At 61.7% G+C, this 112,569-nt stretch carries 108 protein-coding genes, 5 tRNA genes and 1 other RNA gene (2 of these 114 only partly in view); 71 read left to right on the top strand and 43 right to left on the bottom strand.

The window, feature by feature from the left end; translation table 11 throughout:
- Positions 1–165, bottom strand: the 5' portion of a protein-coding gene (locus CXQ94_RS04075; protein ID WP_104086942.1) for an aromatic acid exporter family protein. 954 nt of this gene lie to the left of the window's left edge; only the first 165 of its 1,119 coding nucleotides appear in the window; its start codon is at positions 163–165; the stop codon falls past the left edge of the window.
- Between the two features lie 186 nt (positions 166–351).
- Here CXQ94_RS04075 and pstS point away from each other — a divergent pair, with 186 nt between their 5' ends.
- From pstS to CXQ94_RS04100, 5 genes are all read left to right on the top strand, one after another.
- Positions 352–1,470, top strand: coding sequence for a phosphate ABC transporter substrate-binding protein PstS (gene pstS / locus CXQ94_RS04080; protein WP_104086943.1), 1,119 nt, complete (start codon positions 352–354; stop codon positions 1,468–1,470).
- Between the two features lie 22 nt (positions 1,471–1,492).
- Entirely contained in the window at positions 1,493–2,425 is a 933-nt protein-coding gene (pstC, locus tag CXQ94_RS04085) for a phosphate ABC transporter permease subunit PstC (protein ID WP_104086944.1), read from the top strand.
- On the top strand, positions 2,422–3,531 hold the full coding sequence (gene pstA, locus CXQ94_RS04090) for a phosphate ABC transporter permease PstA (protein WP_104086945.1): 1,110 nt from the start codon (positions 2,422–2,424) through the stop codon (positions 3,529–3,531). The genes pstC and pstA overlap by 4 nt, the downstream gene beginning before the upstream one ends.
- A gap of 24 nt (positions 3,532–3,555) precedes the next feature.
- Positions 3,556–4,335 (top strand): phosphate ABC transporter ATP-binding protein PstB, encoded by a 780-nt coding sequence (gene pstB, locus CXQ94_RS04095; RefSeq protein ID WP_104086946.1) that lies wholly within the window; start codon positions 3,556–3,558, stop codon positions 4,333–4,335.
- 297 nt (positions 4,336–4,632) lie between these two features.
- The gene (locus CXQ94_RS04100) at positions 4,633–5,733 is read left to right on the top strand and encodes a hypothetical protein (protein WP_104086947.1); all 1,101 of its coding nucleotides are present in this window, start codon (positions 4,633–4,635) and stop codon (positions 5,731–5,733) included.
- A 106-nt stretch (positions 5,734–5,839) separates the two neighbouring features.
- On the opposite strand, the gene CXQ94_RS04105 is transcribed toward CXQ94_RS04100, so the two are convergent.
- The 3 genes from CXQ94_RS04105 to CXQ94_RS04115 all read right to left on the bottom strand — a co-directional run bounded on the left by CXQ94_RS04105 (position 5,840) and on the right by CXQ94_RS04115 (position 8,340).
- Positions 5,840–6,850, bottom strand: a complete 1,011-nt coding sequence (locus CXQ94_RS04105; protein WP_104086948.1) for an inorganic phosphate transporter — start codon at positions 6,848–6,850, stop codon at positions 5,840–5,842.
- A 2-nt stretch (positions 6,851–6,852) separates the two neighbouring features.
- Positions 6,853–7,470: a DUF47 domain-containing protein gene (locus CXQ94_RS04110; RefSeq protein ID WP_104086949.1), complete on the bottom strand. Its 618-nt coding sequence runs from the start codon at positions 7,468–7,470 to the stop codon at positions 6,853–6,855.
- A 222-nt stretch (positions 7,471–7,692) separates the two neighbouring features.
- Positions 7,693–8,340, bottom strand: a complete 648-nt coding sequence (locus CXQ94_RS04115; protein WP_104086950.1) for a hypothetical protein — start codon at positions 8,338–8,340, stop codon at positions 7,693–7,695.
- Positions 8,341–8,521: 181 nt separating this feature from the next.
- Between CXQ94_RS04115 and CXQ94_RS04120 the strand changes: the two genes are divergently transcribed.
- The 7 genes from CXQ94_RS04120 (at position 8,522) to CXQ94_RS04150 (ending at position 13,699) form a co-directional block, all read left to right on the top strand.
- A tRNA-Lys gene (locus CXQ94_RS04120) sits at positions 8,522–8,594 on the top strand.
- Between the two features lie 111 nt (positions 8,595–8,705).
- Positions 8,706–9,539 (top strand): hydroxymethylpyrimidine/phosphomethylpyrimidine kinase, encoded by an 834-nt coding sequence (locus CXQ94_RS04125; RefSeq protein WP_104086951.1) that lies wholly within the window; start codon positions 8,706–8,708, stop codon positions 9,537–9,539.
- Between the two features lie 54 nt (positions 9,540–9,593).
- Positions 9,594–9,929, top strand: coding sequence for a GNAT family N-acetyltransferase (locus CXQ94_RS04130; RefSeq protein WP_104086952.1), 336 nt, complete (start codon positions 9,594–9,596; stop codon positions 9,927–9,929).
- The gene (locus CXQ94_RS04135; RefSeq protein ID WP_104086953.1) at positions 9,930–10,691 is read left to right on the top strand and encodes an SDR family oxidoreductase; all 762 of its coding nucleotides are present in this window, start codon (positions 9,930–9,932) and stop codon (positions 10,689–10,691) included.
- 296 nt (positions 10,692–10,987) lie between these two features.
- Positions 10,988–11,830 (top strand): CPBP family intramembrane glutamic endopeptidase, encoded by an 843-nt coding sequence (locus CXQ94_RS04140; RefSeq protein WP_104086954.1) that lies wholly within the window; start codon positions 10,988–10,990, stop codon positions 11,828–11,830.
- 67 nt (positions 11,831–11,897) lie between these two features.
- Positions 11,898–12,731 (top strand): CPBP family intramembrane glutamic endopeptidase, encoded by an 834-nt coding sequence (locus CXQ94_RS04145; RefSeq protein ID WP_104086955.1) that lies wholly within the window; start codon positions 11,898–11,900, stop codon positions 12,729–12,731.
- Positions 12,732–13,060: 329 nt separating this feature from the next.
- Entirely contained in the window at positions 13,061–13,699 is a 639-nt protein-coding gene (locus CXQ94_RS04150) for a hypothetical protein (protein ID WP_104086956.1), read from the top strand.
- 15 nt (positions 13,700–13,714) lie between these two features.
- Here CXQ94_RS04150 and CXQ94_RS04155 read toward each other — a convergent pair whose 3' ends face one another.
- Positions 13,715–15,322, bottom strand: coding sequence for an MFS transporter (locus CXQ94_RS04155; RefSeq protein ID WP_104086957.1), 1,608 nt, complete (start codon positions 15,320–15,322; stop codon positions 13,715–13,717).
- 1,198 nt (positions 15,323–16,520) lie between these two features.
- Here CXQ94_RS04155 and CXQ94_RS04160 point away from each other — a divergent pair.
- Positions 16,521–19,880 (top strand): Ig-like domain-containing protein, encoded by a 3,360-nt coding sequence (locus tag CXQ94_RS04160; protein ID WP_104086958.1) that lies wholly within the window; start codon positions 16,521–16,523, stop codon positions 19,878–19,880.
- Between the two features lie 251 nt (positions 19,881–20,131).
- Here CXQ94_RS04160 and CXQ94_RS04165 read toward each other — a convergent pair whose 3' ends face one another.
- The 3 genes from CXQ94_RS04165 to CXQ94_RS04175 are packed head-to-tail and all read right to left on the bottom strand — an operon-like array spanning position 20,132 to position 23,923.
- Positions 20,132–22,174: a fructose-specific PTS transporter subunit EIIC gene (locus CXQ94_RS04165; RefSeq protein WP_104086959.1), complete on the bottom strand. Its 2,043-nt coding sequence runs from the start codon at positions 22,172–22,174 to the stop codon at positions 20,132–20,134.
- A gap of 1 nt (position 22,175) precedes the next feature.
- Complete coding sequence (locus tag CXQ94_RS04170) at positions 22,176–23,138, bottom strand: 1-phosphofructokinase family hexose kinase (RefSeq protein ID WP_104086960.1); 963 nt, start codon at positions 23,136–23,138, stop codon at positions 22,176–22,178.
- Positions 23,135–23,923 carry a DeoR/GlpR family DNA-binding transcription regulator gene (locus CXQ94_RS04175; RefSeq protein ID WP_104086961.1) on the bottom strand — a complete coding sequence of 263 codons (789 nt, stop codon included), beginning with the start codon at positions 23,921–23,923 and terminating at the stop codon, positions 23,135–23,137. The genes CXQ94_RS04170 and CXQ94_RS04175 overlap by 4 nt, the downstream gene beginning before the upstream one ends.
- 312 nt (positions 23,924–24,235) lie before the next feature.
- Here CXQ94_RS04175 and CXQ94_RS04180 point away from each other — a divergent pair, with 312 nt between their 5' ends.
- The 3 genes from CXQ94_RS04180 (at position 24,236) to CXQ94_RS04190 (ending at position 26,399) form a co-directional block, all read left to right on the top strand.
- On the top strand, positions 24,236–24,877 hold the full coding sequence (locus CXQ94_RS04180; protein ID WP_104086962.1) for an alpha/beta hydrolase: 642 nt from the start codon (positions 24,236–24,238) through the stop codon (positions 24,875–24,877).
- 121 nt (positions 24,878–24,998) lie between these two features.
- Positions 24,999–25,448 carry a DUF2871 domain-containing protein gene (locus CXQ94_RS04185; RefSeq protein WP_104086963.1) on the top strand — a complete coding sequence of 150 codons (450 nt, stop codon included), beginning with the start codon at positions 24,999–25,001 and terminating at the stop codon, positions 25,446–25,448.
- Positions 25,449–25,553: 105 nt separating this feature from the next.
- Complete coding sequence (locus tag CXQ94_RS04190; protein ID WP_258066680.1) at positions 25,554–26,399, top strand: hypothetical protein; 846 nt, start codon at positions 25,554–25,556, stop codon at positions 26,397–26,399.
- 10 nt (positions 26,400–26,409) lie between these two features.
- On the opposite strand, the gene CXQ94_RS04195 is transcribed toward CXQ94_RS04190, so the two are convergent.
- Complete coding sequence (locus CXQ94_RS04195; RefSeq protein ID WP_258066681.1) at positions 26,410–27,687, bottom strand: DUF445 domain-containing protein; 1,278 nt, start codon at positions 27,685–27,687, stop codon at positions 26,410–26,412.
- A gap of 22 nt (positions 27,688–27,709) precedes the next feature.
- Here CXQ94_RS04195 and CXQ94_RS04200 point away from each other — a divergent pair, with 22 nt between their 5' ends.
- Genes CXQ94_RS04200 through CXQ94_RS04220 form a run of 5 tightly spaced genes read left to right on the top strand, consistent with a single transcriptional unit; the run spans position 27,710 to position 31,973 of the window.
- Entirely contained in the window at positions 27,710–28,576 is an 867-nt protein-coding gene (locus CXQ94_RS04200; RefSeq protein ID WP_104086965.1) for a glycerophosphodiester phosphodiesterase family protein, read from the top strand.
- Positions 28,560–30,494, top strand: coding sequence for a glycoside hydrolase family 15 protein (locus CXQ94_RS04205; protein WP_258066682.1), 1,935 nt, complete (start codon positions 28,560–28,562; stop codon positions 30,492–30,494). The genes CXQ94_RS04200 and CXQ94_RS04205 overlap by 17 nt, the downstream gene beginning before the upstream one ends.
- Positions 30,491–30,889 (top strand): MauE/DoxX family redox-associated membrane protein, encoded by a 399-nt coding sequence (locus CXQ94_RS04210; RefSeq protein ID WP_104086967.1) that lies wholly within the window; start codon positions 30,491–30,493, stop codon positions 30,887–30,889. Before CXQ94_RS04205 ends, CXQ94_RS04210 begins: the two co-directional genes overlap by 4 nt.
- Positions 30,886–31,665, top strand: a complete 780-nt coding sequence (locus CXQ94_RS04215; protein WP_104086968.1) for an AzlC family ABC transporter permease — start codon at positions 30,886–30,888, stop codon at positions 31,663–31,665. Before CXQ94_RS04210 ends, CXQ94_RS04215 begins: the two co-directional genes overlap by 4 nt.
- Positions 31,662–31,973, top strand: coding sequence for an AzlD domain-containing protein (locus tag CXQ94_RS04220; protein WP_104086969.1), 312 nt, complete (start codon positions 31,662–31,664; stop codon positions 31,971–31,973). The genes CXQ94_RS04215 and CXQ94_RS04220 overlap by 4 nt, the downstream gene beginning before the upstream one ends.
- Here CXQ94_RS04220 and CXQ94_RS04225 read toward each other — a convergent pair.
- Complete coding sequence (locus tag CXQ94_RS04225) at positions 31,956–32,711, bottom strand: DUF5684 domain-containing protein (protein WP_104086970.1); 756 nt, start codon at positions 32,709–32,711, stop codon at positions 31,956–31,958. The two genes, CXQ94_RS04220 and CXQ94_RS04225, sit on opposite strands and share 18 nt — an antisense overlap.
- 118 nt (positions 32,712–32,829) lie before the next feature.
- Here CXQ94_RS04225 and CXQ94_RS04230 point away from each other — a divergent pair, with 118 nt between their 5' ends.
- From CXQ94_RS04230 to CXQ94_RS04245, 4 genes are all read left to right on the top strand, one after another.
- The gene (locus CXQ94_RS04230; protein ID WP_104086971.1) at positions 32,830–33,162 is read left to right on the top strand and encodes a thiamine-binding protein; all 333 of its coding nucleotides are present in this window, start codon (positions 32,830–32,832) and stop codon (positions 33,160–33,162) included.
- Between the two features lie 66 nt (positions 33,163–33,228).
- On the top strand, positions 33,229–33,897 hold the full coding sequence (locus CXQ94_RS04235; protein ID WP_104086972.1) for an O-methyltransferase: 669 nt from the start codon (positions 33,229–33,231) through the stop codon (positions 33,895–33,897).
- Between the two features lie 21 nt (positions 33,898–33,918).
- Complete coding sequence (locus tag CXQ94_RS04240) at positions 33,919–34,419, top strand: GNAT family N-acetyltransferase (RefSeq protein WP_104086973.1); 501 nt, start codon at positions 33,919–33,921, stop codon at positions 34,417–34,419.
- On the top strand, positions 34,419–35,273 hold the full coding sequence (locus CXQ94_RS04245) for a spermidine synthase (RefSeq protein WP_104086974.1): 855 nt from the start codon (positions 34,419–34,421) through the stop codon (positions 35,271–35,273). Before CXQ94_RS04240 ends, CXQ94_RS04245 begins: the two co-directional genes overlap by 1 nt.
- Here CXQ94_RS04245 and CXQ94_RS04250 read toward each other — a convergent pair.
- On the bottom strand, positions 35,257–36,726 hold the full coding sequence (locus CXQ94_RS04250) for an amino acid permease (RefSeq protein ID WP_104087325.1): 1,470 nt from the start codon (positions 36,724–36,726) through the stop codon (positions 35,257–35,259). The two genes, CXQ94_RS04245 and CXQ94_RS04250, sit on opposite strands and share 17 nt — an antisense overlap.
- A 235-nt stretch (positions 36,727–36,961) precedes the next feature.
- Between CXQ94_RS04250 and CXQ94_RS04255 the strand changes: the two genes are divergently transcribed.
- From CXQ94_RS04255 to CXQ94_RS04270, 4 genes are all read left to right on the top strand, one after another.
- A complete protein-coding gene (locus CXQ94_RS04255; RefSeq protein ID WP_104086975.1) occupies positions 36,962–37,756 on the top strand; it encodes an IclR family transcriptional regulator in 795 nt (264 codons plus the stop codon).
- Between the two features lie 211 nt (positions 37,757–37,967).
- Positions 37,968–39,539 (top strand): histidine ammonia-lyase, encoded by a 1,572-nt coding sequence (hutH, locus tag CXQ94_RS04260; RefSeq protein WP_104086976.1) that lies wholly within the window; start codon positions 37,968–37,970, stop codon positions 39,537–39,539.
- A gap of 253 nt (positions 39,540–39,792) precedes the next feature.
- Positions 39,793–41,523, top strand: coding sequence for an ABC transporter ATP-binding protein (locus CXQ94_RS04265; RefSeq protein WP_104087326.1), 1,731 nt, complete (start codon positions 39,793–39,795; stop codon positions 41,521–41,523).
- A complete protein-coding gene (locus CXQ94_RS04270) occupies positions 41,523–43,559 on the top strand; it encodes an ABC transporter ATP-binding protein (RefSeq protein ID WP_104086977.1) in 2,037 nt (678 codons plus the stop codon). The genes CXQ94_RS04265 and CXQ94_RS04270 overlap by 1 nt, the downstream gene beginning before the upstream one ends.
- 105 nt (positions 43,560–43,664) lie before the next feature.
- On the opposite strand, the gene hutG is transcribed toward CXQ94_RS04270, so the two are convergent.
- Both hutG and CXQ94_RS04280 read right to left on the bottom strand, forming a co-directional pair.
- Complete coding sequence (gene hutG / locus CXQ94_RS04275; protein WP_104086978.1) at positions 43,665–44,624, bottom strand: formimidoylglutamase; 960 nt, start codon at positions 44,622–44,624, stop codon at positions 43,665–43,667.
- A gap of 186 nt (positions 44,625–44,810) precedes the next feature.
- Positions 44,811–46,265 (bottom strand): NCS2 family permease, encoded by a 1,455-nt coding sequence (locus tag CXQ94_RS04280; protein ID WP_104086979.1) that lies wholly within the window; start codon positions 46,263–46,265, stop codon positions 44,811–44,813.
- A gap of 273 nt (positions 46,266–46,538) precedes the next feature.
- Between CXQ94_RS04280 and CXQ94_RS04285 the strand changes: the two genes are divergently transcribed.
- The gene (locus CXQ94_RS04285) at positions 46,539–47,117 is read left to right on the top strand and encodes a copper resistance CopC family protein (protein ID WP_258066685.1); all 579 of its coding nucleotides are present in this window, start codon (positions 46,539–46,541) and stop codon (positions 47,115–47,117) included.
- 9 nt (positions 47,118–47,126) lie between these two features.
- Here the strand turns inward: CXQ94_RS04285 and CXQ94_RS04290 are convergent, their stop codons facing one another.
- From CXQ94_RS04290 to CXQ94_RS04300, 3 genes are all read right to left on the bottom strand, one after another.
- The gene (locus tag CXQ94_RS04290; protein WP_258066686.1) at positions 47,127–47,744 is read right to left on the bottom strand and encodes an FAD-dependent monooxygenase; all 618 of its coding nucleotides are present in this window, start codon (positions 47,742–47,744) and stop codon (positions 47,127–47,129) included.
- Positions 47,745–47,821: 77 nt separating this feature from the next.
- Positions 47,822–49,144 (bottom strand): D-arabinono-1,4-lactone oxidase, encoded by a 1,323-nt coding sequence (locus CXQ94_RS04295; protein ID WP_104086980.1) that lies wholly within the window; start codon positions 49,142–49,144, stop codon positions 47,822–47,824.
- Positions 49,141–50,451, bottom strand: coding sequence for an alanine racemase (locus CXQ94_RS04300; RefSeq protein WP_104086981.1), 1,311 nt, complete (start codon positions 50,449–50,451; stop codon positions 49,141–49,143). The genes CXQ94_RS04295 and CXQ94_RS04300 overlap by 4 nt, the downstream gene beginning before the upstream one ends.
- 221 nt (positions 50,452–50,672) lie before the next feature.
- Between CXQ94_RS04300 and CXQ94_RS04305 the strand changes: the two genes are divergently transcribed.
- Positions 50,673–51,677 carry a universal stress protein gene (locus CXQ94_RS04305; RefSeq protein WP_104086982.1) on the top strand — a complete coding sequence of 335 codons (1,005 nt, stop codon included), beginning with the start codon at positions 50,673–50,675 and terminating at the stop codon, positions 51,675–51,677.
- Positions 51,678–51,912: 235 nt separating this feature from the next.
- Here CXQ94_RS04305 and CXQ94_RS04310 read toward each other — a convergent pair whose 3' ends face one another.
- Together CXQ94_RS04310 and CXQ94_RS04315 are read right to left on the bottom strand one after the other, a co-directional pair.
- A complete protein-coding gene (locus CXQ94_RS04310; protein ID WP_146070224.1) occupies positions 51,913–53,337 on the bottom strand; it encodes an NlpC/P60 family protein in 1,425 nt (474 codons plus the stop codon).
- Positions 53,338–53,520: 183 nt separating this feature from the next.
- Positions 53,521–53,928 (bottom strand): metallopeptidase family protein, encoded by a 408-nt coding sequence (locus CXQ94_RS04315; protein ID WP_258066688.1) that lies wholly within the window; start codon positions 53,926–53,928, stop codon positions 53,521–53,523.
- A gap of 189 nt (positions 53,929–54,117) precedes the next feature.
- On the opposite strand from CXQ94_RS04315, the gene CXQ94_RS04325 reads away from it, so the two are divergent.
- The 9 genes from CXQ94_RS04325 to CXQ94_RS04365 all read left to right on the top strand — a co-directional run bounded on the left by CXQ94_RS04325 (position 54,118) and on the right by CXQ94_RS04365 (position 57,367).
- Positions 54,118–54,190 (top strand) — tRNA-Glu (locus tag CXQ94_RS04325).
- Positions 54,191–54,290: 100 nt separating this feature from the next.
- Positions 54,291–54,364, top strand: a tRNA-Asp gene (locus CXQ94_RS04330).
- A 65-nt stretch (positions 54,365–54,429) separates the two neighbouring features.
- A tRNA-Phe gene (locus CXQ94_RS04335) sits at positions 54,430–54,505 on the top strand.
- 202 nt (positions 54,506–54,707) lie between these two features.
- A complete protein-coding gene (locus CXQ94_RS04340; RefSeq protein WP_104086985.1) occupies positions 54,708–55,193 on the top strand; it encodes an Asp23/Gls24 family envelope stress response protein in 486 nt (161 codons plus the stop codon).
- Positions 55,190–55,381: a hypothetical protein gene (locus CXQ94_RS04345; protein WP_104086986.1), complete on the top strand. Its 192-nt coding sequence runs from the start codon at positions 55,190–55,192 to the stop codon at positions 55,379–55,381. The genes CXQ94_RS04340 and CXQ94_RS04345 overlap by 4 nt, the downstream gene beginning before the upstream one ends.
- Entirely contained in the window at positions 55,378–55,770 is a 393-nt protein-coding gene (locus CXQ94_RS04350; protein WP_181034067.1) for a hypothetical protein, read from the top strand. Before CXQ94_RS04345 ends, CXQ94_RS04350 begins: the two co-directional genes overlap by 4 nt.
- Positions 55,767–56,342, top strand: coding sequence for a DUF6286 domain-containing protein (locus CXQ94_RS04355; protein WP_104086987.1), 576 nt, complete (start codon positions 55,767–55,769; stop codon positions 56,340–56,342). Before CXQ94_RS04350 ends, CXQ94_RS04355 begins: the two co-directional genes overlap by 4 nt.
- Entirely contained in the window at positions 56,339–56,959 is a 621-nt protein-coding gene (locus CXQ94_RS04360; RefSeq protein WP_104086988.1) for a hypothetical protein, read from the top strand. The genes CXQ94_RS04355 and CXQ94_RS04360 overlap by 4 nt, the downstream gene beginning before the upstream one ends.
- Before the next feature lie 69 nt (positions 56,960–57,028).
- Positions 57,029–57,367 carry a Synuclein gene (locus CXQ94_RS04365; RefSeq protein ID WP_104086989.1) on the top strand — a complete coding sequence of 113 codons (339 nt, stop codon included), beginning with the start codon at positions 57,029–57,031 and terminating at the stop codon, positions 57,365–57,367.
- 111 nt (positions 57,368–57,478) lie between these two features.
- Here CXQ94_RS04365 and CXQ94_RS04370 read toward each other — a convergent pair whose 3' ends face one another.
- Together CXQ94_RS04370 and CXQ94_RS04375 are read right to left on the bottom strand one after the other, a co-directional pair.
- Positions 57,479–58,294, bottom strand: coding sequence for a hypothetical protein (locus CXQ94_RS04370; protein ID WP_258066691.1), 816 nt, complete (start codon positions 58,292–58,294; stop codon positions 57,479–57,481).
- A gap of 30 nt (positions 58,295–58,324) precedes the next feature.
- Entirely contained in the window at positions 58,325–59,128 is an 804-nt protein-coding gene (locus CXQ94_RS04375) for an exodeoxyribonuclease III (RefSeq protein ID WP_104086991.1), read from the bottom strand.
- A gap of 693 nt (positions 59,129–59,821) precedes the next feature.
- Here CXQ94_RS04375 and CXQ94_RS04380 point away from each other — a divergent pair.
- From CXQ94_RS04380 to CXQ94_RS04390, 3 genes are all read left to right on the top strand, one after another.
- Positions 59,822–61,036, top strand: a complete 1,215-nt coding sequence (locus CXQ94_RS04380) for a glycine betaine/L-proline ABC transporter ATP-binding protein (RefSeq protein WP_104087331.1) — start codon at positions 59,822–59,824, stop codon at positions 61,034–61,036.
- Positions 61,036–61,887: a proline/glycine betaine ABC transporter permease gene (locus CXQ94_RS04385; RefSeq protein ID WP_104087332.1), complete on the top strand. Its 852-nt coding sequence runs from the start codon at positions 61,036–61,038 to the stop codon at positions 61,885–61,887. Before CXQ94_RS04380 ends, CXQ94_RS04385 begins: the two co-directional genes overlap by 1 nt.
- Before the next feature lie 71 nt (positions 61,888–61,958).
- Complete coding sequence (locus CXQ94_RS04390) at positions 61,959–62,849, top strand: glycine betaine ABC transporter substrate-binding protein (RefSeq protein WP_104086992.1); 891 nt, start codon at positions 61,959–61,961, stop codon at positions 62,847–62,849.
- Positions 62,850–62,922: 73 nt separating this feature from the next.
- On the opposite strand, the gene CXQ94_RS04395 is transcribed toward CXQ94_RS04390, so the two are convergent.
- Both CXQ94_RS04395 and nadE read right to left on the bottom strand, forming a co-directional pair.
- Complete coding sequence (locus CXQ94_RS04395; protein WP_104086993.1) at positions 62,923–64,656, bottom strand: AMP-binding protein; 1,734 nt, start codon at positions 64,654–64,656, stop codon at positions 62,923–62,925.
- Between the two features lie 94 nt (positions 64,657–64,750).
- Complete coding sequence (gene nadE / locus CXQ94_RS04400; RefSeq protein WP_104086994.1) at positions 64,751–65,572, bottom strand: ammonia-dependent NAD(+) synthetase; 822 nt, start codon at positions 65,570–65,572, stop codon at positions 64,751–64,753.
- A gap of 219 nt (positions 65,573–65,791) precedes the next feature.
- Here nadE and pyrE point away from each other — a divergent pair, with 219 nt between their 5' ends.
- Positions 65,792–66,358, top strand: coding sequence for an orotate phosphoribosyltransferase (gene pyrE / locus CXQ94_RS04405; protein WP_104086995.1), 567 nt, complete (start codon positions 65,792–65,794; stop codon positions 66,356–66,358).
- Between the two features lie 88 nt (positions 66,359–66,446).
- On the opposite strand, the gene CXQ94_RS04410 is transcribed toward pyrE, so the two are convergent.
- A complete protein-coding gene (locus CXQ94_RS04410) occupies positions 66,447–66,695 on the bottom strand; it encodes an SCO4226 family nickel-binding protein (RefSeq protein WP_104086996.1) in 249 nt (82 codons plus the stop codon).
- A 132-nt stretch (positions 66,696–66,827) separates the two neighbouring features.
- On the opposite strand from CXQ94_RS04410, the gene CXQ94_RS04415 reads away from it, so the two are divergent.
- The gene (locus CXQ94_RS04415; protein ID WP_104086997.1) at positions 66,828–67,454 is read left to right on the top strand and encodes a thymidine kinase; all 627 of its coding nucleotides are present in this window, start codon (positions 66,828–66,830) and stop codon (positions 67,452–67,454) included.
- Positions 67,455–67,527: 73 nt separating this feature from the next.
- On the opposite strand, the gene phoA is transcribed toward CXQ94_RS04415, so the two are convergent.
- The gene (gene phoA / locus CXQ94_RS04420) at positions 67,528–69,207 is read right to left on the bottom strand and encodes an alkaline phosphatase (RefSeq protein WP_258066697.1); all 1,680 of its coding nucleotides are present in this window, start codon (positions 69,205–69,207) and stop codon (positions 67,528–67,530) included.
- 241 nt (positions 69,208–69,448) lie between these two features.
- On the opposite strand from phoA, the gene CXQ94_RS04425 reads away from it, so the two are divergent.
- Positions 69,449–70,273 (top strand): hypothetical protein, encoded by an 825-nt coding sequence (locus CXQ94_RS04425; protein WP_104086999.1) that lies wholly within the window; start codon positions 69,449–69,451, stop codon positions 70,271–70,273.
- A 27-nt stretch (positions 70,274–70,300) separates the two neighbouring features.
- On the opposite strand, the gene CXQ94_RS04430 is transcribed toward CXQ94_RS04425, so the two are convergent.
- On the bottom strand, positions 70,301–71,095 hold the full coding sequence (locus tag CXQ94_RS04430) for an HAD-IIA family hydrolase (RefSeq protein WP_104087000.1): 795 nt from the start codon (positions 71,093–71,095) through the stop codon (positions 70,301–70,303).
- 138 nt (positions 71,096–71,233) lie between these two features.
- Between CXQ94_RS04430 and CXQ94_RS04435 the strand changes: the two genes are divergently transcribed.
- The 4 genes from CXQ94_RS04435 to CXQ94_RS04450 all read left to right on the top strand — a co-directional run bounded on the left by CXQ94_RS04435 (position 71,234) and on the right by CXQ94_RS04450 (position 75,623).
- Entirely contained in the window at positions 71,234–71,869 is a 636-nt protein-coding gene (locus tag CXQ94_RS04435; RefSeq protein ID WP_258066784.1) for an RNA methyltransferase, read from the top strand.
- A gap of 105 nt (positions 71,870–71,974) precedes the next feature.
- Complete coding sequence (locus tag CXQ94_RS04440) at positions 71,975–73,981, top strand: protease pro-enzyme activation domain-containing protein (protein ID WP_258066699.1); 2,007 nt, start codon at positions 71,975–71,977, stop codon at positions 73,979–73,981.
- A 193-nt stretch (positions 73,982–74,174) separates the two neighbouring features.
- Positions 74,175–75,197 carry a class II fructose-bisphosphate aldolase gene (gene fbaA, locus CXQ94_RS04445; RefSeq protein WP_104087001.1) on the top strand — a complete coding sequence of 341 codons (1,023 nt, stop codon included), beginning with the start codon at positions 74,175–74,177 and terminating at the stop codon, positions 75,195–75,197.
- Positions 75,198–75,623 carry a DUF3151 domain-containing protein gene (locus tag CXQ94_RS04450; protein ID WP_104087002.1) on the top strand — a complete coding sequence of 142 codons (426 nt, stop codon included), beginning with the start codon at positions 75,198–75,200 and terminating at the stop codon, positions 75,621–75,623.
- A 144-nt stretch (positions 75,624–75,767) separates the two neighbouring features.
- Here CXQ94_RS04450 and CXQ94_RS04455 read toward each other — a convergent pair whose 3' ends face one another.
- Positions 75,768–77,420, bottom strand: a complete 1,653-nt coding sequence (locus CXQ94_RS04455; RefSeq protein WP_104087003.1) for a DHA2 family efflux MFS transporter permease subunit — start codon at positions 77,418–77,420, stop codon at positions 75,768–75,770.
- A gap of 561 nt (positions 77,421–77,981) precedes the next feature.
- Between CXQ94_RS04455 and CXQ94_RS04460 the strand changes: the two genes are divergently transcribed.
- Positions 77,982–79,271, top strand: coding sequence for an adenylosuccinate synthase (locus CXQ94_RS04460; RefSeq protein ID WP_104087335.1), 1,290 nt, complete (start codon positions 77,982–77,984; stop codon positions 79,269–79,271).
- A gap of 140 nt (positions 79,272–79,411) precedes the next feature.
- On the opposite strand, the gene CXQ94_RS04465 is transcribed toward CXQ94_RS04460, so the two are convergent.
- The gene (locus CXQ94_RS04465) at positions 79,412–80,566 is read right to left on the bottom strand and encodes an RCC1 domain-containing protein (protein WP_104087004.1); all 1,155 of its coding nucleotides are present in this window, start codon (positions 80,564–80,566) and stop codon (positions 79,412–79,414) included.
- Positions 80,567–80,782: 216 nt separating this feature from the next.
- Between CXQ94_RS04465 and CXQ94_RS04470 the strand changes: the two genes are divergently transcribed.
- From CXQ94_RS04470 to CXQ94_RS04500, 7 genes are all read left to right on the top strand, one after another.
- Positions 80,783–81,589, top strand: a complete 807-nt coding sequence (locus tag CXQ94_RS04470; RefSeq protein WP_104087005.1) for a carbon-nitrogen hydrolase family protein — start codon at positions 80,783–80,785, stop codon at positions 81,587–81,589.
- A 62-nt stretch (positions 81,590–81,651) separates the two neighbouring features.
- Positions 81,652–82,143: an SUKH-4 family immunity protein gene (locus CXQ94_RS04475; protein ID WP_104087006.1), complete on the top strand. Its 492-nt coding sequence runs from the start codon at positions 81,652–81,654 to the stop codon at positions 82,141–82,143.
- A 22-nt stretch (positions 82,144–82,165) separates the two neighbouring features.
- Positions 82,166–82,582 (top strand): CoA-binding protein, encoded by a 417-nt coding sequence (locus tag CXQ94_RS04480; RefSeq protein ID WP_104087007.1) that lies wholly within the window; start codon positions 82,166–82,168, stop codon positions 82,580–82,582.
- A 31-nt stretch (positions 82,583–82,613) separates the two neighbouring features.
- Positions 82,614–83,531, top strand: a complete 918-nt coding sequence (locus tag CXQ94_RS04485) for a polysaccharide deacetylase family protein (RefSeq protein ID WP_104087008.1) — start codon at positions 82,614–82,616, stop codon at positions 83,529–83,531.
- A gap of 35 nt (positions 83,532–83,566) precedes the next feature.
- On the top strand, positions 83,567–84,121 hold the full coding sequence (locus tag CXQ94_RS04490; protein WP_104087009.1) for a dihydrofolate reductase family protein: 555 nt from the start codon (positions 83,567–83,569) through the stop codon (positions 84,119–84,121).
- Positions 84,118–84,525 carry an MmcQ/YjbR family DNA-binding protein gene (locus CXQ94_RS04495; RefSeq protein ID WP_104087010.1) on the top strand — a complete coding sequence of 136 codons (408 nt, stop codon included), beginning with the start codon at positions 84,118–84,120 and terminating at the stop codon, positions 84,523–84,525. The genes CXQ94_RS04490 and CXQ94_RS04495 overlap by 4 nt, the downstream gene beginning before the upstream one ends.
- Positions 84,509–85,081, top strand: coding sequence for a DUF1990 family protein (locus CXQ94_RS04500; protein WP_104087011.1), 573 nt, complete (start codon positions 84,509–84,511; stop codon positions 85,079–85,081). Before CXQ94_RS04495 ends, CXQ94_RS04500 begins: the two co-directional genes overlap by 17 nt.
- A gap of 24 nt (positions 85,082–85,105) precedes the next feature.
- Here the strand turns inward: CXQ94_RS04500 and CXQ94_RS04505 are convergent, their stop codons facing one another.
- Positions 85,106–86,899, bottom strand: a complete 1,794-nt coding sequence (locus CXQ94_RS04505) for a sigma-70 family RNA polymerase sigma factor (RefSeq protein WP_181034068.1) — start codon at positions 86,897–86,899, stop codon at positions 85,106–85,108.
- A gap of 395 nt (positions 86,900–87,294) precedes the next feature.
- Between CXQ94_RS04505 and CXQ94_RS04510 the strand changes: the two genes are divergently transcribed.
- Positions 87,295–87,744 carry a hypothetical protein gene (locus CXQ94_RS04510; protein ID WP_146070225.1) on the top strand — a complete coding sequence of 150 codons (450 nt, stop codon included), beginning with the start codon at positions 87,295–87,297 and terminating at the stop codon, positions 87,742–87,744.
- Positions 87,744–87,947 carry a hypothetical protein gene (locus CXQ94_RS04515; protein ID WP_104087014.1) on the top strand — a complete coding sequence of 68 codons (204 nt, stop codon included), beginning with the start codon at positions 87,744–87,746 and terminating at the stop codon, positions 87,945–87,947. Before CXQ94_RS04510 ends, CXQ94_RS04515 begins: the two co-directional genes overlap by 1 nt.
- Before the next feature lie 82 nt (positions 87,948–88,029).
- Here CXQ94_RS04515 and purL read toward each other — a convergent pair whose 3' ends face one another.
- Genes purL through purS form a run of 3 tightly spaced genes read right to left on the bottom strand, consistent with a single transcriptional unit; the run spans position 88,030 to position 91,346 of the window.
- Positions 88,030–90,339, bottom strand: a complete 2,310-nt coding sequence (gene purL / locus CXQ94_RS04520; RefSeq protein WP_104087015.1) for a phosphoribosylformylglycinamidine synthase subunit PurL — start codon at positions 90,337–90,339, stop codon at positions 88,030–88,032.
- Positions 90,340–91,092, bottom strand: a complete 753-nt coding sequence (purQ, locus tag CXQ94_RS04525; protein ID WP_104087016.1) for a phosphoribosylformylglycinamidine synthase subunit PurQ — start codon at positions 91,090–91,092, stop codon at positions 90,340–90,342.
- A gap of 2 nt (positions 91,093–91,094) precedes the next feature.
- On the bottom strand, positions 91,095–91,346 hold the full coding sequence (purS, locus tag CXQ94_RS04530; protein ID WP_038465086.1) for a phosphoribosylformylglycinamidine synthase subunit PurS: 252 nt from the start codon (positions 91,344–91,346) through the stop codon (positions 91,095–91,097).
- Between the two features lie 359 nt (positions 91,347–91,705).
- Here purS and CXQ94_RS04535 point away from each other — a divergent pair, with 359 nt between their 5' ends.
- Positions 91,706–94,396, top strand: a complete 2,691-nt coding sequence (locus tag CXQ94_RS04535; protein WP_104087017.1) for an exo-alpha-sialidase — start codon at positions 91,706–91,708, stop codon at positions 94,394–94,396.
- Positions 94,397–94,528: 132 nt separating this feature from the next.
- Here the strand turns inward: CXQ94_RS04535 and CXQ94_RS04540 are convergent, their stop codons facing one another.
- Both CXQ94_RS04540 and CXQ94_RS04545 read right to left on the bottom strand, forming a co-directional pair.
- Positions 94,529–95,464 (bottom strand): 3-methyladenine DNA glycosylase, encoded by a 936-nt coding sequence (locus tag CXQ94_RS04540; protein WP_104087018.1) that lies wholly within the window; start codon positions 95,462–95,464, stop codon positions 94,529–94,531.
- Between the two features lie 8 nt (positions 95,465–95,472).
- On the bottom strand, positions 95,473–95,952 hold the full coding sequence (locus CXQ94_RS04545; protein WP_258066703.1) for a MarR family winged helix-turn-helix transcriptional regulator: 480 nt from the start codon (positions 95,950–95,952) through the stop codon (positions 95,473–95,475).
- A gap of 106 nt (positions 95,953–96,058) precedes the next feature.
- On the opposite strand from CXQ94_RS04545, the gene CXQ94_RS04550 reads away from it, so the two are divergent.
- Complete coding sequence (locus CXQ94_RS04550) at positions 96,059–96,283, top strand: hypothetical protein (RefSeq protein ID WP_104087020.1); 225 nt, start codon at positions 96,059–96,061, stop codon at positions 96,281–96,283.
- A gap of 93 nt (positions 96,284–96,376) precedes the next feature.
- A complete protein-coding gene (locus tag CXQ94_RS04555; protein WP_104087336.1) occupies positions 96,377–96,598 on the top strand; it encodes a hypothetical protein in 222 nt (73 codons plus the stop codon).
- 84 nt (positions 96,599–96,682) lie between these two features.
- On the opposite strand, the gene CXQ94_RS04560 is transcribed toward CXQ94_RS04555, so the two are convergent.
- Positions 96,683–97,969: an aspartate kinase gene (locus CXQ94_RS04560; protein WP_104087021.1), complete on the bottom strand. Its 1,287-nt coding sequence runs from the start codon at positions 97,967–97,969 to the stop codon at positions 96,683–96,685.
- A gap of 314 nt (positions 97,970–98,283) precedes the next feature.
- On the opposite strand from CXQ94_RS04560, the gene CXQ94_RS04565 reads away from it, so the two are divergent.
- Positions 98,284–99,216: an ABC transporter ATP-binding protein gene (locus CXQ94_RS04565; RefSeq protein ID WP_104087022.1), complete on the top strand. Its 933-nt coding sequence runs from the start codon at positions 98,284–98,286 to the stop codon at positions 99,214–99,216.
- A complete protein-coding gene (locus CXQ94_RS04570; RefSeq protein ID WP_146070226.1) occupies positions 99,213–100,403 on the top strand; it encodes an ABC transporter permease in 1,191 nt (396 codons plus the stop codon). The genes CXQ94_RS04565 and CXQ94_RS04570 overlap by 4 nt, the downstream gene beginning before the upstream one ends.
- Before the next feature lie 114 nt (positions 100,404–100,517).
- Here the strand turns inward: CXQ94_RS04570 and ilvD are convergent, their stop codons facing one another.
- Positions 100,518–102,416, bottom strand: a complete 1,899-nt coding sequence (gene ilvD, locus CXQ94_RS04575) for a dihydroxy-acid dehydratase (RefSeq protein WP_104087023.1) — start codon at positions 102,414–102,416, stop codon at positions 100,518–100,520.
- 78 nt (positions 102,417–102,494) lie between these two features.
- On the opposite strand from ilvD, the gene CXQ94_RS04580 reads away from it, so the two are divergent.
- Positions 102,495–103,331, top strand: coding sequence for a helix-turn-helix transcriptional regulator (locus CXQ94_RS04580; protein ID WP_104087024.1), 837 nt, complete (start codon positions 102,495–102,497; stop codon positions 103,329–103,331).
- A 58-nt stretch (positions 103,332–103,389) separates the two neighbouring features.
- On the opposite strand, the gene recR is transcribed toward CXQ94_RS04580, so the two are convergent.
- The 3 genes from recR to ffs form a co-directional block, all read right to left on the bottom strand.
- Complete coding sequence (recR, locus tag CXQ94_RS04585; RefSeq protein ID WP_104087025.1) at positions 103,390–103,989, bottom strand: recombination mediator RecR; 600 nt, start codon at positions 103,987–103,989, stop codon at positions 103,390–103,392.
- A gap of 54 nt (positions 103,990–104,043) precedes the next feature.
- Positions 104,044–107,217, bottom strand: coding sequence for a DNA polymerase III subunit gamma and tau (locus tag CXQ94_RS04590; protein WP_104087026.1), 3,174 nt, complete (start codon positions 107,215–107,217; stop codon positions 104,044–104,046).
- A gap of 70 nt (positions 107,218–107,287) precedes the next feature.
- An RNA gene (gene ffs / locus CXQ94_RS04595) (signal recognition particle sRNA small type) lies at positions 107,288–107,383 on the bottom strand.
- A gap of 176 nt (positions 107,384–107,559) precedes the next feature.
- Here ffs and CXQ94_RS04600 point away from each other — a divergent pair.
- From CXQ94_RS04600 to CXQ94_RS22450, 5 genes are all read left to right on the top strand, one after another.
- Entirely contained in the window at positions 107,560–107,772 is a 213-nt protein-coding gene (locus CXQ94_RS04600) for a hypothetical protein (protein ID WP_104087027.1), read from the top strand.
- 347 nt (positions 107,773–108,119) lie between these two features.
- A tRNA-Ser gene (locus CXQ94_RS04605) sits at positions 108,120–108,207 on the top strand.
- A 95-nt stretch (positions 108,208–108,302) separates the two neighbouring features.
- Positions 108,303–109,439, top strand: coding sequence for a site-specific integrase (locus CXQ94_RS04610; RefSeq protein ID WP_104087028.1), 1,137 nt, complete (start codon positions 108,303–108,305; stop codon positions 109,437–109,439).
- Positions 109,440–109,521: 82 nt separating this feature from the next.
- Positions 109,522–109,983, top strand: a complete 462-nt coding sequence (locus CXQ94_RS04615; RefSeq protein WP_104087029.1) for an Ltp family lipoprotein — start codon at positions 109,522–109,524, stop codon at positions 109,981–109,983.
- Positions 109,984–110,068: 85 nt separating this feature from the next.
- Positions 110,069–110,233, top strand: a complete 165-nt coding sequence (locus tag CXQ94_RS22450; RefSeq protein ID WP_181034069.1) for a hypothetical protein — start codon at positions 110,069–110,071, stop codon at positions 110,231–110,233.
- A gap of 48 nt (positions 110,234–110,281) precedes the next feature.
- On the opposite strand, the gene CXQ94_RS04620 is transcribed toward CXQ94_RS22450, so the two are convergent.
- The 5 genes in view from CXQ94_RS04620 to CXQ94_RS04640 are tightly spaced (at most 9 nt apart) and all read right to left on the bottom strand, a layout consistent with a single transcriptional unit that may run on beyond the window.
- Complete coding sequence (locus tag CXQ94_RS04620; protein ID WP_104087030.1) at positions 110,282–110,674, bottom strand: hypothetical protein; 393 nt, start codon at positions 110,672–110,674, stop codon at positions 110,282–110,284.
- Positions 110,674–111,471, bottom strand: coding sequence for a hypothetical protein (locus CXQ94_RS04625; RefSeq protein WP_104087031.1), 798 nt, complete (start codon positions 111,469–111,471; stop codon positions 110,674–110,676). The genes CXQ94_RS04620 and CXQ94_RS04625 overlap by 1 nt, the downstream gene beginning before the upstream one ends.
- Before the next feature lie 9 nt (positions 111,472–111,480).
- Positions 111,481–111,951 (bottom strand): hypothetical protein, encoded by a 471-nt coding sequence (locus CXQ94_RS04630; RefSeq protein WP_104087032.1) that lies wholly within the window; start codon positions 111,949–111,951, stop codon positions 111,481–111,483.
- Complete coding sequence (locus CXQ94_RS04635) at positions 111,951–112,454, bottom strand: hypothetical protein (protein WP_104087033.1); 504 nt, start codon at positions 112,452–112,454, stop codon at positions 111,951–111,953. Before CXQ94_RS04635 ends, CXQ94_RS04630 begins: the two co-directional genes overlap by 1 nt.
- Position 112,455: 1 nt before the next feature.
- Positions 112,456–112,569, bottom strand: the 3' portion of a protein-coding gene (locus CXQ94_RS04640; protein ID WP_104087034.1) for a hypothetical protein. The gene runs 855 nt beyond the window's last position; only the last 114 of its 969 coding nucleotides appear in the window; its start codon lies off the right edge, out of view; it ends in the stop codon at positions 112,456–112,458.

Below are 112,569 nucleotides of genomic sequence, written 5' to 3' on the forward strand. Positions count from 1 at the left end.
CGGCCCCTGATGGCCCAGTACCTCCGCGGAAAAGTAGTAGGCGCCCACGGCGCAGACGGTGATCAGCAAGGCAGGAACCAGCGAGTTGTAGCTGCGTCGCAGCCCCAGACGAGCCCGCCGCTTCAAAAACGAAACACTCGCTACATCCCGGGCTGACTCTGGCATGGGCTAAGTCTATGTGCCCCGGCCAGGGCTCCGTTGGATCCGTGGCGTGACCGACGTCGTACCCCATAACGAAGAATCCCCGCAGCGTTAACCTTCCGTTCACTTAGGAGGGGGTGTTGCTTCATCTGATCCTCGTAACTTCAAAGAGTAAGGAATCCAAAGACACCCATCGAAGAGGTAAATCACGTGAAGGCACTTCACATTGGCCGCGTGGCCGCAGTTCTCACCGTCGGCGCACTTGCACTGACCGCCTGCGGAACTGACAACGTTGTGAGCCCCGGCAACGGCGGCACATCGGCAGCAACCACCGGCCCCACGGTCACCGGAACCCTGACCGGTACCGGCGCCAGCTCCATCTCCGCCGCCATGGACGCCTGGAAGGCCGGCTTCGAGTCCGCCAACACCGGCGCCAAGATCCAGTACTCCCCCGAAGGCTCCGGCGCCGGACGCAAGGCCCTGATCGCAGGAGCCGTGCAGTTCGCCGGATCCGACGCCTACCTCAGCGATGACGAGCTCACCGCAGCCAAGGCCAAGTGTGGGCCCGACGGCGCCATCAACGTCCCGTGGTACATCTCCCCGATCGCTGTGGCCTTCAATGTTCCCGGCGTGAAGGACCTCAAGCTCGACGCCGACACCATCGCCAAGATCTTCCGCGGCGACATCAAGAACTGGAACGACGCCGCCATCAAGGCCTCCAACCCGTCGGTCACACTGCCGGATCTGGCCATCACGCCCGTGCACCGCTCGGACAACTCCGGCACCACGCAGAACTTCACCGATTACCTGGGTGCCGCAGCCAAGACTGTCTGGTCTGACAAGGCATCCGGCGACTGGCCCGCAGCACTGGCTGGCGAAAACGCCAAGGGCACCTCCGGTGTAGTCAAGACGGTCACCGAAACCGCTGGCGCCGTCACCTACGCCGATGACTCCGCAGTCACCGACGCCCTGGGCAAGGCTGAGCTGAAGGTTGGCGATTCCTACGTCAAGGTCACCGCCGAAGCCGCAGCCAAGGCCGTTGACGCATCCAAGGTTGTTGAGGGCCGCAACCCGAACGACCTCTCACTGAAGCTGGACCGCACCACCACAGTGGCCGGCGCCTACCCGGCAGTGCTCGTTTCCTACGGTGTGTTCTGCGCCCACTACCCGGACACAGCAACCACCGACCTGGTCAAGTCCTTCGGTACCTTTGTGCTGAGCACTGAAGGCCAGAAGCAGGCAGCAGCCGCCGCCAAGAGCGCTCCGCTCTCCGCTGCGCTCGCCGCCAAGGCTAAGGCAGCAATCGACTCCATCAGCGTCGCCAAGTAGAGCTACAACAAAAGGTATTAGATTGTCCACCACCAAGCTCGCGCGCCGGGCCGGAACAGGTCGCACCGGAGACAAAGTGTTCTCCGGTGCGGCCCTGGGTGCCGGTGCCCTGATTGTGGCCGTACTGTTCGCCGTCGCACTGTTTCTGATAGTGCAGGCCCTGCCCACGTTTAGTGCGCCGGCGGCCGACATCACCGGGGGTAAGGGGTTCTTCTCCTACATTTTCCCGATCGTCATCGGCACGCTCATCGCTGCCACCATCGCCTTGCTCATTGCAACGCCCATTGGTGTTGCCGTGGCCTTGTTCATCTCCCACTATGCCCCGCGCAAACTGGCGCGTGGACTGGGCTATGTGGTGGACCTTCTAGCCGCCATCCCCTCCGTAATTTACGGTGCCTGGGGTGCGAGTTTCCTCGCCTCCGAACTGAAGGTGCCCTACCAGTGGCTGGCGGATAACCTGGGCTGGATCCCGATTTTTGCGGGACCGGCCTCAAGCACGGGCAAGACCATCCTGACAGCCGGCATTGTGCTGGCCGTCATGGTCCTGCCCATCATTGCCTCCTTGACCCGTGAAATTTTCCTGCAGGCGCCCATGCTGCACCAGGAAGCGGCGCTAGCCCTGGGTGCCACCCGCTGGGAAATGATTCGCATGGCAGTACTGCCGTTTGCCCGCGGCGGCATCATCAGTGCCGTCATGTTGGGATTGGGCCGCGCCTTGGGAGAAACCATGGCCGTGGCGCTTGTCCTCTCCTCCGGACCGTTGATCGCGTCCTTGATCCGCTCCGGAAACCAGACAATTGCCGCCGAGATCGCCCTGGACTTCCCGGAAGCGTTTGGCCTTCGCATGCATGAACTCATCGCCGCCGGCTTGGTGCTGTTCCTCATCACCTTGGGCGTAAACATGGTGGCCCGCTGGATCATCAACCGCCACAAAGAATTCTCAGGAGCCAACTGATGGCCACGCTCATGACCGAACGCAAGCGCTCGGCGCTCACCCGCGGGCGCCTCCCCAAGTACACCCCCTACGCAATCGCCGTCAGCGCTGTCATTGTTGCAGCGGCACTGATGGCGCTGGCCGGGTTCAACGTTTTTGGCTGGGCATTCCTCGCCGCCGTCTTGTTTGTGGTTGGAAACGTGAGCAGCTCTGCCATTGTGGAGGGCCGCCGCAAGGCCACCGACAAACTTGCCACCTCCTTGGTGCTGGGTGCCTTCCTGGTTGCCCTGCTGCCACTGATCTCGGTCATCTGGACCGTGTTGGTCAACGGCGTCCCCGGACTCATTACCCCCGGGTTCCTTGGCTCCTCCATGAACGGTGTGACCGGCGCGGTAGACAACGCCTCCGTCGCGAACCACACCCCGGTTATGGGTGGTGTCTACCACGCGCTCATGGGCTCGGTGCTGATCACCTTGTGGGCCACCCTGATCTCCGTACCCGTGGGCCTGCTGACCGCCATCTACCTGGTCGAATACAGTGACGGCAACAAATTCTCCAAGGTCATCACGTTCCTGGTGGACGTCATGACTGGCATCCCCTCCATCGTGGCCGGCCTGTTCGCGGCCGCCTTCTTCGCCATGATCCTGGGGCCAGGGACCAAGACCGGGTTCGTGGCCGCCGTCGCCCTTTCAGTACTGATGATCCCAGTGGTGGTGCGCTCCAGCGAGGAAATGCTCAAGATTGTCCCGAACGAGCTGCGCGAGGCCGCCTACGCCCTGGGTGTGCGTAAATGGCGGACCATCATGAAGGTTGTCATTCCGACGGCGATCTCCGGCATTGCCTCCGGCGTCACCTTGGCAATCGCCCGGGTCATCGGCGAGACGGCACCCCTGCTGGTTACCGCGGGGTTTGCCACCACCATCAACACGAACGTTTTTGCCGGCTGGATGGCATCCTTGCCAACGTTCATCTACACGCAGATCATGACACCCACGTCGCCGTCCAACCCGGACCCGTCCACGCAACGCGCCTGGGCTGCGGCACTGCTGCTCATCATTTTGGTCATGCTCCTAAACCTCGGCGCCCGCCTTGTGGCCCGCATCTTCGCGCCCAAAACCGGCCGCTAACTTTTAGAAACGGAACTTTTCACTATGTCTAAACGCATCGACGTCAGCGACCTGAACGTTTACTACGGCGACTTCCTGGCCGTGGAAGACGTCAACATCACCCTTGACGCCAAGTCCGTCACCGCCTTCATCGGCCCCTCAGGCTGTGGCAAGTCCACGTTCCTGCGCACCCTGAACCGCATGCACGAGGTCATCCCCGGTGCACGCGTGGAGGGCAAGGTGCTCCTTGACGGTGACAACCTCTACGCCGACGGCGTGGACCCGGTCACCGTGCGCAGCCAGATCGGCATGGTGTTCCAGCGGCCCAACCCGTTCCCCACCATGAGCATCCGCGACAACGTCCTGGCCGGGGTCAAGCTGAACAGCCGCCGCATGCCCAAGTCCGACGCCGACGCCCTGGTGGAGAAGTCCCTGCAGGGTGCCAACCTCTGGAACGAGGTCAAGGACCGTCTGGACAAACCCGGTTCCGGCCTCTCCGGCGGCCAGCAGCAGCGCCTGTGCATCGCCCGCGCCATCGCCGTCTCACCAGATGTGATCTTGATGGACGAGCCCTGTTCCGCCCTTGACCCCATCTCCACACTCGCCATTGAGGACCTCATCAACGAGCTCAAGGACGAATACACGGTGGTGATCGTGACGCACAATATGCAGCAGGCGGCGCGCGTCTCGGACAAGACCGCGTTCTTCAACATTGCAGGCACCGGCAAGCCCGGCAAACTCATCGAGTTCGCCGAGACAGCCACCATCTTCAACAACCCGGGTCAGAAGTCCACCGAGGACTACGTCTCCGGCCGCTTCGGATAGTCCCCACGCCCTCCCCATTTGCAGCCGCTGGCGCGACTACAAATGGGGCCCCTCGGGCGCGTGGGCCCAATGACTCGCGCAACTGAGTTCCTCGGTTCGGGAACCTGGCAAGCGTGGGCTCAACGACTCGCGCAACTGAGTTCCTCGGTTCGGGAACCTGGCAAGCGTGGGCTCAACGACTCGCGCAACTGCGTTGCTCGGTTTGGGTCCCTCGGGCCCGTGGGCCCAACGAACTTCACTGTTACAGCGGGCTGAAACAACTGTGCCCGTGGCGCAGAGCACCCCTAGGCTGAGTTTATGACTTCACTTCCCGCTATTCGTGGCGCCCACCTTGTCGGATCCATCAACCAGCCCACCGCCGCAGACACCTTGCAAATTGTGGCGGAAAACCTTGGCGGCCATGTGGCACGCATCCCCGACGGTGAGGTTGGCGAACGCTACCACTGGATCCTGTTCCAGGGCACCAGGTTTGAGGCCGTTGGCGGGCTCAGCCGCGTTCCCGGGGATCCCTTCATGATTGCCGGGTTCGATCTGCGCAAGATCGTCCTTGATGGAACCGTTCCCGCAGCCGATCTGAAGTTCGGCCCGCTGGGCTACGCCGAAGCAGCTCTCGCCAGCTACCAGGACTTCAAGACACTTAGGGAGGCCGGCAAGATCGCCGAGGGCACCCGCTTCCAAGTCGCCATTCCGTCGCCGATGGCCCCGCTGGGTTCGTATATTGCTGTTGCAGACCAGCCCGCCGTCTACCCGGCCTACGCCGCCGCCATGGAACGCGAAATTGCGGAAATCGCGGCGGGGATCCCCGCCGCGGACCTGGCCATTCAGATTGATCTGGCAGTCGAGTTCAGCCATATCGAAAAGGTTGCCGTGGGCGGCAACACACCGGACTGCTGGTATGTGGAGGGCTCTGACCCCACCACGGAGCAGATCATCGACGCCGCGACATCCATGGCAGCTGCCGTTGCCTCGGCCGTTCCGGCGGACGTGCAGTTCGGCATCCACCTTTGCTACGGCGACGTTGCCGAGAAGCACTTCGCCGAGCCTGCCGACGCTGGCAACTTGACGGCCGTCGCCAACGCCCTGTCAGCCAAGATTTCCCGACCCATCGAGTTCTTGCACCTGCCGGTGCCGATTGAGCGCGACGACGCGGCTTACTTTGCGCCGCTCGCCAACCTCGCACTTCACCCGGAAACCGAGCTGTTCCTTGGCCTGGTGCACCACGAGGACGGTACCGAGGGTGCCGGACGACGCATTGCTGCGGCCCGTCCCGCGATGGCTGAGGCAGGTTTCGCGGAGTTCGGCATTGCTACGGAGTGTGGCTTCGGACGCGGCCCGGCCGAGCGAACGGCACCCCTATTGCGCCTGCACGCGGACATCATCGAGGCGGCCAACGCCTAGTCCCCAACCCCTCCCGCCGGCCAAGCACGCGAGGGTGCAGATAATGTGACTTTACGGCTGTGAAGTCACATTATCTGCGCACTGGATCGGGATCGATTGGCTCCGACTACGTCAGTGGTGAGAGTGCCAGGAAGAAGAGGGCGCCCAGGAAGGCGCAGGCGATCGGGGTTGCCACCCAGGCGCCCAGGATGCGGGCCATGAACAGCCTGTTGGTGCCGGAAAAGCGTTGGTTGGCACCTGCCCCGGCAATGGCTGAGGTGACGGTATGCGTGGTGGACAAAGGGAGGGCCAGCCCGATGGCGCCGATGAACAGCAAACCTGCTCCCACCATCTGGGCGACAAAGCCGCGCATGGGATCCACCCTGACCAGCCGGTGGCCCATGGTGTAGGAGATGCGCCACCCGCCAAAGAGGGTTCCCGCTGTCAGGAATACCGCAGTAAAAATTGGCACCCACAGCGGCACCGTCCCGGCCCCGCCCACACCGGCCGCCACCAGCGCAAACAAGAGCACCGCCGTCGTCCGCTGGCCATCCTGGAGTCCATGCCCAAAGGCAACGGCCGCTCCGGCCACCGACTGCATCTGGCGGGTGCGCCGGTTGACTTGGTGGGGGGCAGTGTTGCGGGCAGCCCAAACCGCGGGATAGACGGCCAGGAAGCCGAGCGCGTAGGCGACGATAGGGGACAGGACCAACGGCAGCACCACCAGGGTCAGTAGCGTGGTGTTGATGCCCTCCAGTGGCGGGTGTCCAAGCATCGACGAGCCAAGTGAAGCCCCCACCAGACCGCTAATCAGAGCGTGCGTGGACGACGACGGATACCCCCGCCACCACTGGTAGACACCCCACAAGCACGCGCCGGCGAGTCCCGCCAGCAGCAGGATCAGGCCTGTCTTTCCGGCTGGAACCGTGAAGAGCCTGTCGGCGAATGCCGCCGCCAAGACCACGCTGATCAGCGCCCCAACACAGTTGAAAAGGCCTGCCAGCAGAACGGCGATGGTAGGAGTCAGCGCCCGTGTACGCACCGAAAGTGCGACGGCGGAGGAGACATCGCGGAAACCGTTCAGGAACGCAAAAATCGCGGCTGCGACGATCACGGCCCCCAGCAGGAACGCGAGCAAGCTCAGGATTCCTTGACGATGATGCTGCCCACTTGCGTGGCGACGGAGCGCATCTGTTTGCTGGCGGCCGCAAATTGGTCCGCCAACATACGGTACTTGGCGAAGCTGGTGGGGCTGTGGTTCTCCAGCAGCTCGGCGATCAGGACCCGGTGCGTGTGGTCTGCGCGCTTGGCCAATCGCAGAACTTCCAGCCAGTAGTCCTCCAACGAGTCCAGATCGTTCAGGGCCTTCATGGCTGCGACGGTCAATTCCACTTGCCGTGAGAGGATTTCCAGCTGGTCGCCGGCACGTTGCGAGACGCGGTCCAGCCCGTAGAGCTCAATCAGCTCGGCTGCGCCGGTGAGGATTTCACTTGTCTCGTTGAGTAGCCGGCCCAAGGCGTAAAGGTCTTCACGGGGGAGCGGATTGATGAAGCTGGTGCGCATGGTTGTCAGCAGGGTGGCGAAGTCGGCGGTGGAGGCGCCCTCGTGCTGGCGCATAATCTCGGCCAGTGCCGGGAAGTCAGCGCGGCTGGCGCCCAGTAGCTCGGCCAAGGTGTGGGTGCCCGCCAGCAGCTGATCGGCCATCCGGGCTAAGGTGTCCAGCCCCGCCGTTTCTTGGGGGAAGAATCGCAGCTTCACGTGTGGGCCTTTGTTGTGTGGCAGGCATTCGGGCATAAAAGTGGTGTCGAACCGGGAGCGCCTCACGGCGGTAGGCCGCTCAAGGCGGCTAAAAAATGGAGCCCGGGGGTTCCGCAGTTCGACACCACTTTTAGTGTTCTACGTTGTGTCCCGACTGTCAACCGGGGCCGGTGAGTCGGGCAGGCCGCACGAGTCCCCGACGATGACGAAACTCACCTGTTGTTAGTCCAGCTCGCCGTTGCGCCAGGCCGCTGCGGCGCCCTCAAGATCCTCCGCCGTACGCACCAGCTGGTGGGCTTTTCTGGTCAGTTCGGAGGCGTGTTCCGAGTGTGCTTTCTCCCGGTCGTTGGCAATGAGGGCCTGCCCCAATGCCACAACCCGGCAAAACGCGGCGGACCGTTCAAGCGCAACGTCGAAATCGCCGTCGAACGCCCCGGACAGAATCGCATCAGCCATGGTGCTGATCTCCTGCGCACCCGGGGGCTCGGCCACGCCGGCAACGGCATTGGCCACCTGGGCCCGGTGCTGTCCGGCGCGGAAGAAGACACTGATGCCCTCGGGATCTTGCAAGGTGGCGGCGCGCAGGGCGTACAGGCGCCACAGGGCGCCCGGCAGGGAACGGGCGGGGCTGGCAGCCCACATCTCCGCAATGGCGTCAAGACCCTGCTTGTCAGCAAGTTTGACCAGCCGTTTGGTGACCTCAGGATCGGTGTTTTCCCGTCCGCCTGTGACCAGCGCCCGGGCAGCCAAGTGGGCGGCTTCGGACACGCGGGCGGGATCGATACCGCCGGCGAACGGTTCAAAGTCCGCTGGTGCAAAAGGCAACGGCTTGTGCGGTCGTGGAACGCGAGGGGCTGGTACTTGGTTCATGACTCGACATTACTCCGGCTGCCCGGCAGGGTCGAGAGAGTAGCAAGCTTCCCAGTTGGCGGAGGTCGTCTCAGTCAGGCTCCGGGCGGCAATTGCATTTCAGCGCATGCCTTGAGGTAGTCTAATGTGCGACAAGTTTTCCAAGGTTGACTTCATCTTTGGCAGGACTTATCGCACGGTCGGGCCTTTAGCTCAGTTGGTAGAGCATCGGACTTTTAATCCGTGGGTCGCGGGTTCGAGCCCCGCAGGGCCCACCCGACTAGAACGCAGCCCGGAACTTCGGTTCCGGGCTGCGTTTCTTTTTTGTTTCCACTCCTCAAACGCCCGCGTGGAAATGCGGGGCGCCCAGGTGGCAAGATGGTTTCATGACTTCAACTTCGCCTGCTCTTGCCCTGACCATTGCCGGATCCGAAGCAACCGGTGGTGCCGGCGCGCAGGCAGATCTGAAGACGTTCCAGGAACTGGGCGTTTTCGGCATCGTGAACCTGACCTGCATTGTTTCCTTTGATCCCAAGGACAACTGGAACCACCGCTTCGTGCCCGTCGATCAGCAGGTCATCGCCGACCAACTGGAAGCGACGACGGCGGCGTACGGCGCAGCATCCGGGGCACCTACCGTGCTGGAGACGGTGAAGATCGGCATGCTGGGCAGCCCTGCCACCATCACCACGGTGGAAACGGCGCTCAAGGCCGCCGCGTTCAAGAATGTGGTCCTTGACCCGGTGCTGATCTGCAAGGGGCAGGAGCCCGGCCACGCACTTGACACCGACCAGGCGCTGAAGAATCAGATCCTTCCGTTGGCCACTTTTGTAACACCCAACCACTTTGAGGCCGAATCACTCTCCGGCCTGAGCATCAACAATGTCGAGGACCTCAAGGCCGCCGCCCGCAAGATCCATGAGATCAGCGGTGCCGCAGTTCTGGCCAAGGGTGGCGTACGGCTGGAAGGCGCCGACGCCGTCGACGTTTTCTTTGATGGGGAAACCCTTGAGGTTCTCACGGCTCCGAAGGTGGGCGATGTGGCCGTTTCGGGAGCTGGCTGCTCCCTGGCCGCGGCCGTGACGGCCGAACTTGCCAAGGGCGCCACCCCCTTGGAGGCGGCCCGGACGGCTAAGGCATTCGTCACCGAAGGCATCAAGAACCGTGTGAGCTCCGGCGCCCCCTTCACGGCACTGTGGCAGGGCGGCGCCGGCGCCTAAACATCGCCGCCGGACACTGTTGCCAGCACTGCCCCAGTGTGCCAAGCTCACTTTATGAGCGAGAACCCAGCAACCCTAAGTGACGCCTTCGACGCCGATGTGAGCATGACACGCGATGATGTCCGTCACCGCTATGAGTTGCACGTGGCAGACAAATTGGCCGTGGTCATCGTGTTCCGCGACCGCCCCGGCCACGTTGACCTCATCCACACGGAGACACAGGACGGCTTCGAGGGCCGCGGCCTGGCAAAGGTTCTTGTCCGGTACGCGCTGGATGACGTGGTGGCCTCGGGCAAGCGCATCATTCCGCATTGCCCGTACGTTGCCCGGTTTGTGGAGAAACACCCGGACCTTTACACCCAGTACACCGATCAGCCGGATGGAGTGTAGGTGGCCCGCCCGGTCGCGTTAATCACGGGGGCCACCTCCGGCCTCGGCGCCGAGTTCGCGCAGCAGCTAGCTCGAAGTCAGCATGACCTGGTGCTGGTGGCCCGTACCGTTGCCAAACTGGAGGCGAAAGCGGTACGGCTGCGCACCGATTTCGGAATCCACGTTGAGGTACTTCCAGCGGACTTGTTGACTGACGACGGCGTGGCCGCCGTCAGTGCCCGGCTTGCCGAACGTGAGCGGCCGGTTTCGGTACTGGTTAACAACGCTGGCTTCAGCCTCGTCACGGCGTTTGAAAACAGTACCGTGGAGGAAGAAACGGAGCACCTGCGGATTCTCGCTTTGGCGCCCATGCAGCTGACCCATGCAGTATTGGGCGGCATGTTGGAACGCCGAAACGGGCGAATTATCAACGTTTCCAGCGTCTCAGGGTTCATCCCGCGCGGAACATACGGCGCAGCCAAGGCGTGGCTGACAAGTTTCAGCCGCTCCGCGAACCTACGCTACGGTCCTCGAGGCGTCCAGGTAACTGCGGTGTGCCCGGGGTTCGTGCACACTGAATTCCACCAACGCATGGGCGCGAACATGAGCGGCATTCCCCGCTGGATGTGGCTAAATCCGGACCAAGTGGTCCGTGAAGGTTTGGCGGCCAACGCGGCGGGCAAGGCCGTCTCCATCCCGTCCAAGCGGTATGCCACGCTGATTGCCCTCAGCAAGTGGGTACCGGACAAGCTCGCCGCAGCGGCCGGCAATCGCGGCCGCTGATCTGTGCGTTCGTGTGGCGGCTTGCTGCTTTTCGGTGGAGTCATCACGTTCCTGCGTCTGTGTCGCTGCTACGAGGTCCAGGGCGGATCACCGGCAACCAGCTAGGAAAGCAAGGCGGCTGGGCAGCCCTGGGTTCAGTTCCAAACATATTCAGTTCTACGAGATCTCAAAGCCACCCGAGTCATCCATGGTATTTCTTGACACATATCTTGAGAATGGGCCGAACGTTTCAGTAGCATTCCATGTGAAATCATTTTGATTTTCCGGCCTCTGCCGAAGACCAAGTGAGGAACACAATGACTCAGACTGTTCATGCCCCCGGGCATCAAGCTGACAGCGCCTGGCGGCACTTCTGGAACCGGGGGGGTTGGTGGAAGGCCGTCGTCGCCGTCGCCGTGTACTACGGCGTCTACCAGTTGCTGGGCCTCCTTGTCGGTGCCGTTTTTCCCGCCAAGGGTGCCGTTCGCGGTGCAGCAGGAAGCCCGATGGATGTCTTTATCATTACCGGGCTCCCGATCCTCCTCGGCTGTGTCGTTTTGCTGGTCTTCGCATTTTCGCTGGGCTGGCTGAAAGAGCTGTTCGCACGCCAAGCCATCCGCGGTCACAGATGGATGTGGGTTGCTGTAGGTGTTGTCCTTGCGATCAACGTCTCCGCAGTTCTGAGCATCGACTATGAAAAGGCGGGCGCGGGGCTCGTGGCATCGTGGCTGATTACCGGATTGTTCGTCGGCTTCGCAGAAGAAGTGTTGACCCGAGGTTTTGTGGTCAACCTCATGCGCAAGGCCGGGCACGGCGAGCTTAGCGTCGCCGTGGTGTCATCCGCACTCTTCGCAGCCATGCACTTTGGCAACCTTTTCACGAGCGATCAGGGCTTGAGCACAACACTGATGCAAGTTGTATATACCTTCGCATTCGGTATGTGCATGTATCTCGCGTTGCGAGTCACAGGCAACCTGCTGTGGCCGATTCTTCTCCACGCGTCCACAGATCCCACACTTTTCCTTCATGGAGGCAACCCCGTAAACAACGTGTTCTCGATCGTGGCATCGCTGAGCACCTACCTTGTCATCGCCACCGGGTTCATCCTGCTGATAGTCCTCGTCGTCAGCGAGCGGCGACGCGCCAGAGAACTGCTGTAACGGGCCGCTGCGAGTGGGCGCTAACCACAGGCGTAGTTGGGTCGATCGCAACAGGTTAAAGTGACCCATGCCTGAGCACCTTATATTCAGCTCCGCTAGTTACATCGCAGCTGTTGGGCTGGGCCTGTTTTCGATCGTGTTTTTTCTGGTGCGACGTAAGCCGGTCTTCCGATCCATGGGGCTGACCTTCAATCGCTGGCTGCTGATCGATCTCATGGTTGGGCTGCTGATCACCTTCGGGGCGATAGGGCTTGTTTTTCTGGTTGAGTGGGCCCTCGGTTCGATCTCGGTTGAACCGGGAAGCCTGACGTTTTCGTCCTTCCTTCGGGATGTTCTGGCCCCCATCCTGACCGCCGCGATTATTGAAGAACTGCTTTTCCGGGTTCTGTTGCTCACCGGTGTTGCGATACTTCTTTCCCGGCTGAAATACGGGCGGTGGATTGCCGTGGTTTCGACAGCTGTCGTGTTCGGTGCCTTGCACCTCGGAAATGACGGCGCGACGGCGGTCACCGCCTTCGGTACGGGGCTCGGGGGGCTCATGTATGGGATAGCATTTCTGGCGACTCGAAGCATGTGGCTACCGTTGGGACTTCACGTCGGCTGGAACATGTCGCAGGGGCTCCTCGGGTTCGCCATTAGCGGGCACCAAGTTCCGGGGTGGCTAACCTCTATCTCAATCGGGCCTGAGATTCTCAATGGAGGAACCTACGGCCCAGAGGGCGGGATTCCTGGCATGCTCTCCAGATTCCTGATCATCGCTCTGATAGTCCTGTATGTGGAGCGCCGCTGGCCGGACGGCCGCCTCTCTGACCTGAACTTTGCACCCGGTCCGGAGAAGAAGAGGCGTAAAAAGAACAGGCTAGGGCCCACTGTTCAAGGGCGTCGTGCGGCGGGGAAATGATCTCTCCGGTGAACCGGTCGATGTTGGCTGAGGGGTACATTTTTGCTTGCCTGCTAGTCAGAATCGGCGATCAGCAGAACTTGGTGGCAGTAGTAGGTACACGCCGGACAAACGCATAACCCCCTTTAATGATTTCCACTAGATATCAGAGGCTAGGCGGTAAACATCGTGGTGTGCCGTCCTTGGATCAATTCCACGTCAAGAAGGGCCCAAACGCCGTATTGATCGCGTCAAAAACACGTTCAGCCGCCACAGCAGGTGATCACATGGAAGAAGACGCAGGAGGGCCAACCCGGTAGCCTGTCGATTCTTGAGGGAGTGAGCACAGCATGGAAGTTAGCGAAAAGTTGGTGCAGGCGGCCGCGGCAACCAGTTCACAGGCGGTGGCGCACGGTGGCTTCGTGGCCGTGGACGACGCCGGTGAGTTTGCCTTCTATCCGTCGGAGATGGCGCTGCTTGCTGACTTTGAATACGCAGCCCAGGCTATCTGCATTGTGGGTCGCGACGGTGCCGGATTCAGGCTGTTGCTGGACCCCGATCATCACCTTGCCGTGGGCACCTCGTTGGGGCCAGTGGACTTTTCCTGGCTGCGTCAGGCTTGGTTGAAAGCCCAGCGGCACAACCCCAGCGAGTACCCGTTGCGCCGCTTCTACCCGGCGGGCAGGGAAACGCTACTGGCGTGCATGTTTGAGACGCTCTATCTGGAGCATGCCATGGAACCGGTGCAATGGAACTTCATGGTGGATGGGAAAGAAACCCACCCCGTATCCCTAGAGGACATTGACGGCAATCTGACAAACCGGAGGATGCTGGAACGAGCCAGAGTGCAGGACCCTTTCGGGCACCTATACCGTCCAGTCCGTGTGCCGGGGCACGCCGTAAACGGGCGCAACCATCACGGGAAGGTCACCATCTTTGTGGAGATTCCCGCAATGGCTGCGCCGTCGTCGAACAGTGTCAGCGCCTAGTGCCGCTGAGCAATGCTAGGCCGACACTGATTCCGGCCGGCCCACCGTGACGGGGATCCCGCTTCCAGGTGTTGGCGGTTCATAGCTTTCATCGAACGGCAGGTGGTCCATGTCCAGGAAGGGGTTTTCATCCTGGGTGGAGACCAGATCGCGGGCCTCCGCCATGGTGTCCACACTGGGCATGGATCCGGGCAGCGGGCGCTGCGCCGATTCCCGCAGGAAGTAGATCGCCACGGACCCGATGGCTGAGGTCAGCATCAGGTAGTAGGCGGGCATCATCTCGTCCTGGGTGAGGTTGATCAGGCCAGCCACAATGAACGGTGTGGTGCCACCAAAGATGGCCACCGAGAAGTTGTACGCAATCCCCATCCCGCCGTAGCGGCTGGATGTGGGGAACAGTGCCGGTAGGGATGAGGCGAGGTTCGAGACGTAGAACGTGACGGGGAAGGCAACCAGGGCCAGGCCCAGCAGCGTGGACCAGATTTCTCCGATGCTGATCAACATGAACGCCGGCATGGCCAGCACTACTGTACTGATGGAGCCAATCCACAGCACCGGACGGCGCCCGATCTTGTCCGAGAGCTTGCCGGTCAGGGGTATGCATGCGGCCATGATGACCAACACGGGGATGGTCAGCAAAGTTCCATGCAAGGGGTCGTACCCCTTGGACTCTGTCAGGTAGGTGGGCATGTAGGAGGTCAGCGCATAGCCGACCGTGTTCGCGGCGGCCGCCAAAATCATGGCCAGAACAATCTGGCGCCAATAAGCCTTGACTAGCTTGATGGGGCCTTGAGAGGTGTCCTCGTCGGCAGCTACGGCAGATTTCCCCGCGGCTTCCTGCGCGTCCAGGGTGGCCTGGAATTGAGGGGACTCCTCGATCTTGTTGCGGAAGTAGATTGCTATCAGCCCCAGTGGGCCGGCAACAAGGAAGGGGATCCGCCAGCCCCAGTCCTCCATGGCAGCCTGACCCAAGGTCATCTGCAGAACGGAGACAGTGGCAGCACCCAGGGCGAAGCCGATGTAGCTGCCCATGTCCAGGAAGCTTGCGAAGTAGCCGCGGCGCTTGTCCGGGGCGTATTCGCTGACAAACGTCGTGGCACCGGCGTATTCGCCGCCTGTGGAGAAGCCCTGAACCAGCTTAAGCAAAACCAGCAGGGCAGCAGCCCAGATGCCGATCTGTGCGTAGCCGGGCAAAAGACCCACAGCGAAGGTTGATGCCGCCATGATCATCAGCGTGGTGGCCAGCACTTTTTGCCGACCAACTTTGTCTCCCAGCCAACCGAAGACCACTCCGCCAAGCGGGCGGGCCAGGAAGGTTGCTGCGAATGTTCCCAGCAGGAACAGGGTTTGTACTGACTTGTCAGCTTCCGGGAGGAAGACTGGCCCCATGGTGGTGATGAGGTAGCCGAATACGCCTACGTCGTACCATTCCATGGTGTTTCCGACGACAGTGCCGCCAATGGCTTTTTTGAGCATGGGCTGGTTGACAACATTGATGTCATCGACGGCCAGCCGCCGTCGTTTAAGTTGGGGCAAACGGGGCAATTTTGGCCTGGTCTGCAATCGTTCTGCGGTGTCCTTAACACCTTGTTCCGGTTGAATCTTGCTTCGGTCTGTGGGCATTTGTACATCCCCTTACGGAGGTCATTTGCTTGCGACTTTCTGCTGCATCGCTACGGGCAGACTATAAATTCTATCAGATGGACTAATTTAAACCCCTTTGGAGACTGCTGTCACACACCAAAAAACCCTTGAAAAGTCGCGGTTTCCTGGGTTGTTCAACATCCATATAGGACGATTGTGCTATATAGCGAGCGGTGCCCCGACCGTCGTGAAGTCCAACTTTGACCAAGCCCTATTGGCTGAGGATTCGCAAGCGCGTCGGCAGCTGGAAGCGGTGAAACTCGGCAGGTGCGGCGAGGGCGGATTGTGTCGCGTTTGGCCATGACAATTTCGACGCACGCCACTCTTGGAAATTATTGAAACTGTCCATTTGGGTGCTTAAATATTAGAACACTGTCCATTTGTATAGTGTTTTTTGTAATTGGGATTTGATGTGCCAATTATTTAACGAACAATATTGGCATTTGATAGGCAAGTTTTAAATCGCGTAAACACGCCAAACATTCTCCGCGACTCGGCCGTTGGGAAATTAAGTTATGCATTTGCAACCTTGGGCAATTGTCTACCGGCTGGTTATGAGAGGCCGCCGTTGCATTGAAGGTCCACTGAGGGCCCTGAGATCGCATCCTGCAGTGCGGGGCAAAATATCAGTCGCATCTAGCGCCCTCGGTTCGCGCTGTATCGCGTCGGCATGAAGGAAAAGCGCTCAAGCAAATTGACGCTTGAAGATCGCGGCCCTAGCGTGAAAGTCGCGAGAATTGGCGTTTTTCCAGTGAAAGAAGCCCAGGACTCGAGCTTCCTAGAGTTTGGAACAGGCAATGACTTTCGCAAACAATTCCCTGGAGCTTCGCTGTGGATTTTGTCGAGAAGATTAGGCCCATGGATAGCTGACTGCGGCTGGCGCGCCTTCGTGAATCGACAGTATTCATGACGCACATCACAGCAGCGTGAGACGTTGACCTCATCCTTGAATTCTGATTTCCTATTCATGGTCAATTTGTACCTTGTCGATTTACAAGGTTGTCATTAACTGAGTTGCCTACGATATTGGGCGACCTGTAACATTGTGTACCGCTTATCGAGCGATGCATCACTTTTAGGGGAAAGGATGGTATCTGTGGTTAAGCCCGGGAGACCAATTAGTTTTAGAAGGAAGGCCGCTCGGTCCGCGGTCAGTATTGCAGCTGTTGCCGGACTCATGGCCTCGTTGGCTGTTCCTGCGTCCGCGGGGGTAGCGACGGTTGCTGCACCCACGGCTTTGATGCCGTTTGCTGCTGGTACGCCAGGCACGCCGCAGCCCGGCGTTGAAGTTTACGCTGAGGATTTTGAGAACACGGGTTCGGCGCCCATCTCCCTTAGCAACTACATTGGAGCCGGTTCACTGGCTCAGGGCTACACCGCCGATGCTGTTTGGTTGACGAACTGCAACGGTGTTGTCATTTCCCAGCTAGCTCCGTCTGGACCCACTGACGTGACTGCGGGCGGCTGTCTCCCCGGCTCGGTAAACTCGGTGAAAGGGTTGGCCGGTGCCCTGGGTACCTTTGCCGGAAACGACCCGGCAACTAACCATGCAGTGACCGCCTACACGCAGGCCCCTGACCCAGGTGCTGACATGGTCCAGTTGCAGACGACGAAGCCCATCACGGTAATGCCGAACCGTTTCTACAGCTTCAGTGTCGACGCCGCTGCATTCAACTGCAATGGGAACCCTCATCCTCTGCTGAACTTCAAGTTGCTGGATGGTGGCGACATCGCCAGCCCCATCACCAGCGCTCCCATCGATGTCTGCGACCGGAAACAAGACACGATTGGCGGGGCAGCAGTTGGCCGTTTCTACGCTGATGCCCCCATCTTGTTTGCGGGTACCTCGCTGCGCGTGCAGATGACAAACTCTCAGGGATCTTCCACGGGTAATGATGCCGCGGTTGATAACTTGCGTGTAATCGACGCGACTCCGCAGTTGGATAAGTCTTTTGCTTCGGGTCCTCACGTTCCCGGTGCTCCGGCGACGCTGACGTTCACTGTTACCAACACGGATGAACTCGGGGCCAAGCCAGGACTTTCATTCACGGACAACCTTCCTGCCGGTCTGATGGTGGCAACCCCCAACGGGGCATCAACCACTTGTGGTGCCGGTTCGGTAACGGCGCCTGCCGGAGGAACTTCGGTCTCCATCGCCGGAGGACTTGACGCTGGAGATGCTTCCTGCACCGCTACGGTGAACGTAACGGCCACATCCGCCGGGATCTTTACGAATGGACCCGCCAATATCTCTGGCGCTGTCGGCGTGAGCCTGCCTGCCAATGCGAGCACCTCGTTCGCTTTCCCGACGCCGGCCATCACTGGTCCGGTTAATGGTGCCACCGTTGGTTCAACGGCGCCGATCTCGGGTACCGGCGGTTTGCCGGGTGCTCCGATCAAGATCGTGGACAACGGCGGCAACACTGTTTGCTCCACCACGGTTGCCGCCGATGGAACGTACTCTTGCACCCCGACAACACCGTTGCCGGCTGGTGCGAACACGCTGACCCCTGTTCAGACCAACACCGATGGAACCCCCTCTACCGGTAGCCCGGTAAACGTGACGGTTACCAAAACTCCGGCCATTACAGGTCCTGTGGATGGTGCCACGGTTGGCAGCCAGGCACCCATCAAGGGAACTGGCGAGCCCGGTGCTCCGATCAAGATCCTGGACAAGGGCGGCAAGACTGTTTGCTCCACAATCATCGCTGCCGACGGAACATACTCTTGTACACCGACGACGCCGTTGCCGGCTGGTGCGAACACGCTCACACCTGTCCAGACCAATCCCGATAACTCCACTACAACCGGTGCCCCGGTTAACGTGGTTGTTGCCCAGACCCCGGCCATTACAGGTCCTGTTGATGGTGCCACGGTCGGCAACCAGGCCCCCATTTCGGGGACCGGTTTGCCGGGTGCCCCGATCACCATTAAGGACAATGGCGGCAACACTGTTTGCTCCACGATGGTTGCCGCTGACGGTACGTTCGCTTGCACACCGACAACACCGTTGCCTGCTGGCGCGAACGCGTTGACGCCGATTCAGACCAACCCTGATGGCTCCAGCACTACCGGTATCCCGGTTAACGTGGTTGTTGCTCCGGCACCGGCGATTACCGGGCCGAAGGATGGCGACACCATTGGCAACCAGGCCCCCATCTCCGGGACCGGTTTGCCGGGTGCTCCAATCACCATTAAGGACAAGGGCGGCAGCACTGTTTGCTCCACCGTAGTTGCTGCTGACGGTACGTTCTCTTGCATGCCGACGACTCCGTTGCCTGCAGGTGCGAATGCGTTGACGCCTGTTCAGAGCAACCCGGACGGTACCACCACCGCCGGTGCAGCGGTGAACGTGGCTGTTGCTCCGACTCCGGCCATCACCGGTCCTGTTGATGGTGCCACGGTTGGTCCGCAGACTCCGATTTCGGGTACTGGTTTGCCTGGTGCTCCGATCACCGTAAAAGATAAGGACGGCAACACTGTTTGCTCCACCGTCGTCGCTACTGACGCTACGTTCTCTTGCACGCCGATGGCTCCCTTGCCGGCTGGCCCGAACACGTTGACGCCTGTTCAGACCAATCCCGATAACACCACCACCATTGGTGCTCCGGTGAACGTCACTGTCACGAAGGACCCAGCTATCTCCGGTCCCAAGGATGGCGACACCGTTGGTTCGACGGCCCCGATCAGTGGCACCGGTCAACCTGGTGCTCCTGTGAAGATCCTTGACAAGGACGGAAACACGGTTTGCTCAACCACGGTTGCTGCTGACGGTACGTACACCTGTGTCCCGGCCAAGCCGTTGCCGGCCGGTGCGAACACGTTGACGCCTGTTCAGACCAACCCGGACGGTACCACCACCGCCGGTACTCCGGTGAACGTCACGGTCACGAAGGACCCAGCTATCGCCGGTCCCAAGAATGGTGACGTTCTTGGTCCGCAGGCCCCGATCGCGGGAACCGGTGAGCCCGGTGCCCCGATCAAGATTGTGGACAAGGACGGCACCACGGTTTGTGAAACCGTAGTTGGTGCGGATGGCAAGTTCTCCTGCACCCCGACCAAGCCATTGCTCGCTGGTGCGAACACGCTGACCCCGGTGCAGACCAACCCCGATGGAAGCACCTCAGCCGGTGCACCTATCAGTATCACTGTGGTTCCCACCCCGGATATTGCCAAGCAGGGCAATGGCAACGGCAGGTCGATCAACGGATCCGGTCAACCCGGCGCCCATGTCAAGATCCTTGACAATGATGGGAACACTGTTTGTGAGACCACTGTTGGTGCGGATGGCAAGTACTCTTGCACTCCGTCCAAGCCGTTGCCGGCCGGTGTCAACAAGCTGACCATTGTGCAGACCAATCCTGATGGCAGCACCTCCATCAATGGTCCGTTCGACATCACTGTCACCAACGACGGCGATCTGGCAACTACGGGCGCATCTGTTGCGGCTCCCTTGGGAATCGCCGGCGGTCTGTTGCTGATCGGTGGAATCCTGACGTTCGTGCGACTACGTCGCCGCAACGAGGTTGACGCCTGATTCATCAGTAGGAGTCATAAAAAATAGTAGGGCCGGGCAATCAAAGTGATTGCCCGGCCCTACTATTTAGGCGTCAAAATAGTGGCGCTCTAGGAGTCGTGACCGGACTCCAGGATAGGCACCAAAGCGTCCATGGCTTCCGCCTATCTGGGACGCTCAAGGCCGCCGGCATGAGGTGTGCGGACCCCAGCAACGCGGCCGGGGTGAGGCCAACGCAGCCTTGCATAGCCGTTCCTTTGAAAGTCACTGTTCTAGCTGTTCTGGCTGACGAGCTGCTGTGGCGCCACGGCATCTACGGGTGCCCGGACAGCCCAGCGCTTGAGTGCGACCACTGTGAATGCGGTGATCACGGTCCCGATGGCGATGGCCAGCAAGAACATGGCGATGTTGCCGATGGCGAAGAAGACAAAGATTCCACCGTGTGGGGCCTGCGAGGTGACTCCGGCTGCCATGCAGATGGCTCCCGTGAACGCCCCGCCCAGCATGGAGGCGGGGATGACGCGCAGAGGGTCGGCCGCGGCGAAGGGAATGGCGCCTTCGGTGATGAAGGATGCGCCCAAGAGCCAGGCGGCCTTGCCGTTCTCGCGCTCGGCCAAGGAGAACCGCTTCTTGTCGATCACGGTGGCCAGGGCCATGGCGAGCGGCGGAACCATCCCGGCCGCCATGACGGCTGCCATGATCTGCCACGGGGCGTGGTTGAGTGCCGAGCCCGCACCAAGTCCTGCCACCGCGAACGCGTAGGCCACCTTGTTGACGGGGCCGCCCAGGTCAAAGCACATCATCAGGCCAAGAACAACGCCCAGTACGACGGCGGAGGCGCCGGACATTCCTGTCAGCCAATGGTTCAGGCCGTTGGAAAGCGCTGCGATAGGTCCGCCAAGGAACAAGAGCATTGCGCCGGAGGCAATGATGGAACCCAGTAGGGGAATAATGACCACAGGCATGAGGCCGCGCAGCCAGCGGGGCACCTTCCAGCTGCCAATCCAGTAGGCCGCCAAACCGGCGAGCAAACCGCCCACCAGCCCGCCCAGGAAGCCGGAGCCCATGAAGACCGCAATGGCACCTGCAGTGAAGCCGGGGGCAATGCCTGGCCGGTCGGCGATGCCAAAGGCAATATAGCCAGCAAGGGCCGGGACCAGGAACCCCATGGAGAGGTTACCGATCTTGAACGCAACCGCACCCAGGTACAGGGCCAGGTTGCCGCCGTCGGGCAGGTTTAGCAAGGTGTTGTGTGTGAGGATGTCGTTCGCCGTGGTGCCCAGCGCAATGCTGTACCCGCCCAGCAGGAAGCCAAGGGCGATCAACAAACCGCCACCGGCCACAAATGGGATCATGTAGCTGACGCCCGTCAACAGGACCTTTTTGATCTTGGTGCCCAGGTGCTCGCTGGCAACTTCCTGGCTGTGCTCGGCGGCCTCTTCGGCGCCGAAGTGCGGGACCCGGCGAGCGTGCGGGTCGGTGGCGGCGGCGAGTGCTTCTTGGATCATCTTGGCCGGCTCGTCGATGCCTCGTTTGACGGGGGAGTTAACTAACGGCTTGCCGGCAAATCGCTCCTTGCCGCGGACGTCCACGTCCACGGCGAAGATCACGGCGTCGGCCGCGGCAATGACGGCGGGATCCAGTGGTGTGACCGCTCCTGAGCCCTGCGTCTCTACCTGCAGGTCGATGCCAGCCTCCTGCGCTGCCTGTACTAGCGAATCGGCGGCCATATAGGTGTGGGCAATGCCCGTGGGGCACGCCGTCACGGCGACCAGGCGCATCGGACGAGGTGAAGCCGTTCCGGCTGCGCCGGACCCGGCTTGAGCCTCCACCGGTGCGGTGGTCGATGCGGCCGGATTTGGCTTATCTTTCAGTGCCTCCTCGACCAGTGCCACGATCTCGGCGGGGGTCGCTGCCGCGCGCAGGGCAGCCGTGAAGTCCTTCTTGATCAGTGAACGGGCCAGCTTTGAAAGCAGTTTGAGGTGCTCGTTGTCGGCTCCGGCTGGCGCTGCGATGAAGAAGATGATGTCGGCGGGACCGTCCTTGGCGCCAAAGTCGACGGCCGGTTTCAGCCGGGCCATGGCCAGGGTGGCCTCCAGAACTGCCTCGGAGCGGCAGTGGGGGATGGCAATGCCACCTGGCACGCCGGTAGAGGTCTTTTGTTCCCGGGCCAAAGCGTCTGCGTAGAGGCCGTCGACGCCCGTGGCGCGGCCGGTTCCTGCAATGACCGTGGCTAGTTGGCGGATCACGGAGGCGGCGTCGCTGCCGAGGTTGGCGTCAAGAACGACCAAATCCGTGGTGATGAGTGTTGTCATGTCAGCTTTCCTTAGCGGGAGCCAGTGCCGTCACGACGACGGCGGCGGGGTTGGTTTGATGCACGGCGGGAACCAAAGTTCCGGGGAGGGAAGCAGCGGCCGCCCCATGGGCCACTGCTTGCTGCAGACACGCTTCGGGGCCAATGCCGCGAAGCGTGCTCAGCAGATACCCGGCAAGGGCGCTATCGCCGGCACCGACAGTACTTTTTGCGGCAATGACGGGCCCCTTGGCCAGCCAGCTGCCAGCAGCTGAAACCAATACGGCACCTTTCGAGCCGAGGGTGGCCAGGACTGCGCCAATCCCTTGATCTACCAGGGCTTGTGCGGCGCTCGCGGCCAGCAGGGGATCGGCCTCCAGGGAAGCGCCGTCGCCAATTCCGCTGAGTTCGGCCAGTTCTTCGGCGTTGGGCTTGAGCAACTCCGGCGCCCCGGCAACACTGGCCGCAAGTGGTGCCCCCGAGGAGTCCACGGCAATGCGGGGGGCCTCGGTGCCGTAGCGCGCACGGACGGCTGCAATCACTTGGGCATAGAAGTCTGCTGGTGCCCCTGGCGGGAGTGAACCGGCAAGGACCAGCCAGGATACGCCGTCGGACTTGGCTACAGCCAGATCCAGCAGGGAGGCGAGCTGTGTGGCTGAGAGTGTGGGGCCGGGCTCATTGACCTTGGTGGTGGTCCCGTCTGGTTCGGTGATGGCCACATTGCTGCGCAGATCCGCGCCGATTGGCAGGGACAGGTGAGGGATGCTCTCCAAGTCCAGTGCGCGCACCACGGCGTCGCTCGGGTCACCGGGAAGCAGGGCAAGTGCGTCGATTCCGGATGCGGACAGGGCCCGCACAATGTTCACGCCCTTTCCGCCGGGATGAACGGAGGCGGTGACTGCTCGTTGAACCTCGCCACGCTCCAATGGAGAGCCCAGTTCGATTGTCCTGTCCAGGCTCGGGTTCGGAGTCAAGGTAATAATCATGCGAGCACTACCTCGACGCCGGCCGCAGCCAGAGCCGCTGCAAGGTCCGGGCTGGGTGCGGTGGTGGTGATCAGGGTGTCAACGTCTTCGAGGGCGGCGAAACGGACAAGGGTTTCTACTCCGAGCTTGGAGGCGTCTGCCAGGATTACCACCTGGCGGGCCGCACGGACCATGGCAGTTTTTGTGGCAGCTTCCACGGGGTCCGGTGTGCTCAGGCCAAACTCGGAATGGATTCCGTTGGCGCCGATGAAGGCAATGTCAGGACGTAGTCCACTGAGCTGTTCGGTGGCCCGGGCCCCCACCACGGCGCTTGTTAGGCCGCGGACCCGTCCGCCCAAAATGTCCAGCAAAAGGTGTGTGTTGTTACTCAAGGAGCTGGCGATAGGCAGCGAATTGGTGATGGCAAGGAGTTCGTCGCCATGATTTGCCGGAGTCCACGCGGCCAACTGGTCCGCGAGTGCTGCGGTGGTGCTACCCGAATCCAGCAGGATCGAAACTGTCTGGGTCTGTGGGATCAGGGCCATGGCCGCCACCGCGATGCGCTGCTTTTCTTCGAGCCGCTGTGTTTGGCGTTCGCTCAGACTAGGTTCAGACCTGCTGAGCCTATCCATGGAAACGGCGCCGCCATGGACGCGCCGCAGGACGCGAACCTCTTCCAAGGTGGCCAGGTCGCGGCGGACCGTTTCCTGCGTGATTGAAAACAGCTCGGCGAGTTCGTTGACACCCACACGGCCTTGGGCGCCGACGAGTTCGGCGATGCGCCGGTGCCGTTCCTCTGCAAACATGGTGTTCCTTCGTTCGATGCCCACGTCACGTGATTGACATCACATGATGTTGTTTCAGATGACTTTATCTGCGGTTGTCTGCGTTTGTCAACAAATAACAACACAAACACAGATTGGCGGTGTTGCGTGGACCTGTAAGTCGCTGATGACCCGGCTGATCGCACCCAAGGCGGCGCATCTTCGCGCCGCCGTCGCCGGTCCGTCGCTGAGGGCGGCGTCAACGCGCGAGACCCCCTGGCAAGATGCGCCGTCCACGCGAGTTGGCGCCGTCCACACGAAGGTGGACATGGTGCGGCGGTTTAGTCTTAGCCCATGGATACTGTTCTCTGGTCCCGGCCCGAAGGAGCGCGTGCCGGGACGCCACTGCTGGTGATGCTGCACGGCTACGGCTCGGACGAAAGCCGCATGGGTGAGCTGTTCACCGCGATGCCCAAGGGATTCACCTGCGCCGCGCCCCGGGCACCGCTGGAGATGACCGGCGACTACGGCTGGTTCCTGCTCGATTACTTCCTTGCCAACGACTTTTCCGAGGTGGTGGGCGCGGCCTCGACCCTGTTGGCGTGGCTGGATACGGTTGTCGCCAAACACCGTTTCAGCTCGGTGTCGGTGCTCGGCTTTTCCCAGGGCATGGCCATGGCCACCACGTTGATGCGTCTACGCCCCGGAGCATTTACCGCAGGGGTGGGGCTCTCCGGATTCGTGCTGCACAACGAACTGCTCGGCGCCATGGAACCGCTCACCACCAAGATTCCGTTCTACTGGGCCAGGGACACCGCCGATCTCGTCATCAATCCGGACGCCACCGAATTCACCGCCGAATGGTTAGCTGCCAACACCGATTTGAGCGAGGCCCACTACCAGGGCATGGGCCACACCATCGGTACCGCAGTACTTCGAGATGTGGCTTCCTTCCTCACCGGCCACGTTCCCGGCTCCTTCGTGCCCGGAATTTAGCGCCGCCGCACAGCCTTGGCGGAGCCGCCTGAACGTCAACCAAAAGGTTGATGGACGCCGTCGTGGTCGAAACTATGCTGTAGGCAACGGCCTGAACGGGGCCCAATAGCTAGGGGACACCATGAAGAAGCTCTTTTACTCGGCGTTTGGCTACATGGTCATCGGCGTTTTGTCAGGCCTGTTCTACCGCGAATTCACCAAGGGGAAGGACTTCCAGGGCTACACACAGCTCTCCATTGTCCACACGCACTTACTGACCCTCGGCTTCATTGTGCTGCTGATCGTACTGATCCTGGAAAAGCTTTTCACGCTCACCAAGTCCCGCCTGTTCAACTGGTTCTTCTGGACCTACAACGTGGGCCTGGTCCTGACCGCGGCCATCATGGTGTGGCACGGCATTCTTCAGGTGGACGGCGTCACCGAGGTCTCCGGCGCCATCCCCGGCATTGCCGGCGTGGGTCATATTCTGCTCAGCGTGGGCATGGTGCTGCTGTTCTTGGCATTGCGCACACGTCTTTTTGGCGCTTCCGACAAGCACGACGACGCCATCGCGCCCGCGCTCGGAGGCTAAAGTTCGCAGGCTCAATGGCCTCCGGAGTTTCCCCATAGTGAACGCAGTGCCCGCACGGAGATGCGGCGGCTACCCTTGAAGAAGGTTCAAACGACAGGGGAATTCGTGGCACGCAAGAATGTTCAGAAGCCCGAAACCGGTTTTGGTCCAGCCACAGGAAGGCCCAACCCGGCAGTGGGGATTGCCGCCGCGGCAGCTTTTGACGAGCGGGGAAAGCCCAGGCCGGCCGTGCATGGCATGCTGCTCAAGGCCGTCGAAGTGCAGCGGCCCCTGGTTTTGGCGAACCTGCGCAGGCTACGCAAGCGCTACCCCAATGCCACGGCGTATGAACTCAGCCAGCGCCTGGAACGCGATTTTCTCTCCGGTGTGGGCACGGGAGGCGCGGCCATTGGCGCCACCGCCATTATTCCCGGCATCGGAACCGTCGCCGCACTGACAATTTCCGCGGCAGCCACCGTGGTCTTCCTGGAGGCCACAGCCCTGTACGCCCAATCCGTGGCGGAACTCCACGGTGTTCGACTCGCAGATCCGGAACTGGCGCAGGTCACGGTCATGGCCATCATCTTGGGCGAGGAAGGCACCGCCATGTTGGAGGGCCTCACCGGACATGCCCTGGGCAATGGCAAAACCCCCTTGCAGGCGTGGGGAAAAACTGTCAGCAAGAGCATTCCGATTTCGGCGCTTCGAGGCGTCTCGGCCTCCATGCAAAAGCGGTTCCTGAAGAAGGTTGCCATCAAGGGCAGCGCCTCAGTGGTAGGCAAGGCGCTGCCGTTTGGCATCGGTGCAGCCGTGGGCGGCGTGGGTAACTACATGATGGGCCGCGCCGTCATAGGCTCCACCCACCGCGCCTTCGGCCCCGCACCGTTGATGATCCCAGCCCAGCTTCTGGCCGAGCTGGACGCGCCGCGCAAGTCCAAGCCACCGAAGCCGCCAAAGGCAATCAAGCCGTAGACGAGGCAGGCTAGTGGAAGACCAGGGTTGCCACCGTGAAGATGGCAAGCCCGGCCAGGGATCCCACTACCGTGCCGTTGATGCGAATGAACTGCAGGTCCTTGCCCACCTGGAGCTCGATCTTCTGGCTTGTCTCCGCTGCGTCCCAGCGTTCCACGGTGTCGGTGATCAGTGAGGTGATCTCGTGCTTGTAGGTGCCCACCAAATATCCGGCGGCATCGGCGATCCACTTGTTGGCCTTGGCAGCCAGCTCGGGGTCCTCCACAAGTCGGGCGCCGAAGTCCTGGACTGCTGAGGCAAATTTGCGGCGCAGTTCAGAATCGGGGTCCTCAACGGCCTCGCTCAGCGCAGACTTGATGGCGGTCCAGGCGTTCCCGGCCAGTTCACGGACCTCGGGGTCGCCAAGGACCTGGGCCTTGATGGATTCGGCCTTGGCGATCATGGCAGGATCGTGCTGCAATTCCTGGGCCAGGTCCTTCAAATAGGCATCCAGTTTCAGCCGGACCTCATGGTTCGGGTCATTTTGAACGGCCCGGGCAAACTTGTAAAACTCGGTGTAGATCTTGTCGCCGACCAGGCCGTCGACAAATTGCGGCACCCACGTGGGGGAGCGTTGGGCAACCAGTCCGGAAATGGTGCTGTGGTTGTCCCGGATCCAGGTGGTGGAGCGGTCCACGAGCAGGTCCACCAGGGCGTGGTGATGGCCGTCCCTAAAGATCCGCTCGGCCAGCTTGCCGATGGGCGGCCCCCACGGAGGGTCCACCACATGCTTGCGGACGAGGGATTCGATAACGTCCTGGACGTCGTCGTCGTTAAGGACCGCCATGGCGCCGCGCACCACGGCCGCGCCCTCAGTGGCTACACGTTGCGCACTTTCGGGTTTTGCTAGCCAGGCTCCTGCTTTTTGGGCGATTGCGGTGTTGGCCAGCTTTTCGGAGACAACCTCTTCGGAGAGGAAATTGGTCTCCACAAATTCGCCCAAAGACGCGCCGATCTCATCCTTGCGGTTGGGGATGATGGCGGTGTGCGGGATCTTCAAGCCCATCGGGTATTTGAAGAGGGCGGTCACGGCAAACCAGTCGGCCAACGCACCCACCATGCCGCCTTCTGCAGCAGCGCGCACATATTGCAGCCACGGATACTGCTGCTGAAACGCGAACGCAAAACAGAAAATGACCGCCATGGCTATCAGCAGCGCCAGCGCAATGTTCTTCATACGGCGCAGGGCGGCAGCCTTTTCCACGTCGGGATGCATTGTCAGGGCCGGTGATTCTTGGGGGTGAGCCATAAAGTAAGCGTAGCGTGATGACATGAGCGTGAAGATCTTCGCCCACCGAGGCGCTAGCGAGCAATTTGCCGAACACACCCGGGCCGCATACTTGCAGGCACTGGCCGACGGCGCCGACGGGGTTGAGTGCGACCTTCACCTGAGCGCTGACGGGGAACTGATTCTTCTCCATGACGACGACGTGGGCCGGACCTCCAATGGCAGCGGCCCCGTTGCCGAGCTGACCTTGGCACAATTGCGGGCACTGGACTTCAGCTCCTGGAAAGGGGCCGTGATCCCAGCCGAATACGGTACCGCAGCGCAACAGCTACTCACCCTTGATCAACTGCTGGACATTCTCACGCAGGCGGGCCGGCCCGTGGATCTTGCCATCGAGTTCAAGTATGGGGCCGTTTTTGATCCGCAGTTGGTGGACGCCACTTTGGCCAAGCTGCGGCTACGCGGCTGGTCGCCGGAGCAGTCCGCCACCGGCAACGTGGGTGTTTCGTTCATGAGTTTCCACCCGGAGGCGATCCAACACTTGGCCCAAGTGGTCCCGGCGCAGCACCTGTGCCAGCTACTCGAGGAGGTGGACGTGGCCGACGTCCGGGAGGAGCTGGACGTGGGGCCAATCGCCGGTCACACCATGGCGTTCCTCATGCGCCGGGCCATGGCTGCCGGTGAAAAACTTCTCGAGGACGGGGTGGCTCAGATCGCCGGACCCGGCACCGACTACCTGCGAGCCAACCCCGAGAACGCCACGCAGTGGCTGGCAGCCGGACGCCGTTTCCGGGTGTGGACAGTAGACACCGCCGATGACCTGGCGCTGTGCGTGGAGTCTGGTGTTTCAGAGGTGACAAGCAACCGGCCGGCGGATATTCGCGCGCTATTGGATGCCGTCTCTATCTGATCCGTTTCCGGTGTGGTTGCATGGACTCATGGCATCCCGCATTGAGGACTATGCACTTTTGTCGGACCTGCACACCGGCGCACTGATCGGCCGTGACGGCAGCATTGACTGGCTGTGTTTCCCGCGCTTCGACTCGCCGTCGGTGTTTACGGCCCTGCTTGGCACCGAACATCACGGCCGCTGGTTTGTAGCCCCAGCCGACCCGCAGGCGCGAATCATCAGCAGGGCCTACCGTGACAGCACCTTTGTCTTGGAAACTGTGTGGGAATCGGCCACCGGCGTGGTGCGAGTCATTGATTTCATGCCTGTTGGGGAGCGCTGCTCAACAGTGGTCAGGCGCGTTGTGGGAGTGGCCGGCGTCGTGGAAATGGCCCAGGAAATTATCATCCGGCCCGGCTATGGCAAGGTTCTGCCCTGGGTGCACCGGGTGAAGGACGACGACGGCACCCACGCCATAGTGGCTGTTGCCGGACCAGATGCACTGGTGCTTCGAGGGGATCAGCTGCCCCACGCCGTCGACCATAAACATGGTGGCAGCTACACCGTTGCGGCTGGCGAAACCGTTGACCAGGAGCTGAGCTGGTACGCCTCACACCGCCGCCTTCCCGCCGCCATCGACATTGCTGCGGAGTTGGAAACAACAATCGCCTATTGGGAAGATTGGGCATCCCGCTACAACCAGGACGGTAAGTATGCCCCCATTGTGGAGCGCTCATTGCTGGTGCTGCGGGCCCTGACCCACGAGGACACAGGTGGCATTGTGGCAGCACCCACCATGTCCTTGCCGGAAGACTTTGGCGGGGCCCGGAATTGGGACTACAGGTATTGCTGGCTGCGTGATGCGGCGCTGACGCTTGAGGCCATGCTCACGCACGGTTACGAAGATGAGGCGCTGAAATGGCGCGACTGGCTGCTGCGTGCCGTGGCCGGTGACCCGGAGGACCTGCAGATAATGTACGGGCTGAGCGGGGAACGCGATCTGACCGAAGGTCAACTGGACCACCTGCCAGGGTATGAAGGCGCGGCGCCGGTGCGCATTGGCAACGGTGCTGTGGGCCAATACCAGGCAGACGTGGTGGGTGAGGTGCTGGTGGCCTTGGAGAAACTGCGGCTGGCAGGCGGCGAGGAAGACCACTTTTCCTGGCCCTTGCAGCTGGCCATGCTGCGTTTTGTGGAACGTCATTTGGATGAGAAGGACCACGGCATTTGGGAGATGCGCGGGGACCTGCAGCATTTCACCCATTCACGGGTCATGATGTGGGCCGCCTTTGACTGCGGGGTCAGGGCGGTCACCGATCATGGTTTGAAGGGGCGGGCCGAGCACTGGGTGAAGGTCCGGGACAGGCTCCGGGCGGAAATCCTTGAGCACGGCTTCAACAAGGAGCTGAACACTTTCACCCAAACCTATGGTGGGACCACCACCGATGCCTCCTTACTTGTCATCCCGCAAGTTGGCTTCGTTGCCTATGACTCTGCGCAGATGCGCGGGACCGTAGCGGCCATGGAAAGTGAGCTGATGGATCAGCATGGGCTGCTCCTGCGGTACCAAACAGGCTCTGGCCTGGACGGTTTGGCGCCGGGCGAGCACCCATTTCTGGCATGTTCTTTCTGGCTCGTGGAACAGTACGCCCATACCGGGCGCCGGGATGAGGCGGTGGCCCTGATGGACCGGCTGACGGGTCTGGCCAACGATTTAGGCCTGTTGAGCGAGGAGTACTCGATGGAGGACAACCGGATGGCAGGCAACTATCCGCAGGCGTTCTCCCACCTGGCCCTGGTGCGGGCCGCCGATGCTCTCCACGGAACCGAGGCATTGAGCCTGTCCGCAGATGCCATGGACGACGCCGTCGCCCCACCTGCCGCCGATACTGGCGGAATGGCGCACCCTTACCTGCCGCATGAAAGCATGGGCTCATGAACCTTAAAACCGTCAGCGTCGTTGCTCTGGCTACTCTGCTGGGTGCCAGTGCCATCAACCATGTGCGCAACCCCAAGTTCTACTACTCAGTGGTTCCGCCGTCCTTGTGCACAGACAAGGACGGGAAATTTGCCCTGATGTCCCGCAAGCAGTGGGTGCTGGCGTCGGCGGTGCCGGAGGTATTGGGTGCCGTGGGGCTATTAGTCCCGAGTACCCGCAAAGCCGCGGCAACCGCCACAGCACTGATGTTCGCGGGGTTCACGGCAGGGCATATTTCGGCCTTGCAACGCGCCTTTGGACCCAAGGGAACACCGCAGGCCAAGCGGATCCACATGCTGCGGTTGCCGTTGCAGATTCCGCTGGTCGCCTGGGCGTGGAGTGCACGCAAGGCATGAGATTAAAAGATTCACCGGCGGCCAAGATCGGCGCCTCAATAGCCATTGCCACGGGCCTGTACGGGGTGTCCTTTGGTGCGCTTTCCGTGGCGTCCGGGCTGAGCTTTTGGCAGACCATGGTGCTGAGTTTGCTGCTCTTTAGCGGCGGCTCACAATTCGCGTTCATCGGCGTGATTGCCGGTGGCGGATCGGGCGTGGCCGCCATGAGTGCCTCGGCGTTGCTGGGCATCCGCAATGGTGTTTACGGTATGCAGCTGAACGCCCTTATGCGCCCCACAGGTTGGCGGCGGTTTGCCGCCGCCCACGTGACAATCGACGAATCCACTGCCACCGCCACCGGGCAAAGCGATCCCGAGGAGCAAAAGCGCGGTTTCTGGGTGGCCGGTGTGGGAATCTTCGTGTTTTGGAACATCATGACGGCGGTAGGCGCATTCATTGGTGATGCCCTGGGCGATCCCAAACAATGGGGCCTGGACGGCGCAGCGGTGGCTGCGTTTCTGGGCTTGCTCTGGCCGCGTATCAAGGCCTTCCAACCGGCGGCCATAGCAGTGGTGTGCGCCGTGGTGACACTGCTCGCGGTGCCTTTTGTGCCGCCGGGTGTGCCCATCCTGGTCGCGGCATTGGTGGCGGGGCTGATCGGCTGGTTCCGGCATAATCCGGATCCCGGCCATGATGCTGACGGCTTGGAAGCCGACATTGAACCGTACCGCGCCGACGCACACCAGGCAGGGCCTGCACGGCAGGACGAGAATCCGGGGAAGGGGGAACTCGCATGAGTCTCTGGTTTTGGCTGCTAGTGGCTGTGGTGCTGGCCTACGCCACAAAACTGTTGGGGTACCTGGTCCCGGCCAAGGTGCTTGCGAATCCGCGGATGTCACACGTAGCGGGGACCCTGACCATTGGACTGTTGGCATCGCTGACGGTAGTAAACGCCGCAGCCAGCGGGACCGCCGTCGTACTGGACGCCAGGATTGGCGCCCTGGTGGCGGCAGCGATTGCACTCTGGCTCAAGGCACCATTCTTAGTGGTGGTCTTAGCCGGTGCCGCTGCCGCCGCCGGACTGCGACTACTGGGCTGGCCCTGACCCGTAAGGGTTCTGGTTCTGCGCATTGGGATCCTGCTGGCCGTAAGGCTGGTTGGGATCGGCAGGCTGACCATATTGGGGAGCGCCATACGGCGGCTGTGCCTGGGGAGCCCCATATTGCGGCTGGGCCGGAGCCTGGCCGTAGGGCTGCTGGCCATACGCCTGCTGGCCATACGCCTGCTGGGCCGGGACGTGGGCGGCATACGTGGGCGCACCGTACTGCTGGGGTGCGCCGGCCTGGCCCGGGTACTGGACACCATACTGTTGGCCGTAGTTCTGGGCGTACATCTTCTGCTCGGCGGTCATGTAGGAAGGGCCCCGGTATTGGGCGTCACCGTAGGAGAGGATTGAGGCGAAGACAACGGGGATGAAGACCAGCCCCACGGTGTAGGCGGTGTCCTTGCCAAACGACTTGGAGATGTCGTTGAGCGTGCAAATGGACCAGTACAGTCCGGCGTACGGGATGAATTGGAGCCAAAAATGGGACTCAGGGCGGCCAGCAATCTTAACCAGGATCCACGTGTTGTAGAACGGTACAAAGGCCTTCCACTTGGCGAACCCAGCCTTCTTGAACACCCCTGCCCACATCAGACCCGCAACAACGAAGGCCACGGCGAACATCAGCAGGTATACCAGCAGCAGAAAGACAACAACGCCGGCGCTGTAGGCCGAATCGGTGGTGGTTGTGTAATAGTCATCCGCCGAAGGGCGGGCAAGCGTGAGAAGTGTTGCGATCATAAGTGAACCTTATAGGCGCATCTTGTTGCAGAACAATGGGGAGGGCTCCCCATGACGTGGCGGCGGAAGCTGCCACGATCGATAATGGAAGCCAAGCACCCCATCTAAGGAGAAACTCATGATTGTGGCATTTTCGGTGGCACCCAGCGGCACCCCCACAGACGCCCCGGCAGGAACCGGCGACGACGCCTCCGTGCACACGGCGGTGGCTGCGGCTGTGAAAGTAGTTCGGGAGTCCGGCCTGCCCAACCACACCGGCTCCATGTTCACCGAAATTGAGGGCGAATGGGACGAGGTCATGGACGTCGTAAAACGGGCCACCGAAGCCGTGGGCCGCTACGGATCGAGGGTTTCCCTGGTGCTCAAGGCAGACATCCGCCCCGGACACACGGGCGAAATTACCGGCAAGGTTGAACGGCTGGAAGGCGCGCTCCAGGCGCTCGCGGAGTAGCCGGTCCCGCGAAGGCCTAGTCACCGGGCCCTGTTTGTGCCGGGCGAACGGGCCTAGGCTTGGACCATGGTTAAACATCGGAGTCGGCCCGGTTGGACCGACGTTGAAGAGTACCTTTCCGCCACGCTCGTGCAGGGCGGCCCCGGCATGGAAGCGGTTCTAGCCAGTATTGGCGCCGCAGGCATGCCCCGTATCGAGGTGGCCCCCACTGCTGGAAAGCTACTGATGCTGCTGGTCCGGATCCAGGGGGCCCGGCGAGTCTTGGAGATTGGCACGCTGGCCGGCTTCAGCACCATTTGGCTGGCCCGGGGCCTGCCCGACGACGGCCACATCACCACCTGCGAATACCTCCCGGAACACGCCGCGGTGGCCGCCAAAAACATCGCCGCCGCCGGGTTCGCGGACATGGTCAACATCCGGGTGGGCCCGGCGCTGGACACACTGCCAACGTTGCTCGCTGGTGATCCTTACGACTTTGTCTTCATCGACGCAGATAAGGCCAACAACGTCGCCTATTTACAGTGGGCCCTGAAACTCACCCGGTCCGGAAGTGTCATTGTCATGGACAACGTCATCTGGGAGGGAACCATTCTGCATCCAGAACACGACCCGGATGCCGCTGCCATTCGGGCCGCCCTGGACTTCATGGGGTCCAATCCCGCCCTGGACGCAACAGCCATTCAAACGGCCGGCTCCAAGGGCTGGGACGGGTTCGCGATCGCCGTCGTGCAGTAACCACTCGACTAGGCTGGGGAGGTGACTATATCGCTGCGCCCCGCAACCCTCGACGACGCCGAGGCCGTGGTGCTGTTGCACCTGCAATGCCACGAAGAGGCGTACGGCCGGCACCTGCCGCCGGAGTTTTTTGAGGAGCGGCGCAAATCCTTGCCCGGCCGTGTTGAGAGTTTCCGCAAGGCCATGGAACTCGGAAATGTTCCCACTTTGGCCTACGACGGCGGCGGCCTTGTGGGTGTTGCCGAGTCGGGCCCGGCGCAGGAAGATGACGCCCCGGTGAGCCTTGAATTGCGCTGGATCTACACGCTTGAACGTGTCCATGGAACTGGTGCTGGGCAGGCGCTAAGTGACGCCGTCATCGGAACGCAGGCGGCCTATTTGTGGGTGCTCGAGGACAATCCGCGAGCACAGGCGTTTTATGTCAGAAATGGTTTTGTCCCCGATGGTGCACGCAAGTTGATGAATGAACAATGGCACTTCCTGCCCAACATCCGCATGGTACGCGCGGCGGTGAACGCCTGATGGGACGCCAGCGCCCGCCCAAAAACGCCGCGCCGGAGCCGGACGCCGCAGTAAAGGGCCCCGTTGCCGGGAAGTACCAAACCGACACCGGCGTGGCCGAGCTTGTTCCCGATGGTGACAATCCCAACGGTTGGTTGCTCATGCTCAACGGCGTGCAAAGTTCACATGTGGACCTGGCCGATCCCTTGCGCCTTGATTTTGAATACATGCGCTGGATCATGGCGTTGGTACAGGACAGGTGGGGTGCGGCGGAGAAGTTGCGCACCCTTAGCCTTGGTGGCGCTGCGTGTTCCATGCCCCGCTATCTCGTGGCGGCGTACCCGAACTCCCGCAATGTTGTGGTGGAGATCGATGGGAAGCTGGCCAACTATGTCCGCGACTGGTTCGAGCTGCCTCGGGCACCCTTGCTGAAAATCAGGGTCGGCGAGGCGCGCGAAGTGACCGAATCGCTGAGTGAGGCAAGCCGGGACCTGGTCATTCGCGACGTCTTTGCCGGTTCCAAGACCCCCTACCCGCTGACCACCGCGGAGTTTACCGCGGCGGCCAAAAAGGTGTTGGCCGCTGATGGGGTCTACCTACTGAACTGTGGCGACTCACCTGCCCTGGCCGTTGCCCGCCGCGAGGCTGCCACCGTTGCCGCCGCCTTCGAATACACGGCCATCATTGCCGATCCGCCCATGCTCAAGGGCCGCCGCTCGGGCAACATCATCATCGCCGGCAGCGATGCGCCCCTGGGCGTTGGAGGCGGACTGCCCCGCGCACTCTTGGGCGGTGCCATGCCCGCCCAGCTTTGGGATGATGCGAAAGTGCGCCAATTCGGTCAGAGCGCCTTGATCCTCACTGACGCTGGCTAGCGGCTTCCGGGGAGGATTCAGTTAGCCGGTCCGTCGCATCCGGAGCAACAGCGGCAGGTGTACTTTCATCGGACAGAACTGCCCGGCGTCGTCCGTCACCGCGCACCCACAGCCGGAATGCCATCACTAGAAGAACCAGCCAGGCTCCGCCAACCCACAGGGCCACGCGGGTGTCGGGGAACACGCCCAAAAGCACCACAATGCCGGCCATGAACACCACTGTCAGCGCCGAACCCAGGGGCCACAGCGGGATGGGAAAAGCCGAGGGCGCCAGGGAATCACGGGCCATTTCACGTTTCATGGCAATGTGCGAAGCCAAGATCATCACCCACACCCAGACAGTGGCAAACGTGGCGATTGAGGCGATGATCAGGAACACTTCTTCGGGCATGACGGCGTTGAGGACCACGCCCACCAGCAGCACTCCGGTCATCATGACCACCGTCATCCAAGGCACTCCCGTGCGTGAAATCTTTCCGAATGCGGCTGGGGCATGGCCTTGCTGAGACAGGCCGAACAGGATGCGGCCGGCCCCAAAAATGTCGCTGTTGACCGCTGACAGGGCGGCGGTGATGACCACGGCGTTCAAGATGTGCCCGGCCGCCGGAATGCCCAGGGAGGAGAAGATTTGCACAAACGGGCTGGTTTCCCCGGTGATCAAATTCCACGGGACAAGGCTCATGAGCACGCCAATGGTCAGCACGTAAAAGAGCAGCACACGCACCGGCACGGTGTTGATGGCCTGCGGGATTGACTTGGCCGGGTTGGCTGCCTCGCCAGCGGTGACGCCGATGGTCTCGATCCCGCCGAAGGCAAACATGACGACGGCGAACGCGGCCAGCAGACCACCCCAACCGTTGGGTAGGAAGCCGCCGTTCGAGACCAGGTTTCCCAGACCCGGTGCGGATTGTGAGGCCTCCATGTGGAACCCGAACACGATGATGATCACGCCGCCAGCGATCATGGCGATGATGGCCGCGACCTTGATCAACGAGAACCAGAATTCAAGTTCGCCGAAGACCTTTACGCTGAGCAAATTCAGGGCCGCCAGGAAGAAGATGATGGCCAGCACCCAGATCCAGCGCGGGACGTCGTGGAACCAAAAGCCCATGTAGATGCTGAATGCGGTGACGTCGGCGATGGCCACAATGGCCATTTCAAACACGTAGGTCCAGCCTGTGATGAATCCGGCCAGCGGGCCAAGGTAGCGGCTGGCGTATTGGCCGAAGGAGCCAGAGACGGGGTGGCGCACTGCCATCTCACCCAGGGCACGCATCACCATGAACACTGCCGCGCCGGCAACGATGTACGCCAACAGCACGGCTGGACCGGCCTTCTGGATGGCCGTGGCGGAACCGTAAAACAGGCCAGTGCCGATGGCGGATCCCAAAGCCATGAACCGAATGTGGCGGGCATTGAGTCCACGCGTCAGCGAGAAACCGGCGGTCTGCATGTAAAAACCTTTGGTGTTGAGGGCCTGGCGGTCCAGGAGTGAGCTCCAGCACATCACGCCCCGGGATGCTGTGACGGTGCTCACTAGCCATTGCTGTCTTGGATTGGAGATCACCCATTGACGGCCTTAATCTGGGATTGGAGACTCCACTATTCTATAATGGCGTCGAAGTGCCCGTGGTTTCGGTAAGGGTGGAGGCTGCAGCCTTTTAGATGTTCCAGCCAGCGAGGGAGTCATGACGAACACGGAACGGGTACCGTCCAAAGTTCCAGCGGCGGACAACACTTTGCGCATACTTAAGCTCCTTTCGGCCAAGCGCGGCCCATTGGCGGCCTCGACCATAGCCACCTCGCTGGGCCTGCCTCGCTCCAGCGTTTATCACCTGCTCGGCGTCATGGAAGCCAGCGGATTTGTCATGCATCTGCATGAGGAGCAGCGCTACGGGCTGGGCATTGCCGCCTTTGAGCTCAGCAGCGCCTATTCACGCCAGGAGCCGCTGTCCCGCCTGGGCCGGCCCTTGCTGGCGGCACTTGTCGACAAGATCGGCGAGAGCGCCCACCTGGCCGTGCTGCATGGGCGCGATGTTTTGTACATTGTGGAGGAGCGTGCCAAGCACCGCCCTTCCCTGGTGACCGACGTCGGAGTTCGCCTGCCCAGTCACCTCACGGCGAGTGGGCGCGCAATTTTGGCGGCGCTCCCGAAGTCGCAAGTCCGCGCCCTGTACCCCAACGCCGCGGCGTTTTCCTCGCGCACGGAGGTGCCCGACCCTATCGGCAAGTACTCCACACTTTCAGCGCACCTGGAGCAGGTTCGCCAGCGCGGCTACTCCACCGAGCACGGGGAAGTGACGGACGGCTTCGGCTCGGTGGCCGCCGCCGTGACGGACCATGTGGGTTGGCCCGTGGCCGCCGTTGCCGTCACATTTTTGGAAGACAAGGTTCCTGCGGATCAGTGGCCCGCCCTTGCACAGCGCGTCACCAAGGCCGCCGACGAGCTGTCGGTGCGAATTTACGGCCGCCGCGAAGGGTAGCCACCGGTTGCGGATCCCGAAACGGTGAATTGATCCCGATAATTCGGCCACGAAAGTGAGTTTCGGCATCCCGGCAGAATGTAAGCGGCCGCCCGGCCCTGTGGGGTCGCCTTGTCTGGGGTCCCGGACAGCGTCACCTTAGAGGTGCAGTTTTCCGCGGCGGAAAGCGGGATAGTGGGAAGCAAGCCCGCCGCAACGCAAAGGATTTGCCATGACCGCAACCGTTTTGTCCCCCGATATAGTCCTCTCCCACTCAGGCGTCACCCCCGAGGACGTCATCGCCGTCGCCCGCCACAATGCGAAGGTGGTGCTGAGCCCGGAGGCGCTGGCCGGCGTCGAACGCGTCAGGGAACACATCGAAAAACTGGCCCACTCCGACACCCCCGCCTACGGCATCTCCACCGGCTTCGGCGCCCTGGCAAACCGCCACATCCCCGCGGAAATGCGCACGCAGCTGCAAAAGTCGCTCATTCGCAGCCACTCCGCCGGCATGGGCCCGGCCGTGGAACGCGAGGTTGTTCGCGCCCTGATGTTCCTGCGCGCTAAAACTCTTGCCAGTGGCCGGACAGGTGTGCGCCCCGTCGTGGTGCAGACCATGGTGGACGTACTCAATGCCGGTATCACCCCCGTGGTTCGCGAGTTCGGCTCGCTGGGCTGCTCCGGCGACCTCGCCCCGCTCTCGCATTGCGCGCTGGTGCTCATGGGCGAGGGTGAGGCCGAAGGGCCCGACGGCGTCATTCGTCCCGTTCCCGAACTGCTCGCCGCGGCCGGCATCACGCCCATCGAGCTCGCCGAAAAGGAGGGCCTGGCGCTCGTCAACGGCACCGACGGCATGCTCGGCATGCTGCTCATGGCCATCGCGGATTTGCGTCTTTTGCTGACGACGGCGGACATCACCGCCGCGCTCAGCGTCGAGGGCCTGTTGGGTACAGATCAGGTGTTCGTGCCCGAGTTGCACATGGATCTGCGCCCACACCCCGGCCAGGCCGCCAGTGCGGAGAACATGCTGCGCGTGCTGGCCAACTCACCCATCGTCGCCTCACACCGCGTGGGTGACTCCCGCGTTCAGGACGCCTACTCGTTGCGCTGCGCCCCGCAGGTGGCTGGCGCCGCCCGCGACACCGTGGACCACGCGCTCATGGTGGCCACGCGCGAGCTCGCTGCCTCGATCGACAACCCCGTAGTTCTGCCCGACGGCCGTGTGTCATCCAATGGCAACTTCCACGGCGCGCCAGTGGCCTATGTGCTGGACTTCCTGGCCATCGTTTCCGCGGATGTGGCGTCCATCGCCGAGCGCCGCACGGACCGCATGCTTGACCCCGCCCGGTCACACGGCCTGCCCGCCTTCCTGGCCGGGGATCCCGGCGTGGACTCTGGCCTGATGATCGCCCAGTACACCCAGGCCGGGCTGGTCTCGGACTCCAAGCGCCTGGCCGTGCCCGCCTCTGTGGACTCAATCCCCAGCTCCGCAATGCAGGAGGACCACGTATCGATGGGATGGCATGCCGCCCGCAAGCTTCGCCGCTCCGTGGAGAACCTGCGCCGCGTGCTGGCCATTGAACTCGTCACGGCCACCCGCGCCATCGACATGCGCACCTCCATGTCCGACGGCGAACTGGTCCCCGGTCCGGCCGGCGCAGCTGTGCTTGAGGTGCTGCGCAAGACCGTTCAGGGTCCGGGCAGCGACCGTTTCCTGTCCCCGGAACTGGAAGAAGCCGACCGTCTTGTGGGCTCCGGCGCCATCCGTGCCGCCGCCGAGGAGGCCACCGGGCCGCTTCACTAATCCCCACCGGCTCCCCAAGCGAAGCCGCTGGCGCGTCTTCACTTGGGGCCCCTCGGGCGTGTGGGCCCGCCGGGCCTCCCGCCACCTTGCCGAACGGGGAGTAGTTGTTGATGTCGGCGTCGAACATCAACAACTACTGCCCACTCGAACACGTCGCTAAAACCGTGCAGAACTGTTGCCACTTCGGAGACAGCAGTGTTTAATGTTCGAATACCCCTTTGTTTTCAAACGTATATTCGAATCGGAATTTGCCGTGAAACTCGTTCGACTTTCCTTGCGCCATGCCAAGCCTTATTGGGCTTGGATCGTTGCCGTATTGGTCCTGCAACTAATCTCCACCATTGCCGCCCTCTACCTGCCCAGCCTCAACGCGCAGATCATCGACCAGGGGATCGCCAAGGGCGACACCGATTTCATCTGGTCCACGGGCGTCACCATGGTCATGGTGTGCTTCGTGCAGGTGGTGAGCGCAATCGGCGGCATCTACTTTGGCGCCCGCACGGCGATGGCCATTGGCCGCGATCTGCGCCGTGAGGTTTACTACCGGGTCAACGCTCTGGGAGCCCTGGACATCAGCCGTTTCGGAACGGCAACCCTGATCACCCGCAACACCAACGACGTCCAACAAGTGCAGATGCTCGTGTTGATGACCCTGAATTTTATGGTCTCAACGCCCATCATGAGCATTGGCGGCATCGTCATGGCACTCCGCGAGGACGTCGGCCTGTCATGGCTTCTTTGGGTTTCGGTTCCTCTCCTGTTTATCGTGGTCGGGTTCTTGGTCGTAAAATTGCTGCCCCTGTTTAGGGAAATGCAGGACCGCATCGATGCCATCAATGGGGTCCTGCGCGAACAGATCGTCGGCATCAGGGTGATTCGTGCCTTTGTGCGTGAAAAGTTTGAATCGGACCGCTACCGGGACGCCAACATGGCCCTGACCAGGGTCTCCGTCCGGGTCGGCAATCTCTTTGTGCTGATGTTCCCGGCCATCATGATGATCTTGCACCTGGCCACTGCCGCGGTGCTGTGGTTCGGAGGGCAGCGTGTAGACGCAGGCCAAATGCAGGTGGGATCGCTGACAGCGTTCCTGCAGTACCTCTTGCAGATTCTCGTGGCGGTGATGATGGGCGTCTTCATGGTTATGATGATTCCGCGCGCTGTCATCTCGGCCGAGCGCTTGGATGACTTGCTCTCCACCGAACCGAGCCTCGCCGTTCCCCAGGGAACCGAGCTGCCGGTTCACCACACCGTCGAGTTTGCCAATGTTTCCTTCGGGTACCCGGGGGCCGAACGCCCGGTGCTCAATGGCATCAGTTTCACTGCCAAGCAGGGGCAGACGACGGCGATCGTGGGTTCCACAGGCTCCGGTAAGTCAACGCTGGTCAACCTCATTCCGCGGCTTTTCGACCCCCAACAGGGCACAGTTCGCATCGGTGGGGTGGAGGTCAGTGAACTGAATAGAAAACAATTGGCAACACTGGTGGGCCTTGTCCCCCAAAAGCCGTACCTCTTCTCCGGGACCGTCGCCAGCAATCTGCGCTTTGGCAAGCCGGAGGCGAGCGACGAGGAACTGTGGCAGGCCCTGGAGATAGCCCAGGCCAAGGATTTTGTGCAGGCCAAAGCCAAAACTCTTGATACGCGGGTTGCCCAGGGAGGGACGAATGTTTCCGGCGGGCAGCGTCAGCGTCTCTGCATTGCGCGGGCGCTGACGGCCAAGCCGCGCGTCTTCCTTTTTGACGACTCGTTCTCCGCCTTGGATGTCACCACCGACCAGTTGCTGCGGGAGTCCTTGAAGGTCGCCACCGAAGATGCCACCGTCATCATCGTCGCCCAGCGAATGTCCACGATCCGGGAAGCCGATCACATCGTGGTTCTCGATGAAGGTGCCGTGGTGGGTGCCGGAACGCACCAGGAACTTTTTGAAAGCAATGAGACCTACCGGGAAATTGTTGAGTCGCAGTTGAGCATAGAGGGGGCTCCATAATGAGCCGGCGAAGTAAAGAAAAAGCATCGCTTGAACCGAAGCCTGTCGACTCCGACTTTGGCGAGCTGGATGAACTCGAGGAAGACTACAAACCGAGTGAGGCCGACGGCGACATGTTCGGCGGCACCCCTGCCAAGAAGGCTGAGCACTTCTGGCCTTCGGCTAAACGGCTCATGGGACTATTGCGGCCGGAACGTCGCCAGTTCTTCTTCGTGGTGCTCCTGGTGGCCGGTTCGGTGGTTTTCACTGTCATCGCCCCGAAAGTGCTCGGCAAGGCCATGGACACCATCTTCAACGGTGTCATTGGCTCCCAGCTGCCCGCGAATGTTCCTCTCGATCAGATCGTCGCTGCGCAACGCGCGGCAGGCAATGGGCAGTTCGCCGACATGTTGGTCAAGGCCCAGATTGTCCCCGGACAGGGCATTGATTTTGTTGAACTGAGCCGGTTCATCGTCATTGTGCTGGCCCTTTACATGGTGGCATCGGTGCTGATGTGGCTACAGGGATTCCTCCTCAACGCCCTGGTCATGCGGGTGGTGTTCCGGCTTCGCGAGGACATTGAACGCAAGCTTAACCGGCTGCCGCTTGGCTACTTTGACACCCGCCAGCGCGGTGACCTCATGTCCCGGGTCACCAACGATGTGGACAACATCCAGGCGGCGCTGCAACAATCCTTCTCTCAACTAGTCCAGTCGGTGCTCACAGTTTTGGGCATTGGGGTGATGATGTTCATCGTCTCGTGGCAACTTGCCCTGATAGCCCTCATTGCACTGCCCCTTTCGGCCGTCATTGCCGGCGTCATCGGTGCCCGGTCTCAGAAGTTGTTCGCGGCCCAGTGGAAGAGTACGGGAACCCTCAACGGGCATGTGGAGGAGACCTTTTCCGGCCTGGAACTGGTGCGCGCCTACGGCCGCGATGCAGAGATGCTGGCCGAATTTGATGAGCATAACGAAAAGCTCTACAAGGCCTCCTTTGGCGCCCAATTTGTCTCCGGAATGATCATGCCAGCCATGCAATTCGTCTCCTACCTTTCCTACGCGCTGGTCGCCGTCGTCGGTGGTGTTCGCGTTGCCAACGGTCAGATGACGCTTGGTGATGCCACCGCATTCATCCAGTATTCACGCGAATTCTCCCAACCCATTGGCGAGATGGCGGGGGTTGCAAACATGATCCAATCCGGGGTGGCATCGGCGGAACGGACCTTTGAACTGCTCGACGCCGACGAACAGGAAGAGGACGACGTCAAGGCGGAGCTTCCAGCTCAAACGGACGGCCACGTCAGATTCGATCAGGTCTCGTTTAGCTATTCCCCAGAAACCCCGCTCATCCACGACGTGTCCTTCACCGTAGAGCCCGGACAAACCGTGGCGATCGTTGGTCCCACGGGGGCAGGAAAAACCACCCTGGTGAACCTTGTTCTGCGCTTCTACGAGGTGACAGGCGGGCGAATCCTGCTCGACGGCATCGATACCCGGGAACTATCCCGTGAACAAGTGCGCTCCCAGGTGGGCATGGTCCTCCAGGACGCGTGGCTGTTCGAAGGAACCATCCGGGAAAACATTCGCTACGGCAGGCTGGACGCCACCGATGAAGAAATCATGGAAGCAGCCAAGGCCACCATGGTGGACCGCTTCGTGCGGCAACTGCCCGACGGCTATGACACAGTCCTTGATGCTGACGGCGGTAGCGTCTCCGCGGGCGAACGCCAGCTGATCACCATTGCCAGGGCCTTCATCGCCAATCCGTCATTATTGATCCTGGATGAGGCAACGTCGTCGGTTGATACCCGAACCGAGTTGCTGGTGCAGCATGCCATGGCGGCACTGCGCACCGATCGGACCTCGTTTGTCATTGCGCACAGGCTCTCCACCATCAGGGATGCCCACACCATCTTGGTCATGGAGGACGGGGACATCGTGGAGCACGGCAACCACGCTCAGCTGCTAGAGCGCGAAGGCGCCTACTACAAGCTCTACATGACCCAGTTCCACGGCGGGCACGAGCTGGAGGGCGAGGTTTCGGCCGAGGCACACTAACGGCCGGTAGCGGGCGGCGGACCAGGATTTTTCCGGCGACTATCCGACGCGTCGGCCGCGGGTGTCTCCATTGCGTCGCCTACAAAAAATCCCGGCTTCGCCGGCCTAGCGCAGCAGGGTGTCGATGAGCCGGGCCGCCACCTTGGCGGTTCGGCTGTCGATGTCGAATTCCGGGTTCAGCTCCGCCACGTCAAAATGGAACAGTTTCCCGCTTTGGGCCACTTGGCGGCATACTGCCGAGATGACCGGCAACGGCACCCCGTAGGCGGCTGGCGCACTGACCCCGGGCGCCACGGCGGCGGGAAGGACGTCTAGATCAATGGTCAGATAGACGACGTCCACGGTCTCCAAAAAGGCTGACACAAATTCCTGCGTCCGCTGCGACGAGCAGTCTTCGTCCAGGAGGTACTTCACGTCCAGCTCGTGTGCGGTGTCGAAGAGCGCCCGGGTGTTATTGGGTTCGCTGATGCCGACGACGGCGTAGTTGAGTTCGCGGTCTGCGGCGGCCTCGGCGCGGGCCATTTGCAGGAACGGCGTCCCGGAACTGGGGGAGGGGTCGTTGCGCAGGTCAAAATGTGCGTCAAGGTTCAGCACGCCCAGCCGTGCACCGTTGCCCACCGCGGCCGTCGCGGCCACGCCCAGGTAGCTGGCAAAGGCGGTCTCGTGTCCGCCGCCGAGGACAAAGGTGAGGTAGCCGGCGTCGAGCATTTGGGTCAGGGCACGTCCGGCCCTTTTCTGACCTTCCTCGAGCAAGTCCTCGCGCACGGTGACGTCACCAACATCGGTGACACTGCGAGTGCCATGGAAGGCCAGTGACCCCAGAGCCGCGCGGATGGCAGCGGGCGCTGCTGCGGCGCCCACCCGGCCCTTGTTGCGAAAGACTCCGGCGTCAGAAGAAAAACCGAGAAGGGCGGCCTGGCCCGGTGTTTCGGCGGTGGCTTCTTCAACCACGCCCGTGGGGGTGGCAACAGCCTGCCACCAGCGACGGTGTGCCGGCCCGTCGCCGTCGTTCCTCCCCGACCAGGCAACAGGGGCGGTGTCCACGGCAAGTAAAGAGAGATCCATGCTCCCAGATAACCGCACCCCGGCTCGGAGCGCCAGCCAACCGGGGTATCGGGCGTCTGGCAGGGCAGATTTTGTCCGTTAATGCGTGAAAGCGGCGCCAACTCGCGAAACGCCCGGCAAAATACGCCGTCATTGCGAGTTGGCGCCGCTTTCACGTACGCAAGGTGTGCGTGGAGGGCGCGGGGACTATTTGATCCCGAACAGCCCTTCCAGGGTGCCAATGCCGAAGAAGACCAGGAATGCGCCGGCAACAACCCACATCAATGGGTGTACTTCCTTAGCCCGTCCCTGGACGGCGCGGATCAGGACGAAAGCGATGAATCCGGCGCCCAGGCCGTTGGCGATGGAGTAGGTGAACGGCATAAGAATGAACGTCAGGAAGGCCGGGATTGCAATGCCCCAGTCGGACCAGTCGATCTTGCCTACCTGCGAGACCATCATGAAACCAACTACGACAAGTGCCGGGGCCACTGCCTCGAACGGGACCAGGGAGATCAGCGGGGTGAAGAACATGGCCACGATCAGCAACAAGCCAGTGACCACCGAGGCCAGACCCGTGCGTGCGCCTTCACCGATGCCGGCACCGGATTCCACGAAGATCTGGTTCGAGGAGACGGAGGTTCCACCACCGGCGATTGCACCAAATGCGTCGACAAGCAGCACGCGGTTGACGTTGGGGATGTTGCCATCCTTGTCCATGGTGCCGGCCTCGGAGGCCAGGCCCACCATGGTGCCCATGGCATCAAAGAAGATGCTGAGCAGGATGCTGAAGGCCAACAACGCAGCGGCAAGGCCGCCCAGCTGCGCAAATGAACCGAACAAGTTGAACTGGCCAAAGAGGCTCAAGTCCGGCGGGGTCAGGCCGGAGAAGTTCGGGACCACCAGCGACCAGCCCAGCGGGTTGGCGTTCTTGCCGTCAAAGGACGGCCCGATGTGAAGGGTCATTTCCAGGACGTTGGCCAAAACCGTGGCGGCAATGATGCCTATCAAAATGGCGCCCTTGACCTTGCGGATCACCAAGGCGATGGTCAGGATCAGGCCAACAATGAACACCAGGGTGGGCCAGCCCACGAGCTTGCCGTCAAAGCCAAGACCCACGGGAACTGTGGTGCCGGCGACGTCGGGGATGCGGCGCACAAAACCGGCATTGACCAGGCCGATGAGGGCGATAAACATACCAATACCGACCACAATGGCCGTTTTAAGTCCGGCCGGGACCGCGTTGAAGACAGCTGTCCGGAAACCGGTGAGCACCAAGATGAACATGGTGATACCTGAGAGGACCACCAGGCCCATCATGTCCGGCCAGGTCAGGCCGGGGTGGGAGGCGACTGTTACGGCCACAAACGCGTTCACGCCCAGGCCGGTTGCCAGTGCGAACGGGTGCTTGCCCCAGGCGCCCATGGCGATGGTGAGGACACCGGCAACAAGTGCGGTCATGGCGGCAACGCGTGCCGGGCCCAAGAAGGCGCCTGAAGAGTCGGCACCGCCAAGGATCAGCGGGTTCAGCACCACAATGTAGCTCATGGCGAAGAACGTGGCGAAACCTCCGCGAATTTCTCGCGAATAGTTCGAGCCACGCTCGGTAATCTTGAAGTATTTGTCGACAGCTGACAAACGGGAATCCGTCTTGGTTGCCATTAAGGAGCCCTCCGGGCGAAGTGAAAAGAAATTTGGTTATTTGAGCAAATCTTAGCCGGAAATGGGGTGGCCCATAATAGTCGTGACGGCCCGGTTTCTGCCGGTTTTCCGCCTTCGACGGCGGGGCTTCCTCCGGCGTCCTTGGCACCTTGCGCCCCGGGTTTTATAGGGAAACTCCCATATGCCCGGGTTATGGTGGGGTGCTGATCTTCATCAATTTAAGGAATTCAAGCCGTGAAAAGCCCCTTCCAACACCGGGTTAATGAGACCAACATGACAAACACCAGAGGCAAAATGGTCCTGTGGAGGGCCCTCGCAGGCGCCGCCGTCGTCCTCATGGCACTCCTGGGCGGGTCAGGAGCGGCGCTGGCCCATGACGCGGTTGAGGGAACGGCGCCTGCCGACGGCTCCTCCGTCGCAACGGTCCCGGAGAAGGTCACTGTCACGCTGTCGAACACTCCGGCAAGCATTGGCTCGCAAATCAACGTGGTTGATGCAAGTGGCACCAACTGGTCTGCCGGCACAGTGGAGGTGCTCGATAACGTTGCCACACAGCAGCTGAAGCCGGGCGCCCCTGCAGGGAAGTACACGGTGCAATGGCGCCTGGTGTCTTCCGACGGTCACCCTATTGAAGGGCAGTTCGTCTTTACCGCCGCGGCCGCCGCAGGGGCCGGCAGCGGCGCTGTGGCCGGTCCGCTGCAGTCGGTTCAGGAAGTATCGCCAGCCGCCACCGCCAAGACCCCTGATAGTGGTGGGGTGCCGTGGAGCGTGTTTGGGCTGGTTGGAGTCTTGGTAGTGGTTGTTGTAGCCATGGTGGTTGTGGCCAAGCGCCGGCTGGGTGCTGACGACTAGCGCCACCGCCTAAGCGGGGATGAGTACCGCGGCGCCGCTGCGGGCGGCACGACGTGCGGAGATTGAAGCCCCCGCACGCTTGGCTTGGTGCAGAATTTCATGAGTGGTGGGAACTACCAGGTCACCCACCCCCACTAGATACAAGCCCAGCGAATGCATGGCTGCCGTGAGCTCATGGCTGGTGTTCACACCCACACTGTGCAGAACCCGGCGCAACTGATTGAGTGCACCCCTGGTGAAGACCACGCTGTGTGCTGTGAGGGTACCTGTGGCCGTGTGGACGGTCCACTGGTGTTCCGTGTGCGCGTCGGTACTCTGGCGAGTTAACTGCAACGGGCTGGTGGCGGGACGGATGTCCAGGTGATGGCGGCGGGCGTAGTGTTCCAGCAGCCGGAGGATGTCCGTTCGCTCGCTCAGGGCATCGAGGCTGACGCCGCCGGTGGTGGGTGCAGGGGAACTCGGACCCAGGGGCCGGAAGCTGTCGACCACAATGGCGTCAATGCCCTGGCGGTTGAGCTCTGCCGCCACGGCCAGTCCGGAAAAGCCGGATCCAATAACGATGGTGGTGGTGGTTTCCTCATGGGGCGGTTTCACCTGAGGCGTGGACGGGCACAGCGCAGCATTCACAAGCAAAATGCCTCCTCGAACGGTAGGAGAACTTACTGGGCGGCGCGGCCTGGAGCGAGGCTACGCCGTGGTGCGAATTAAGAGAGTACCCGATCCAAATATGTGTTCCTGAACACGCGTTTTGGATCAACGGTACTGTGAACCCTACCGAACAATTCCAGCTCTGGGTAGAGATCTGAAAAGTCATTCGACTGGAGAAAATGCCATTTACCCCAATGGGGTCGCCCCCCGTGGGCCCGGAAGATTTCCTCGGCCGCACGGAAGTAGTCAAAGGGGTCTGTCTTAACGTGTTGGTGGATGGCAATGTACCCGGTTTCACGGCCGTAGGCCGTGGACAAGGGAATGTCATCGGCGGCGGCACAGCGAACCTCCACAGGGAAGGATACGGTGAACCCGCGCCGTTTGATCATGGCGTTGAGTTCGGCCAGAACGTCCGGTATTTCCAGCAGGGGCATCGCATATTCCATCTCCCGGAAACGCACGGTGCGTTCAGTGGCGAACACTTTGTGCGAGGCGTCGGCGAATTCCCGATTGCCGACGAGTTGGGAGGCCATGGTGTTTACCCGCGGTATGACTGCCGGAACCTTAGCCGTGACCTGGCACAGCGCGGAAAAGAGCGTGTTGGACACCAGGACGTCATCCACTAAGTGGGATCTGGTGGACAGCGGCTTCACTCCCGCCGGCCCGCGCCCCAAAGGGTGCCTGGTGTTGCTTTTGGTTAATGCCACTTCGGTGTGTGGAAACCAGTAAAACTCAAAGTGGTCCGTGCTGCGTTGGCGCTCCACGAGTCCCTCGAGCACCTGTGCCAACGGTTCCGGACGTTCCACCGCGTGCAAGGTGAACGCCGGTACGCATTGCAGCGTCACCGAGACGATAATTCCTAACGCGCCCAACCCCACACGTGCGGCCGAAAACAATTCGGCGTTTTCTGACGCTGAGCAGTGCACCACCTCGCCGGTGCCAATGACCAACGTCAGGCCCACCACCTGGGTGGAAATGCCGCCAAAGGCCAGGCCTGTGCCATGGGTGCCGGTGGAGATAGCCCCGGCTATCGATTGCCTGTCGATGTCGCCCATGTTTGTCAGCGCCAGCCCATAGGGCCGGAGCAGGGCCGGGATGTCATAGAGCCGCGTTCCGCCAGCGAGCGTGACCTGCAAGGTTTCCCGGTTCACCGACTGCAGCCCGCTCAACCCGTCAAGATGCAGCTGCACGCCGCTGGTCAAGGCAATGTCGGTGAAACTGTGGCCGGCCCCCACTGCTTTCACGGTGCTTTTTGCCAGCGGGGTCCCCGACTCTGCCGCGGCCGCAACCACTGCGGAGATTTCGCCCACTGTTGAGGCATGCACCACTCGGGATGGGCGGCATCGTTGGTCACCTGCCCAGTTGTGCCACTCACTCATACAAACGCCTTCCCTTCGCCACGGTATGTCAGCGCACCGCCCACGATTTTCCCGCCGTCGAGCAGCACAAGTTCATCAACATGCTCACAAACCTCTCCAGATTTGGCGTGCCGGAACCAGACCTTGTCGCCTATGCGCAGCTGGGCCGCGGCAGCGCCGCGTAGAGGGGTCTGGACTTCGCCGGCGCCCTCCGTGCCCACCATGGTCAGCCCCGGCGGGTAGACGGGAACCGGGGACCTGTCCGCACCGGCGGGACCGGAGGCGATCCAGCCGCCACCGAGCACCGTGACAATATCCGGTGTGGGGCGCCGCACCACTTGGGCGGCGAAGCCCACCGCGTGCGCCGGGCTGAAGCGCGAATACCCGTCAAAAAGTGTGGGCCCAAACAATCCGGAGCCTGCGGCTAGCTCGGTGACAGAGGGATCCTGCGTAGTCAGTTCAAGACTTCCGGTTCCGCCGCCGTTGACGAATTCAAGGTCCACGATGTTCTCGACCGCAGCAACAACATTGCTTCTACGCTCAATGACCTCCGCCATGGAGGATCGCTGAATTTGTTTCAGGATCGTGGACTTGGCAAGGTCGGCCACTGGATTTCCCGTGCGCGGGGTGTCCTGCAAGCCCGCGATTTGAGCTTCGTAGGCCATGAGTCCCACGAGTTGGAAGAGTGGGCGGTTCCCGAGCTTTCGTGAGGCAATGTCCAGCGTCATGCTGATGGCGTCGGCGCCGCTTCGCAAGGGGGAGCGGCGTACGCCAATGTGGCCGACGTCCCGGCCGCCCACCTGGGGCCGCCAGGAGGCGTCCAGATCAAGGGCAAGTCGGATCGGGGCGCCGGGAGGGGCGTCGGCTAGCGTGGCTGCCATCCAGTCCAGCTGCTCCGCGGAATCCACCATCAAGGTCACCCGCGAACAAGCCTGCGGGTCTGCCGCCAGTGCGCGCAGGGCATGAGTGTCCGCCGTCGGATAGGCCACCACAACGTCGGTGAGCGCGTCATCAGCGGCCAACCACAAGGCCTCGGGCAGCGTGAAGGCGAGGATCCCGGCATAACCTTCCTGGGCCAGCACTGCACGTAAAACGTCCTTGCTGCGGATCGATTTGCTGGCTACGCGAATGGGCTTCCCGCCCGCGCGGCGAAGCAGCGATCCGGCGTTGAAGGACAGGGCTGGCACGTTCAAAACGGCCACGGGCGCCGACAACTCGGCGCAGGCCGCACTGGCCAACCGCCACATTTCGGACTCCGCTGCACGGCTTGCAGGTGCGCTGGGCGCTGCCGTTCGACCACGGTGGACATCTGAGGGTAAAAGGTGCATCAAGGACGCCTACTTCGACTTAAGTGATGTTGCACACACCACTTTGCCACATGTTACTGGCAGGTAGAACCGTTGGCGGGCATGTGACGCAGTACCGCGCCGACAGCGGGAGTGAGACTTGACGTTGGCCTATGTTCGGACAATAGTCAGCAGTAGACGTCACGATGGGGAGGCGGACTGTTTTCCCACCCGGCGGCACTTCGACCACGAGGAGGCGCAGCATGAGTAATCCAGAGGAAAATTCCGCGGTTGCCCAGCCCGAGTCCATCCCTGCCCCCACAGGAATTGTTGTGGGGATTGACGGATCTGAACAGAGCAACTGTGCATTGATTTGGGCCGCCCGCGAAGCGAAGTTGCGCAATTCGCATTTGCATCTGGTCACCGCATACACCGTCCCAATCTTTGCAGCATCCGGGCTCGACGGCGGTTACGCAACAGTGGACGACGACGTCATCCGCCAAGGTGCCGAGGCTGTCCTGCGTGAGGCGGCCGCGAAGGTGGCCGATCTTGATGTGGAGCTCGATGCCCGGGTAGAAAACGGCGACGCGGCCGGGGTTCTGCTGGAACTTAGCGAAACCGCAGAACTGTTGGTGTTTGGCAGCCGCGGCCGCGGAGGATTCATCGGGCGCCTGCTCGGAAGCGTCAGTTCCGCCTTGCCGGCACATGCCAAATGCCCCACCGTGACCATCCCCTTGAGTTGCGCACCGCGGCTCGGCGAAGGGGACCCAGGCAAGAAGCCTGCCCGTGAGGTTGAAAAGGTTGTCACTGTAGGCGTGGACGGTTCGGACCAGGCGCGGTACGCGGTGCTTGTGGCGGCCGAACAGGCCGAACGTTCCGGGCTGTCCTTGCGCATCATCTGCGCCGTCAAGCCCTACACGGGATCCCTCTCTTGGATGCCGGCACCGGTCGACCGGGACGCGTTGTTCGCAGAGATTCAGCTCCAGCTCGACGCCGGCGAGAAGTGGATTCGCAGCCACTTCCCCAAGCTTGCCGTTGAGGTCAAGCTGATCGAAGGAACGGCCGTGGACGTCCTGGTAAAAGCCTCGGAAACTTCGGAGCTATTGGTGCTGGGGACACGCGGACGTGGCGGGTTTGCTGGCATGATGCTCGGTTCCACCACCGACGGCGTACGCCACCACGTCAAGGGCCCACTCATGGTGGTCAGAGACCGTGAGGACGCCCGCCAGGACGACCGCTCAGCGTTTGGTCCGCTACTCCAGGCATAGTCCCCACGCCCTCCCACTGTTCGCAAGCTCGCAGCGGGTCCCTCGGGCGCGTGGGCCCAACCACGCCCTCCCACTGTTCGCAAGTCCCCAGCTGCTCCCACTACTCGCAAGCTCGCAGCGGGTCCCTCGCAGCGGGCCCCTCGGGTGCGTGGGCCCGACCACGTACTTCCTCAGTGCGCAGATAAGGCGAGCAAACATGGAGTTTGCTCGCCTTATCTGCGCACTGAGCGGCCGTTTAGTAGCGGGCCACGTAGGGGTAAACGATATTAGTCATCGACGATATCGAATAAACACCAAGGGGGAAGCCGTAGTAGAGGGCCTGAACCACCTGGCCGTTGCCCACGTAAATGGCGATGTGGCCAAAGTTGCCATTGCCGTCAGAGTCAAAGACCACCAGGTCGCCGTACTGCGCCTGCGACAGCGGAACGCGCGTCGGTGCTGCCCAGTACTGCGCGGTCCCCGTGCGGGGTACTGACTTTCCTGCCGCGGCGAATGCCTGCTGGACGAGGCCTGAGCAGTCGAAGGCATTGGGGCCGTTGCCGCCCCACGCATAGGGCTTGCCTGACTGGGCCATGGCGTAGCTGACCATGGCGTTGATGTAGGAGCCCGACGGCGGCGGGGTCGTGACAGGCGGCGGGGTCGTCGTAACAGGGGGTACGGGCACAACCGGGGCCGGCGGATCTGGCTGCGTCACTGGCGGCTGCGGCTGAGTTACCGGCGGCTGCACGGGTGGCGGGTTTCCGCCTCCCTGGCCCGAGTTTCCGCCACCCTGGCCAGGCGACGGCGCTCCCGGAGGTGCCACGGGTGCTGGCAGGTTGGCGGAGTTCTTGATCTGCGCCGCCAGCGCATCCTCCTGGGCCTTCTTGGTGATGGCGTCCACGCGGGCGCCTTCCAGCTCCACGGTGGTGTTGTGCAAGGTAGCCAGCTGCTTTAACGCGGCGTCACGTTGAGCCTGGTTCTCTTTGACCACTGTGGCCTGTTGGTCAGTAGCGGACTGGGCTGCTGACTTGGATTCTTCTGCAGCCTTGGCGGCGTTGTCGGCGGCCTTTTGGGCTTCCTGGGCTTGAGCCTGCAGTGCAGCCGAAGTTGCTGCGGCCGCCTCGGCCGAGGCAAAGGTTGCGGTCCTGTTGTTCGTCAGCGCCATCAGTGTGGAGGCCTGGTACATGGCGTCGTCGGCATTGGAGCTGACCAGAAAAGTTTGCACATCCAGGTTCATCCCGCCGGACTTGTACAAGTTTCCCGCAAGATGACCCATGGCGGCCTTGGCGCTCTTGTATTCTTTGGCGGCAGCGTCCGCCTTGGCCTTGGCCGTCTCTGCCGTTGCACGGCGTTCAGACAAGGCAGTCAGCGCGTCCGAATAAGTGTTGTTGGCACGCATGGCCGTGGCATTGGTGCCCTGGAGGCGGTCGTTGGCCGAACTCAGGATGGCATCAATTTTGGCTGACTCGGCGGCCGTGGCTGCCTCGGATTGTTTGGCCTTGGCAATGTCGTTATCGCTCGGGATGGCCGGGCTCATCGGAGCGAAGGCGAGGGACCCAAGCGACTGTGAGGCCGCGGGGCTGCCCGGAACGGCTGCCTGGGCAGGCGACAGTACGGCTGTGGTGGCGAACGCTACACAAGCGATGGCCGTGGTTCCACGAACTAAGAAGCGCAAACTCATTTTCGAGACCTCACTGCAGATTGGTAGGTAAATGCCTGCGGTCCAGCGCAGCCTGCCCCGATCAAATCCCCCCGGGTGCATTTACTCAGCAATGCTGACATTACGGGCCGATGTACGCTTTGGCAACACTAGTAACAAGAGTCCCATAAACAACACTGGTGTCATTTAGTTTCCGAAATGAGGCTATCCCCAACCCAATTCATGAAGCCGCTCATCACCAATGCCAAAGTGGTGGGCGATCTCGTGAACCACGGTCACCGTGACTTGGTGGATTACCTGTTCGCGGCTTGAGCAGATCGCCAAAATGGGCTGACGGTAAATGGTGATGCGATCAGGAAGTGAGCCGTGTTCCCATCCCGAGTCTCGTTTCGTCAGCGGTGTTCCCTCATAAAGGCCCAGCAGCATGGTGTTGGAGTGGTCGCCGGGTCCGGGAACGTAGCCGTCCTCAACAAAGATCGCCACATTGTCCATCTCCGCCACGATGTCAGCCGGCATGCGGGCAATGGCTGATTGAACGGCGTCGTCAAAGTCAGGCTCACTCATCCGGAACGGGCCGAACGACGGAATGGAAGCCAGCGGGTTGGTGGTCATCACCCCAGCTTAGTGAGGGTCCTTGTGAACCACTGGGGGCAGACGAGGCGCCAAAAGTAGTGGTCGCCGGGACTCCTTGGGCGGGCCATAAACATCTCGTTTTGTGTTCTGACGAAATAGGCCCTATAGTTTTTGGAGTCCACTTCGGACAGCACGAAGGCAACTTCAACGCTGAACGTAAGTGACGATGCCCCCATCGTCTAGCGGCCTAGGACACCGCCCTTTCACGGCGGCGGCACGGGTTCGAATCCCGTTGGGGGTACGAGCGAGTAGTGGTAAATCAGGTCAAAAAAACCTGATATAGTATTACTCGTGAATTTCGCTTGAAAAGGCGAAATGATGTGATAGCAGTAAATCAGTATGGCCCTGTAGCGCAGTTGGTTAGCGCGCCGCCCTGTCACGGCGGAGGTCGCGGGTTCGAGTCCCGTCAGGGTCGCTTTGGTTTTCCAAGAGTTTGTTGGAAGATCTGGTGACGAAAGCATTGTCAGTTCACCAAGGCAAGGCTCTGTAGCTCAGTTGGTAGAGCGTTCGACTGAAAATCGAAAGGTCACCGGATCGACGCCGGTCGGAGCCACCACAAAAGAACCCCTTAGAAATAAGGGGTTCTTTGCTTTAACAAAACATTTATTGGCCCCACCCTGACAATTCGCATATGTGAGCTTTGTCATGATCATGAGGATTGTTGTCGCTGCCGGTAAATACTGCCTTTGCGCAACGGCGTTGCCCCTGATCTTTCCCGTGCATAGGCTTACCGTAAAAGAAACAGAAAGGGCGCGACTATGGACGGGCTTACTCAGTCTTCGGAAACAACCGATCCTGCCGGCGGCAATTACGTCCAGGGTCGCACTGTTATCTCGGACACAGCTGTGGCCAAGGTGGTTGGTGTGGCCGCGCGGGGTGTGCCTGGGGTGCATGCCTTAGGCACGGGCGCCTCGCGGTCAATCGGTGCCATCCGCGATGTTGTGGGTGCCACCGACCTTACCCAGGGCATTCGCGTTGAAGTCGGCGAATCCCAGGTAGCCGTCGACATTGTCTTCATGGCTGAATACGGATACCCGCTGCAGGAGCTTGCCAACACTGTCCGGGCGGCTGTTTATGACGCGGTGGAGGGCATGGTGGGCCGCAGTGTCATAGAGGTCAACATTGAGATCACCGACGTGTATGTTCCCGCCCCTGACGCCGAAAAGCAGCAGCCACGCCCCCGCCTGACTGAGCGGTTGGGCGTCAAATCAGCTCCATCACCCGATCTAGAGGACCAGTCATGAATCTGACAGTAGTGTGCGCCGCTTTCGGTGCCTTCCTTGCATTTATGGCCTTCGCGTTCGGCTTTTGGGGCTTCATCATTGCTGCGATATTCATCGCTGTAGGTGCTTTTGTGGGCAGGGCTGCCGGCGGAAAACTTGATTGGCGAGGTGTCCTCGACGCACTAACCGGCCGGCGCTCGTCGTCGTGAGTGAAACTGCCAGTGAAACACCGGGGAGGATCGCTGTTCGCGAGCTTTCCGGGCATAACCGGATCAGCACGCAAGCGTTGACTTCCGTGGCGCGCGCGGCCGCCGCCGAGATTTTTCTGGTGGCACCGGCCGCTGTGCGGGTGAGCTGGACTGACGACGCCGGGGCGTTGGCTTTGTCGGTCTCCTCACCCATCAGCGTCCCGTCGCTGGCCGCCGTGCGCGCCAATCCCGACAGGCTGGCTCGTTTTGGTGGAAGTATTGCCGCAAGGGCAATTGCCGCCAAGGCCAGCATTCTGGGCAGGGTCGAACACCTCACCGGGTCCCAACTCAGCCGCGTGGACATAAGAATTTCCGGTATCCAGCCCACCGAGCAGGGGAGGGTCCAGTGAGCGATGTCACCAGGGTCATCCTCAAGCGGGAATCCCGTTCATCGCGGGCCGTCATTTCAGTAGTTGCCGCCATCCTCGTGGCACTTTTGGCACTCTATGGGCTTCTCGAAGCCATGCTGCGCGTCTTGGGGCAGCCGCCATGGCTGATCGACCCGCTGACAGCGGCCCAGCGTCTGGCGCAGCTTCCCGAAGGAATCCTGCCGGCCATGCCGGTGGCCATTGGCCTGCTGATTTTCATAGTGGGGCTTGTATTCCTCGCCAACGCTGTGATTCCTGGCCGCCGTGCCCGCCACGTGATCCCCGATCCCCGGGTGGCCGTGGTGGTGGACGACGTGGTGGTGGCCTCCGCGCTGGCCAAGCGCGCCCGGCTGGCTGCTGGGGTCACCCGGGAGCAGGTCGTGGTGGTGGTCTCGGCAAAATCGGTCCAGGTCAACGTGCGGCCCACCTCCGGCATTCTTCTTGATGAGGCGCTGATCCAGGCCGCCGTTGAGGATGAGCTAACCGCCATGGCGTTGCAGCCGGCGCCAGCCGTCAAAGTCCACCTGGCAAACTCGGGGGTGATCGGCGTATGAACAGTACACCGAGGGGAGCCAACCGGTTCCTGTTGGCACTTTTGGGCCTGGTGTTCATGGCTGTGGGCGCCGGGCTAGTTGCTGTTGCCGCTATCCCGGCAGCCGCACGGTGGTGGCAGGATTTTGCCGGCCCACTGGTGGGGGATCTCAGCGACTTTACTGCCCGGACCCACCTGACACCGGACACGGGAAGCTGGGCGTGGCTGGTGGTGGCGGTTGCGCTGCTGCTGGTGGTGATTGTCATGGTCACCTGGATCGCGAACCAGGGAAAGGGCCGCACCGACGTCCTCTTCACTACCTCGGGTAGCCAGGACGACGACGGGGCCGCCGGTCGTGTGGTGCTAAGTTCCGCTGTGGCTGAGCAGGCGTTGAAAAGGGCGTTGTTGGAGCGCAGTGATCTGCTGAGCGTTTCTGTGACGAGTTATGACTTCCGTGGACAATCCTGCCTGCGTGTGCGGGTGCTGCCGCGCCAGGGGGTTGCCCCGCATCTTGTGGCGGCAGAAGTTGGCGCAACAGTCGAGGCCATGGACGCTTTGGTGGGTGTACAGGCGCCGGTTCTGCTCAGTATCGGCTCGGGAGCCAGGTCACGGTTCACCAAAGCCGAGCGAGTCCGTTAGTCTGGTGCCATCATCACCCTTGGGTGCACCACGGCCCGGGGGTTCGCGCTTGAGACCAAGGAGACGAACATGACTGAGAACCACGCCGATCAGGCCGCTGACGCCGGTGCCGACGCACTGAGTAAGGCAAAGGACTTTGCCGGCGATGCCGCGGAGAAAGCCAAGGATGCTGCCGGTGACGCAGCAGCCAAGGCCAAAGACCTCGCAGAAGACGCCGCGGAGAAGGCTAAAGATTTTGCTGGTGACGCCGGTGAGAACATCAAGGAATTCACTGAAGATGCGGTGGAGAACGTGAAGGAATTCACGGAGGACGCAGTGGAAAATGTGAAGGAATTCGCTGGGGATGCGCTCGAAAACGCTAAAGGTCTCGGCGCCAAGATCGCCGGAATCTTCAAGCACGACAAATAAGTCCCGAAGGTCCCGACCGGCTTAACCGCTAGTGTTGGGCCCATGCTTGCCAGGAGCCCCGAAAATCTCGCCCGAGATTTTCGGGGCCGGCAACTGGGAGGGACTTTAGGCTCAGCTGGCCCTTGCCAGCGACCTGATCGGAACCCACCGGTTGGCAAGCCGGCGGTAGGCGGCAGCGGCACCCGTCAGATCGCCGTCGGCCAGGCATTGCAACCCGGCATGGACGTCGGCCGGCGACTCATCCGGGTGTACCCGGCTGGCCAGGGGGCCGTAGTCAAGCTCCACCACACCAGCATCGCTGAAGCTCTCCAGCCAGCCGTGCAGTTCGTCGAGTTCCTCGAACAAGTCGAGGTCGGGAGCCATCTCGGACAACATTTTCAAGGTACGCCCGGCCCTTTGCACGGCTACTGGCACGGGAACCTGAATCCGCACAGTCAAGACCTTGCCGTTAGCCTCGATGACCTCCATACGGTCGTTCGCATAGACCAGCGTGAACCAGCTAAACGGAATCCCCCACGTGGAGGTGCGCGTCTGCAATGCGGCGCCCTGGATGGGGGCTTCCTCAAGCCGTTCCAGGTGACGGTCCCATTCGACGTCGGGCACCACCAGTTTCGCCAGCTGGGCCATCGGTCCCGACAACAATTCTGCAGTGGCGGTCAGCGATCGGGCCACCACCTGGTTGGGGGCGTACAGCAGCGGACCACCTTCGACCATCGAAAAAACCCGCACCCTGTCCACATTCGGGGTGGGGATGGGATTGGCTGTGCCGCGGCTGACGCGTCCCAACGAATCCGCCAGCTCCTGAGCGTCAACACTGACAGGGTTCTGTTCCGGGTCCAGGCGGCTTTGTAGGTAGTGCATCTCCTCGGCCGTGTACGACTCCCGCGGCAGGTAAACGCGCAGATTGGACACGAACGGTAGTTGCACGCCCCCTAGATACAGCCCGCGATGCATGGCCTAGTCCAGTTCCACGATCACCGGGGCATGGTCGGATGCACCCTTGCCCTTGCGTTCCTCACGGTCAATTTGCGCACCGGTGACACGCGCGGCCAGGGCCGGTGAAGCCAGTGTGAAGTCGATTCGCATGCCCTCCTTCTTGGGGAAGCGCAGCTGCGTGTAATCCCAGTAGGTGTACACGCCAGGGCCCGGCAGTAGGGGGCGGACGACGTCGGCGAAACCTGCCGCTTCAAAGGCGGCAAATGCTGCACGCTCGGGTTCGCTGACGTGGGTCAGGCCCTGGGCGCGGAAGAAATCGATGTCCCAGACGTCGTCGTCCTGGGGGGCGATGTTCCAGTCCCCCATCAGCGCGATCTGGGCGTTGGGGTCCTGGGTGAGCCAGCCGCTTGCCTGGTTCTTGAGCTCATCAAGCCACTGGAGCTTGTAGGGCATGTGTTCGTCGTCCAAGGCGCGGCCGTTGGGCACGTACAGACTCCAAATGCGCACGCCGTTGCAGGTGGCGCCGATGGCGCGGGCCTCCTGAACCGGGTCCTTGCCACCCTTGCCGAACGCGGGCTGGCCGGGAAAGGTGCGTTCGACGTCCTCGAGGCCCACCCTTGAGGCGATGGCGACGCCGTTCCACTGACTGAAGCCGAAGTGGGCCACCTCGTAGCCGTTATTTTCAAAGAGCTCCCACGGGAAGTTCTCGTCCTTGCACTTGGTCTCTTGGATGGCCAGCACGTCGGCGTCGGTGCGGCGCAGCCAGTCCTCCACACGGTCGGCACGGGCGCGGAGCGAGTTCACATTCCAGGTAGCAATCTTCACCTCTCCAAGCTATCAAGTTAACCCAACAATGGCCCGAATTGGCCGTTCTGTGGGGTTCGACGGCGCAGCCGCCTTTATCGATCAACACGACCCAAAGTGGGCGAAGACACACCTATTGTGAGGTTGCGGCTTAAATAAGTTGCCCAAGGTTACAAAGCCATAACGCTTCCCTGACCATACTCAGACAGGCGGACGGCAGGGTGGGGCGGGTGTTTAGGGCACCAAAATGGTCCACATTGTGCCGATAGCGAAAATGTCTTTGTTAGCGTTGCAGGTGAACCAGTACACCGACAAGCCTGCGGGCAACTGCTCACGCCGCCACAATCAGATTGTGCAAAGTGATGCAGCCAGACACAGGCGCTCGAACTGGCGGTAGGGGTAGCTTCCCGTTTCCCGCTGATAGAAGCGGAACCGTCTTTCCTTGCTGCTCCGGCCGGAGCGTGCGGGGAAGCGAAGAGTTTGACGCGTACCAACGCCTGCAGCACGAGATCACCAATTGCGGCGCAGACACCACGAAGGCGAGCGAAAGCTGCGGCCGTCGTGGCCGAGCGCCGCGTAGATGGGTACTACGTGTCAGAAGCAACACTAAACGCAAGCAAACAAGAGTTAGAAGCTCAGGACGGCACCGGGGAACAGAACGCCCTGAGCGTGCGCAATGTCTACAAAGTATTCGGCAAACGACCTGCCGAAGTGATCAAACGCCTCAAGGCGGGTAAGAAGCGCGAAGACCTTTCAGCACTCGGCACCGCTGCCGTCATCGATGCGAGCTTTGATGTCAAAAAGGGTGAGATCTTCGTGGTCATGGGGCTTTCCGGCTCCGGGAAATCGACGCTGATCCGCACCCTGAACGGCCTATGGGCACCAACCCAGGGCTCCGTCGTCGTCGGCGGAACCGATATTTCCAAGATCAGCGACAAAGAACTGCGCAAGGTGCGCCAGGAGAAGATCTCCATGGTGTTCCAGCACTTCGCGTTACTTCCACACCGAACCGTGCTGGAGAACGCCGCGTACGCACTGGAAATTCAAGGCGTGTCCAAGGCCGACCGTACTCAACGGGCAGAAAAAGTGCTGTCCCTGGTGGGGTTGGAAGGCTGGGGCGCCAAATTCCCCTCGGAGCTTTCCGGGGGCATGCAGCAGCGTGTTGGACTGGCCCGTGCCCTGTGCGCCGAGACTGACATCCTGCTCATGGATGAAGCCTTCTCGGCCCTTGACCCGCTGATCCGCCGCGAAATGCAAGAACAGCTGGTGGTCCTGCAGGCCGAACTTGGCAAGACCATTGTTTTCATCACCCACGACCTCAACGAGGCCATGTTCTTGGGCGATCGGATCGCCGTCATGCGTGACGGTGAGATCGTGCAAATCGGTACCCCCGATGAAATCCTGACCAACCCGGCCAACGACTATGTTGCGGCGTTTGTACAGGATGTGGACAGGACCCGTGTCCTGACCGCGGGCGGTGTCATGGAGCCCCCGCTGGCCGTTGTCACCATTTCCGGCGGCCCCCGCAATGCCCTGCGAACCATGCGGGACCTTCAGGTTTCCGCCGCATTCGTGGTCGACAGGCGCCGCAAATACCAGGGCATTGTTCGCGACCGCGACGTCATGGCCCAGGTGGAAAAGCGGGCCACAGATCTGGCCGCTGTGGTGCGCAACGGCATTGAACCCGTCAGTCCGGATACCGCCTTGAACGACCTCTTTGGCCGCGCGGTGGAAAGCCCCATTCCCTTGCCGGTGGTGGACGAGGACGGCCGCCTCGTGGGCGCGCTGCCCCGCGTGACGCTGTTGGCAGCCTTGGGCAATGTTCCCTCCACCACGGGCGAGTTCCCGGTGGTGGAGGTCGCTGTGGCTCCCATCCCCGAACAAGTTGTGACAGCCGCTTTGGCTCAGAGCGAAGGAGAGACAAAGTGATCGAGAGCTTTAGGATTCCCCTGGGCGACTGGGTTGAAGTTGGTCTGGACTGGATTACGACGTCCTTCGACGACTTCTTCAAGTTCATCCGGACTGTGCTCATTGGAGCCTATGACGGTATCGACTGGGTTTTGAACGCTCCGCCCTTCTGGGTTGCGATCCTTGTTTTTGCCGCCATCGCTTGGTGGGCCAGCGGTTGGAAACTCGGCCTGAGCACAGTGGTTGGATTCACTGTGATTGTTGGTGTGGATCAGTGGGACAACGCCATGGAGTCCCTGGCCCTGGTTGTCATCGCGACGGTAGTGGCCGTGGCCATCAGCGTTCCGCTGGGTATTTGGGCCGCAAGTTCCCCCCGTGTTTCATCCATTGTCCGGCCAATTATGGACTTCATGCAGACCATGCCTGCCATGGTGTACCTGGTCCCGGCCCTGGTCATGTTCAGGGTGGGCATTGTCCCGGGCATCGTAGCCACCATCGTCTTCTCCATGGCGCCCGGTGTCCGGTTCACCGAGCTGGGCATCCGCGGCGTAGACAAAGAAGTTGTTGAAGCCGGGCATGCCTTCGGATCCACGCCAGGGCGGATCCTGCGCCAAATTCAGTTGCCATTGGCCCGCCCCACCATCATGGCCGGGGTGAATCAGGTCATCATGCTTTCGCTTTCCATGGTGGTCATCGCTGGCATGGTCGGTGCTGGAGGATTGGGCCGCGACGTCGTCGCCAGCCTGACCAGGCTCGACGCCGGTCTCGGCTTTGAGGCGGGCATCGCCGTCGTCATCCTTGCCATCTTCCTTGACCGGGTCACCGCCAGCTTCGGTAAGAGCCGGACGCTTGCTGGCACCAAGGCCGCATAGGCGCGCCTTCTCAATTTTTACAAACCAATCGCGGCTGCTCAGTTTTGCGCTGCCATAGAAAGGAATGAACAATGAACAAGAAATTTATGGGGTTCGCCGCCATGGCGGCAACACTGGCACTCGGTCTGAGCGCATGCGGCTCGGGCTCGTCCGGGGCAACGGTGGATAACGGGGACAAGAAGGATCTCTCCATTGCCGTTTTCAACGGCTGGGATGAGGGCGTTGCAGCCTCCGAACTCTGGAAGGCCATCCTTGATGAGAAGGGCTACAACGTCAAGCTGGACTACGCTGACGCGGCACCTGTCTACTCCGGTCTCTCCACCGGCGACTATGACGTTTCCCTGGACACCTGGCTACCCGTCACGCACAAGAGCTACATCGAAAAGTACGGTGACAAGCTCGTCGATCTTGGCGTATGGAACGATGAAGCCAAGCTGACCATCGCCGTCAATAAGGATGCCCCGATTGATTCGCTGGACGAGCTGGCCGCCAACGCCGACAAATTCGGGAACAAGATCATCGGCATTGAGCCCGGGGCAGGGTTGACCGAGGTCACCACCAATGAGGTCATCCCCGCCTATGGCCTGGACAAGATGGAGTACATCACCTCCTCCACCCCTGCCATGCTCTCTGAGCTGAAGACGGCAACGTCCAAGGGCGAGAATGTGGTCGTCACGCTCTGGCGTCCGCACTGGGCCTATGACGCCTTCCCGGTGAAGGACCTGAAAGATCCCAAGGGGACCCTGGGTGAGGCTGAAGACATCCACAGTTTCTCGCGTGTGGATTTCGATAAGGACTATCCGAAGCTGGATGGCTGGTTGAAGAACTTCACTATGGAATCGGAAAAGCTGTTCTCCCTGGAAAACGCCATGTTCAACGGCGAAAAGACCAACGACTACGGTCCCATCGTGAAGAAGTGGATCGGCGAAAACCAAGAGTACGTGGACTCTCTCACCGCGTAACAACGCCGTATCACTTTTGGCGCTTTTTTCGGCAACGCGGTATCACTTTGGTGGTCGAACTTGCCGCCTAGTGTCAGCGCGCGCCAGTGGGGAACTCGGAATCTAGGTACTCCCGGCCCTTTGGTTGAGGCGCGCCGGGCGCCGAACCATTGCCGTGGCGGGCTTCCTCGTTGGCGCGAAGTTCCACACGCCGGATCTTTCCGGAAATGGTTTTTGGCAACTCGGCAAACTCCAGCCGGCGGATGCGCTTGTACGCGGGCAGGTGCTCCCGGCAAAACGCGAAGATCTCCCTGGCCAGTTCCGGGCTTGGCTCGTAGGCCGCCGCCAGAACCACGTAAGCCTTGGGCACATTCAAGCGCAGTTCATCGGGGGAGGGGACCACTGCCGCCTCGGCCACGGCAGGGTGCTCGATCAGCACGCTTTCGAGCTCGAATGGTGAGAGTCGGTAGTCGGAGGACTTGAAGACGTCGTCGCTGCGCCCAATATAGGTCAGGATGCCGTTCTCGTCCCGGCTGGCCACATCCCCCGTATGGTAATAGCCGCCACGGAACGCTTCCGCCGTCTTGGTCGGGTCGCCAAAGTAGCCCTTGGTGAGCCCCACAGGGCGTGGGTCCAAGCGAAGGCAAAGCTCGCCGTCGTCGCCTTCCTCTCCGCTCAGCAGGTCCACCAACACCACGTCATAGCCGGGAAGGGGGCGCCCCATGGAACCGATCTTCACGGGCTGGCCGGGAGTGTTGGCGATCTGAACGGTGGTCTCCGTCTGTCCGAAGCCATCACGGATCAGCTGGCCCCAGGCGCGCTCCACCTGCTCGATCACCTCCGCATTGAGGGGCTCGCCGGCGGAAACAACCTTGCTGGGCGGCGTTTTGAGGAGCGTGAGGTCAGCCTGGATGAGCATGCGCCAAACGGTAGGCGGGGCGCAGAAGCTGGTGACGTGTTCAGCGTCCATTTGCGCCATGAGGGCCTTGGCGTCGAAGCGGGTGTAGTTGTAGACGAAGACGCAGGCCTCCGCGATCCACGGCGTGAAGACGTTGGACCAGGCATGTTTGGCCCAGCCGGGCGAGGCGACATTGAGGTGTACATCGCCTGGTTCCAAGCCGATCCAGAACATGGTGGACAGGTGGCCCACGGGATAGGAGGTGTGGGTGTGTTCCACGAGCTTCGCCTTGGATGTGGTGCCGGAGGTGAAGTAGAGAAGCATGGTCTCATCGGCTTTTGTGGGGGCATCGGGAGCGAAATCCGCCGCCGCGCCCGTCGAATCGGCGTAGTTCAGGACGGGCCGGCCGGCATCACCGCTGCCCGTGCCGATGCTGACCAAGGTGTAGCCGCCCGGAACCTCCGCGAACTTGGCGATGTCTTCCGCACGGGCTGCCACCCACTGGGCTTGCCCGCGCTCCACCCGGTCCCGCAGATCGGCCGGACCCATCATGGTGGTTGTGGGTATCATGACCACGCCGAGTTTGATGCAGGCGAGCATCAGCTCCCACAGCTCTACCTGGTTGCCGAGCATGATCACCATGTGATCTCCGCGGCGGATCCCCTGGGCTCGGAGCCAATTGGCTACTTGGTTGGAGGTTCTAGAGAGGTCCTTGAAGCTGCGACGCGTGTCGGTGCCGTCCTGCTCAACAATCACCAGTGCGGGGTTGTCACCGGTAACTGGATCTTGGGCGATCGCATCAATCCAGTCCAGGGCGAAGTTGAACTCGGTGAACGCCGGCCACGTGAATTCCTTTTGGGCGCGGGCATTATCTAGCCGCATCTCCAACAGTTTGTTGCGTGCTGCACGGAATTCTTCAGTGACGTTCATGGTGTTCACCTTTCGGCTTCGTTGCCGCATTGCCGTGCCCGAAGTTCGGGCCCCATTCACTGTGAAATATACGCGCAGCCGCAGGGCTTGGCCGCTACCGCCACCACGTGTCCATGAGGGATACCGGAACCGTGCGCTTGTGCCGGGTGGCCAGGAAACGGCGTTCAATGACTGTCGCGGCGGCGTCGGACACCGTTTTGCCCTCTAGATAGTCATCGATCTGTTCGTAACTGATGCCGAGTTCATCCTCATCGGTGCGGCCAGGTTTGCCATCCAGTAGATCGGCGGTGGGCACCTTGTTATAGAGCTGTTTGGGGGCGCCCAACTCCTTGAGGAGGGCACGGTTTTGACGCTTGTTGAGGGTAAAAAGCGGCAGGATGTCGGCCCCGCCGTCGCCGAATTTCGTAAAGAACCCCGTTACTGATTCGGCGGCGTGGTCGGTGCCGATGACCAGCAGGTTCTCGTGGCCAGCCAGCGCGTATTGGGCGATCATGCGGCTACGTGCCTTGATGTTGCCCTTGTTGAAATCGCTGACATCTTGCGTGGCGGTCTTGGCGAATTCCGCCTCAAAGCCGTCCACTGCTGGGGCGATGTTAAACGTCTGCTGTGTTTTTGCGCCGATGAAGTCCATGGCGGATTGGGCGTCATCTTCGTCGTGTTGGACACCGTAGGGAAGTCGAACCGCGATGAAGTTCACCTCGATGCCCTCCTCGGCAAGTTCCTCCGCGGCGAGTTGAGCCAGCCGACCAGCAAGGGTTGAATCCAAGCCGCCGCTGATGCCCAGCACATAGCCCTTGGTCCCGGTAGCTTTCAGGTAGTCCTTCAGAAAAGTAACCCGGCGGATGATCTCCGCGGCAGGTTCAATGTGGGCCTGAACCCCAAGCTCGGCAATGATCTGTCCCTGTAGTTCGCGCATGTGACTAAGCCTAGCGGCCGAGGGGCCCCCAACGAGCGAAGCGAGTTGAGGGGAGGGCGAAAGGCGCTAGCGGCCGAGGGGCCCGCAGCGAGCGACCGAGGGGCCCGCTCTGACCCGTGAGGTATGGCGACTTAGGCGATTCTAAGCCGCCACATCTCACGGGTCGTGGTTGGATTAGGCGGCGTAGAGGCATTCGGTGTCGCCATTAGAATGGATGTCATGACTCAGACTCTCGCTGCCGACCGTGCCCGCCTTCTCGAACTCGTCAAGGAACTGGCCGTGGTCCACGGCAAGGTGATCCTCTCCTCCGGCAAGGAGGCCGACTACTACATCGACCTGCGCCGCATCACACTCCACCACGAGGCATCACGCCTAGCAGGACGCGTCATGCTTGCCATGCTGGACGACGCCGGTATTGAGTTTGAGACGGCAGGCGGACTGACCATGGGTGCAGACCCCGTCGGCACGGCCCTCATGCACGCAGCCGGTGATGCCGGACGCGCCATCGACGCTTTCGTGGTCCGCAAGGCCCAGAAGTCCTACGGCATGGGCCGCCAGGTCGAAGGTCCGGGCGTTGACGGCCGCGACGTCGTCGTGCTCGAAGACACCTCCACAACGGGTGGCAGTGCCCTGGCAGCCGTGGAAGGCGTGCGCAAGGCAGGCGGAAACATCAAGGCAGTCGCCGTAATCGTGGACCGCGACACGGGCGCCAAGGAGCGCATCGAAGCCGAAACCGGTGTCCCGTACCTGTTCGTATTCGGCAAGGACGAACTCGGCCTGGCCTAACACCTCACCAGTCCCGGATTTCTCCCAGCCGGGCCCACAGGCGCGAGGGACTCGCTGCGAGCTCGCGAGCAGTGGGAACGCCTGGGGATTAGACCGACGTCGTAATCTCGTGGATCTCGTCCGCGGAGTGGCCTGCGCGTTCGTGCACGCGCTGCACGGCCTCCGCGGACGGGCCCTCCGAGAGGCAGAAAACCTTCCCGCTGACGGGGTCGGCCCAGGCGTTTTTGAACACTACGCCTTCGTCGTCTTGGATGGCGAGGTCGGCCTCGTGGGCGGCTTTGAGGGCGTCGGCAGAAATGCCCTGCATGTGGTTGTGGACGTCCATGAATTCGGCCATGGCGCACTTCCTTAGTCGTGGCGGTTCCACGAATGGTTGGTAACCGTCCAATCATATTGCGCGGGTCAGCGGAACACTAGGAGTACGGGCCCGTCATTTGCACCCTTTGCACCAGCTATTGAAAGGATCGTTTTGGCGAAGCTGTATTTCCGTTTCGGGGCCATGAATTCGGGCAAGTCCACGGGCTTGCTGCAGGTGGCCTACAACTATGAGGAGCGCGGGCAACGGGTCCTGCTTGCCAAGCCCGGCATTGACTCCAAAGGCTCCGGCGCGATCGTTTCCCGGCTTGGCATGTCACGCAATGCGGACTTCCTGATTCAGCCAGGTGAGAACGCCCGGGACGTGTTCGCGGCCCACGCCGCAGGGGATGATCCCGATGCGCTGCTGGAACACGTCGATGTCGCTCCCGTGGCTTGCCTGCTCATCGACGAGGCCCAATTTCTGACGCCCAGCCAGGTCGATGACTTGTTCAAAATTGCGGTTCTGGACGGTGTGCCCGTGATCGCCTATGGCATCCGCACCGACTTCCTTACCCGGGCATTTCCCGGAGCCGCCCGGCTTTTGGAGATCGCGCACGCGCTCGAAGAGCTGAAAACGATCTGCCGTTGCGGTCGCAAGGCACTGTTCAACACGCGCAGGGTCGGCGGAGTAATAGTGTTCGACGGCGATCAAGTCGCCATTGACGGCGACGAGGTCCGCTACGAATCCCTTTGCGGCAACTGTTATCTGGAAGCGTCGGGCGGCCAGCTCGGCTTTTAACGCATCGAACGGGGAGTAGTTGTTGATGTTGGCGCTCAACATCAACAACTACTCCCCGTTCGGCGAGGGCGGTTTAGGCGGAGTGAGCGGCACGGGCGCGACGGCGCACCATAAAGCCGGCCGTCAACAGGGCCATGGCGGCGAGAACCCAGCCAGCAACCGTGGTCCCCGTCAGGGCGAGGGGCCCGTTACCGCCGCCAGCAGGCGCCGCGGCTACTGCCGACGCTGAGGTGTTCTCCGGCGCGGACGGAGCCGCCGACGTCGTCTCCGAGCCGGGCGCGGTGGTCGCCGGGGCGCTGGGAGAGGCGGTGGGAAGAACCGCCGCCGGATCCAGGGCAAGAGTGTTGGACATGGTGAAGAACAAATCGGTTTGATCGCTCAGGCCAACAACGTTGGCGGCGCCGGGACCGAAGGCGGCGATGCGCAGCTGCGATCCCGTGTGGGCCTGGGAGCCGCCCTCTTCGGCAGTTCCGTACGCCATGGTCATGGTTTCACCGTCAACAGTGGTCAGGCTGCGAGTCAGCCCGGGGGTGTTGGAGCCGGGGTAAATGATTTGGCTGCTGTGCGCGTGATCGGCAGTGACAACCACCATGGTGTTGCCGTCGGCCTTGGCGAAGTCAAGAGCGGTGGTGACGGCCTCATCAAGATCGACGGTCTCGCCAATTTGGCCGCAGGGGTTGGCTGCGTGGTCCTGCTTGTCGATGCTGGCGCCTTCCACCTGGAGGAAGAATCCCTTGGAGGAGTCCTTGAGTAGCTCGATGGCCTTCCCGGTCATGGTGGACAGAGACGGCTGGGCCGCTGTCCGGGCGGGGTTGTCGGTGCACTTGATGGGGGCCTCGGCACCACCCGCATGGGTGGCCAAAGCGCCCTCCCAACGAACGGGCAGATTGCCCTTGGCGAACAGCCCCAGGACAGGGGCATCAGCGTTCGCCGCTGTGACAGCGGCAAGCTCGCTGGCCGTTGAGACCATCTTGTAGCCTCGGGCTGTTGCCTGCTCGGTCAGCGTCTTGCCAACCCATGCACCGGCTTTGGCAGTCTCGGCAAATGTGGCGGAGCCTCCGCCAAGGGAAACGTCGGGACGAGTGTCAAGCATCTGTTCGGTGATGGAGCCCTTGCCGCCATTTTCCAGCGCGTTCTCCGGGCAGCTCTTGGCGGTAGCTACCGGGCCGTAACAGCTGCGGCTGCTCACCGAAGCCACCTGAACAGCCGGGGTAGCGTCTTGCAGTTCGGCCGTGGAGACGTTGCCCGTTTTGAGACCGTTGGCCTTGGCGATCTGCAGAATGCTTTTTTGAGCGTTTCCTTTGACGTCAACGGAGATGGCCCCGTTGTAAGACTTGGTGCCCGTGGCCCAAGCGGTTCCGGTGGCAGCCGAGTCAGGGGCGTAGTCGGGCCCGCCGGTCGCCTTGTTGAGCGAGTAGGTTGTGTACTGGCCTGTCAGGGGAAGCGCGTCGATACCGGGGAAGCGGCCAGCGGCACCACGAGCGTAATTGCGCGCGGCGGTGATTTCCGAATCTCCCATGCCGTCGCCAATGAGCAAGATTACATTCTTGGCTGGGCCGTCGACGATGGACTTTTTGATGTCCTCGACGTGTGATGAAGTGGATCGTTGTGCGCCGCCGTGCGCGGTGATGTCGGGATTGGCCGCCAACGACGGCGTGGCCGCAGCCAAGGTGCAAGCGGCAAGTGCCGCCGAGGCCACGGCAAGGCCGGTGGCTCTGCGCCGCTGTGATTTCTTGTGGAATTGCTTGTGCACGGTGGTGCCCCTCATAAGTGTGGTGATGAATGTCCAAGGTGATGACCTGTAACAACAGCTTGGTCAGCCGAAGGGCGTTTCTGAGGGCCGGGGTATGAATGACGGGGGAAGGCAGGATTAACAATTGGGGCTTACCCCATCCTGCGATGGGTAGTGCTGCCCATCGCAGGATGGGGTGCCCGAAGATAGTCTCGCAGGAGAGACGCCGCGAGAGTGCTGCGCTGAACAGGAGAACTTTTCGATGTCAATGCAGCCCCCGCACGATAACCCACAGCAGGGGCAGCAGCCCTACGGCCCGCCACAAACGACTCCCTACGGCCAGCCCTACTACGCTGCCCCAGGTGGCATGCCGCCCGCCCCGAAAAAGGGCTCAGCCCTGCCATGGATTCTTGGGGGTGTCGGCGCCGCAGTGTTCGTGGTGATCGCCGTCGTGGTGGTCCTGTTCTTGGTGCAACTAGCCAAGCCAGGGACAGTTAGCCCGGATGCGCAGGGACAAGATGCGCAGGGGTCAACCACGCAGGAAACCGCCCAGGAAACGACGCTATCAGCCACCACGGCGGCCACCTTCAGTTACCCCGCCGGCTGGGTGGAAACGAGCAAAAACGTCACCTCGATCGCAGGCGACGGGATCACTCCCGCGGAACGGCTGGTGCTGGTGGACGGCAGTAAGGATACCTCCGTGCTTGCGGTGTACACGTCGTGGAGCAAGCCACAAGGCGAGGTCACCACCGAAAAGATTCACGAAGCCGTTGGCGTTGGCTTCCAAGGACAGCTGGACGCGTCGCCGGAAAAGCTCATTGACATGCGCAGCACCTCCGGCTTCGGCTGTGTGGACACATTTGCGTACACGGATGAGCCGGTTATTGTGGACCGCGACGGCCTCTACGGGTACAGCTACGGCTACACCTGTGATTCTTACCAGGGCCCCATCCAAGGCGAATACCTGGTGGCATACGACACCACCGGCGTGGCGCACCGCCTGACGGTTGAGGCGTTGGCAGCCCAATGGGCGGCCAACGCCTCAAGCCTGCAGGCGATCATCCCCTCGCTCATCCCGGTGGGCTAAAACCTCCACCGCCAAGAGGGTGGAAGCCTAGATGTGCGGGATCAAATCGGCCACGGAGGCCATGGTCTGGTCGGGGCGGAACGGGTAGGCGTCAATGTCTTCGGGCTGGGTGATCCCGGTGAACACCAGCACCGTATGCAGGCCGGCCTCCATGCCCGCGATGATATCGGTGTCCATCCGGTCACCGATCATGGCGGTGGTCTCCGAGTGGGCCTGAATCCGGTTCATGGCTGAACGGAACATCATCGGGTTGGGTTTGCCCACAATGTACGGCTCCCGCCCCGTGGCCTTGGTGATCAACGCGGCCACGGCACCTGTGGCCGGCAGCGGGCCCTCGCGGGAGGGGCCGGTGGCATCGGGGTTGGTGGCAATGAACCGTGCGCCATTGCCAATCAGGCGGATCGCTTGGGTAATGGCCTCGAAGGAGTAGTTGCGGGTTTCACCCAACACCACATAGTCGGGGTCCTGGTCGGTGAGGATGAAGCCCGCCTCATGCAGCGCCGTCGTGAGCCCGGCCTCGCCAATAACAAAGGCGCGCCCGTGCGGCATCTGGGACTTCAGGAACTGGGCGGTGGCCAGGGCCGAGGTCCACAGGTTCTCTTCCGGGATTTCCAGGCCCGAGGCCTTCAGCCGGGCGGCCAGATCGCGCGGGGTGAAGATGGAGTTGTTTGTCAGGACCAAAAAACGCTTGGACGTGTCCACCCAGCGTTGGATCAGATCGGCAGCGCCCGGGACGGCCTTGTTCTCATGGACAAGTACGCCGTCCATGTCGGTGAGCCAGCACTCGATGTCGGCGGGCTGGCGGTTTTGCACCTTGCTCATGGTTCCTCCTGGTGGGCGAGAATTATCTAGGACCAGTCTTGCAGATCCCTCCGGAGGCAGGGGAAGGGCTAAAGTTAACCAGTGAGTATTCCCGGCGCCACCTCTTCCCCCGAACCTGCAGATGCGGCACCGTCCGAGCTGCCCGAATACGTTGAACCCCATCACGAAGTGGGTGTGGGGCCCTGGGAAGGCGAATTGCCGCAGGGCGATCACTGGGATCCTGAGCTGCTGGCCGAGGGCGACAGGCGCAATGTGCTCGATCAGTACCGGTACTGGAGCATGGATGCCATCATTGCGGAGCTGGACACCCGCCGCCATGACTTCCATATCGCCATTGAAAACTGGCAGCATGACATGAACATTGGCACCGTGGTGCGCACAGCCAATGCCTTCCTTGCCAAGGAAGTGCACATCATTGGTCGACGCCGGTGGAACCGTCGGGGGGCAATGGTCACCGACCGCTACCAGCACGTGCGCCACCACCCCACTGTGGATGATTTTGTGGCATGGGCGCAGGGTGAGGGGCTGGCCATCATCGGCATCGACATCTTCCCTGACTCGGAAAAACTGGAAACGTACGACCTTCCGCGTAACTGCGTGCTGGTGTTCGGCCAGGAGGGTCCCGGGTTGAGTGAGGAAGTCCACGCAGCGGCCCAGACCACACTGTCAATCGAGCAGTTCGGATCCACCCGTTCCATCAACGCCGCCTCGGCCGCAGGAATTGCCATGCACGCCTGGGTCCGACGCCACGTGTTCAATCAGAAGGTGAACTAGCCAAAGAGTCATAGTTACCTCTCAGGGTCTAGTCAGTGATTTTTCAGAGGTTTAGGATTCACACTGTGCGGGCGCACAGGGTGCCTGCCCGATGAAGGATCTCATGTGAGAACATCATTGAAACCTCGAAAAATTGTCAGCAAAATTTTGACCCTCTGTGCGGCCACAGCCATGGTGTTCGCCTTTGGAACCACGGGGGCCACAGCCGCCCCCGCCCCGTCCGACACACCGTTCCCCGGAGCCGTCCCCAGCTGGGCACAGCCCGCCAACAGTGAGGGCCCGGCCGCCGCGGACACCACAATCGAAGCCGAATTCTATCTCTCCCTTCGTGACCAAAAGGGTGCCGAGGCATTGGCCACCGCGGTCTCAACACCCGGCAACCGCAACTACCAAAACTGGTTGACTCCCGATGCCTGGATCAACCGGTTCTCGCCCACCAAGGCGAGCTACGCCGGCGTCGTGAACTATTTGAAGACCGCGGGGATGAGCATTACCGGAACCCCCGACAGCCGCCTGTACGTGGTATTCCGCGGCACCGTGGCCCAGCTGGACGCAGCGTTTGACGCCCAGCTGACAAGCTACAACTTCCATGGGACCACGTTGGTGGGCCCATCCCAGGTGCCCACCCTGCCGGCCGCAGTGGCCGCCAGTGTCGCCGGAATCTCGGTAGACCAGGGTTCCTTGATGACCCGCCCGGACTATGCCACGCCCGACGGTGGTGCGCAGCCAGCCCCGCAGGCCCGGAACCAGCGGCCGCCGACACCCTCGGCAGCCTGTTCAAACTACTACGGCCAATATGCCGACACCGTCCCTACGGCGTACGGCAAGACCAGCTACCCCACCGCCCTTTGCGGGTACACGCCCAGCCAGATCCAATCCGCCTACGGCAAAAACTCGATAAACCGTGACAACGGACGGGGTCGCGGTGGCGACGGAGCAGGCCAGACGGTGGCGATTATTGACGCCTACGCCTCGCCCACCATCCTCTCCGACATCAACACCTACTCGGCCACGTACGGGCTACCGCAAATGACCAAGAACAGTTACCGGCAGATCGTGCCGGATCCCAGCCAATTCAGTGACCAAGAAGCGTGCACTGGACCTAGCGGATGGCAGCCGGAACAATCCATTGACGTGGCGGCAGTGCACGGCACAGCGCCGGGGGCCAACATCCTCTACGTGGGCGGGTTCAACTGTGGTGGCGGCCTGGATATCGCCATGTCCAAGATCCTGGACCACAAGTTGGCCAACATTGTCAGCAACAGTTACGGAAACGCCGGCGAGGCTGTCTCGGCCAACACGCTTGCCGGTGAAGTGAACATCCAGCTCCAGGCTGCCGGGGAGGGCGTAGGTCTGTACTTCTCCAGCGGCGACAGCGGCGACGAGGCAATCAACCTGGGATACATATCCCCGGACTTTCCCGCCAGTTCACCGTGGGTGACCGCAGTGGGCGGAACCAGCCTCGCCGTGGCGAAGAACGGTTCCTACCAATCTGAGACGGGGTGGGGTGACGCAAGGAATCAGATCGTCAACGGCGCCTATGTTGATCCCCTGCCCGGGACCTTCCGATTTGGAGCCGGAGGTGGCATCAGTGCCTTCTTCGCCCAGCCCGCCTACCAAAAAGGCATCGTGCCGAATTCTCTGGCCAAGGGAATGCGGGTTTCACCGGATGTTTCCTCGGTGGCTGACCCCTACACCGGCTACGTGATCGGTATCAGCCCCATCAACGATGACACCACGCTGACCACGGATCCGTTCACGGTGCAAACCTACGGCGGGACGTCTTTGGCTTGTCCGCTGACGGCAGGGCAAATGGCTGTTGCGCAGCAACTCAGCGGTCAGACGCTCGGCTTTGCCAACCCCGCCATCTACGCCGCCAGCCGGGAGGGACGATCGGGCCCCACTGACGTCGTCAGCCCGCGCTCGCAGCAGGCGCTGGCCTTCACCAGCCCTTCCACCGGCTTCCAATACCTGGTGTCGATGAACCTTGATACCTCACTGTTCACGGCCAAAGGGTACGACGACGTGACAGGGCTTGGGAGCATGAACTACCCGTTCGCGCTCGCAGTGGCCCAACAGGCTAACCAGGGTCATGGAGGTGGCCACCACTAGCACCCTTGCACCACACCGGCGGGCCCCGGCACCCAAGCCGGGGCCCGCCGTCGTGCATTGAGATGTCCACTAACTGGGCGCCGACTTCATCTTCTTCGACACTGTGAACTGAATCGCTAAGATGGGGAGTAGCCACGCGGGAGGCGGGCCTCAGTGCCAGCCTCTTTGTACCGTTTCGCCTCAAGGAGCCCTCATGCCCATTGCAACACCGGAAAAGTATGCCGAAATGATCGACCGCGCCAAGGCTGGCGGATTCGCCTACCCGGCGGTCAACGTAACATCTTCCCAGACGCTGAACGCAACGCTCCAGGGCTTCGCCGACGCCGGCACCGACGGCATCATCCAGGTCTCCACCGGTGGCGCAGCCTACTGGTCAGGCGCCAGTGTCAAGGACATGGTTGCCGGTTCCCTGGGCTTCGCGGCCTTTGCCCGCGAAGTTGCCAAGAACTACCCCATCAACGTGGCCCTGCACACCGACCACTGCCCCAAGGACAAGCTGGACGGCTTCGTTTTGCCGTTGTTGGAAGCCTCCGAGCGCGAAGTTACCGCCGGCCGCGACCCGATCTTCAACTCCCACATGTGGGACGGTTCGCACGAGACCCTCGAAGAGAACCTGCGCATCGGCCGTGAGCTGCTGGCTCGCACGCACGCTGCCAAGATGATCCTTGAAGTTGAGATCGGTGCAGTCGGCGGCGAAGAAGACGGCGTGGAAAACGCCATCAACGACAAGCTGTACTCCACCGTTGCCGACGGTTTGGCCACGGTTGAGGCCCTGGGCTCAGGCGAGAACGGCCGCTACATCACGGCTCTGACCTTCGGCAACGTGCACGGCGTGTACAAGGCCGGCAACGTCAAGCTGCGCCCGGAAATCCTCAAGGAAATCCAGGCAGTGGTTGGCGCCAAGGTTGGCAAGACCAGCCCGTTCGACCTCGTTTTCCACGGCGGTTCAGGCTCCTCCGACCAGGAGATTGCCGACGCCGTCGCTTACGGTGTCATCAAGATGAACATCGACACGGACACGCAGTACGCGTACACCCGTCCCGTGGTTGACCACATGTTCTCCAACTACTCCGGCGTCCTGAAGGTCGACGGCGAAGTGGGCAACAAGAAGCTCTACGATCCCCGCGTCTGGGGCGCCTCGGCCGAAAAGGGCCTGGCTGCACGCGTTGTGGAAGCTGCTGCGCAGCTCGGCTCCGCAGGCAAGACGTTCAAGTAAATGAGCGACGAATTCCGTAGGAACCTGCTCGGTCCGGAGCCCACGCTGCTTCCGGCCGAAGAGGACATCGAAGCGCGGCTGGCCGCGGGGGATGAGGCCGTCGATTTGGCGGCCAAGCACCCCACGTCCTCGCTCCTGTGGGCCATCCTGGCCGATGAGGCGTACGCGGAAGGCCGGACCATTGAGTCCTACGCCTACGCACGCACCGGCTACCATCGCGGCCTGGACGCCCTGCGTCGCAACGGCTGGCGTGGCACGGGTCCGGTCCCGTACGCACATGAGGGCAACCGCGGATTCTTGCGGGCCCTGTACGCACTGGGCCGTGCGGCGGGCGCCATCGGCGAGTCCGATGAAGCCGCACGCATTGCCACGTTCCTGAACGACTCCGATCCGCTGGCAACTGCCGCGATCGAGGCCGCTCTCTAGGAACCAGGGCGCTTCGCTCGAAAAGGGACGGCGCTTGCGCTTAAGGACGGTGGTCTACCACCGGCTTTAGGCGCAAGCGCCGTCTTTTTTGCTGTCTGGGCGCCGCTAGTGAATAGCACGTGGCCGAGATGGCCCTCGGGGCCCCTAGTGGCTAAGGGAGACGGCCGATTTCTTGGCGGCCGCAGCCACAAAGAACGACCCCACCAAGCCGATGAGCAAGAACCCAGCCGCCGCCAACATTGACGCGCTGGCACCCTGGGCAAAGCCCGCGGATAAGGCCTCCACGGCAGCGGGACCAGCGGACCCCAGAGGGCCAGACGTGCCTTGGGCTGCCATCTGGGGGACGATCCCGCCCGCCGAGGTGCTGAGAGCATCAGCGAGGGAGGCAACCTGGCTTGGCGGCAGGCCAGGCACACTGGCGAGCAGATGACTGCCGCTGGCTGCGGCAAAGTTGGCCAAGACGCTTCCCATGATGGCTGAACCAAGAGCCGAGCCAACCTGCCGGACAGTGCTCTGAGTGGCCGATCCCTGTCCAGATGCCTCCGTGGGAATATCGGCCAGGACCGTGCCGGTCAATTGCGCCGAAGCCAACCCCAGACCCAGGCCGTAGACAACCAAAAGTGCGGCAATTAGCCACACGGACGTGGTTGAGGTGATGACGAGTCCAAGGACCAGCAGTCCGCCCGCCTCAAGGGCCAGGCCAATAATCACCACGTTGGGCGGGCCCATCCTGGCCGCCAGATGCCGAGCCGAAGCGCCCGAGAAAAACGCCCCCACGGCCATGGCGGCCAGCACAAAACCCGTGTTCAGTGTGCCAAGGCCCAAAATGTTAATCAGGTAGAGCGGCAGCACCAACAACATCCCAAACTCGCCAATGGCCACCATGGCGGCAACAGAATTGCCCCACGAGAATGTCCCGATCCGGAACAACGTGAGATCCAAGATGGCCGATTTTCCAACCGTGGCCCGGTGCTTTTCCCACAGCAAAAAGACGGCCAAAACAATGACACCGGCAGCCAACGAGAGGGGTGCGGCAGAGATAGCGGCGTCCGCTGGCCACGTAATGGGGCCCAGTGCGAGTGCACTCTTTGCGGACCACCAGCCCAATGTTGGGCCCTCGATCAGGCCGAAAACCAGCAAACCAAATCCCGCCGCACTCAAAAGCAGGCCCACAACGTCTGCACCAGCTTTGTTGTTGGGGGAGCGGGTTTCCGGCACAAACAATGCCGCACCCACCAAAACCAGCAGGCCCAGTGGGATGTTGACAATGAAGATCCACTGCCACGAAAACGACGACGTCAGCCAGCCGCCCAACAACGGCCCCACCGCGGCCATTCCCGAAATCACTGCACCCCAGATGGCGAATGCCGTGGTCCGGTCCTTGCCGAAGAATGTTGAGTTGACGCTCGAGAGTGTTGCAGGAAGCACAGCCGCACCACCCACGCCCTGCAGAACGCGGCTGAGGATCAGCCCGGTGGCGTCGTGGGAGAGCGCAGCAAAGATGCTCCCGGCCATGAACAACACCACGCCAATCATGAACAGCTTCCGCCGTCCAAGCCTGTCGCCTAGCCGTCCGCTGGTCAGCAGCAGGCCGGCAAGAACCACCGAGTACAGACTATTGACCCACTGCGCTTCGTTGAGGTCCAGGTTCAGGTCTTTGATGATGGTCGGAAGAGAGACGCCCACGATGGTTCCATCGATCACGATCATCGACAGCCCCGCGGCCAAAACCCCCAAACCCGCCCACTTGTTTTTGGACGGGTTGCCTACCAACTCTTCATTCGTCAGCTCTTGCATGGTCTCAAGCTACGCCATCAAAGAAGCCAATATCATCAACCATCTGGTTGATCCCCGCGCCCTCCCACTACTCGCAGGCTCGCAGCGGGTCCCTCGGGCGCGTGGGCCCAACCACGCCCTCCCACTACTCGCAAGTCCCCGGCCGCTCCCACCGCTCGCAAGCTCGCAGCGGGTCCCTCGCGGCCGTGGGCCCCCGCAGCGGGTCCCTCGGGCGCGTGGGCCCAACCACGCCCTCCCACTACTCGCAAGTCCCCGGCCGCTCCCACCGCTCGCAAGCTCGCAGTAGTGACCCGTGAGGTGTGGCGACTTTGGGTGTTCTAAGTCGCCAAAGATCACGGCTCGGGCGACGGCGTCGTCCATTCTGCGAAGTCAATGTGCGCCCGCTGGGGCATTCCGGTAAACTTAGGACGTAAGACCCCCTTGATCACTCGCAGGCGCCAGCTTTGCTGGAGAAGGCAAGCGGTTTCCAAGGGGTATTTTCGTGTCCGGACGGTGTACGGCGGAACAACCGCTGAATCATGCAGCGCCCGGCTCAACTTTTTGAGCAAGGGGGAGGATCCCATGCCAGCAATCGTGATCGTCGGCGCCCAGTGGGGCGACGAGGGCAAGGGCAAGGCTACCGATTTATTGGGTGGCCTGGTCGACTATGTGGTGAAGCCAAATGGCGGTAACAACGCCGGGCACACCGTTGTCGTAGGCGGTGAGAAGTACGAGCTCAAGCTCCTTCCCGCAGGCATTCTGAGCCCCAACGCAACACCCATCATCGGCAATGGCTGCGTGGTGAACCTGGAGGCGCTGTTCCAGGAAATTGAAGGCCTGGAGGCTCGCGGCGCCGACACGTCCAAGCTGCGCATTTCCGCCAACGCCCACCTGGTGGCCCCGTACCACCAGGTGCTGGACAAGGTGACGGAGCGTTTCCTGGGCAGCCGGGCCATCGGCACCACAGGTCGCGGCATTGGCCCGGCCTACATGGACAAGGTGGCCCGCCTGGGTATCCGCGTCCAGGACGTCTTTGACGAGTCAATCCTGCGCCAAAAGGTGGAGGGTTCGCTGAAGCAAAAGAACGAGCTTCTGGTGAAGGTGTACAACCGTCGTGCCGTAGAGGTTGACGAGGTTGTGGAGTACTTCCTGGGCTTCGCCGAACGTCTGCGCCCCATGGTCATCGACGCAACCTTCGTGTTGAACGAGGCTCTGGACCGCGGCGAAGTGGTGCTCATGGAAGGTGGCCAGGCAACGTTCCTGGACGTTGACCACGGCACCTACCCGTTCGTCACCTCATCCAACCCGACTGCTGGCGGCGCCTCCGTGGGCTCCGGCATTGGGCCCACCCGTATCACCCGCGCGGTGGGCATCATCAAGGCCTACACCACGCGCGTTGGTGCCGGACCGTTCCCCACCGAACTGTTCGACGAGATGGGCATGTACCTGCAGAAGACCGGCGGCGAGTTTGGTGTGAACACCGGCCGTCCCCGTCGCTGCGGCTGGTACGACGCCGTTTTGGCTCGCCACGCTTCCCGCGTCAACGGCTTCACGGACTACTTTGTCACCAAACTGGACGTGCTCACCGGCATCGAATCGATCCCTGTTTGTGTGGCTTACGACGTCGACGGCGTGCGGCACGATGAAATGCCCATGACGCAGACCGACTTCCACCATGCAAAGCCGATCTTCGAGTACTTCCCCGGTTGGACCGAAGACATTACCGGTGCCCGCACTTTGGAAGATCTGCCCGAGAACGCACGCAACTATGTGCTGGCGCTGGAAGGCATGTCGGGCACCCGCCTGTCAGCCATCGGTGTTGGCCCCGCGCGCGACCAGACAATCGTGCGATTCGACCTCATCAACGACTGACGACCCGTTAGTGTGGGCCCAACGACGTGGGCCCAAGGATTCGATGAATGAAAGCTGCGCCCCGGCTGCTGGACCGTGAGAACGGTCTTAGCATCCGGGGCGCAGCGCTTTTAAGTGCTCAGGCGCCTGTGGGTTCAGCCCTAAAGGGGTGAGGCCGTGGCGCTAAGTCCCGTACGGATGGCGGTCGCGATGGTCTGGGTGGTGGTGTATCCATCGCCTAGTTGCCCGAACGCAGCGTTCCCCCAGGCCCATCCGGCTCCGCTTGAGTCCACTGCCACGCCATGATGTCCTCCGGCGCTAAGGCTGGTGATGGTGGTGTGCTCCGGCCAGGTTCGGGCAACTCTTGCGGCTTCGGAGCGGGGGTTTCTGGTTGCGTCACCCAACTGCCCGTCCTCATTTCCACCCCAGGACCACGCGGTACCATCGGAGTCAACCGCAACCGTATGGACGCGCCCGGCATTGATGCTTGCGATAGTGGCACGTGGCCCCCAGGTGCGGACCACCCGCACGGGCTCGGAACGCCGGGTTGTGGTGCCATCACCCAATTGCCCGCTTTGGTTGAGTCCCCAGGCCCAGGCTGTGCCCTCGGAGTCGACGGCCACTGAATGGAAGGCTCCAGCGCTAACGCTGTCAATAGTGGTTCCGGCCGCCCATTTCGGGGCCACCTTGACGGGAACCGGATGCGAGGTGTCCGTACCGTCGCCCAGCTGTCCGTCGTCGTTCTTTCCCCAGGCGTAGAGGAATCCCAGCGAATCCACGGCCAATGAGTGGTAGCTTCCCGCGCTGACGTCCGTAAAGGTGATGCCGGCAGGAAGCGCGAGCTGCACAGGGACCGAGCTGCCGAAACCGGTTGATGGCTTGCCGAGTTGTCCGTCCTCGTCGCTTCCCCATGCCCAGAGGGAACCGTCGGTGTCCAGCGCTAGTGAATGGAACGCTCCAGCGCTGACTGCCGTGACGGTGACACCGGCGGGAAATGACACCCGAACGGGGATCGAGCTGTTCACTGTGGAAGTGGAACCATTGCCGAGCTGACCATCGGCATTGTTGCCCCACGCCCAGAGTGCGCCGTCGATCCCCAGCGCCAAGGAGTGGAATCCGCCAGCGCTGACGGCTGCCACCGTTACCCCGGTGCCCAATAAGACGCGAACCGGCGCGAAACTGTTCCGGGTGGTCCCGTCGCCCAGCTTTCCGTCCGCATTGTTGCCCCACGCCCAGGCTGAACCGTCGGTGCCAATCCCCAAGGAATGGCACGAACCGGCATCGAGGTCCATAAAAACGGGCGAATTCAAGGGCATGTAACACTCTTTCAGATTTACCAATGGTCTACGAGACCATTCCGAAAACTCATTAATACTATTTAATGATATGTTTTGTGATTTCGGCGCACATCGGTAATAGCTACGTAATTAACACAAAAGTTGGAGAGCCCTAGTTCTCCTCGCCCTGAGGATTTCGGATGGCAAAGAGACTACGCTTGTTGGTATCTATACCCACGGTTTGAGGGAGTTGCCATGAAGGTCAGCGTTGGACAGTTCAACCCCGGCGGCAACGTCGCGGACAACCTGGCAGCAATGCGCAGGCTTGCCGTCTCAGCGCAGCAGGACGGCGGACGCCTGATCGTCTTTCCCGAGGAATCCATGTTCTCGGTGGGGAAGGTCGACGGCGACTTTGCCTCCGCCGTCGACCGTCAGTGGACAACGTTCGTCCAGGGGGTCAGCCTGCTGGCGGCCGAAGTCGGCATTGCGGTGATCGCCGGCGGCTACGAATCCAGCGGCGACGACAGACCCTACAACACGGTGGTGGCCGTCGATGAAGACGGTGCCATCCTGGGCACCTACAGGAAACTCCATCTCTACGACGCCTTTTCCTACCAGGAATCCCGGCGCATCAAACCGGGAGATAACGGCACGACCCTGGTGGAAATCGGGGGCTTCAAGGTGGGCATCATGACCTGCTACGACATTCGCTTCCCGGAGCTGGCGAGGGCGCTGACCCTGGCCGGCGCCGAGATCATCGCCGTGGCAGCCGCCTGGTTCAAGGGGGACTACAAGGTGGATCACTGGGAAACCTTACTCAAGGCGCGTGCCATTGAGAACACGGTGTGGGTTGCCGCGGCCGGAACCTCAAGCGATCACTGCATCGGGCACTCAGCCATCATTGACCCCATGGGAATTCCGCAGCAATTCCTTGCCGATGAGGCCGAGGGAGTGGCCTCCACGGACGTCACTCACCGGCGCATCGAGGAAGTGCGTGAGTTTTTACCAGTATTGCTCAACCGCCGTTTTGAAGATAGTGCCGTGGTGGTTGCCGCGAGTTGATTCCCGCCATTGACGGGTTCCCGTGCGGTGGTTAGTGTCAGGACTAAGGGCAGGAGGAAGTCATGAATGATTCCAAGATCTGGGCGGCGCTTGAACCGATGTTCCCATCGGCTCTTGAAGACATTCCGCTCGACGGGCAATGGTTGAAACCACCGTACGACGACGATCCCGAGGGCAGGGCAATCGTCTGTAACGACGGCGACTTTCAATATGTGGTGGTGGACCGGAAAACCGGCTCCGTACTCTTTGTCTGTGAGGATGACGAATCTGTGATCGCCTCCTCGGTGGAGACCATTGGGCCCATCGTGGCCGCCTGGCGGTCCATCGACAACGACACCGCAGGTCCTGTCGACGATCAAGACTTTTCCGAGGTCAAGAAGTCCTTCGAGTCCCAGCTGAAGACGATCGACCCGGTAGCTGCCGGAGCCAACGAATTCTGGTCCCTCTACACCGAAGAACTGACCAGCGAAGACTACATCGAGATCGAGGAATCCGACGAGGACGACGACGAAGACCTCTTTGTTGAGACGGAAGAAATTCGCGCCGACGCCTAGCTGGCACGGCTAGGCTTGTGGCATGGCACATGTAAACGATCCTGCGGTAATTCGGCGACTTCTGAGCACTCCCGGGCGCTGGGCGGTGGTGGGCTTATCGAACAATCCGCTACGCCCCGCCGTCGGGGTTTCCCTGTTCTTGCAGCAGGAACTCGGCATGGAGATCATCCCCGTGAGCTTGAAGGGCGATGATGTCCACGGCGCCAAGGGGTACACCGAGTTGGCCCTGATTCCCGGACATATCGACGTTGTTGACTGCTTTGTTAATTCGGCGAAGGTTGGCGCCGTGGTGGATCAAGCTATTGCCGTGGGGGCCGGTGCCGTATGGCTGCAACTGGGCGTCATTGACGAGGCTGCGGCGCAGCGCGCGGCCGCCGCGGGCCTGGACGTGGTCATGGATACCTGTCCGAAGATTGAAGCCGCTATTGTGGATTTATAGTCTGCAATTGCCGCCCCGTTAGAAAGTTCCCATGCCGCGCCATCTTGACTCCAGCGTTTCCAAATCCCGCTGGATTATCCTTCCCTTAGTTGCAGTTTTTCTGGTGGTCATTGGGCTTGGCGTGTGGTGGTTTACCGTGGCCAGCACGACGTCGGCCGGCACGAACACACCCTCCTCGCCACTGGCTTCGGCGGGGGACACCGCCAGCCCGAGTATGCCAGCAGCTCAGAAGACCAGCACAGCAACGACTGCCCCGCCGTCGGCGACACCGACGCCCACCCCCAAGCCAGTGATCAACCCTCAAACGGGGCGGGTAGATACTTTGGATGGGCTGGTGCCGGACTATGTACTGCCACCGATCGAAAACGGCATGGTGCCGGTGCTGACCAAGATCCCCACGGAGCAAAAAGTGGTGTTTCTGACCATTGACGACGGCGCCGTCAAGCGTGATTCGGATCTTGCCCTGTTGGAGCAGCACGGCATCAAGGCCTCGCTCTTTCTGGCCAACACCTTTATCGCCAACGACCCCGGCTTTTATAAGAAATACACCGCTGCGGGCCATCTGATCGAAAACCACACCATGTCCCACGACCTGGGTTTCCTCAAGCTCGGCTATGCCGCGCAAAAGGCGGAGATCTGCGGGATGGCGGACTTCGAAGAGGCACAGTATGGCCGCCGTCCTGTCTTCTTCCGGCCGCCGGGGGGCCCATACAGTCAGACTACTCGGAAGGCCGCGGCTGACTGCGGCCTCAAAGCCATTGTCGACTGGGAGACCAAGGCCAACGCTGGCGGCATGGACTACCAGGTGGGTGCCACGTTGCGCCCGGGTGACATTGTGCTCATGCACTTCCGCCCCGAGTTTCCCGCTGACTTGAACGCTTTCATGGCCGCGCAAAAAGCTGCCGGATTGAAAGTGGTGCTGCTCGAGGACTACCTAGCCACCAAGTAAGGCAAATGTCGGCACCGATTGGTAGCGTTAGTGCCATGACTTCGATCGTGTACAACACCGCGACCACGCTCAATGGCTTCTTGGCAGATGAACAAAACTCGCTCGCGTGGCTCTTTGCCGTGGACAACGCCCAAGCGCCGGACATGGCCGCGTTTATGGAGAGAATTGGTGTTTTCGTTGAGGGATCCACAACCTATGAGTGGGTTCTGAAGGAAGAGAACCTTGTGGCCGAGCCGCACAAATGGCAGCAGTTCTATGGTTCCAGGCCGACTTTTGTTTTCACCTCCCGCCAGCTGGCCGTGCCAGCCGGGGCCGATGTCCGCTTTGTCAGCGGACCTGTTGCCGACGCCCTGCCGGCAATTCTGGCCGCAGCCGAGGGTAAGGACGTGTGGCTGGTGGGTGGCGGGGAACTGGCCGGAGCATTCCTGGACATTGACGCCGTCGATGAGATTGTCCTCAGCGTGGCCCCGGCGGCGCTGCCGGCAGGAGCGCCACTTTTGCCCCGCACCGTCGGATCCGAGCGACTCACCCTCGAAAGTGCGGTTAAGTGTGGGCAATTTGCGCAGTTGACCTATTTGGTCAAGAAATGATCGTCAGCGCTGAATCCTTGAGGGCCGCCGCATTGGCCTTCCCCGGCAGCTATGAGGATTTCCCCTTCGGCGCAGAAATCTCGGTTTTCAAGGTCAAGGCGCCTAGCAGCGGCGGCGCAGAATGGGTTGGCAAGGTTTTTGCGCTAGGCAGCCTGGAGGCGCCAGCACTGTCCATCAGCCTCAAATGTGACCCGTTGTTGGCGGCGCAGCTGCGCACGGCAAATCCTGGCATTGTGCCCGGGTACCACCTGAACAAGCGGCACTGGAACACCGTTGACTGTGCCGTGGTCGACGCAGGAATGGTCCTGGACATGCTTGAGGATTCCTACGATTTGGTAGTCTCCGGACTGCCCAAAAAACAACAAATTGCCTTGAAATGGAGTGCCGATGCTGCCAAGGACTGACAAGGGCGGGCTGAACTATCCGCAGCTGGGGCTGACCCGGATGCTGGCCCTTGAGCCCACCGGAACAGGCGAATGGCCCCAAGGTTTTGGGCACGTGGACACGCAAATTCGCGTGGGAACAGGGGATGCGGCCTTCGCAGCCCTGACCGAAGGCATCATGACCTGGCAGATCCAGCGCCGTTCGGGACTGCGCGTGACGGCTCCACCGCGCGCTGCCGTGGGCGCCCGCGTGACCAGCGGTTTTGGTGTTGGAAATCTGCGCCTGCCCGTCCCCTGTGAGGTGGTGTGGGCGCTTGAACCAACCGTTGTGGTGCGCGCTGATGGCGCCGAGGCGACGCTTTCCGGGTTCGGCTACGGCACCCTACCCGGCCACCCTGCGTTGGGTGAGGAGGCCTTCCTGGCCATGAAAACGTCCGACGGCGGCGTGTACTTTCGACTTCTGGCCTTCAGCAAGCCCGCGGGCCTGCTGTTCCAGCTGGGCGCCCCCGTGACGAAACTGACCCAGCGGAATGTCACCAAATCCTACCTGCAGGCCGCACGCTCACTGGTCGCCTGAACGGGATCCGCCACGGGTGGTTCGCTATAGCGGCGGAATATAGCTCTCAGATCCGAGGCCCCTGACTAGTGGGGTATCTTCGGGTAGCGGAAGGTAAAACGCCGTGGTGATTTGGGCCCCATGCCGGCCCGTGGCCCTGTCGACGAACCGCAGTGCCACGGAGTGTTGGCCGGGCGTGAGGTTTTGGATCATTCTCACAAGGGGGATGCCCGTCAGCTCATGGTAGTTTCCGGTGGGGACACCGTCGAATAATATCTGCACCGTCGCTCCGACGGGACCGAAGTTCCCGAATTTATCGATGAGACCGTTGAAGGTGAGGATGGCGGTGTTTGATTCCTGGATCAAGGAATCTATGGTGGGAGTTTTCACTGTCACCGGTGCGCTTTGGGCGCTTTGGGGTGACGTCAAAGTTCCTTTGGCTTGATGAGCGCTCAGTGTCACAGGCCGATCGGATCCGTAGGTCAGCTCAGGGGTGGTCGTCCATGTCCCATCGGCGCCGACGATCGCCGCACCCACCTGCTTGGATCCGTCGCTGATGGCTACTTGTGCGCCGGGGACGCCCGTTCCACTGACCACAGGCAGAAATAGTCCACCCTCTTGTTCCAATACGACCGTGATGGCGGGGGCGGCAAGTACTTCGGGGCCGGGAGGGTTCGTCGGTTCGGGAATTGGGATGGGAACCGGGACCGGGTTGAGTATCGCTGGGGGCTCAACTTCTGGTGCGGGCAGTGGCTCCTGAAGAGGAGTACCGGCATCTGGTTCAGGGACTACCTCGGGAATAACTCCCGATGCTGGCGGCGGTGTGACTGCCGGGCCTTGCGGCTTTTCTTCTGTTGTGGAGGGTTGGCTCGGCGCCGGCAAAGCGGCAACGGGCGCCGCCACGGGATTGTCTGGGCTAGAGGTCACCGCAATGCTAGCAACAATGAGGCTCCCGGCGACAAGCGCCCCGGCCACAATCCCGATGGTTCCACGGTTGCTTTTGACCAGCCGGCGTACATGGGTCCCCACTGGCACCGTCTGAACGGCTTCTGCGGTACTAACGGGGACTGCAAAACTTGCGATGGCTGTTGGGCCCAGGAAGATCGGCAGCAGAACCAGTCCAAGATTGCGGCCAAGGTGGTCAACTTCTTCAACAAGGATGCTGCACTTTGTGCAGGTGATTAGGTGGTCTTCAACCTGGTCATTGACCTTGGTGCTCAGGGTTCCACGGTTGTAGGAGCCCAAACGTTCGGCGTACCACTTGCAGTCGGCGTCTGCGGCGTCGCTATTGACGTGGGCCTGGAGCCATGAGACTCGAAGCCCTTCTTTGGCACGGTAGGCGAGTGCGGCAATCGAGTTTGCTTTCATCCCCAGCAGGGGTGCGATTTCGCGGGGGGTCATGCCCTCCACCTCTGTGTACCAAAGGATCCTGCGCCATTCAGGTTTCAGGTTTGCAAACGCCCGACTTGTTATGGTTTTTTCGAGGCTCTCCCCCTCGAATTCGTAGGAGGGTTCGCTGTCTGCGTAGAGATTTTCAAGAGGGGTGGTGGTGACGCCAGAGGGTGCCCAGCTCATGGAAATTGAGCGCAGTACCGAGTACAAGTAGGGGCGAAAAGCTTCCTTGGGGCCGCCGTCGCCTTTGAGTGTAGACAGGATCCGAACAAAGGCCTCTTGCAGCATATCTTCAGGGTCAAACTTGGCCGTGATGGAGCGGGCGGCCCGAATTCCGGCACTCCGGTGCCTGTTCCACAGGACCGCATAAGCGCGCTCATCCCCACTGCGGGTCAGGGAAATTAATTCGAGGTCAGAAAAGTCCGCCAAGGCAGAGGGGTCGTGCACATTAGGTGCACTTTGCCCGAAGACGGGATCCACTCGCAAGGCCTACTTTCAGATAATTTGTTTTTGCTCCATTGCAGCGAACGGGCAGTGCAACCGGAGTCAGTGTTTTCGCCCAACACCACTCTCGAGGGACAGCCTGTGCAAACTGGGCGGCTTTAAAGAACCCCTAGCGGGAAATCTAGCACCTCAAGGAGCGGTCTGGGAAATACCGTGGGCACGGCGATACGCCGCGATGCGGCACCTAAAACAACCTAAGAAATTCCTGCAGAATGGCGTCATGATCGCGCCCAAAGACACTCTTTAACTAGTGGGAGCGTGTGTTCCCACGTGGAAATGTTCAAATGCGAGGGCCAGAGGTCCTGGACAAAACGAACATTTTGATCTGGAGCGAGAGAATGACGGATTTACAGTGTCCCATGGGTGCCTTCACCCGGCCCGAAAGTACCGAGGAAATACAAGGGATCAACCTGGTCTACCTGGTTGACCGCCCGACCGCCCACGCAGGGGAGACGTTAACTTTCACGGCATGGATCCTGAACTCCACGGCGGAAACGCTCACTAACGTTTGCTTGCTCCCAAGGTCACTCACCAACGGGGATCTGGATGGCCTGGCCTACACCGAGATCCCCACTATCAAAGAGCTCACCGGAAGAATGCTTGGACCGCGCCAGTCACTTTGCTACTCAATGAGTTACAAGGTTACTGACGTGGATGCTGAAAACGGGGGAATGTTTACCAGCGCCGTTCAGGCAGAGCTTTCATCACATCGCTTTGGCCTGCTCGTCAGTGAATGCGATGCCCTATCCGTTATGGAGCCCGGTACGCGAACCAGGAGGGTTCCCTGATGAATACGCCAACCCGAATCGTTGGTGTCACTATGTCCCAGGACGCCGTTGACCAGTTGCAAGCTGCGTTCGACGCGGTGGGAGCAGAAGAGGGGTACAACTGCATCGGTGACTTGCTGGCGGAGGCCGTTCAGAAGGAAATCCTGCGCCTGCAACGCTGCTACAACAGCGGGAACCCGTGGCTGGCCAAAGCTGCGGATTGAAGTCACCTTAAAGCCGAACGGGCAGTAGTTGTTGATATTTAGGTGAAACATCAACAACTACTGCCCGTTCGGGGGAAGGGTGTTAGCCGAAGTACTTAGGCAACGTTCCCTCGTGTGCTTCGCGGAGTTCGTCCAACGGGGCGGTGAACAAGCCCTGCAGATCCAAGGCCGCGCCCGCAGCGTCAACAACGCCGATGCGTGAGACCGGGAAACGGCGTGCGGTGCACATGTCGTTGAAGCGGACCTCCTCGCTGCGCGGCACGGACACGATGGCCCGACCCTGAGTCTCGGAGAAGAGCAACGTGAAAATGTCCACGCCATCACGTGCGGCAACTTCGTCAAGGGCCACACGGGCGCCTGTGTTGTTGCGCAGTGCCGATTCCACCAGGGCGGCAGCAAGGCCACCTTCGGAGAGATCGTGTGCGGAGTCGATCATGCCGTCGCGGGATGCGTTGATCAGGATCTCACCCAATTCACGCTCGTTGGCAAGGTCAACCTTGGGTGGCAAGCCGCCCAAGTGGCCGCGCATGTTGGCCCACTCGGAGCCATCCATTTCGGCCGCCGTGGTGCCGAGCAGGTAGATGGCCTGGCCATCTTCCTGCCAGCCCGACGGTGTGCGACGGGCGACGTCGTCGAACTTGCCCAGAACCGCAACCACGGGGGAGGGGTGGATCGGCGTCGAACCCGTCTGGTTGTACAGCGAGACGTTGCCGCCGGTGACCGGGATGCCGAGGACCATGCAGGCGTCCGACAGGCCGCGGATGGCCTCGGCCAGCTGCCACATGACGTCCGGATCCTCGGGGGAGCCGAAGTTCAGGCAGTCACTGACGGCCATCGGTACGGCGCCGGAGGTGGCCACGTTGCGGTAGGCCTCGGCCAATGCCAGCTGGGCACCGTGGTACGGGTCAAGGAAGGTGTAGCGGCCGTTGGCGTCGGTGGCCAGGGCCACGCCCAAACCCGTTTCCTCGTCCACGCGGATCACACCGGCGTCGTCCGGGAACGCCATGGCGGTGTTGCCGCCCACGTAACGGTCGTACTGGTTGGTGATCCACTCCTTGGAGCACATGTTCGGCGAGGCGATGAGTTCCAGCATTGCCGCCTTGAGCTCATCCGGGGTGGCGGGGCGGCCAGCGTCCTGCACGGAACCGGTGAAGGTGTCCGCCTGCAGGGCGTCCTGCCATTCCGGGCGGGCGTACGGGCGGTCATAGACCGGTCCGTCGTGGGCCACGGTGCGCGGGTCGACGTCGACAATGACTTCGCCTTCCCACTTGATGATCAGGCGGCCTGTGCCGGTGACTTCGCCGAGCCAGGAGTATTCCACGGCCCACTTGTCCATGACGGCTTCAAATGCGGCCATGTTTTCCGGCGTCACCACGGCCATCATGCGTTCCTGCGACTCTGACATCAGGATTTCGCCCGGGGTCAGGGTGGGATCGCGCAGCAGCACGGAGGTCAATTCAACTTCCATGCCGCCGTCGCCGTTGGAGGCCAGTTCGCTGGTGGCGCAGGAAATGCCCGCGGCGCCCAGGTCCTGGATGCCCTCAACCAGGGAACCCTTGAAGAGTTCCAGGCAGCACTCGATGAGCACCTTCTCGGCGAAGGGGTCGCCCACCTGCACGGCGGGGCGCTTGGACGGCTTGGTGGAATCGAAGGATTCCGAAGCCAGCACCGAGGCGCCGCCAATGCCGTCGCCGCCGGTGCGCGCACCGAACAAGACAACCTTGTTGCCCTTGCCGGAGGCGTTGGCCAGGCGGATGTCCTCGTGGCGCATGACGCCAACAGCCAAGGCGTTGACCAGCGGGTTGCCCTGGTACACGGAGTCGAACACCATTTCGCCGCCGATGTTCGGCAGGCCCAGCGAGTTGCCGTAGCCGCCAATGCCGGCAACGGCACCGTGCATGACGCGGGCCGTGTCGGGGTGGTCGATGGCGCCAAAACGCAGCGGATCCATCACGGCCACGGGGCGTGCGCCCATGGAGATGATGTCGCGGACAATGCCGCCAATGCCCGTTGCGGCACCCTGGTAGGGCTCCACGAACGACGGTGAATTGTGGGACTCGATCTTGAACGTCACGGCCCAGCCGTCGCCCAAGTTGGTGACGCCGGCGTTCTCGCCGATGCCCACCAGCATGTCCTTCTTCATTTCCTCGGTCACCTTTTCGCCGAATTGGCGCAGGTGGTTCTTGGAGGACTTGTAGGAGCAGTGCTCGCTCCACATGACGGAGTACATGGCCAGCTCGGCGCCGGTGGGGCGGCGGCCCAGGACTTTCACAACGTCGTCGAACTCGTTTTGCTTCAGGCCCAACTCGGCCCACGGCAGTTCAACATCTGGAGTCACTGCCGCGTTGGCCACGGTGTCGATATTGAACTTCTTGACGGTGGTTTCAGACATTTATTTGCCTCCCAGAATCGTGTTCAGGGCAGAGGTGAAGAAGCCCAGCCCGTCGGTGCCGGTGTGACCGGGGCCGTAGCCGTTTTCAATGGCGTGCTCGGGGTGCGGCATCAGGCCCACCACGTTGCCCGCGGCGTTGGAGATACCGGCAATGTCGCGGCGCGAGCCGTTCGGGTTCATGCCCACATAGCGGAACACGACCCGGTTTTCGGCCTCGAGAGCGTCAAGCGTCTTTTCGTCGGCAATGTACTGGCCATCCTGGTTTTTCAATGGGATGGTGATGTCCTGGCCAGCCGCGTAGGCGTTGGTCCACGCCGTGGTGTTGTTCTCCACGCGCAAAACCTGGTCCCGGCACAGGAACTTCAGGTGGTCGTTCTTGATCATCGAGCCGGGCAAAAGGTGTGCCTCGGTGAGGATCTGGAAGCCGTTGCAAATACCCAGAACTGGCAGCTTTGCGTCGGAGTTGGCGGCATCGACAATGCTGGACATCAGCGGCGCGAAGCGTGAGATGGCGCCTGCCCGGAGGTAGTCGCCGTAGGAGAATCCGCCGGGGATGATGACGGCGTCGACGTCTCCCAGTTGCGAATCGGCATGCCAAAGTTCGACGGCGGTGGCGCCGGATGCGCGCACTGCGCGGGCCGCGTCACGGTCATCCAGCGTGCCTGGGAAGGTGACAACGCCGATGCGGGCTCCCGCCAAACGGGAATCAATCGGGGCCAGGGTGGCCCCGCCAATCAAGGGGGTCTCACTCATCTCTAGTCAGCCACAACTTCCACGTTGACGACATCTTCGATGACCGGGTTGGAGAGCATGGTTTCGGCTGCTTCACGGGCCTGGGCCAGGATTTCCTCGGTCACCTCGCCGTCCACGGTCAGTTCAAAGCGCTTGCCCTGGCGGACGGCGGAGAATGCGGTGAAGCCCAGACGGGGAAGGGCGCCAACAATGGCTTTTCCCTGCGGGTCAAGGATTTCGGGCTTGAGCATGACGTCGACAACGATCCGAGGCATCGAAGGAACTCCTGGTGTTAAAAGAGGGTGGCCACGGAGTGCCGTCTTACGCCGTCTTGAAGGCCGGGTGGGGATCCAAAGGACCGGCATACAGGGGCGCTCCGCGAGCTTGCACTCCTATTCTACGCAGTGATTGCAAACTCAAGAAGTTGGCGTGGGCCCACCCCGCCGGGCTAAAACGAGACGACAGCGCGGGCGTGATCTTAGCCACTGGCGAGACGTTTATGCAAAGTCGTGCTGTGATCGAGCACACGCTACGTTTGTCGGATGTTCCATGTCCGATGAATCACATGTCGGCGGGGCACCCCATGTCATGGCCATATCCATGCGGCCAATGACGGCCGCTTTGAAAGGACCAAATGAAATCCACCGACAATGTGCGCCGGTTTAAGCGCGGGCGCGTAGCCGTCACAGCCGGGGCCCTGGCTGCCGGGCTGCTGACCTCCATGATGGGGCCCGCATTTGCGCAGGAGCCGGCTCCTGCCGCCGCAGCGGCGTCCGCTTCGGAAGCGCCGTTCTTCACCGACCAGCCCGTGGCCGAGCGCGGCGACAACGCGATCAGCTCCACGCTGGCCCCGACGTACCGCATCCCCGCCCTCGTTGACCTGGGCGGCGGCGTCGTCCTGGCCTCCTATGACGGGCGCCCTGGCGGAGGGGACTCACCGTCGCCGAACTCCATTGTCCAGCGCCGCAGCGTTGACGGCGGCAAGACCTGGGGTGCCCCCACATTCATTTCCCGCGGACAGCTTGAGGCCCCCGGACGGGCGAAGTTCGGCTTCAGCGACCCCAGCTACATTTACGACGCCGAGACCGACACGGTCTTCAACTTCCACGTCTACTCCAAGGACCAGGGCTTCTTCGGCAGCATCCTGGGCACCGACGACGCCAACCGCAATGTGACAAGCACCGAAGTTTCGGTTTCCACCGACCGCGGCCTGACCTGGTCCACTGATCCGCAGAACCGCCCCACACTGCCGTCCTTCACCGACTACCCTGCGGGCTCCAAGTACACGGGGTTTGACGGACCACTCATCACCGACGTGGCCAAGCCCGCGGGTGCAACCATCAACGGCGTGGCCAACGTGGGCGGCGTCGTCGGCATGTTTGCTTCCTCTGGTGAAGGCATCCAGCTCAAGTACGGCCAGCACAAGGGCCGCCTGGTTCAGCAGTACGCGGGCAAGGTTCGTGACGCCGGCGGCAACGACGTCATCCAGGCCTACAGCGTCTACTCCGACGACCACGGCAAGACGTGGACCAAGGGTGGCAACGTTGGCGTCGGCATGGATGAGAACAAGAGCGTTGAACTCTCCAACGGCGACCTGATGCTGAACTCCCGCGACAACAACAACGGCAATGGCCGCAAGGTCACCGTCTCCAAGGACGGCGGCGAGACCTGGGGACCCGTCCGCTACGACGCCACGTTGTTGGATCCAACCAACAACGCCTCCATTGCCCGCATGTACCCGAACGCGTCCCAAGGTTCGGCCGAGTCAAAGATCCTACTGTTCTCCAACGCGAACGCCTCCAGTCGCTCCAATGGCACTATCCGCTACTCCTGCGATGACGGCACCACCTGGAGTGCCGGCAAGCAGTTCAAGGACGGCTATATGGCCTACTCCACCGTGTCCGCCCTGAGCGACGGCACCTTCGGGCTCCTGTACGAAGGCGACGGCGACAACATCCACTTCGCCAAGTTCAACGCAGCTTGGTTGGGCGTCTTCTGCGGCGCGAGTGTCACGGCCGAACCCCTGGTCGGCGCCAACGGCGCAACAGTTGATGCCGCGATCTCCGTGACAAACACCGGTGACTCCGCCCTGGCCGGAGCCGTGGCTTCCTTCGCCGCGAAGCCGGGCTGGACTTTTGGTAGCACCGCAGTGCCCACCATTGCTCCCGGCGAAACCAAGACCGTTTCCGTGCCCGTGACCATTCCCGGCTTCCTGCGAGCAGGCAAGGTTGACCTGTTCGCGACCGTCAGTGTCAACGGCACCGCCGCGCAGGCCATTGTTCCCACCACCATCACCGGTGGCGCCACCGAGAACATCGTGGGCCTACAGATCAGCGGATCCGCCACCGACACCAAGCGCGATCTCGCCACTCACCCGTACACCGTGGGTGAAGCCGTGCCGTACCAGTTCCGCGTGGACAGCCTCAGCAACGTCACGGCGGCAGCAGTTCCCGCCACGGGCAACTTCAAGCCGTTCATCCCGGCCGACGGCGGCGGCAACTGCCGCTACCAGGCGTTGTCGGTGGGCGGAGGCTACAACTGCGCAACACCCAAGCACACCGTCACCACAGACGAACTGGCACAGGGCTTCTTCGTTCCGCTGACCACCTGGATTGTCTCCGCAACTGGTGCCACCACGCAGAACTACACCGTCACCGGCAAGGAAGTTGACCTGGTGGCCCGCAACGCGTCGCTGGTGGGAACGGGCACCGCGGCATGGAATGACGTGGACGGAAACGGCCTGGCCAACGCCGGCGACATCGTCACCACCACCGCAACCCTGAAGAACTCCGGCAACGTAGTCCTCACCGATGTGACTGCGACCGGCGTGGGTTCCCCCGCAGCGACCCTGACTCCGGGTGCTTCCGTGGTCTTCACCTCCACGAGGGCCGTGACAGCGGACGAGCTTGCCGCGGGCCAGGTTGCGGCCTCCAGTATCGCCGCCAGCGCGAACAACGGCGCCCAGACGGCCGCCGTCGAGCTTGCCGTGGCTGCCCTGCCGTTGCCGGTGATCGCATCCAAGCCCTCCGGCGCCCCCGCCGTGGACCGAGCCAATCTGAAGGGTCAGCCGCCGGTTGACCTGGGCCTGAATGCGGGCAAGTACAGCGTCGGAGACACCGTCACGGTGCACGGAGCCCCGGCCAATCAGTGGGGTTACATCTATCTGAATCAGCACGGGCAGCGCTTTGGCTGGTTCCTGGCCGATGCTCAGGGGACCATGACCTTCACGGTTCCTAAGGGCACCAAGAACGGCAAGGACACGCTGGTGCTGCTTGATGCGGCCGGCGCCCAGGTCTCCTTTGGAACCTTCCACGTCACCCCGTAGCGAGTGATGTTCCGTTAAGAAGTAGGTAGACAATGGGGGCTGTCCCGCCGTAGGGCGGAGCAGCCCCCATTGTCGTTCGGGGCGGCTGTTGCCGTTGCGCCGGCAGATGCAACGCCGCGCCGGCGGACATTCTTACGCTGATTCGTCGACGACCAGAGCGTCCACGGCCGCCCGCAGGCGTTCCCGCAACACTGCCGATTCGGCAGCAAAGCCCCGTTGGAAGCCCACATAGTCTGCCTTGCCTGCGGCCGTCTCAATCTGGATCGGCGGGTAACCCCATTCGGCAAGGTCGTACGGGGAAGCCTGCATGTCCATGGCGCGGATCCGCCACGATAGCTCAAAGCAATCCATGACCAGTTCGCTGGGCAGTGCGGGGGAAAGTTTGTACGCCCATTTATAGAGGTCCATGTTGGCGTGCAGGCACCCGGGTTGTTCCATGTCGCGTTGGTTCTCGCGCGTGGGCGTGAGCTCGTTGAGCCCCGACGCCTGTGGCGTATAGAAACGGTAGGCGTCAAAGTGCGTGCAGCGGATCTTGTTCTCCTCCACCACTGCATCGGTACCCCGGGATCCAAGTCGCAAGTGCAGGTATTCGTGCCGGACCTCATTGGCGTCCTGTTGATAAACCATTGCCCATTCGTGCAGCCCAAAACAACCAAATTGGGCCGGACGGGCAGCCGTTCGGCCAAGAATGATGCGCGCAAAGTCCACGGCATCCTTGCGCTGTTCAAGGAATTTGGCCATGTCTAATACGACGGCGGGCCCGTCCTTGGGACTCCCACTCACCGCCCGTTCGGCTTCCGTGGCCGGTCGGTAGAATTTCCAGTCGAGGCGCTCCATGGCGGCATCGCCAGCCAATACGACGGCGGCGCCGGGGTGCCAGCGCCGCAACTGGCCCGGTTTTTGCGTGTAGTAGGTGAACAGGAAGTCTTCCACCGGATGCTTTTGCCCGGCCGATCTGCGAGCCAAATAGGGGAGGGCGTACCGGTCAACTCGCTCCTGGTGTGCAGTAGTGCGCGCCTGCCATGTGGCGTCGTCCTGGTGCTGCAGAGGTGTGGTGCCGATGGTCATAAGATCAATTATCCGGCATCGGTTCCTGCCGACGATTCCTCTTGAGCGTCAGCGTGGGTGGCGGCATCAATGAGCGTCATCATGGTCTTGTGTAGGGCGAGGGCGGAATCCCGGTCCAGGCCGAGCCTGGCCATCATGGTTCCGGGGATGCTGAGCGCCTTGGTGCGAAGCTGGGCGCCGGCCGGTGTCAGGTCGATGGCCAGGGCCCGTTCGTCGGCGGTACTGCGCTGGCGCGTGACATAGCCAAGGGTTTCCAGGCGCTTCAAGAGTGGGGACAGGGTTGCCGATTCCAGCAACAAGGCGGCGCTGATGTCCTTGACCTTGCGCGGGGCCTGTTCCCACAAGGCCAGCATGACCAGGTATTGCGGGTGTGTCAGTTGCAGTTCCGCCAAGACGGGCTTGTAAGCGGCGATGACACTGCGCGAGGCAACGCTGAGGCCAAAGCACAGCTGGCGTTCAAGCAAGAGATCGTTGTCGATGGCAGTCACAGAAATACTCCTACGCGGTGTTGATAAGCGCCAACAATTAGTTAGTGCACTAACTTAGAGGGTACTATGAATTCATTGCTACCGAGAATAGGTAAGGGAAAAACTGATGTCTGACGAGCGTTTTGTTCACCGGCTTATGCGTTTCACTGGTCGCCTGCGCGCCATTTTTGGCCCGGCCGCCAGTGGTCCGCTGGATCATGAAATGACGCCGGAAAACAAGGCGCTTCTGACGGCCCAGCAGGCTGCGACCGAGCAGTGGGAAACGGTTACGCGGGCCGACGGAACCACCTACCTTGTCCCTAGGGATCCGAACGACCAGTCCCTGCGCTAGCTCGGGACTCCCTGCGGGCTTTTGGCTCTTCATCAGAGTAAGATTGTGAGATGTGCATCACATATTACCCGGCGTGGAAAGGGGGTGTTGATGATGACAAAGGATGAGAAATTTGTCGGCAAATTCATGCACGCCACTGATCATCTCCGCAAGGTTTTCGGTCCGGCCGATCAAGGCGACATGGATTCCCCTGTAGTACATCGCCACGATGCGTTTGAAGATGAAAGCGACGACGAGCTCTTGCACATCGAGCAGCATACTGATTCAAGCGGGCATCACTACGCGGTCAGGAAGACTGACCGGCCAGCTGACTAGGAATATATGCAAAAAAGGTGCCTGCCGAATTATCTTCGGCAGGCACCTTTTCATTCTCACACCCGAATCGTTGGGGGAGGGGCGTCAGCGCCCGGTGCCACCGTAAACGGTTGCTTCGTCGTCGCTGTCGAGCCCGAACGCCTGGTGGACGGCGCGGACGGCCACATCCAGCAGGTCGGCGCGGGTAACCACGGAGATGCGAATCTCGGAGGTGGAGATCAGATCGATGTTCACCCCGGCGTCGGACAGTGCCTGGAAGAAGCGGTAGGAGACGCCCGGATTCGAGCGCATCCCGGCGCCGATGAGGGAGAGTTTGCCGATCTTGTCGTCGTAGATCAGGTCCTCGAAGCCAACGTCGCCTTGCTTGGCGCGCAGGGCATTCAGGGCATCTTCACCTTCCACCATGGGCAGGGTGAAGGAGATGTCGGTCTTGCCCGAGCCCTTGGTGGAAATGTTTTGCACAATCATGTCGATATTTGAATGGGCTCCGGCGATGATGCCGAAGATCATGGCGGCCTTGCCGGGGATATCCGGTACGCCAACGACTGTTACTTTTGCTTCTGACCGGTCGTGGGCCACGCCGGAGATGATTGGCTGCTCCAAGGCAACTCCCTCTGAGATCTTGATTTTGTCGTCCGGGCTGGGCAGGACCCAGGTTCCTTCGTTGTCACTAAATGAGGACCGTACGTGGATGGGCAGGCCAAAACGGCGAGCGTACTCCACGCAGCGCAGGTGGAGGATTTTGGCGCCGGAGGCGGCCATCTCCAACATTTCCTCGCTGGAGATCTTGCTGATCTTTTGCGCGTTGGGGACGACCCGGGGATCTGCCGTGTAGACACCGTCTACGTCGGTGTAGATCTCGCACACGTCGGCGTTCAAGGCCGCAGCCAAGGCAACGGCGGTGGTGTCGGAGCCGCCCCGTCCCATGGTGGTGATCTCATGGGTGGTGCGGCTCATGCCCTGGAAACCGGCCACAATGGCCACCTTGCCCTTGTCCAGGGCGGTGCGCACGCGATGCGGGTCCACATCGATGATGCGGGCTTTTCCGTGGATGCCGTCGGTGATCATGCCGGCCTGGCTGCCCGTGAAAGACTGCGCCACACCGCCCAGGCCGCTGATGGCCATGGCCAGCAACGCCATGGAAATTCGTTCACCGGCGGTCATGAGCATGTCCAGCTCGCGGGCCGGCGGGTGTTCGGAAACCTGTGCGGCCAGATCCAGCAGTTCGTCGGTGGTGTCGCCCATGGCGGAAACCACCACCACCACCTCGTGGCCGTCATTTTGGGTCTGGACCACGCGGCGGGCAACACGGAGGATGCCCGCGGCATCTGACACGGAGGATCCGCCATATTTCTGAACGATCAAGCTCATGGGTGCACACTCATCGGCTAACCTAACGCAACATCTGGAGATGACTTTTGAGAATTTTCGCTGCCGTTCGCGCGGACCGCCATGGCGGCCGGCCTGTGCGGCATCGTCAGCGCGGAAGGCAGTTGAGGCAAGTTTAGCCCGGGGCCTTGCCCAATATGGAATTCTGCCGTCCACATGACGGACACCCCCCGTCGTCGTCGGCGGTCTTCTGGAGGAAAGATCCGACGCCGGGATGAGGACCGGGACGTTGCCCTCACCCTAGGATGGGGCTGAGGGCCGGCGGCCGGCCACCAGGGGGAGGGTGTTCTAAGTTGATGGAATCGGAAATATTCAACGGTTTGGCGGCAGTGGGTGTTTCGCGCAGCTTTGGTGACGTTCACGCCGTGATCTCCATGGATCTGCAGGCTCCGGCGGGCGAGGTCACTGCCCTCATTGGGCCCAACGGTGCAGGAAAAACAACACTTTTGCTCATGCTTGCGTCTTTGCTTGCCCCCGACGCCGGATCGGTGAGCATCATGGGGATCGATCCCTCGAAGGACCCCGTTGCGGCGCGCGCCAAGATTGGCTGGATGCCTGACACCTTGGGTGTGTGGGAGGCGTTGAGTGCCCGGGAAATCCTTACGTTCATGGGCAAGTTCTATCAGCTGCCCAAGGCCACCATCCCCGCCCGGGTCAACGAGCTGCTGGCGTTGGTGAACCTTAGTGAGCTGGCGGACCAGAAGGCCCGGGTCTTATCCCGCGGACAACAGCAGCGGCTGAGTTTGGCCCGCGCCTTGATCCACGACCCCCGAGTGCTGCTCCTGGATGAGCCGGCGTCAGGCCTGGATCCGGGATCCAGGGTGGCCCTGCGCCAGATCCTGCGGGGCCTGGCAGCGCAAGGAAAGGCCGTCGTCGTCTCCTCACATGTTTTGGCCGAGCTGGATGAAATCGCGGACAGGGCGGTGTTTGTCAATGCTGGCAGGACGGTTTTGGCCCAAACGGTGGAGCAGGCTGCCACGCAGGGGCGCCGCTACAGTGTTTCGGCGATGGATGTGCACTCTCTGGGCGACGCATTGACCGCGCTGGGGGTGCCGTTCAGTGCCGGAACGGGACGGCGGGATTCGGTGTCCGTGGAGGTGGCCGGTGAGGCCCAGGCCAGCGCGTTGTTGCGTGATTTGGTAGGGGCAGGCGTGGCGGTATCCGCTTTCGCTCCGGCCTCGGGCGCCCTTGAGGAAACGTACATGAGCATGGATGTGGAGCAGCGATGACCATCATTTCGGAGGGATCCACCGCCTCACCTGTTACACCGCAGCCTGTCCCCCCTGGCCGATTCGGCAGCTACTGGGCGGGCGTTGCCGCCGTGGTGGGGATGGAAATGCGCCAGCGGATGCGATCGCGCGGCTGGTACATCATGCTTGCCATCTGGTTTGTGGTCATCGGGCTGGTGACGTGGCTGACGTGGTGGAGCTGGAGCGGACAGAATAGCGGCTTTGGCCGGGTGTCCGCGCAGAGTGGGCCGGGTTCGCTCATCTTTGAAATTGTGATGGCGTTTGTGCTGCTCTTCGGCCTTTTGGTGGCGCCGGCGTTCTCAGCCAATGCCGTGAACGGTGACAGGGCGGCCGGCACTTTGGCCATCATGCAAGTGACACTTCTGCGGCCCGGGCAAATTTTGTGGGGAAAGTTCCTGGCATCGTGGATTGCCGGGCTGGCGTTCCTGGTGGTGAGCACCCCGTTCCTGCTTTTCGGTATTCTGCAGGGCGGGCTGGGTGCCGGGCACATCCTCATCGCCCTGCTCATGCTGGCCGCGGAGTTGGGCGTGGTTTGCGCGCTGGGTGTGGGGATTTCCGCTCTCGCGAACAGGCCGTTGTTCTCCATTGTGGTCACCTATTTGGTGGTTGCGGCGTTGAGTGTTGGCACGGTAATCGGCTTTGGGCTCGGCGCTATGGTCAGCCATGGCACCGTCATGGCCAACCAAACCTTCTACAAGGGCACGTATTCGGCGATCCCGCCAGAATATGTGGGTCCGGGCGGGCAGCCGGAAATGCCCACGCCGCCCCCGGGCATCACCGATCAAAACCTGGAATATGCCTGCTACGGGCCGCTGACCGAGTACCAGACAATACGCACCGATCGGGTCGCCTGGATCCTGGCGATGAACCCGTTTGTGGTGGTTGCCGACTCCATTCCGTATACGCCGCCCACCGGCAGGGATTACTCGCCCACGGGGGCTTTTGAAACAATCAGCCAGGGTGCGCGGATTGCCCAGGCGGGGCCCGCAGCCACGTATCCGTGCGCCAATGGCAAGGTCACGCCCGCCTATCTGTCCCAGAAAATGCCCCTGTGGCCGTTGGGGATGGGACTGCAGCTCGTGTTAGCCGGGGGAGTGCTGGCTCTCGGCTGGCGGGCGCTGCGCACACCTGCCGGGAAGCTGCCCAAAGGAACCCGGATCGCGTAGCGTCCTTCGGCCCCGAAGCCGCTGGCAGAACGCGAAAACGGGGCCAACCCGCGGCGACGGTGCGAAGATGCGCCGTTCTCGCGGGTTGGCCCCGTTTTCAGTGAAACTATCCGGCTACTGCAGCACGGGCACGGAGGTTCGCGGAGCGCGCATCAGTACTTCGTCGGCCGGAACCTGGCGGATGGCGCCCTTGTCGGCGCTGGTGGCCATGGAGGCATAGGCGCGCAAGGCTGCCGATACTTCGCGCACGCGGCCCACCGGACGGTAACCCGTGGTGGTCTCTAGCAACTCACGCCGTTCATCGAGCTCGGCTTGGTCAACCAACAGTTCCATGGACCTGTTGGGGATATCGATCCGGATGCGGTCCCCATCCTGCACCAGGGCAATAGTTCCGCCAGCAGCAGCCTCGGGGGAGACGTGGCCAATCGAGAGGCCGGAGGTTCCGCCGGAGAAGCGGCCGTCGGTGATGAGTGCACAGACTTTGCCCAGGCCCAGGCCCTTTAGGAAGGACGTGGGGTAGAGCATTTCCTGCATGCCGGGGCCACCACGGGGGCCCTCGTAGCGGATGACCACCACGTCGCCGGCCTTCACAATTTTGCTGAGGATCTTTTCAACGGCCTCATCCTGTGACTCGCAGACCACGGCCGGGCCCTCAAATGTCCAGATGGATTCATCCACGCCAGCGGTCTTGACCACGGCGCCGTCGAGCGCAATGTTGCCGCGTAGGACGCCCAAGCCGCCGTCCTTGGAGAAGGCGTGTTCAACATCGCGCAGGCAGCCCTCGGCGGCGTCGGTGTCCAAGGACGTCCACTCGGCCGACTGTGAGAATGCGGTGGAGGAGCGCTGGCCGCCAGGGGCCGCGGTCCACAGAGCCTGTGCTGCCTCGGTGGCCTTGCCGCCACGGATATCCCAGTCATCCAGCCAGTCGGTGAGGTTGCTGGAGTGGACCGAGTTGACGTTCGTGTGGAGCAAACCGCCACGGTTAAGCTCCCCCAACAGGGCGGGAATGCCTCCGGCGCGGTGGACGTCCTCCATGTAGAAGGTCTTCTTGCCGGCAACATTCGGGGCGACCTTGGCCAGGCACGGCACCTGGCGCGACTTGGCGTCAATGTCGTCCAGATCGTACTTCAGGCCGGCCTCCTGCGCTGCGGCGAGCAGGTGCAAAATGGTGTTGGTGGAACCGCCCATGGCGATGTCCAGGGCCATGGCGTTATCGAACGCCTCGAAGCTGGCGATCGAGCGCGGCAGCACGGAGGCGTCGTCGTCCTCGTAGTAACGCTTGGCCAGTGCCACAGCGGTGGCCCCGGCGCGCTCGTAGAGTTCCTTGCGGGCGGTGTGCGTGGCCAGCAACGAGCCGTTGCCCGGCAGGGACAGGCCAATGGCTTCGGTGAGGCAGTTCATGGAGTTGGCGGTGAACATGCCCGAACACGATCCGCAGGTGGGGCAGGCGTTGTCCTCGATGAGCTCGATGTCGGCGTCAGAGACCGTAGCATCTACGGCGTCGGAGATCGCGTTGACCAGATCCAGTGAGCGGATGGAACCGTCGGTCATGGTGACCCGGCCGGCTTCCATGGGCCCGCCGGAGACGAAGACGGTGGGGATGTTCAGGCGCAGGGCGGCCATGAGCATGCCGGGGGTGATCTTGTCGCAGTTGGAGATGCAGACCAGCACGTCGGCGCAGTGGGCGTTGACCATGTACTCAACGGAGTCGGCGATGAGGTCACGCGAGGGCAGCGAATAGAGCATGCCGCCGTGGCCCATGGCGATGCCGTCGTCCACGGCGATCGTGTTGAATTCGCGGGCAATGGCGCCGGCCTTGTGGATGGCGTCGGAGACAATGCGGCCCACCGGCGCCAGGTGGGTGTGGCCGGGGACGAACTCGGTGAAGGAGTTGGCGACGGCGACGATCGGCTTACCGATGTCGGACTTGGCGACGCCGGAGGCCATCATGAGTGCGCGGGCGCCGGCCATGTTGCGGCCGTGGGTGACTGTTCGTGAACGTAATGGAGGCATAACGCTAGTTAACCAGCAATTCACTCGCGCCGTGAAGACGGCCTCAATACTAGTAGTGGCAGTGCTAGATTTGGTGAAATGAATGAAGAACGACGCCGTGAGCTGGGCCAGTTTCTCCGTGACCGCCGCACGGGGCTGGTCCGGGCGGAGCACGGGCTGCCTCCGATTGGCCGTAGCCGCATGTTGGGGCTTCGGCGAGAGGAGATTGCGGCCTTCGCGGCCGTCAGCGTCACTTGGTACACATGGCTGGAACAGGGTCGGGACATTAACGCCTCACGCCAGGTGCTGGAATCCATAGGCCGGGTTCTGCGTCTTAGCCCGGCCGAGCAGTCTTATGTTCTGGCACTGGGAGGCCATGGTGCCATGCCGCCGTCGGGATCTTCCCCTGTTGCGGTGGTGCCCCCGCACCTGCAGGCACTGTTGGATGCCCTGGACTTTCCCGCTTTCGCTGTGGCTCCCGACTGGGGAATTGCCGGCTGGAACCACGCCTACGCGTGCCTGTACTCGCGAATTTCCCAGGTGGAGCCCGAGGACCGCAACTTGTTATGGCTGGTCTTCACGGACCCCCAGCTACGCCAAATGCTCCCGGACTGGGATATCACTTCACGGAATTTTGTGGCCGAATTCCGGGCCGAGGCGGGTCCCCGGCTCGGGTCGCCGGCTCACACGGCGCTGGTGCACAAACTCCAAGACGCTAGCGCCGAATTTGCCAGCATCTGGGCCGAACACGTGGTGCTGAATTTTGCCTCACGCCAACGCGTGTTCAACCACCCAACGGTAGGGGAGCTGACGTTTGAGCAGCACAGGGTGGTGCCCTCGGATGTCCCGGACCTGCACTTTGTCATGTACGTTCCGACGTCCGGGACCCCAACGCGCGAACGACTGGCAACCCTAACGCCCGTTTCCACCCCGTGAGCGGGGAGTAGTTGTTGATGTTTCGCGTGGACATCAACAACTACTGCCCGTTCGGCGATTAGGTCAGGGCGTTGCGGCGGCCCTCGAAGGCCCTGCCGAGGGTGACTTCGTCGGCGTACTCCAGATCGCCGCCCACCGGCAGCCCGGATGCCAGACGTGTCACGGTGATGCCGATCGTCTTGAGCATCCGCGAGAGGTAGGTGGCCGTGGCCTCGCCCTCCAGGTTGGGGTCGGTGGCGATGATGATTTCCTGGATTTGGCTGTCATTCAGGCGCGTCAACAGTTCCCGGATGCGCAACTGGTCCGGGCCAATCCCGGCGATCGGATTGATAGCCCCGCCCAGCACGTGATAGCGGCCGCGGAAGGCGCGTGTGCGCTCCACCGCCAGCACGTCCTTGGACTCCTCCACAACACAAATGACTGTGGGGTCACGGCGGTCATCGCGGCAAATATTGCACAGCTCGGCCTCGGTGACGTTGCCGCAGACGGTGCAGAACTTCACACGTTCCTTCACGGTGATGATGGCGCGCACCAGCCGTTGCATGTCCTCCGTGTCGGCTTCCAGAATATGGAAAGCGAGCCGCTGGGCGGACTTCGGGCCGATCCCCGGCAGGCGTCCCAGCTCATCAATGAGCTCCTGAACTGCTCCCTCGTACACAATCGCTCATTTCTGTTGGTTCAAAGAAGGTTGGAAAATTCCGGGCAGCGGGTGCTAGCTGTTGCCGTTGAGCGGGCGTTCCTCAATCAGGGCGCCGCCCAGAATGCGCTCCACGGCCGCCTGACCCACCACACCGGATTCCTCGATGGTGACGTCGTCAGGGCTCGGGACGTCCTCAATGTAGGGGGTGTCAGCGGCCTTGGCAGGTGCCTGAACCCGCCCGGCCTGAGCTTCGGGGCTGTTGGAGAGGCGCTGGTACATGCTCATTTTCGCGCCGCTGGCACCGGAGTCGCCTTGTTGCGCCGGCTGGATGCCCGACGTCGATTCCTCCTGCGCGACCGGCTGCACGTTGCGCTCCGGGACGCCCGTTTGGACCGCTTCCGGAGTGGGTGCCTGCGGCTGGCTGGCCACGACCGAGGAGCCGGCCGCACTGGCGTCGCTCGCGGTCTCGGGGGCTGGCGTGGCGGGCTGGGCCCAATCGGGTGCGTTGGAGACGGCGCCCCAGCCCGGATCTGCCACGCGGTTCCTGGATACGGCACCCAGGGAAACGCCCCAGTCTTGCGGGGCATCACTTTCCACGGTTTCCGGTTCGTTCGCGGACTGTTGGGCTTGTTGTGCCAGCAACTGGCTGCGCCGCGGCTGGGCCGTGGCATCTGCAGCGGCTGCAACGGGTACGGCCGGTTCTGCCGGCATATCCCAGCCGGTGGTCCAGGCGGAGATGGGGGAGACCTTGGGCCGGTAGGGTGCAGCTTCCTGGACCGGTTCGGGCGCCTGGCTGGCGGCCTGCACTGGTTCGGGTGCAGTGGCGTACTGGGCGGGCTCGGGCGCCCAGTCGTCGTGCGGGGGCTCCTCATCCCAAGACGGCTCGTCCGGGATGGGGCCGGTCCATTCCGACGCCGGGGTCACCCGCGGTGCCGGGGAGGGCGCGGCAACAACAGGCGCGGCCTCATTAGGTGCGGCAGAGACAGGGGGAACCTGCGTGGCTATTGCAGCCGGAACCGGAACTGCATCCGGGGCAGGAGCCACAGGAGCTGTCGATGGTGTTGCTGGCGGTTCGGCTGCTTGTGCCAGGGCGGCCGGTGCGTCTTGTGCCCGAGTAGGGATCGGGGCGGTGGCCGGCACGGGTGTTGGATTGCCGCGCTCAGGGTTGAGCGAGCGTGGGTCAGTCAGTCCTTTTGGGTTTGGCTCAGCGCTCGTTCCCGTTGACGGTGCGTCACCGGTAATGGGGTCGAGCTCGCAGCTGATGCCCAATGTTGTGTGGATGGCCTGACGAAGGTTGTCCGCGTGCCCGCCATTTTCAAACGTTTGGATAAGTGCGGTGGTGGGCAGGGCAACCCGCAGGATTTGACCATCGAAGGCGCGGGGAACCACGTTTTGGTTCACCATGGCCCAAGACGCCTTGCGAATGTTGCCCAAATTGCCGAGAATTTCGGGCCAGGCGCGACGGATAACTTCGATTCCGGAGGACCCGGCGCTTGCCTGTGGGGGAGTCGTCTGGGCAACTGGTGTTGCCGCAGGTTCCGCCGCTCGGGGCTGTGCAGATGGTGCAGGCTGCGTGGGCTGTTCCGGGACTGGCGCCTGTACGGGGGCAGGCGGCTGCGTTGTTTCGGCCTTGGCGGGGGGAACGGCCGGGAGGTCATCCCAAGTGGGGGCAGCAGTGGGGAGGTCATCCCAGCTGGGGGCCGAGGTCGTTGCCGGTGCTGACGTTTCCTGGGGTGCGTTGGCGGTCGCTGAACTGGTGGGGATACCCCAGTCCTGTTCGACAGCCTGCTGTGCGGCAGATGCCGCCGGCTGAGGGGCCGGTTCCATGGCAGGTGCAGTGTCTGCCACGGCGGCTACCGCAGGAACTTGGGCCGCGTCGGTCTTATGGCGGCTGGCTACTTGGGCGCCCGCGGCTTCCTTGGCCTTGGCCAGTTGGGCACGGACCGCCGCGAGCCCGCCGCCTTGGTTGGCGGGGACAGTGGCGGCGGGGAATTGCGGGGTGGCCGTGGCACTCTGGGCGGGCGCCACTTCCGGGGAAGCAGAGGTGGTTGCCGGTGTTGTGGTAGCTGGGGCGGCACCGTAGTTAAGCCGCCGTTCCATCGCATCCAGCCTGGCAGCCATGCCGCGGGCGGAGGCGTCGGCGCCGGGCAGCAGCAGGCGGGCGCCCAAAAGCTCCAGGTGCAGCCGGGGGGATGTGGCTCCGGTCATCTCATTGAAAGCGGAATTGGTGACATCGGCAGCCCGTGAGAGTTCGGCCGCGCCGAGTTGGGCGGCTTGCGTCTGCATGCGGGCGATCAGCTCGTCGGGGGTCCCTCGCAAAATGGCGTGGGCGCTTTCCGGCATAGCTTGAACAATGATCAGGTCGCGGAAACGCTCCAGAAGGTCCTCGACAAACCGTCGGGGGTCGTGCCCGGTCTGGATGACCCGGTCAACTGACTTAAACACGGTGGCGGAGTCGGCCGCGGCCAGTGCCTCCACGACGTCGTCAAGAAGTGAGGCGTGGGTGTATCCAAGGAGGTCAACGGCAAGTTCATAGTCCAAGCCAGCGGCCCCGGCGCCAGCCATGAGCTGGTCCAACACCGACAACGAGTCACGAACCGAGCCCCCGCCAGCGCGGATCACCAGGGAAAGAACTCCGGGAGCAACCGGCACGTTCTCTTGTTCGCACAGTCGCGCTAAATAAGCCATGAGCGGCTCGGGCGGCACCAACCGGAAGGGGTAGTGGTGGGTGCGCGAGCGAATGGTGCCGATGACCTTGTCCGGCTCCGTGGTGGCGAAGATGAACTTGATATGCTCCGGCGGCTCTTCCACAATTTTCAGCAGCGCATTGAAGCCGGCGGAGGTGACCATGTGGGCCTCATCGATGATGAAGATCTTGTAGCGGTCGCGAATGGGGGCAAAGGTGGCGCGTTCACGCAGATCTCGGGCATCGTCGACGCCGCCGTGGCTGGCAGCGTCAATCTCAATGACATCCAGGGAACCGGGGCCGCCACGGGCCAGCTCTATGCAGCTGTCGCAGCTGCCGCAGGGGTGCGAGGTGGGGCCTTGAGCGCAGTTGAGGCAGCGGGCCAGAATGCGTGCCGAGGTGGTCTTGCCGCAGCCTCGCGGGCCGGAGAACAAGTAGGCGTGGTTGACGCGATTCTTATCCAACGCCGTCATGAGGGGAGCGGTGACATGCTCCTGGCCGATCACGTCCGCAAACGAATCGGGACGGTACCGGCGATAAAGGGCTGTTGGTGCGCTCACAGGTAAAACCCTATCTAATCCGCCTGACAAAATGCCGGTCAATGCCGCAGATTGGGCAAATCTGGGGAAAAGTAAAGACCCCCCATGCACCCGCCAGAGCCCGCTTACCCTTGCTACCTTCCGGTCCTGGGGGAGTTCACAGGGTGACGCCACATGAGGGGCCGTCAAACAGCTTACCTGAAGGAGCGGGGAGGGTCGAATTGACCAGGCTCTGGGTTGCCGTATCAATTTTTGCGTTGCGGTGATACGTTCGCCACAGAGGGGCACTCCTGTCACCACGCAAGGGATCCCGGACGACTTCGCCCCCAAGTTTGCCCGAGGCATGAGGAGTTGACGACTGTTATGTACTACGGAGTCTTTCAATGGGCGTTTATGGCGCTTGCCTTTATCTTTGGAATTTCGGCACTGGTACGGATTGAAGCGTTCTCGACACACAGCACCCAACGCACAAAGCACCATCCGGGGCAGCAGGTGGTGCTATGGCTTGGAGCGGCAATTTTTGCGCTGGCAGCTTTTGTTGTCGCAGTCATGGCTTTGCGTGCGGGCATGCGGTAACCCTTATCCACTGTCCTTTCGGATAAATATGTGAATTTCCGGTGTTTATTCCACGATTTTTCACGTGCGGCAAATCACATGGACGTGACATTGTTGTAAAATTGAAAGCGTATATACGTTGAGGAGGGAGCACCACAACGCATATATGAACCGGCGCTTTGGTGCTGATTCTTTTCTAGATGGTCTGCCTTCCGATAGACCGATATAGAAAATGAGGGTAGTCGGGCTTGAACGGGGCCTTGGCTACCCTCATTTTTCTGCCCTGACAGGCCCCCTCGAATGCCCGATTCGTGACTTCGGCACTTTGTCAGGTACTCTTGAACCTGCCGTGTTGACCACGGCAAGCTGGAGGATTCGCCTAGCGGCCTATGGCGCACGCCTGGAACGCGTGTTGGGTTAACGCCCTCGGGGGTTCAAATCCCCCATCCTCCGCCAAATCGGCCCCTAGATCTCAACGATCTAGGGGCCTTTTTCTTTGTGTGTTGACGGGACGGCTGTTTTTGTTGACAAGAATCGCTTAAAATTGGGTCATGGCAAGCATTAGGGAACGCAAAAAAGTAGACGGCACCATTCGATATGCCGTCCTTTGGCGTGACTCCGATTCAGGCAGGCAGACGTCGCAGAACCTGCCAACGCTATACAAAGCGAAGCAGTTGGTTCGCCACCTTGAAGCCAACGGAAATTCTCTACGCGCCGTCGAGCGCCTGCTAGAGAAGATCGAAATTGGCGGACCAAGCGTCACTGAGAACTTAGACAAGCACATTGCGCTGCTGACTAGGGCGGGACCGGATCAGCTAAAGCGATACAAGGCTGCGATTAAAAACCACTTTGGCGGGGAGTTTGGCAAGCTGCCGGTGGCCGCCGTCGAGCATGAAGACGTGGTCATGTGGGTAAAGATGATGCAGGAGAAGAAAGCGGGCGGTAAGCCCATGTCGCCCAAGACCATCGCTAACCACCATGGCCTTCTGTCCGCGTCGATGGAAACGGCGGTACGCCTTAGGCTGCGGCAGGACAATCCATGTAAGGGTGTGCAGCTGCCTCGCGATGAGTCAATCAAGGAGAAGATGCACTTCATGACGGCCGCTGAGTCTGCGACCATCGTGCAGACTCTACCGAAGCGGTACAGGCCGCTCATGGCTTTCCTCCGTGGCACGGGTGCCAGGTTCGGAGAAGCGACAGCGCTGCTTGGCGGAGACTTCCAGCTGGACGTCCCCCAGCCAACCGTCAGAGTTGAGAAGGCGTGGAAGCGTGACGGAGACAACCGGTTCTATGTTGGGCCACCCAAAACTCGCAAGTCGCGCCGCACTATCAGCCTTTCCCCGTCGCTCGTTGATGTCGTTCGCCCTGCCGTGGAAGCTGCCGGCGCCGGGGGGATCGTGTTCACGACGTCTTACGGTGGCCCAATCAGGCATAGCACGTTCCATGAGTTCTGGGCCACCGCGCTGGATGCTCTCGAGTACCCAGAGGGCGCCGGAAACAGGCCTCGAATCCACGATATGCGACACACTCACGCCTCGCTAATGTTAGGCGCCGGGATGAGTCCTTTTGAATTGTCCAGAAGGTTAGGGCATGAATCCATCCAAACGACAGTTGACCGATATTCGCACCTCGTGCCCGACGCTCAGTTCCGTGCGGCAGAGCTAGCCGAGAAGGCGCTCGAAGCGTAACCGCATGCGAGTAGTTTCGGCAATGTCGGACCGCGCCTATAGACTGCTCTTTCACACTCAAGCACCACTTTATGGGGAACAAATGAAGAAGATTATTGCCGCCGTGGCTGTTGCTGCGGCTCTCGCACTCACTGGTTGTTCGGCATCTACGGACTCTGCCAATTCTAGCAAGGTAGTGACCGCTGAATCTAAAGCTGCTGCACCAGACGCTGCACCAGCCGCCCCGAAGGCGGAAGAAGTCCCGAGTGATTACAAGTCAGCACTGAAGAGCGCGCAAAACTACGACAAGATCCTGCCCATGAGCAAGGCCGGACTCTTCGCCCAACTCACCAGCCCTGCAGGCGACAAGTTCACCGCTGAGGCTGCACAGTACGCCGTTGACAACATCAAGGCGGACTGGAATGCGAATGCTCTGAAATCCGCGAAGAACTACCGGGACACGATGGCAATGTCTCCCGAGGGCATCCGCACTCAACTCACAAGCGAGCATGGTGACAAGTACACTGCCGAGGAAGCGGCCTATGCGGTCGACAACCTAGGCTAACCGCACTCCCCTAAGCCCCGTCCACCACAAGTGGGCGGGGCTTAGTGCTGCCCACGTTGTCGGCCCCTCGGCGTACCCTTGATTGGTGAAGATCATCGGCGCCATTGAGACTATCCAGGCTGACCCGTTAGTGACGGGCCCCATCGAAGAAACTGCGGTCGAGTGCGAGGACTATCACGAGGGATTCGCGGCCATGCGCCGGACACTGCCAGAGGGGCAGCGGATCTTGAGTATCCGAGTTGAGCGTTAAACACCAGTAGCGCCCCACCTGTGAAGGTGGGGCGCTTTTTGGTGGGTGCTACTTGCCGTCGTCGCCGTAGATAGGTGAGTGACTTCGGAGAGTTGCTTCTCGGTAGTCGTCGGTGAGTTCAGGATCCGCGGGCGGTGCAGGCTTGGGCTTGTCTTCGGGTGAGAGCCATGGCGCGTATTTCCTCAGCCAGTCGTTGACGCCGGGGACTGCCATGACGCGGGTGACCAGTGCAATTGCCACTGCTGTGACCGTGATGGCCCCGTTGAGCCAGATGAACACCCATCCGGGGATCACGTCGCCGTAGGGTCGCAGTGTCTCGATGACGACAGCGAGGACAGGGTTCAACAGCAGCAGCATGCCGACTAGTGCGGCTAGCCCAGTACGAACACTGGCGCTGCGGGGGTTGCGTTCCTGTGTGGACGCTGCTGCGTGGCGTGACATCACTTGGTGCCTCCTAGGATCTTGACTAGCTCGTCGCGGACGTTGGCAGCGATACCGGCTGCGTTGATGTCCGATGCGAGCTGGGCCGGTGTCGCTGACTGCAACAGCACCTTTGACTCCTGCGTGTTCCAGAACGTCTTGCGGACGTTGCCAACGAGCTCGTCAAGCTTCTCGTTCATGCCTGTAGCAAGATTGCTCGTATCGGCGGTTGTGCCGACGACTTTGCGGAGGTTATCGCGGACCTCGATCTGGTCGGCGTCGGAGAGTGTCATGAGGAAACCTTCTTCCATGATTGGTGTGATCCCGGACCCTTGCCCGGTGATGGTTGTGCGGGGCCTCAGGAATCCGAGGATGCCGGCGCGGGCTAGGTCTTGGTAAATCGTTGGCCCTGACGACTCGGGTGAGTATCCGGGAAGCCATGGTTGTGCCGGGCTGCTGTTCTGGGACAGGCTGCGGAGGATCGGGCCGCGGTCTTCCATGAGCACGGCCGTGTGGCTGATGGGGTAGTCAGCGGAACCGTAGGCCCAGATGATGATGTCACCTGGCAGGCCGCGTTCCGTGCCAGGGATTGGGGTCACGTGCCGCAGCAGGTCGGCCGTGTTCGCGGTGTTCTGCGTGGCAACCTCCCACGACCCGGCAGCCAGCCCGGGAAAGCGGCTCGGTTGCGTCCACAACGTGCCACCATTGCAGGCTGTGAGCCACGCCTGCGCCAAGTCCCAGCACTGGTTGCCCGCCCACTGGTCGACGTCGATGTACCGGCCAACAACGGTCTTGGCCCAGTCAGTCAGGTTCACCATGATGCCTCCTTAAATGAGTGAGCCACCCGTTGGGGTGGCTTGGTGGTGGATACGGGGGCGGCGTCTGGGTTTCCCGGGCGGGTTTGGCATCCCGTCGCGATGCCAGTCCTCCCACTCCGTGGAGTATTCCCGTTCGCTGCCAAGGTTGCCGTAGAGCTCATTGAACTTCTCATCCATGCGTGCTTCGCGATGGGCTGAGTCCCGTTGCCCCGCCTGCAATGTTCCGATGATGGTTTGCATGGTGTCGTATTGCTGCTGGTCACGGGCAAGCCCTGCCGCCCTCTTGCGCCCGTCAAAGTCCGCTTGCTGCGCGGCGATGGCCAGGGCGTGATCTTGCTCCTGCTTGATACGCTCGTTCTTCGCCCGGATCTTTGCGACCATCCACGTCCCGGCACCTGTGAGTATGACCAGCACAATGGGCAGGATTAGCTGCACCGCAAGAGGCAAAACCCATGCGAGGTCTTTAGTTTCCTCAGGCATTAGTACCCCCAGCACTGGTACTGGATGTACAGCAGGGTTCCGGAAGGGACACCGTTGACCACGAACTTGATACCGGTCCGGCTCGTTCCGTCAGCCACCACGTTGAAGCTGACCGGGCCAGCCGTGGTGTGCATCCGCATCAGCGCCGTGGAGACCAGCTTGGTCGGGAACGCCTCAGGAAAGACGATGTACCCGACGCTGTAGGCGTCAAGAGTGACCGCTACCTCGAGGGATTTGAAGATGGGCGGCGCGGCTCCCTGCCCGATCTGGATCATGGGTTGAATAGTCCATGCAGTTCCGTCCCAGATCGCTACAGGGTTGCCCGGTAGGTACATCAGGATCGCAGGCAGGCCCGGGCGCTTGGTCAGGGCATCCCGTTCTGCTTGCGTGTAGACGGGTATGGGGACGTTGGTGGTGTCAGCCATGCCTTTGAGTTGTTTGGTGGGCTGGAACGCGTCGGAGGGTACGGGGACGACGATCCCGTTTTCAGTTTTGAGTGTCAATTCAGCGTCTCCAATCAAGGAAGATTTGGCCAGTGGATGGGTCTTCGGTACGTGATGAGAAGCCTGCATAGTCGGGGCCGATGATGCTGACCCCACCACCGGAGAGCAGGAACGG

It is taken from the genome of Arthrobacter sp. GMC3 (assembly GCF_002929305.1).
In the GTDB taxonomy this organism is placed as follows: Bacteria; Actinomycetota; Actinomycetes; order Actinomycetales; family Micrococcaceae; genus Specibacter.

Coding starts and splice junctions, on each gene's coding strand:
- purL (WP_104087015.1), bottom strand. CDS start 90,339: ATGTCTGAAACCACCGTCAAGAAGTTCAATATCGACACCGTGGCCAAC.
- CXQ94_RS04565 (WP_104087022.1), top strand. CDS start 98,284: ATGGAATCGGAAATATTCAACGGTTTGGCGGCAGTGGGTGTTTCGCGC.
- fbaA (WP_104087001.1), top strand. CDS start 74,175: ATGCCCATTGCAACACCGGAAAAGTATGCCGAAATGATCGACCGCGCC.
- CXQ94_RS04170 (WP_104086960.1), bottom strand. CDS start 23,138: ATGATTATTACCTTGACTCCGAACCCGAGCCTGGACAGGACAATCGAA.
- CXQ94_RS04555 (WP_104087336.1), top strand. CDS start 96,377: ATGACAAAGGATGAGAAATTTGTCGGCAAATTCATGCACGCCACTGAT.
- CXQ94_RS04550 (WP_104087020.1), top strand. CDS start 96,059: ATGTCTGACGAGCGTTTTGTTCACCGGCTTATGCGTTTCACTGGTCGC.
- pyrE (WP_104086995.1), top strand. CDS start 65,792: ATGACTCAGACTCTCGCTGCCGACCGTGCCCGCCTTCTCGAACTCGTC.
- CXQ94_RS04365 (WP_104086989.1), top strand. CDS start 57,029: ATGACTGAGAACCACGCCGATCAGGCCGCTGACGCCGGTGCCGACGCA.
- purQ (WP_104087016.1), bottom strand. CDS start 91,092: ATGAGTGAGACCCCCTTGATTGGCGGGGCCACCCTGGCCCCGATTGAT.
- CXQ94_RS04510 (WP_146070225.1), top strand. CDS start 87,295: ATGACGGATTTACAGTGTCCCATGGGTGCCTTCACCCGGCCCGAAAGT.
- hutG (WP_104086978.1), bottom strand. CDS start 44,624: ATGGATCTCTCTTTACTTGCCGTGGACACCGCCCCTGTTGCCTGGTCG.
- CXQ94_RS04200 (WP_104086965.1), top strand. CDS start 27,710: ATGAGCGTGAAGATCTTCGCCCACCGAGGCGCTAGCGAGCAATTTGCC.
- ilvD (WP_104087023.1), bottom strand. CDS start 102,416: ATGCCTCCATTACGTTCACGAACAGTCACCCACGGCCGCAACATGGCC.
- CXQ94_RS04475 (WP_104087006.1), top strand. CDS start 81,652: ATGAATGATTCCAAGATCTGGGCGGCGCTTGAACCGATGTTCCCATCG.
- CXQ94_RS04310 (WP_146070224.1), bottom strand. CDS start 53,337: ATGAGTTTGCGCTTCTTAGTTCGTGGAACCACGGCCATCGCTTGTGTA.
- CXQ94_RS04515 (WP_104087014.1), top strand. CDS start 87,744: ATGAATACGCCAACCCGAATCGTTGGTGTCACTATGTCCCAGGACGCC.
- CXQ94_RS04615 (WP_104087029.1), top strand. CDS start 109,522: ATGAAGAAGATTATTGCCGCCGTGGCTGTTGCTGCGGCTCTCGCACTC.
- CXQ94_RS04470 (WP_104087005.1), top strand. CDS start 80,783: ATGAAGGTCAGCGTTGGACAGTTCAACCCCGGCGGCAACGTCGCGGAC.
- CXQ94_RS04305 (WP_104086982.1), top strand. CDS start 50,673: ATGAGTAATCCAGAGGAAAATTCCGCGGTTGCCCAGCCCGAGTCCATC.
- CXQ94_RS04140 (WP_104086954.1), top strand. CDS start 10,988: ATGACTCAGACTGTTCATGCCCCCGGGCATCAAGCTGACAGCGCCTGG.
- CXQ94_RS04340 (WP_104086985.1), top strand. CDS start 54,708: ATGGACGGGCTTACTCAGTCTTCGGAAACAACCGATCCTGCCGGCGGC.
- CXQ94_RS04580 (WP_104087024.1), top strand. CDS start 102,495: ATGAATGAAGAACGACGCCGTGAGCTGGGCCAGTTTCTCCGTGACCGC.
- hutH (WP_104086976.1), top strand. CDS start 37,968: ATGACCGCAACCGTTTTGTCCCCCGATATAGTCCTCTCCCACTCAGGC.
- CXQ94_RS04205 (WP_258066682.1), top strand. CDS start 28,560: ATGCCGTCTCTATCTGATCCGTTTCCGGTGTGGTTGCATGGACTCATG.
- CXQ94_RS04540 (WP_104087018.1), bottom strand. CDS start 95,464: ATGACCATCGGCACCACACCTCTGCAGCACCAGGACGACGCCACATGG.
- CXQ94_RS04115 (WP_104086950.1), bottom strand. CDS start 8,340: ATGAACCAAGTACCAGCCCCTCGCGTTCCACGACCGCACAAGCCGTTG.
- CXQ94_RS04130 (WP_104086952.1), top strand. CDS start 9,594: ATGAGCGAGAACCCAGCAACCCTAAGTGACGCCTTCGACGCCGATGTG.
- CXQ94_RS04485 (WP_104087008.1), top strand. CDS start 82,614: ATGCCGCGCCATCTTGACTCCAGCGTTTCCAAATCCCGCTGGATTATC.
- CXQ94_RS04100 (WP_104086947.1), top strand. CDS start 4,633: ATGACTTCACTTCCCGCTATTCGTGGCGCCCACCTTGTCGGATCCATC.
- CXQ94_RS04180 (WP_104086962.1), top strand. CDS start 24,236: ATGGATACTGTTCTCTGGTCCCGGCCCGAAGGAGCGCGTGCCGGGACG.
- CXQ94_RS04425 (WP_104086999.1), top strand. CDS start 69,449: ATGTCAATGCAGCCCCCGCACGATAACCCACAGCAGGGGCAGCAGCCC.
- CXQ94_RS04225 (WP_104086970.1), bottom strand. CDS start 32,711: ATGATCGCAACACTTCTCACGCTTGCCCGCCCTTCGGCGGATGACTAT.
- CXQ94_RS04175 (WP_104086961.1), bottom strand. CDS start 23,923: ATGTTTGCAGAGGAACGGCACCGGCGCATCGCCGAACTCGTCGGCGCC.
- CXQ94_RS04145 (WP_104086955.1), top strand. CDS start 11,898: ATGCCTGAGCACCTTATATTCAGCTCCGCTAGTTACATCGCAGCTGTT.
- CXQ94_RS04295 (WP_104086980.1), bottom strand. CDS start 49,144: ATGAGTGAGTGGCACAACTGGGCAGGTGACCAACGATGCCGCCCATCC.
- CXQ94_RS04450 (WP_104087002.1), top strand. CDS start 75,198: ATGAGCGACGAATTCCGTAGGAACCTGCTCGGTCCGGAGCCCACGCTG.
- CXQ94_RS04395 (WP_104086993.1), bottom strand. CDS start 64,656: ATGAACGTCACTGAAGAATTCCGTGCAGCACGCAACAAACTGTTGGAG.
- CXQ94_RS04610 (WP_104087028.1), top strand. CDS start 108,303: ATGGCAAGCATTAGGGAACGCAAAAAAGTAGACGGCACCATTCGATAT.
- CXQ94_RS04390 (WP_104086992.1), top strand. CDS start 61,959: ATGAACAAGAAATTTATGGGGTTCGCCGCCATGGCGGCAACACTGGCA.
- CXQ94_RS04300 (WP_104086981.1), bottom strand. CDS start 50,451: ATGCACCTTTTACCCTCAGATGTCCACCGTGGTCGAACGGCAGCGCCC.
- nadE (WP_104086994.1), bottom strand. CDS start 65,572: ATGCGCGAACTACAGGGACAGATCATTGCCGAGCTTGGGGTTCAGGCC.
- CXQ94_RS04245 (WP_104086974.1), top strand. CDS start 34,419: ATGGGACGCCAGCGCCCGCCCAAAAACGCCGCGCCGGAGCCGGACGCC.
- CXQ94_RS04560 (WP_104087021.1), bottom strand. CDS start 97,969: ATGAGCTTGATCGTTCAGAAATATGGCGGATCCTCCGTGTCAGATGCC.
- pstB (WP_104086946.1), top strand. CDS start 3,556: ATGTCTAAACGCATCGACGTCAGCGACCTGAACGTTTACTACGGCGAC.
- CXQ94_RS04360 (WP_104086988.1), top strand. CDS start 56,339: ATGAACAGTACACCGAGGGGAGCCAACCGGTTCCTGTTGGCACTTTTG.
- CXQ94_RS04345 (WP_104086986.1), top strand. CDS start 55,190: ATGAATCTGACAGTAGTGTGCGCCGCTTTCGGTGCCTTCCTTGCATTT.
- CXQ94_RS04495 (WP_104087010.1), top strand. CDS start 84,118: ATGATCGTCAGCGCTGAATCCTTGAGGGCCGCCGCATTGGCCTTCCCC.
- CXQ94_RS04185 (WP_104086963.1), top strand. CDS start 24,999: ATGAAGAAGCTCTTTTACTCGGCGTTTGGCTACATGGTCATCGGCGTT.
- CXQ94_RS04230 (WP_104086971.1), top strand. CDS start 32,830: ATGATTGTGGCATTTTCGGTGGCACCCAGCGGCACCCCCACAGACGCC.
- CXQ94_RS04155 (WP_104086957.1), bottom strand. CDS start 15,322: ATGCCCACAGACCGAAGCAAGATTCAACCGGAACAAGGTGTTAAGGAC.
- CXQ94_RS04150 (WP_104086956.1), top strand. CDS start 13,061: ATGGAAGTTAGCGAAAAGTTGGTGCAGGCGGCCGCGGCAACCAGTTCA.
- CXQ94_RS04250 (WP_104087325.1), bottom strand. CDS start 36,726: ATGCAGACCGCCGGTTTCTCGCTGACGCGTGGACTCAATGCCCGCCAC.
- CXQ94_RS04270 (WP_104086977.1), top strand. CDS start 41,523: ATGAGCCGGCGAAGTAAAGAAAAAGCATCGCTTGAACCGAAGCCTGTC.
- CXQ94_RS04490 (WP_104087009.1), top strand. CDS start 83,567: ATGACTTCGATCGTGTACAACACCGCGACCACGCTCAATGGCTTCTTG.
- CXQ94_RS04125 (WP_104086951.1), top strand. CDS start 8,706: ATGACTTCAACTTCGCCTGCTCTTGCCCTGACCATTGCCGGATCCGAA.
- CXQ94_RS04500 (WP_104087011.1), top strand. CDS start 84,509: ATGCTGCCAAGGACTGACAAGGGCGGGCTGAACTATCCGCAGCTGGGG.
- CXQ94_RS04430 (WP_104087000.1), bottom strand. CDS start 71,095: ATGAGCAAGGTGCAAAACCGCCAGCCCGCCGACATCGAGTGCTGGCTC.
- CXQ94_RS04410 (WP_104086996.1), bottom strand. CDS start 66,695: ATGGCCGAATTCATGGACGTCCACAACCACATGCAGGGCATTTCTGCC.
- CXQ94_RS04215 (WP_104086968.1), top strand. CDS start 30,886: ATGAGATTAAAAGATTCACCGGCGGCCAAGATCGGCGCCTCAATAGCC.
- CXQ94_RS04620 (WP_104087030.1), bottom strand. CDS start 110,674: ATGTCACGCCACGCAGCAGCGTCCACACAGGAACGCAACCCCCGCAGC.
- CXQ94_RS04235 (WP_104086972.1), top strand. CDS start 33,229: ATGGTTAAACATCGGAGTCGGCCCGGTTGGACCGACGTTGAAGAGTAC.
- CXQ94_RS04480 (WP_104087007.1), top strand. CDS start 82,166: ATGGCACATGTAAACGATCCTGCGGTAATTCGGCGACTTCTGAGCACT.
- CXQ94_RS04465 (WP_104087004.1), bottom strand. CDS start 80,566: ATGCCCTTGAATTCGCCCGTTTTTATGGACCTCGATGCCGGTTCGTGC.
- CXQ94_RS04210 (WP_104086967.1), top strand. CDS start 30,491: ATGAACCTTAAAACCGTCAGCGTCGTTGCTCTGGCTACTCTGCTGGGT.
- CXQ94_RS04195 (WP_258066681.1), bottom strand. CDS start 27,687: ATGGCTCACCCCCAAGAATCACCGGCCCTGACAATGCATCCCGACGTG.
- purS (WP_038465086.1), bottom strand. CDS start 91,346: ATGCCTCGGATCGTTGTCGACGTCATGCTCAAGCCCGAAATCCTTGAC.
- CXQ94_RS04625 (WP_104087031.1), bottom strand. CDS start 111,471: ATGGTGAACCTGACTGACTGGGCCAAGACCGTTGTTGGCCGGTACATC.
- CXQ94_RS04165 (WP_104086959.1), bottom strand. CDS start 22,174: ATGACAACACTCATCACCACGGATTTGGTCGTTCTTGACGCCAACCTC.
- CXQ94_RS04315 (WP_258066688.1), bottom strand. CDS start 53,928: ATGACCACCAACCCGCTGGCTTCCATTCCGTCGTTCGGCCCGTTCCGG.
- CXQ94_RS04600 (WP_104087027.1), top strand. CDS start 107,560: ATGTACTACGGAGTCTTTCAATGGGCGTTTATGGCGCTTGCCTTTATC.
- CXQ94_RS04460 (WP_104087335.1), top strand. CDS start 77,982: ATGCCAGCAATCGTGATCGTCGGCGCCCAGTGGGGCGACGAGGGCAAG.
- CXQ94_RS04285 (WP_258066685.1), top strand. CDS start 46,539: ATGACAAACACCAGAGGCAAAATGGTCCTGTGGAGGGCCCTCGCAGGC.
- CXQ94_RS04160 (WP_104086958.1), top strand. CDS start 16,521: ATGGCCTCGTTGGCTGTTCCTGCGTCCGCGGGGGTAGCGACGGTTGCT.
- CXQ94_RS04220 (WP_104086969.1), top strand. CDS start 31,662: ATGAGTCTCTGGTTTTGGCTGCTAGTGGCTGTGGTGCTGGCCTACGCC.
- CXQ94_RS04630 (WP_104087032.1), bottom strand. CDS start 111,951: ATGCCTGAGGAAACTAAAGACCTCGCATGGGTTTTGCCTCTTGCGGTG.
- CXQ94_RS04570 (WP_146070226.1), top strand. CDS start 99,213: ATGACCATCATTTCGGAGGGATCCACCGCCTCACCTGTTACACCGCAG.
- CXQ94_RS04280 (WP_104086979.1), bottom strand. CDS start 46,265: ATGGCAACCAAGACGGATTCCCGTTTGTCAGCTGTCGACAAATACTTC.
- CXQ94_RS04455 (WP_104087003.1), bottom strand. CDS start 77,420: ATGCAAGAGCTGACGAATGAAGAGTTGGTAGGCAACCCGTCCAAAAAC.
- CXQ94_RS04535 (WP_104087017.1), top strand. CDS start 91,706: ATGAAATCCACCGACAATGTGCGCCGGTTTAAGCGCGGGCGCGTAGCC.
- CXQ94_RS04255 (WP_104086975.1), top strand. CDS start 36,962: ATGACGAACACGGAACGGGTACCGTCCAAAGTTCCAGCGGCGGACAAC.